Below are 113,920 nucleotides of genomic sequence, written 5' to 3'. Positions count from 1 at the left end.
GTGCGCGTCGGCGTAGGCGAAGGCGCGGGCCAGCAGCATCTTGTCGGGCGAGAAGCCGATGCCCTCGACCAGGTTCGACGGTGCGAACGCGGCCTGCTCGATCTGCGCGAAGAAGTTGCGCGGGTTCTCGTTCAGGGTGAAGTGTCCGACGTCGATGAGCGGGTAGTCCTTCTGTGACCAGGTCTTGGTCAGGTCGAACGGGTTCCAGCGGTACCCGGCGGCCTCGTCGAAGGGCATGATCTGCACCTTGACGTCCCACGTCGGGTAGTCGCCGCGCTCGATGGCGTCGAAGAGGTCCTTGCGGGAGTGGTCGGTGTCGCGGCCGACGAGTTCCTCGGCCTCGGCGTCGGTGAGGAAGTCCCAGCCCTGGCGGGTCTTGAAGTGGTACTTCACCCAGAAGCGCTCGCCGGCTTCGTTGATCCACTGGTAGGTGTGCGAGCCGAAGCCGTCCATGTTGCGCCAGGTCTTCGGGATGCCGCGGTCGCCCATCAGGTAGGTGACCTGGTGGGCGGACTCCGGCGAGGAAGTCCAGAAGTCCCACTGCATGTTGGCGTCGCGCAGGCCGGTGTCGGGCAGGCGCTTCTGGGAGTGGATGAAATCGGGGAACTTGATGCCGTCGCGGATGAAGAACACGGGGGTGTTGTTGCCGACCAGGTCGTAGATGCCCTCGTCGGTGTAGAACTTCAACGCGAATCCGCGGACGTCGCGCCACCCGTCGGGCGAACCCTGCTCGCCGGCGACCGTCGAAAAGCGGGCCAGCATCGGGGTCACGGCGCCGGGCTGGAACAGGCCGGCCTTGGTGTAGCGGGAGACGTCGCCGGTGATGGTCAGCTCGCCGAAGGCGCCGCCGCCCTTGGCGTGGACGACGCGCTCGGGGATGCGCTCGCGGTTGAAGTGGGACAGCTTCTCGATGAGGTGCACGTCGTGGATCTGCACGCCGCCCTGGGGGCCGGTGGTCACGGAGTGCTGTTCGGAGGAGACGGGGGCGCCGTTGAGGCGGGTGGTCGGGCCGTTGGAGGTGCCCGTGTCCAGGCCCTGGTCGGCGATGTCCTTGCTGGAGGTCATGAGTGGTGCTCCTTGGTGATCCTGGGGCGTCCTCTGCGCGGTCGGCGGCGGGTGGTCCGCGGCCTTGCTTTGCGACGCCCATGTGGGGCCGGTTCGCCGAGTCGGAGCCCTGGGGCGGGGCTTTCCGGCAGTGCTTCCCGGCGGTGGTTCCGATGATAGCGGACTTATCAGTCTCGCGCTATCTATAGCCCCGTATTGTTGGGGTTGGGCTTATCGAATGCACCCCCGCATGAGTCGCCTTGCTATGGTGTCTTCATGACTGATCGGCAGCGCGAAGACGACCGCGTCACCGCCCTGGCCCTGAAAGCGGGCCGCGGTGACCGCGCGGCGCTGACCGAGTTCATTCGCGCCACCCAGCAGGACGTTTGGCGCCTTCTGGCCCACCTGGCCAACACCGACGTCGCCGACGATCTGACGCAGGAGACGTACCTCCGCGTCATGTCCGCGCTGCCCCGTTTCGCCGGCCGGTCCTCCGCCCGCACGTGGCTGCTGTCGCTCGCCCGCCGCGCGTGGGTCGACTCCGTGCGCCACGACATGGCCCGGCCCCGCAAGTCCGCGGTGGCATGGGAGGACGCCACCCAGGCATCGTCCACGGGCACGTCCTGGGCCGAACTGGTCGACGCGCGGGTGCTCATGGAATCGCTGGACCAGGACCGTCGTGAAGCGCTGATCCTGACCCAGGTGCTCGGCTACACCTACAAGGAAGCCGCCGACATCGCCGGCGTGCGCGTGGGCACCATCCGCTCCCGCGTGGCCCGCGCCCGCCAGGACCTCGTCGCCGCGACCGAGGGCAAGGGCGATGGCGCCGCCGACGAGGACGACGAGCCTGGCAAACGACACCTCGCCGCGATTTAGGTTTCGCGTCCCGCGACGTTGCGCTGCGATCGGCTCGCGGCGTTTCGAGCGGCTTCTGCGGCCTTGAGGTCGGCCCGTGGCATTGCGATCGTCTTCCGCGGCGGTTGAGCTGTCCCCGCCACCGCGACCGCCCGTGCCGAATCGGCTAACCCACCCCGAATCGGGCCGGCCTGCGCAACCGCCGTGGCAGACCCACCCCGAATGTGCAGACCCACCTGTTACAGCGGGTGGGCCTGCGCATTCGGGGTGGGTTTAGGCCAGGGGGCGGCACACGGGTGGCGATGGAGCCCGCATGGGCGACGCTAGCGCGAAAACGCAGCCACTCGATTCCGTCACCTGGCCTTTTATCGACGTTCACTTGGTCAGTGGCTGCAGTTTGCGCCTAACTCCAAGCAACCTGCGACCCCTCTCCGTGCAACTCCGGCGCCGGGCGGTGAATGGAATGCCGCGTGGCGAAATCGATTGCCCATTAGTGACGTGCGCTTGTGCCCACTGGGTGCCGTGCGCGCGTGCCCCACTGGGTGCCGTGCGCCTGATGTGGCGGGTCAGCCGCCACATATTCAGCCGCCGCACATGTCGAAAGGCGGGGCCGCCGGGACAATCCCGGCAACCCCGCCTCTCCTTTTGTCAGGCCGCACTCGCTTTCGGCCCCGATCGAGTCACGCTCGTTCTCGGGCCCAGCTGAACACCGCTGGGCCCGCCGGCTCCGCGGAGCCCGGCCACGGAACTAGACCAGCAGCTCGGCGATCTGCACCGTGTTCAGCGCGGCACCCTTGCGCAGGTTGTCGCCGGAGACGACCAGCACCAGGCCGCGCCCCTCCGGCACCGACTGATCCACGCGGATGCGGCCGACCAAGGACTCATCGATCCCCGTCGCCGCCAGCGGGGTGGGCACGTCGACGAGCTTCACGCCCGGGGCGTCGCCCAGCAGCTCCTTCGCCCGCTCGACGTCAATCGGCCGCTCGAACTCGGCGTGGACGACCAGCGTGTGGCCCGAGAACACCGGCACGCGCACGCAGGTGCCCGCCACCGCCAGTTCCGGGATGTCCAGGATCTTGCGGGACTCGTTGCGGAGCTTCTGCTCCTCGTCGGTCTCCAGCGAACCGTCGTCGACCAGGCCACCGGCCAGCGGCAGCGCGTTGAACGCGATCGGCTCGACGTACGGGCCCAGATCACCGGCCTGCAGCGCGGAGCCGTCGGTGGCCAGCTTCTCCATCTCCGGCTCGTTCGCGCGAACCTGATCGGCCAGCGTCGACACGCCCGCCAGACCCGAACCCGACACCGCCTGGTACGAGGCGACCCGGAGGCGCGCCAGACCGGCGTCATCGTGAAGCGGCTTGAGCACCGGCATCGCGGCCATCGTGGTGCAGTTCGGGTTCGCGATGATGCCCTTCGGCGTGTTCTTCGCCTCCGCCGGGTTGACCTCGGAGACGATCAGCGGCACCTCCGGGTCCTTCCGCCACGCCGACGAGTTGTCGACGACCGTGGCGCCGGCCGCCGCGAAACGCGGCGCCTGCTCCTTCGACAGCGTGCCGCCCGCCGAGAACAGCGCGATGTCGATGCCCTTCAGGTCCTCGTCGGACGCCGCGGCGACGTCCTCCACCACGATGTCCTTGCCGCGGAACTCGATGGTCTTGCCCGCCGAACGCGCGGACGCGAAGAAACGGACCTCGTCCGCCGGGAAATCCCGCTCGGCGAGAATGCTGCGCATCACGCGGCCGACCTGGCCCGTGGCACCGACGATGGCGATGGTGGTCATGCGAAAACCCTCCTGGGGTGCCGGCCCCGCGGCGCGGGAACCGAAAAAGTGTGGAACCTGAAAAATCGTGGGAAAGCGGGCGGGCGCGGGGTGGCCGGCGCCTCCGGTGGTCCGATGGCCCGGCGGACTGGCCGCCCGCGCCCCGGCGGACCAGCGGACCAGCGGACCCGAGCCCTAGCGGCCCGTGCCCGCGTAGACGACGGCCTCTTCGTCGCCGCCGAGCTGGAACGCCTCGTGCAGCACGCGCACGGCGACGTCCAGGTCGGTGTCGCGGATCAGGACCGAAATGCGGATCTCCGACGTCGAAATCAGCTCGATGTTGACGTCGGCCTCGGCCAGCGCCTCGCAGAACGTCGCGGTGACGCCGGGGTGCGACTTCATGCCGGCTCCCACCAGCGAAACCTTGCCCACGTGGTCGTCGTAAAGCACATCGCGCCAGTCACCCTCGGCCTGCAGCTTCTTCAGCAGCTCCAGCGCGCGCGGCCCGTCCTCGCGGGGGCAGGTGAAGGTGATGTCCGTGCGGTTGTCGTCGATGGACGAGACGTTCTGCAGGACCATGTCGATGTTGATCTCCGCATCCGCCACCGCGCGGAACACCTGCGCCGCCTGGCCCGCGACATCCGGGATGCCCAGGATGGTGATCTTGGCTTCCGAGCGGTCGTGCGCGACGCCGGTGAGAACTGCTTCTTCCACGGGAATATCCTCCACTGTTCCGTTGACGAGGGTGCCGATTTCATTGCTGTAGGACGACCGCACGCGCAGCGGCACGTTGAACGCCCGCGCGTACTCCACGCAGCGCAGCTGCAGGATCTTCGCGCCGACGGCGGCGAGCTCGAGCATCTCCTCGAAGGAGATGGTGTCCAGGCGCTGGGCGTTGGGCACGATGCGCGGGTCGGCGGTGTACACGCCGTCGACGTCGGAGTAGATCTCGCAGACGTCGGCCTCCAGCGCGGCGGCCAGCGCCACGGCGGTGGTGTCCGAGCCGCCGCGGCCCAGCGTGGTGACGTCCTTCGTCTCGCGGTTGACGCCCTGGAAACCGGCGACCAGGCAGATGTGGCCCTCGTCCAGCGCCTCGCGGACGCGGCCCGGCGTGACCTCGACGATGCGGGCGTTGCCGTGGCGCTCGGTGGTGATCACGCCGGCCTGCGAGCCGGTGAACGACCGCGCCGACGCGCCCAGCGAGGCGATGGCCATGGCGACCAGCGAGTTCGAGATGCGCTCGCCGGCGGTCAGCAGCATGTCCATCTCGCGCGCCGGAGGAACCGGGTTGACCTGGCTGGCCAGGTCCATCAGCTCATCGGTGGTGTCGCCCATCGCCGAGCACACGACGACAACGTCGTGGCCCTGCTTCTTGGTCTCCACGATGCGCTCCGCCACCCGGCGGATGCGCTCCGCGTTCTCCAGCGATGAACCACCGTACTTCTGTACGACCAATGCCATGGTCGGCGTCCTCCAGACCTGTTCGTCCGTCAGCCCGTGCGCAATCCGCCCGGGCGGTCACCTCCGTGCGTGAACGCACTCGGGTTTCCCGTAAACGATACAACAGGGGCCGCCGCCGCTGCGTCCCGAGTTTTGCGCGGTCGGGCGGGGCTTCGGGGGCCGTCGGGCGCGGCGGGCGGCGCGTCGGTCGCCGCTCCCGCTTTGCGACGACCGCGTGCGGGTAATCTGGCGTCGTGCACAATCAAGTCCTCGCGATCATGTTGGGCCTCGGCTCGGCGTTGTCGATCGCGTGGGGGACCGTCATCCGCCACCGCCTCGCCGATGAGCTTCCCGACGACGCCGGGACCATGTCCGGCGTGTGGTCGGTGGTTTCGCGGCCGATGTGGTGGGCCGGGGTGCTGCTGGCGTTGGCGGGGTATGGCCTGCAGATCGGCGCGCTGGCCTTTGGCACGTTGCTGCTGGTGCAGCCGCTGTTGGTGATGTCGCTGATGTTCACGTTGCCGTTGGCGGCAAGGATCGCGGGGCGGCGGATTTCGAAGTCGGAGACGGCGTGGGCGGTGCTGCTGACCGTCGCCGTGGCGGTGCTGGTGATGTTGGGGCGGCCATTGCCGGGCGATCCGCAGCCGCCGCTGGCGCGCTGGATTCCGGCGCTGGCCATCGGCGCGGTGGTGTTCGCGGTGATGTACCACGCGGCGGGCACTCTGCTCAGGTCGGAGAAGGCGCTGGTTCTGGGATTGGCGACGGGCTGGTTGTACGGCTTCGTCGCCGTGTTGTCGAAGGCCGTCGTGGACATTTGGGTGCACGGCGACTTGGGGGAGTTCGTCCGCTCGTGGGAGCTGTGGTCGCTGCTCGCCTTGGCGTTGGTGGGCGTGGCGGTGCAGCAGGCGTCGTTCAATGCGGGGGCGCTGCGGAATTCGTTGCCGGCGATGACGTGCGCGGAGCCGGTGGTCGCGTTCGCGCTGGGGTATGCGGTGCTGGGCGAGAAGTTCCAGACGCAGGGCTCGCAGTGGGTATGGATGGGTGCGGCGCTGGTGGCGATGATCGCGTCGACCGTGGCCCTGTCGCGCAAGAGCGTGTAGCCCCGCCCGGCGCGCACGCCCGCCGCTTTCTCCCCTCGTCTTTCCGCCCAGTGTGGCGGCGAGTGTGCGGCCGCGGACGGCCATGTGGGCAGGCGGCAGGTGGCGGACGCCGTCAGATCGCCCACGGGAAGGGCACCAGCATGTACGCCCCGACCCACGCCGAACCCAGCACCCACGCCGCGAGCACCCAGGCCCGGGCGAACGCGCGCATCCTCGCCAACGGCGCCGCGAACACGAGCAGCACCAACACCCCCGACAGGAACAGGCGCGGCCTCGAATGCATCAATCCGTCGCTGACCAGCACCTGCCCGACCGCCAGACACGAGAACACCAGCACCGGCCAGCAGGCTCCCCACCGGTCGACGAACGCCGCGGCCGAGTAAGTCCGGTCACCCACGGCGGACGGCGCGGGATCGACCACCTCGTCGCGCTCCCCCGCATCGCCACGCTCCCCCGCGCCGCCGCGCTGCCCCGCGCGCCACGCCAGGATCCTCGCCACCGCCCACTCCGCGAACGCCCACGCCAGGGTCGCCGCCACCGCGACGATCACGGCGGCGGACACGAAATACCCGGTTTCGCGCGATTCGAAGAAGCTCCGCCACAACCACCGCAGCGTCGCGGCCCCGCCGTCGACCTCGGAGTTCCAGCCGCGGGCCTGCGCGCCGAAGTACCCGCCGGCGTCGCTCAACCGCGCCGACGACCACGCCAGATACGCCGCCCACCCCACCGGCGCCACGGCGACGGCCGCCCACGCCCGCGGGTTGCGGCGGTCACCGGCCAGCACGGCGACGGCCAGCACGAGGAACAGCCCCAACGCCGTCGACCGGGTCAGCCCCGCCAACAGGAACAGCACTGCGGCGCGGCCCCATCGCTTGTCGACGACCGCCACCAACCCCCACCCCGCCAGCGCCAGGAACAGGGCCTCCGTATAGGGCATGAGCATGACGACGGCCATGGGAGCGGTCGTCACCGCCACAGACGCCAGGACCATCGCCCGGCGCGGCGCACCCATCCGTCCGGCGAGGGCGGCCGCCGCGAACGCGAAGGCCACACCGGCCACCAGCGAAATCAGGGCGCCCGCCCAATCGGCGGGCAGGAACGTCACGAACGACACCGCCCGGATCAGGTACGGCATCAGGGGGAAGAAGGCCAGCGACCGCCAATGCCCGGGGTCGCCGTCGACCTCCCCGAGCCCGAAGTAACCGCGTTCGGCGATGTCCCGCATCCACTGGGCGTCCCATGCATTGAGGCGATCCCACGTCTCCCGCGCGACCTCGCCCATCCCGGCGGGCGTCCACACCCCGGCAAACGTCCCCGCTCCGGCAACCGCACCGGCCCCACTCACGGCACCCGCCCCGGCCGACGCCTCCTGCCCCCGCAGATCCACCGCGACGGCGATGGCCAGCACCGCGACGACGACCACGCGGGTGACCGCGTACCACCCCGCCACGGCGACCCACGGAAAGCCTTGCGCCGCTGCACCGCGACCCCGAATCCTGGACACGCACCCAGGATGGCACGGGCACGGGCGTCGCAAAGCAAAGCGACCGCCGATCCCCCCCGCCGGAACGTTCGTGTTGGGGACGCCCGCGGCCCGGTGTAGGCTGCATCACATGCAGCGTGCACTCCTCCTTCTGTGCCGCGGCGGGGCTCGACTTTAAAGGGCCGGCTCCCCGTCGCGGGATTTTTTCGTGCCGGCCAGCCCCCTTTGAAAACCCCCTCGAAAAGCGATCCGCCCATGCCCGGCGGCCATCTCGCGGACGGCCCACGCGCCACCGCACCCAGGCCCCGGCGGCACGGGAAAGCGATCGCGACGAAAGGTAGAGTCGACCCCCATGTCCCCCACTGACGCCTTCATCTCCGCCCCCTCCCGCATCACCACCCCCGACGGTGAGATCCCCGAGGGCCAGGCGCCCTGGAACAAGCAGCGCAACTCGGCCATGCCGATCAACCGCTACCAGCCCTACGACGTAGAGGTGCAGGACTTCCAGCTGCCCGACCGCACCTGGCCGGACAAGCGCATCACCAAGGCCCCCCAGTGGTGCGCCGTGGACCTGCGCGACGGCAACCAGGCGCTGATCGACCCCATGAGCCCCGAGCGCAAGCGCCGCATGTTCGAGCTGCTGGTGCAGATGGGCTACAAGGAGATCGAGGTCGGCTTCCCGTCGGCGTCGCAGACCGACTTCGACTTCGTCCGCGAGATCATCGAAAAGGACATGATCCCCGACGACGTCACCATCCAGGTGCTGGTCCAGGCGCGCGAGCACCTGATCCGCCGCACGTTCGAGGCCTGCGAGGGCGCGAAGAACGTCATCGTGCACTTCTACAACTCGACCTCCATCCTGCAGCGCGACGTCGTGTTCCGAAAGGACAAGGAGGCCATCAAGAAGATCGCCACCGACGCCGCCGAGCTGATCAAGTCCATCGCCGCCGACTACACCGGCACCAACTGGCGCTGGGAGTACTCGCCGGAGTCCTTCACGGGCACCGAGGTCGAGTACGCCAAGGAGGTCTGCGACGCCGTCACCGCCGTGATGGAGCCGACGCCGGAGAACCCGATCATCATCAACCTGCCGTCGACTGTGGAGATGATCACCCCGAACGTCTACGCCGACTCCATCGAGTGGATGGACCGCAACCTGGAGCGCCGCGACTCGATCATCCTGTCGCTGCACCCCCACAACGATCGCGGCACCGGCGTGGCCACCGCCGAGCTGGGCTACCTAGCCGGCGCGGACCGCATCGAGGGCTGCCTGTTCGGCAACGGCGAGCGCACGGGCAACGTCTGCCTGGTCACCCTGGGCCTGAACATGCTGACCCAGGGCGTCGACCCGCAGATCGACTTCGGCGACATCGACCAGATCCGCCGCACCGTCGAGTACTGCAACCAGCTGCGCGTGCCGGAGCGCCACCCCTACGGCGGCGACCTGGTGTTCACGGCGTTCTCGGGCTCGCACCAGGATGCCGTGAACAAGGGCCTGGACGCGATGGCCGACAAGATCCGCCCGGGCGCCGACGTGAAGACGCTTACCGACGACGAGCTGCGCAAGGCCGTGTGGGAGGTCCCGTACCTGCCCATCGACCCGAAGGACGTCGGCCGCTCCTACGAGGCCGTCATCCGCGTCAACTCGCAGTCCGGCAAGGGCGGCGTGGCGTACATCATGAAGTCGGACCACGGCCTGAACCTGCCGCGCTCCATGCAGGTCGAGTTCTCGTCGGTGGTCCAGGCGGTCACCGATTCCGAGGGCGGCGAGATCAACTCGAAGGCGATGTGGGACATCTTCGCCGGCGAGTACCTGGACCGCGAGGCCCCGGTGGAGCAGATCGCGCTGACGGTCGACGCCCCGCAGGTCGAGTCGGACGAGACGCGGGTGCAGGCCCGCGTTGTGTACCAGGGTTCGGAGCACGTCGTGTCGGGCCACGGCAACGGCCCGCTGGCGGCGTACGCCAACGCGCTGGAGCAGCTGGGCATCAACGTCGAGGTCCAGGAGTACAGCCAGCACGCCCGCACCGCCGGCGATGACGCCGAGGCCGCCGCGTACGTCCTGGCGGACGTCAACGGCCGGAAGGTCTGGGGCTGCGGCATCGCCGGGTCGATCACGTACGCGTCGCTGAAGGCCGTCACGTCGGCGGTCAACCGCGCTCTGGCCGAGGCGTAGATGGACCGCTCTCCGTCCGGGGAGGCCGGTGCCCCGCTTGACGACGACCGCGTCGCGGGTGCCCCGCCGGCCACCGCAGATTCGGCGTCCTCCGTGGAGGGGGGCGCCGATTCGGCGTGCCCGTACGTCGCCGCGGTGGTGAAGTCGACGGGCATCCACCCGAAGTCGGCGCGGATGGTGTCGCTGGGTTTGGCGGAGTTTTCGGCGGACGGGGAGATCGGGCGCACGTGGCACGGGGTCTTCACCATCGGGGAGGATCCGGGCCCGGTGCACCTGCATGGGCTGGAGCCGGATGACCTGGAGGGCGCGCCGCGGTTCGGCACGGTGCTGGGCACGGTCGGCGAGTTCCTCGACGGCCGGGAGCTGGTGACGCATGATCTGCCGCGGACCTGGGGTTTCATCGTGGAGGAGGCCAAGCGCGCCCGTCGCCACGCCAACCGCGCCAATCGCGGGCGGCGGGGCCGTGGCCGTGGCCGGGTCCGCGCGGGCCGCATCCCCGCGCCGGCGGCGGTGACGGACACCCTGGTGACCGCGCGGCGCCAGTCGGTTGAGCTGCCGGACACCCGCCTGCGCGGCGTGGCCCGGGCGTATGGCCTGGATGCGCCGTCGCCGGTGGCCAGCGTGGAGAACATCGGGGTGCCGGAGCGCGAGCGGACCATGGGCGACGTCGAGTTGCTCGTGGAGCTGTGGCGGGCGCAACGCGAGCGCGGCGGCTTCGCCACCTGGCCCACCGAGGAGCTCCGGGCCGACCACGTCGGCCTGCAGCGCTCGAGCGTGCGCGTCGATGCGATGGAGGCCCCGCGGCCGACCGCGAACCCGGGCAAGTACCGGCCGGGCGGGAAGCTGAAGGCGGGCATGGAATTCGCCATCGCGCCGGAGCTCGCCTCGCCCGCCGACGACATCATCGGCGCGGGCGTCGCCGCCGGTCTGGCGTATTCGGAGAAGGTCACCCGGGAGACCTCGGTGCTGGTGTGCAACCGGCCCGCGGACGTCACTCCGGAGGAGCTCGTGGGCAAGGCGATGCACGCGCACCGCAAGGAGATCCCGCTGGTCAGCGACACCGCTTTCCTGCGCCTGCTCGACGAGATGTGAACCGCACCGGTTCGCGCCCGGCGAGGGCCTAGAATGCCCCCATGACCAAGAGCAGCAGAACCAGCCGCATGAGCCCGCGGTCGCGCTTCGCGACCGCCGTGGCCAAGGCGGCGACGTGGGCCTCGCGGCGTACCGGCCGCGGCTCCGGCGGAATGATCGGCGGGCTGATCGCCCAGAAGCTCGACCCCCGCATCCTGGGGCAACTCGGCGGCGGGCGACCGGCGGCGATCATCACCGGCACGAACGGAAAGTCCACGACGACCCGCATGCTCGCCGCGGCGATGCGCGCCGCGGGCGACGGGGTGGCCACCAACGAGGGCGGCGACAACATGGACGCCGGCGTCATTTCGGCGCTGATGGCCTCGCCGCACGCGGACACCCTGGTCCTGGAGGTCGACGAGCTGCACGTCGCGCACATTTCCGCGGATCTGAAGCCGCGGGTGCTGGTGCTGCTGAACCTGTCGCGCGATCAGCTCGACCGGGTGGGGGAGATCAACAAGATCGAGCGTTCCCTGCGCGACGCGGTCAACGCGAACCCGCAGGCGACGGTCGTGGCGAACTGCGATGACCCGCTGATCGCCTCCGCCGCGTGGGATGCGCGGAACGTGGTGTGGGTGTCCGCCGGCGGCGGCTGGACCAACGACGCCACCAGCTGCCCGCGCACGGGCGGTCCGATCATCCGCGACGGCGACGACTGGTACGCGGTGAAGGACCTGCCGGGCGGCGGGAAGTTCCGCCGGCCCGAGCCGACATGGGCGATCACGCCCGAGGGAATCGTCACGCCGTACGGCTCCACCCTCCCGCTGAATCTGACCCTGCCGGGCGGCGCCAACCGGGGCAACGCCACGCTGGCCACCGCCGCGGCCGTCGAGCTGGGCGCGGACGCCGCCGTCGCGGCCACCGCCACCGAGGGCGTGGACAACGTCGCGGGCCGATATTCCACCATGCGCGTGGGCGACCACGAGGTGCGCATGCTGCTGGCGAAGAACCCCGCCGGCTGGCAGGAGGCGCTGTCGATGGTCGACCGCGATGCCGACGGCGTGGTCATCGCCGTCAACGGCCACGTGGCCGACGGCGAGGACCTGTCGTGGCTGTGGGACGTGGTGTTCGAGAACTTCGGCGGCCTGTCCGTCAAGGCCTCCGGCGAGCGCGGCACCGACTTGGCCGTGCGCCTGCTCTACGCGGGCATCGAGCACGAGCTGCTGCACGACCCGATGGAGGCCATCGCCGCCTGCCCGCCGGGCCGGGTGGAGGTGCTGGCGAATTACACCGCTTTCCGCGACCTGAAGAAGGCCATCGAACGAGGCACCGAGCGAGGCTCCAATGACTGACCTGAACATCGGCCTGATCCTCCCCGACGTGCTGGGCACGTACGGCGACGACGGCAACGCCCTGGTGCTGCGCGAGCGCGCCCGCCGCCGCGGTTTCGACGCCGAGGTGACGCCCGTCAAGCTGGGGCAGCCCGTGCCGGAGGGCCTGGACATCTACACCATCGGCGGCGGCGAGGACGTCGCGCAGACCATCGCCGCCGAGCATCTGGCGAAGGACGGCGGCCTGGTGCGCGCCGCCGCCGCGGGCCGCCCGATCCTGGCCATCTGCGCCGGATTCCAGGTCCTCGGCGAGTCGTTCCGCGCGGGCGGGCGGGAGGTCGCGGGCCTCGGCCTGCTCGACTGCACCACGACGTCCCTGGAGACCCGCGCGATCGGCGAGATCCGCACCGCACCGCTTTCCGACGAGCTGTCCTCCACGCTCACCGGATTCGAGAATCACATGGGCCGCACGACTCTGGGGGCCGACGCGCGCCCCCTGGGACGGGTCATCCGCGGCGTGGGCAACGCGGGCCCGGAGCGCCAGCCCGAACCGGGCCGCGCGCCGGGTCCGGTGCGCGCGGGCGGGAGCGGGGGCGCGGACGTCGTCAAGCCCGAGGTCGCCGAAACCCCGACCGGCGGCGAGGAAGGCGCGGTGCAGGGCAGCATCGTGGCCACGTACCTGCACGGGCCCGTGCTGGCGCGCAACCCGGAGCTGGCGGACCTGTTGCTGGCCCGGGCGATGGGCATCTCGGTGTCGGAGCTCGAGCCGCTGGAGCTGCCGGTCATCGGCCGCCTGCGCGCCGAGCGCATCGCGTCGAAGCCGCGGCCGAAGAGCGAGCGGTAGGCGCCCGAGCACGGGTGAAAGCCCGGGCCGGGTGAGCCGCCGCGCCTCCGGGTGAGGGTGCGGGAACGAGCGCGGCTGTCACCGTTCGGCGGGTACGGCAGCAATCGGCCGGAGGACGGGCGCGGCGGCAGTGGGTCGGCGACATCACGCGAACTGGTCATGATGGGCATCGCCATCGGGGGCGGGGCCGAACCTCATTCCCGTTCGCCGCGATCGCACCGAAATCCGCCCGTTCCCTGCGCATATGGGCGACTGCGGGGCCAACGGCGAACCGGATTTCCCGGCAAATGAGACGTAATCCTCATTAACTGGCGGGCCACTTGTCATTACCAGTCGTACAATGGAGGCATGAACTCTTCCGCCGACCCAACACCGGCGCACGGTTCGACGGAAACCCCCTCCGACGGCGCTTCCGCCGAACAGCGCACACTCGCCCTCCTGTCGCGCCACAGCATCGAACACGGGCCGACGCCCAAGCACGCCCAGCTCAAGGCGATCCTCACCGAGGTCTGCCACGATGACCTCCGCCCCGGCGACTCCCTGCCCAGCGAACGCGTGCTGGAAGAGGTGTTCGGCGTCAGCCGCATCACCGTCCGCCGCGCCATCAGCGACATGGTCGCCGACGGCACCGTCGAAAGCTTCCGCGGCAAGGGGACGTTCGTCGCCCACCGGCCGCTGCGTTCCGACCTGCACCTGGCCAGCTTCACCGCCGAGATGAAGCAGAAGGGCGCCGAACCGTCGGCGATGATCCTCATCTCCGAGAAAGCGGAGCCCCCGGACTCGGTCGCCCAATTCCTGGGCGACGGCCCGCATCTGCACCTGGCGCGCGTGCGCCTCGGCGACGGGCTGCCGTATTCGGTCGACGACGCCTGGTACAACGCCGAACTGGCGCCCGACCTGCTGGAGCGGGCGGTGCACAAGTCGGTGTACTCGATACTGACGTCGGAGTACGACGTCCCCGTCGACGAAGCCGAACAGGTCTGCACCGCGGCGCCGGCCACCGCCGACATCGGCCGCGCCCTGGGCATCGACGCCGGCCAGCCGGTCCTGCGCATCCGCCGCATGTCCTACAGCCGCGGCCGCCCCGTCGAGGTGTGCACCTCCACCTACCGGCCCGACCGGTACACCCTGCGCATGCATCTGCGCGACGGGTAGGCGGCGCAACGGATCGGGGAAGAACCCGCGCGGAACCGGCGCGAACCCTCGGCGCGCCGGAGATCCCCCCCCCCGAACGCGGCATCGCGGCGCACCCGCACACGCCGGCGGACCCGGCGGGGGCCGGGCCGTCGCAAAGCGAAAGAGGCGTCAGGCCCTGTAGAGCGCTTCCCCCGCGGCGACGCGCGTGCCGGGATCGAGGGCGTCGTGGATGTCGTCGGCGGCGGACTCCATGATCACCACGGGGCAGATCGGGTCGTGGCCCGCGGCGCGGATGGCCGTGACGTCGGCCGTGATGAGCACGTCCCCGACCTCCACGCGATCCTTCTTCTCCGCGTGGACGGTGAACCCCTCCCCCTTCATGTGCACCGTGTCGATGCCGACGTGGACGAGCACGCCGCGGTTCTCCGGGGTCATGATGACCAGCGCGTGCGGCATGATCCGCATGATCTTGCCCGCCACGGGCGCCACCACCTCGATGACGCCCTCCCCCGTCGGCGCCACCGCCACGCCCGCGCCGACCATGCCGGAGGCGAAGACCTCGTCGGGTACGTCCGCCAGCGCCGCCACGTCGCCTGCGATGGGCGAGAAGACGGCGGTCACAGAAGGTCCTCGATGTCCTCCGCGATCAACTCCGCTTCGGGGCCGACCACGACCTGCACCACGTCGCCGGCTTCGACGACGCCCATCGCGCCGGCCGCCGCCAGCGCGTCCTTGTCCACCAGAGACGGATCGTCGACGACCGTCCGGAGCCGGGTGATGCAACCCTCGATTTCGTCGATGTTCCCAGCGCCGCCCAGTCCGGCGACGATGCCGTCGACGTTGATCTTGGCCATGGTGTTCCTCCTGCGGTTTCGGCGGACCCTCCCGGCGAACGGGTGCGCGGCGGCACCGGACCGCCCATGGCCCACGCGGTTTTCGTGCGTCACGTTTCGTGCGTCACAACCCACGGTACCCATGTGACGCGCGGAATAGGGGAAATTGTGACTAAGTTGTCATGGTTGGTCATGACCAGTGCGATAGAATGGTCGGGAAAGCAAACCCACGGACCCTTCCGGAGCAGGTACACGGCCGGCGGGCCCCGATCGAAAGGGACGACGATGTCCTCCACCGACAACGCACCCGGGGGCGCCGCGGCGCCCGCCGCCGGAGCAGACCACGCCGGCTCGGCCGGCACCGCCGCCGTCGCAAAGCCCAAGAAGAAGTCCGCGGCGATGAAGAACCTGCAGAAGCTCGGCCGCAGCCTCATGCTGCCCATCGCCGTGCTGCCCGCCGCCGCGCTGCTGCTGCGCCTGGGCCAGGACGACATGCTGGGCCGCTGGGAGAGCATCACCGTGCTCAAGTGGCTCGCCGCGATCTTCGCCGCGGGCGGCGGCGCGCTGTTCGACAACCTGCCGCTGCTGTTCGCCGTCGGCGTGTCCATCGGCTGGGCGAAGAAGGCCGACGGCTCCACCGCCCTGGCCGCCGTCGTCGGCTACCTGGTGCTCACCGGCGTGTTCAAGGCGCTGTCGCCGATGGTGCTGGAAGGCGAGGTCGACCAGAACGGCGACCAGCTGATGATCAACTACGGCGTCCTCGCAGGCCTGATCATGGGCCTGGTGGCGGCGATGCTGTGGCAGCGCTACCACCGCAAGCGCCTGCCGGAGTACCTCGGCTTCTTCAACGGCCGCCGCTTCGTGCCCATCGTCGTCGGCTTCGCGGCGGTGGTCATCGCCATCCCGATGGTGCTGGTCTACCCGTGGTTCAACCAGGGCCTGACGTGGTTCGGCGACATGATCTCGGAGAACACCGTCGGCGGCGGCTTCGTCTACGGCACGGTCAACCGCCTGCTCATCCCGATCGGCCTGCACCACCTGCTCAACTTCGTGCCGTGGTTCATGCTCGGTTCCTTCGAGGGCGACGCCGGCGTCGTCCACGGCGACATCGCCCGCTTCCTGGCCGGCGACCCGACCGCGGGCGCGTTCATGACCGGCTTCTTCCCCATCATGATGTTCGCCCTGCCCGCCGCCGCCCTGGCGATGTACCACACCGCGCGGCCGGCCCAGAAGAAGGTGACCGGCGGCGCGATGGTATCGCTGGCCCTGACGGCGTTCCTCACCGGCATCACCGAGCCGCTGGAGTTCGCGTTCATGTTCCTGGCGTGGCCGCTGTACGTCACCCACGCGGTGCTCACGGGTTCCTCGCTGGCGGTGATGAACCTGGTCGGCGCCCGCGACGGCTTCGGCTTCTCCGCCGGCGCGATCGACTTCCTGCTGAACCTCGGCATCGCCGAGAAGCCCTGGGCGATCGTCGTGGCGGGCCTGGTCTACGCGGTGATCTACTACGCGATCTTCCGCATCATGATCGTGAAGCTCGACCTGAAGACCCCGGGCCGCGATCCGGAGCTGGATCCGATCGTGCCCGAGTCCGAGCTGACCACCAAGGAGAAGTTCGACCGCACCGCCCAGCAGGCCCAGGCGGCGTACGAACCCGATCCTTCCGAGGTTCATGCGCGCATGACCCAGGATGACGCCGACCGTGCCGTCATCGTCGAGCGAGACGCGGCGGCCGAGAAGGACTCGGGGAAGTAACGGCATGCCTCCGCTTTACGACGGCCACGTCATCGGCCGAGCCGCCACACCCGAGGGGGTGCTGCCGAACGCCTTCGTGGCGTGGGTCGACGGCGTGATCGCCGAGATCCGCCCGGCCGTGCCCGGCGACGGCGAGGCCGACGGCGATCCGCTGATCCTGCCGGGGCTCGTCGACGTCCACAATCACGGGGCGGTGGGCCACGGGTTCCCGACCTCCGATGCGGAGGGGTGCGCGGCCGCGGCGGCGCATCACCGCAGGTGGGGAACGACGACGCTGTTCGCGTCGACCGTGTCCGCTCTGCCGGCGGATTTGGCCCGGCAGGTGGAGGTCCTCGCCGACGTCGCCGACGACGGCCACATCGACGGCATCCACCTCGAGGGGCCGTTCATCAATTCGTGCCGCTGCGGCGCCCAGGATCCCCGCGCCATCGTGCCCGGCGATCCGGCTGCGCTGGAGATGATCCTCGACGCCGGCCGCGGCCAAGTCCGCGCCATCACCCTGGCACCGGAGACCGCGCGCATCGATGATCTGCTGCGCGTGTGCGCCGAACACGGCATCGTGGCGTCGTTCGGCCACACCGACGCCGACTACGACGTCACCGCCCGCGCCATCGACGCCGCCAACGACCTCGGCCTCACGGTAACCGCGACCCACCTGTTCAACGCCATGCCGCCGATCCACCACCGCAAGCCGGGCGCGGCGGCGGCGCTGATGGCCGCTTCGGCGCGCGGCGAGGCGTTCGTGGAGCTCATCGCCGACGGCGTCCACCTTTCCGACGCGATGGTCGACCTGGTCAGGGCCACCACCGGCCCCGACGGCATCACGCTGGTCTCCGACGCCATGGCCGCCGCGGGCATGGCCGACGGCGACTACGTCCTCGGCTCCCTGCCCGTCACCGTCCGCGGCGGCGTCGCCCGCCTCAAGGTCGACGGCGGGGACAACGCGGACGAAAGCTCCGGCACCGACATCCCCAACACGGACACCCCCCTCGGCGCCATCGCCGGCGGCACCTCCACCATCCACGACCAGGTCCTGCGCATGCTCCACCGCGGAATCGACGCCGCCACCGTCGCCCGCATGGCCGCCACGACCGGGGCGAAAGCAGCGGGATTCGCCGACCGGGGGGCCATAGCCGTCGGCAAGCGAGCCGATTTGCTACTTTGCGACGATGCCCCCGCAGGCAACCCCGACCCCCGCGACGGAGGGGCCCCGACACCGCCGACCGTGATCGTCGCCGGAGAGCGAAAGGAACGCTGACGTGGAGATCATCATCCTGGACGACCCCGACGAAGTGGGGCTGCTCGCCGCCGACGTCATGGCCCGCTACGTCGAACGCGGCGCCACACTCGGCCTGGCCACCGGATCCACGCCCGTCGGCGCGTACCGCGAACTCGTGCGCCGCCACCGGGAAGAGGGCCTGTCCTTCGCCCAATGCCGCGCGTTCCTGCTGGACGAATACATCGGCCTCGGGCCGGACCACCCGCAGAGCTACCACGCGACCATCCGCCGCGAACTGACCGGACACATCGACATCGAGGACGCCCTGGTCCAGTCGCCCAACGGCCTCGACCCGAAGCACGCGTCCGACTACGACCGCGCCATCGCCGCGGCGGGCGGCATCGACGTGCAGCTGCTCGGCGTCGGCACCGACGGGCACATCGGGTTCAACGAGCCCGGCAGTTCCCTCGCGTCCGGCACCCGCGTGAAAACCCTGCACCCGCGCACCATTTCGGACAACGCCCGGTTCTTCGACTCCATCGACGACGTCCCCCACCACGTGGTGACCCAGGGCCTCGCGACCATCGGGCGGGCGCGGCACCTGCTGCTGTTGGCGACGGGCATCAACAAGGCCGAGGCCGTCGAGGCGCTGTGCGAGGGCCCCGTGTCGGCGATGTGCCCGGCGTCGGTGCTGCAGTATCACCCGCACGCGACCGTCATCGTGGACGAGCAGGCGGCGTCGCAGCTGGAGAACGCCGAGTACTACCGGTACGCGTTCCAGTGCAAGCCGGAGTGGCAGGAGATTTAGCGGTGTGAGGGGTGGGGAGGCGGTGCCGGCGGCGGCGGTGCCCGCTGCGTCGGCGGCTGCGACCGCTCCACCCTCCGCCCACGCCACCCTCGGCGCCCCTCCCACCCCTCCGCCCACTCCGCTCACGCAGCTCACGCCGCCCCCTCCCTCGTCGCCCCAAACCCGCAGATGCGCCAGTTCCAGGCAGATGCGCCCGTTGCAACGGGCGTACCTGCACGAAACGGGCGCATCTGGCTTAGCGACGGCTGCGTCGCGCCGGATTCGGTGTCCACCTATCCGATGGGGCGGCGAAACAGGATTCCGCGGCAAGGTGAAGCGGCAGCAACGGCGGAGCACCACGGCGACACGGGCCGGGAGCAGGTCGCCGGCGGCAGATGCGCCAGTTCCTGGCGGACGGCATCCCACCATTCATCCCGGGCCACGCAGATGCGCCAGTTCCAGGCAAATGCGCCCGTTGCAACAGGTGTATCTGCACGGAACGGGCGCATCTGGCTTGACGACGGCTGCGTCGCGCCGGATTCGGTGTCCACAGCAGTGAGGTGGCCGGCGAAACAGATCACAGCGGCGGTGCGGAGGCGAAACATGGCACCGACACCGCCCCGAAACGACGCAGGCCCGCCGCGCCCGGATGAGCGCGGCGGGCCAATCGGCCACGCGGCCTAAATCGCCAGGCGACCGGTCAAAGCACGAGACAAAGTCAGCTCGTCGACGTACTCCAGGTCGCCTCCCAAAGGCATGCCCGACGCCAAACGCGTCACCGACAACCCGGGGAAATCCCGCAGCAGGCGCGCCAGGTACGTCGACGTCGCCTCGCCCTCGGTATTGGGGTCGGTCGCGATGATCACTTCGGTGATCTCCGGCGCGGGCACGTTTCCGTCGGCGTCGATCACGCCGCGCGGCGAATCGTCGCCCGGGCCGAACCCGGGGGGCGCCGGGACGTCGGGAAGCACGCCGCCGATGCGCTGCAGAAGAGTGCGGATGTTCAGTTCGTTGGGCCCGATGCCGCCGAGCGGATCCAGCGCACCTCCGAGGACGTGGTAGCGGCCCTCGTACTCGCCGGTGCGCTCGATGGCCTGGATGTCGCGGGCTTCCTCCACGACGCAGATCAGGCCGCGGTCGCGGCGGGTGTCGGCGCAGTAGCGGCAGACTTCGTCGGCGGAGATGTTCCCGCAGACGCGGCAGAAGTGCACGCCGTCGCGCACCCGCGCCAGCGCCGACTGGAGGCGGTCGACGTCCTCCGGCTCCACCTTCAGCAGGTGGAAGGCGATGCGCTGCGCGCTTTTCGGCCCGATGCCGGGCAGCCGCGCGAACTCATCGATGAGATCTTGAAGTGGTCCCTCGAACAATTTCGGTGCGCCGGTCCTAGAATCCCAGGCCGGACGGGCCGTCGCCCAGCGCGCCGAAGCCCTGCGACAGCGGCCCCATCTTCTCTTCCGCCAGCTGCTGCACCTTCTGGGTGGCGTCGCCGAACGCGCCGAGGATGAGGTCCTGCAGCCCGTCGACGTCCTCCGGGTCCACGACCTTCGGGTCCAGCTCGATGTCGGAGACCTCGCCGGACCCGCGCATGGTGACCTTCACCAGCCCATTGCCGGCCTCGCCGACCACGGAGGCGGCGACGATCTCGGCCTGCGCGGCCTCGAGCTGCGCCTGCATCTGCTGGGCCTGGGCGAGGATGGAGTTCATGTCGGGCTGGCTCATGTGTTTTTCGTCCTTTTCGGGATTCGGGGCCGGGGATCCGGGTGCGGGCGGTGTTCGCCCACGTAGCCGCCGATTGTAGCGGCGCCGCCGGATCCCGCCGGGCAGGCGCGGGCGGTTTTCGAATGCGTTCGCGCTGGGCGAAGGGGGACGGTTGCTTTACGGCGTTCCGGCCCCACACCAGACCGCCCGCACCTGCGATTGGAGCGGGAAGGGGACGCCGCGCGGCGCTGCCTTACAGAGGTTTGGCGCCGAGTTCCTTGGCCAGCAGTTCCATCACGACTTCCTTTTGGTCGCGGTGGTCCAGCTGGCCCGGGGTGCGGGCGGCGTCGAGGAGTTCGCGCTCCTCGTCGTCGAGGCCGTCGTCGGCGACGCCGGGGTCCCCGGTGGGTGCCGGAGCCGGAGCCGAAGCCGGAGGTTGCCCCGGTGTCTGCGCCGTCGGAGCGCTGCCAGATGGACCGGCGGGGGCTCCAACGCCTTGGCCTCCGTACTGACCCCCGGGCTGCGCGCCAGGCTGTCCGCCGTACTGCCCGGCCGGTTGCCCACCGGGCTGTCCGGCAGATTGAGCACCGCCTTGGCCACCGCCCTGACCAGCACCGAAGTCCGGCGGCGGAGCGTAACCGCCGTCGTCGGGGTAGCCGCCGTAGTCGGGGTCGGGAGGCGGGGGGACGTCGTCGTACGGCTCGGGAGGAAGCGGGATGTCGTCGTGACGACGCTTGGTCACGCCTTGCGTCCCGGCCGCGGGCGGCGGCGGAACGTACTTCTTCTTCCCGCCATCGCCGGCTTGATCCCGCGTCGGCGCAGCGCCTGCGGCGTTGCGGGCATCGGTCAATCCGGACGGCCCGCTGCCGGTTTCGGCGTTGCGGCGCGCGGCCTCTTGGGCACGGCGACGCTGCTCGAGGATTCGTCGGTACGCGGGCACCGGGCGGCCCTCATCGGCTTTGGGAGCAGACTCCGGCGCCGGCGCAGCAGCAGCCCCAGGGGCCGACTCCGCAGCCGGCGCAGAGCCCGAAACCGGCGCACTACCGTCCGGAACGGAGTGCCCGCCGCTCATTCCCGCAGGTGAATGCCCTTCGTTGACATCTCCAACGGTTGAGTCAGGTCGATCATTGGCCAGCCCCGCAGGTTTTGCACCCTCCGAACTCTCGCCGGCGGGCGCCTGGTGCTGACGCGGCCGGGCACCCGAACGGTCCCCGCCACCGCGCGGCGCCGTGCCGACGACACAGCGCACCTCCACCTCAATGCCCTGCACCCGCCGCACGGCGGCACCGAGCGCGGCGGCGTTCCCGGGATCGTTGAGGCGATTGGCGAGCGCCCCGGTGTGGTGGCCGATGGTCAGCACGCCCTCGTCGAGCGCGACCGGCACCGCCTGCGCCGCCATCACGCGCACGGGGATGTTGCCCTCGCCCGCGTACTCCACGACCTGCGGCCATGCTTCGCGCAGCGCCTGCAAGTGATCGCTTGACGACGTCCCCGCCGCCCCCTCGTCCGCCCGTACCGCCGGCTGCGCCGGAGCGGACTCCTCCTGCTGCGGCGCCACGGAACCGGCATCGCCTTCGGCGGCGCGGGCGGCGGCCTCGCGCTCCTTGGCCATGCGCTCGCGTTCCGCCCGCTCCTGTTCGCGGGCCTGCTCCTGCATGCGCCGCGAGATTTCACGCATCTCGCGGGCCTTGCGGGCCTGCTCCTCCTGGTCGGGAACCTCGGGCGCGGCGGTATTCTGCTGCTGCGCGGGCACCTGCGGCTGAGTGGGCTGCGTCGGCTGAGACTGCGCGGTCGGTTGCTCCGGTTCCGGCTGTGCAGCCGACTGCTGCGGCTCGGACTGAGCGGGCTCCGGCCGCTGCTGAGCCGGCGTGGGCTGAACCGGCTGCGCGGTTTGCTGCGGCGGCGTGGGCGGCGCCGCCTGCGGATTCTGCGCCTGCCTCGCCAAACGCGCCCGCTGCAACGGCGAAAGGTTGGGGTCATCGCCGGGACCGCCCGGCCCGCCCATCGCCCCCGGGCCACCGGCAGGCGCCGCCTGCTGCGGCTGGCTCTGCTGCTGGCTTTGATGCGGCTGGGCCTGCTGCCCCTGCTGACCACCACCGGCAACACCGCCACGCTCCAGCGCCTCAATGCGCTGGATCAACGACTCCACCGACTGCTCCGAAGCCGGCAGCAGCATCCGCGCGCACAGCACCTCGAGCAGCAACCGCGGCGACGTCGCCCCGGACATGTCCGGCAAACCCCGCTGTAGCACATCGGCGAACCTCGTCAACGTCCCCGTGGGCACCGACGTCGCCTGCTCGCGCATCGCCTCGACGCGATCCTCGGGGGCATCGACCAGTCCCTCTTCCATCGCATTCGGCACGGCGGCGATCACCAGCAGATCGCGGACGCGCCCCAGCAGATCCTCGGCGAACCGCTTCGGATCCTGCCCGGACCGCACCACGCGATCCACCACGCCGAACAACCCGGCGCGATCCCCCGCGGCCAGAGCGGACAAGGCGTCGTCAAGCAACGTCTGATCCGTGACGCCCAGCAAACCCGCCGCAAGCTCATACGACACGCCCTCCGGCCCCGCACCCGCCAACAGCTGGTCCATCACCGACAGCGAATCACGCGGCGACCCGCCGCCGGCCCGCACGACCAGCGGGTACACGTCATCGGCGACGGCGACGCCCTCCTCGCCGACGATGCGCTCGAGCAGCCCCCGCATCAGATTCGGCGGCAACAGCCGGAACGGATAATGGTGCGTGCGCGACCGGATGGTGGTCAGCACCTTCTCCGGCTCGGTGGTGGCGAAAATGAAGATCAGGTGCTCCGGCGGCTCCTCCACGATCTTCAGCAGGGCATTGAAGCCCTGGCTGGTGACCATGTGCGCCTCATCGATGATGAAGATGCGGTACCGCGACTCCGCCGGCGCGTACATCGCCTTGTCCCGCAGATCGCGCATGTCGTCGACGCTGTTGTGCGACGCCGCATCCAGCTCCACCACGTCCAGGTTGCCCGGGCCGCCCGGCCCCAGCGCCACGCACGACGCGCACTTCCCGCACGGCGTCGCCGTCGGCCCCTCCACGCAGTTGAGGCTGCGCGCCAGGATCCGCGCCGACGACGTCTTGCCGCAACCGCGCGGCCCGGAGAACAGGTAGGCGTGGTTGATACGGTCCGGGGCCCCGTCCGCGCCACGCGATTCCAGGGCCGCGGAAAGGGGGTCGGTCACATGCCGCTGCCCCACGACCTCGGCAAACGTCGCCGGACGATACTTCCTGTACAGAGCCACGCGCCCAGCCTACCGGCCCGCCCGGATCACCGACCCGCCGCGTTCGAACATCCCCGGCCGCCGAATCGCCGCCGACCGCCCACGCGGATCATCCACCGCCCGCACCCCCGCAGCACCCGCACGCGCGACGGCCCCGCCACCAGATCGCGCAGCACCAGCATCTCGTCGACGACCGCCGCGGGCACCCTCATCCGCCCGCACAGGTGCGCGGAAAGCTCCGCCGCTTCCGCGAGGTCCGCGTCGCCGCCGGCCGCTCCCCCGCCGTTTGCGCCCGCGCGGGCTCCTACTCCATCGGCCGCAGCGTCCCCGCCGGCCGCTCCCCCGCCATTTTCGCCCGCGCGGGCCTCCACCCACGCCACGTACTCCGCCGCCCACGAGCGCCCGGTCGCCGCCACCGCCTCGGCCAGCATCGGCGCCCGCCGCGCGATCGCCCCCGCGTGCTTGATCCGCAGCTGCGTCCTCGACCACGCCACCTGCCCCGCATCCAGCGCGGGCCCCGGGTCACCGTCGAGCGCCTCGCCCGCGGCTTCTTCGCTTGACGACGCCAACGCCCTCGCCACCGCCGCCTGCCTCGCTGCCAGCCGATCGTGCCCGCCGGACGTCACCCGTGGGCTCCTTCGGAGGGAACGTGGGCGTCGTCAAGCGCGGCCCCGACCGCCGCGAGCTCGGCGAGCATGACGTCCCGCGACGGGTACGCGCCATCGCGCTCGATCAGCGTCGGCGGCGCGGCGCGGCCCGCCGAGCGGCACCGGTCCGCCAGCTGGGACAGCAGCTCCAGCACCTGCGGCGGCACCGGATCGACGTGCGAATCGACGTAGCGCCCCTCGCGCATGTGCCCGCCCGCCACGTGAACGTAGACGATCGGTTCCACGGGAAACCGTGCCAGCTCGGCGGCCGGGTCCAGGCCACGGTTGAGCGCGTTGGCGTAGACGTTGGCCACGTCGAGGACCAGCCCCGCACCCGTGGCGGCGCACACCTCCGCGGCGAAATCGCCCTCCGCCATCTCCGACTCCGGCCAGTCGACCATCGCCGAGACGTGCTCCAGCGCCACGGGCACCGGAATGCGGTCGGCGACGGCGCGGTAATTGCGCGCGATGACCGCGACCTGCTCCCTCGTCTGCGGCGGCGCGACCAGATGGCCCACGTCCATCCCGCCGGCCCTGGTGAAGGCGATGTGCTCGCTGGCCAACGGCGACCCGAGGGCCTCCGCCGTCCGGGCGAGGACCGAAGGATCGCCCACGTCGCGCGGATCCGCCGAGGCCAACGACAGGCGCAGGCCATGCGGCACCACCGCCGTGCCGCGGTCGATCAGCTCGGCCAGCGCGGGCGGGACGACGACGCCGGGCGGTCGTCCTTTCCCCTCATGGTCGGTGCCGCCTCGCGCTCGGCCTGCCCCCTCCGCGGCGGAGCCTTGCGCGCCGTGGGTCCCGCACTGCTCCCCATGGATCAGCGAGTCCGCGACGACCTCCGTCCAGGCGGGGGCCGCGGCCGCCACCGCGGCGGCCGTGCCCGGGCGCCACGCGATGGTCGGGCCCGACAACTCCCGGGCGGCGCGGGCCATCGGACGCCCCATCAGGAGCCGCACCCGCCGCAGCCGCCACCGCCGCACCCGCTGCCGCAGGACGAGCCGCCGCAGCCCGACATCGACGATGACGAGTCACCGCCGGTGAACGGCGACGACCACATCATCGACGAATACGACTGCACCAGCACCTGCGGGACGATCGCCGCCGCGGCCAGTCCACCGACTGCGACGATCATGAGCCCCTGGCCCCGGCTCGGCAGCATGGCCACCGTGTCGCCCAGGCGGGACACCTCGTTCTCCAGCGCCGCCCGCACCTGGCGGCCGCGGTCGGTGAGCTCCACGTCGGTGACCTCCGGGGCGGTGCGCGAAGCGGCCACGAGGGCCACCGTGGCAATCATGACGATGAGCAGGAACACCATGAAACTCACCGGCCGGTAGTTGCTCGCCGCGATATACGCGCGCACGACGTTGACCAGCACGAACACCGCGAAGGCGATGAGCGCGATCACGGTGTGCGGCCGGAATCGCGCGGGCTTCACCAGTCCGCCCCGGACGAGTTCGGCGCGCACGGCGGCGACCTCGCGGGCCGCCGCGCGACCGGAACGCTTCTTCAGCTTCCCCGAACGGCGCGCCGACTCGAGCATCGCCACGGCCACCGGGCTCAAACCCTGGGACGGCCCGGCAACGCCCGGCGCCCATTGGCCCGCGCCCTGCTTGACCTCCGGCGCCAGCATGATCCGCCGCCGGGAGTACTGCATCTGCGGCACCGCCCCGGACAGGGCCAGCTCGGCGAAGGCGAGATCGGTGACGCGGCGACGGCCGCCGCACAGGTACGCGGCGTACGCGGGGGCCATCGTCGCGGCGGTCTGCTGCGCCCAACCGACGTGGGTCGACGACGCCTCGCGCACCGCCCGGCGCGCGCGGGACTTCTCCACGATGTCGGCCACCAGCCACACCGCGATGCCCACCACGAAGGCGGCACCCATGAGCACCAGCCAGGTCGGCCCGTCGATGCCCCACAGGGGACGCGAATAAAACAGGAAATACTCGAAACTCGTCATCGCGGCGGTCGTCCAATCATGGCGGTGATCTTAGGAAGCCCCGCGTCACCGCGCCACGGAAGCGCGCCGCAGGTCCCTCAGATCGGCGTCGACGTCGGCCAGCAACTGCATCAGCGACTCGACCCCGTGGGCGTCGGCGTGCGCGTACTCTTCCTCGGTGATCGGGACGAGCTGCGTGACCGTGGTCAACCGCGAACGACCGGTGACGCGGTCGGGGAAACCGTCCGCGTCCCCGTGGACGGAAATCTTGCCCGGCTCCTCGGTGATGGTGGGCACGCCGTCCGGCCACACGTACGGGGCGACGCACAACAGGTGCGGCGTCGTCGACCGCGACGCGTCGAAGTCGGCGCCCATGCCGATGCGCACGGCCTCCGGGATCACCGAACCCGGCGTCGGCCGGGCAGCTTCCTGATCATCCGCGACCAGCGCCGCCGCACCCGCGACGGCGCGGGCGATGCCGGAATCATCCCCGTCGCCGCCGTAGCGGGTCGCCAGGGAATCCGGGTACGCGACCAGGAACATTTCGACGCGGACGTCATCGCCGCCCGGCGTGCGCAGGTTCAGATCGACGCGGCCGAAGTTCACCGTCATCGCCGCGATCTCGCGGCGCGGCGCATCATCCGCGGTGCCGCCGTGTCCGCCGTCGCGCCCGCCATCGGGCCCGTCATCACGCCAATCCCCGCCCACATCGGCGGCGACGGCGAATCGCGCTTCCCCGGCATCGACCACGTCGGGAACTGCGTCGTCGTCGATCGGGACGTCGTAAAGCGAAAACTCGGCGACCTTGACCGGGATGCCCGGCCGCGCCTTCCTGCGGCGCCGCCCCGGCAACACGGCCCGGCGCACGGCGATGCGCGCCGCCCCCGGGAAGAGGCGGCGCGCCCAAAAAGAAGTCTCGGGAAGATCCACGAACGTCCCGCTAGCGCTGCGAGAACTGCTCGGCCGCGGCCAGCAGCACGCACGTGGCCACGCCGTCCATCGCCGCCTCGAGCTCCTCGATCGGCGGCAGCGACGGCGCCAGGCGGATGTTCCGGTCGTTCGGGTCCTCCTTCAGCGGGAACGACGAACCCGGGCCGGTCAGCGCGATGCCGGCGTCCTTGGCCAGCTCGATCACGCGGCGCGCGGTGCCGTCGACGACGTCGAGCGAGATGAAGTAGCCGCCCGCCGGACGGGTCCACTCCGCCACGCCGTACTCCTCCAGGCGCTTGTCCAGCACCTCCAGGACGCGGTCGAACTTCGGCGCCAGCGACTCCTTGTGGCGCCGCATCTGCGCGCGCACGCCCTCGGCGTCGCCGAAGAACTTCAGGTGCGCCAGCTGGTTCACCTTGTTCGGGCCGATGCCGCGGATCGACGCGTGGCTCACGTAATCCGCGATGTTCGCCTCCGACGACGCGAAGAACGCCACGCCGGCGCCCGCGAAGGTGATCTTCGACGTTGACGCGAACTCCCACACGCGGTTGGGGTTGCCGGCCTCCGCCGCCCAGGCGACCACGGGGTGGTTCTCGGGGAACTCGTCCGTCAGCGTGTGCACCATGTAGGCATTGTCCCAGATCAGGCGGAAGTCGGGGGCGGCCGTCGGCATCTCCACCAGGCGGCGGCACACCTCCTCCGAGTAGACGACGCCGGTCGGGTTGGAGAACACCGGCACGTTCCACATGCCCTTGATCTGCGGGTCGGCCGCGACGAGGCGCTCGACCATGTCCATGTCGGGGCCGTCGTCGTTGAGCGGCACGGGGATCATCTCGAAGCCGAAGTGCTCCGTGATGGAGAAGTGGCGGTCGTAGCCGGGCACCGGGCACAGCCACTTCAGCACCGGCTCCTCGTTCCACGGGCGCTCGGAGTCGACCGTGCCGAACTGCATGGCCCAGCTGACCAGGTCGAACTGGATGTTCAGCGAGGACGCGTCGCCCGCGATGACGTTGTCCACCGGCAGGCCCAGCAGGCCGGCCCACAGTTCGCGGATGCCGGCGATGCCCTTGAGGTTGCCGTAGTTGCGGGTGTCTTCGCCGGAGTCCGTGAGGTAATCCGGTGCCGGCAGGCCCAGCAGCGGGTTGGCGAAGTCGAGCTGCTCCGCCGACGGCTTGCCTCGGGTGAGGTCGAGCTTCAGGCCCTTGGCCTTCAGGTCGGCGTACTCCTTCGCGAAATCATCCTTGAGCTGCGCGAGCTCGTGGGAATCGTACGCATCCAGCTTCATGGCAGGCATCCTTCTTCGTCGACGGCGCCGATCGGGCCGCCCGGGATGACGGCCACCGTGGATCGATGCAGTTGTCACCGGAAAGGATAGAGCACTTCGGGGATCGAGTGCAGTGCGGTGGATCGGCGGCGGTGGCGCGCCGGTCGCGGGGCCGGTGCGGCTCTGGCGCGGGGCCAGTGCGTGCCCGGCATGGCCTCCGGCACGCCTGCTTTGCGACGGCCACCGTCCCCGTTTTTCGCCCCGCCGTTCGCCTGGGCCGCTCGCCCGGGGCGCTCGTCCGGGCCGACTACCCGCAGTTCGATGAATCCCCGCCCCACGGCCCCGATCCCCCTGAAGACATGAGGGGACCCCACGCACCCGCCAGAGCCCGCTGACCCTTGCTGCATTCCTGCCCTGGGGGAGTTCACGAGATGGACGCCGCATGGGGTCCGGCCCACACCATAACCCAGCGGGGCCGACGGACGCCAACCCCGGTCGGCGCCCAAGATGAGCCGCGGCCCGGTGAATACGTCCCGATGCCCAGCCGAACCCCCTGCCCCGCCCCTCCCGCACCCCGCCTCACCCCTCAACGGGGGCACCTGTCTACCTTCCCGGCAAAAACCTTTTACCCCCTTTTCCCGCAACTATTGACTTTGGCCGTTACCGAACCGAAACTTAGCCCTCATGAAGCCCTCGCTCCGTGCCCGCATATCAAATATGCACCGTTCCGCCCTAGCCATCGCCGCAACCGCCGCCCTCGCCACCGGCCTGCTCGCCGTCTCCGCCACCGGCGCCGCCCCGAACGCCGACGCCGACCCGGCGGGCAAGGATCTCGTCGTCTTCGGCGACTCCTTCTCGTCCAACCCGACGCTGCCCGCCGGCCACATCATCGCCGGCACCGGCCCGACCAGCGGCTCCCGCGCCCCCGTCGCCGGCGCGGGCGGCTGCCCCCAGGACCCCGAGAACTGGCCGCGCGTCGCCGCCGGCATTCTCGACGTTTCCCTGGCCGATTACTCCTGCAACGGCACCGGGCGCATCCCCTACCTGGACCTGACCAACACGGTGATCAAGGCCGTCAACAACGGCGACCTCGGCCCGTCGACGCGCAAGGTTGCGCTGATGTACGGCGGCCTCGACGCCATCCAGTGGGTCGACACGGGCACGCACGTCGCGGGCGTCGCCGGCAACCTGCCCAGCGGCTACCACGCCACCATCGCGGAGGTGCAGCGCCGCGTGCGCCAGGCCGCCCCCAACGCGGAGATCGTCATGGCCGGCTACCCGGAGTTCGGCGCGGGCGACAACTTCTGCGTCATCAACACCACGCCGGACACCCCGTCGCCGATCATGGTGCCGGGCGCCGGCGCCATCGAGACCGGCCTGCAGTCGTCGATCCGCTCGGCGGCCGACGCGCACGGCATGCGCTTCATCGACCTCAAGTCGATGACCGCCGGCCACGGCACCTGCGCCGCGCCGGATTCGCAGCGCTACGTCGCCGGCATCTACGACCAGACCAGTGACCACAACATGAAGCTGCACCCGACCCTCGAGGGGTCGCGCGCCATGGGCCGCATCATGGCGGACAATCTGCGCTGAGCGGCTTCGCTTCCCGCAACGGGGCCCGTCCTTCACTAGATTCGGTGGGGATGGGCCCCGCCGCGTTCGACGGTGGGGCGGGCCCGCCACGCGAAGGGAGGCGGCATGACGGACCCAGGCACATCCCCGGATCCGACCTCGCGCGGGCGCCCTTCCCCGCGGAACTCGCCGGGTTCGGACAGCTCCCCCGATTCCCATGCCACCCGCTACCGGCGATCGCTGCCCGAGTGGTGGGATGGCCATCAGGTGGAGCTTTATTTCGCGGCGATCGCGGTGGGGGCGCTCGTCGGGCTGGGTGCGGAGCGCGTCGGCATGCCGGACCTGCCGGCGATGCTGGCCTGGTGGATCACGCCGACGCTGGCGTTGCTGCTTTTCGCGACGTTCCTGTCGGTGCCGCTGACGCGCATCGGCCGGGCGTTCCGGGACATTCGTTTCGGCGCGGCGATCGTGGGCGTGAATTTCCTGGTCACGCCCTGGGTCGTGTTCGCGTTGTCCAGATTCGTGGCGGATGACCGCGGCCTGCTCATCGGGCTGCTGCTGGTGCTCCTCGCGCCGTGCATCGATTACGTCATCCCGTTCACGGGCTTGGCGGGCGGCGCGCGCACGCGGCTGTTGGCGGCGACGCCGATCCTGCTGATCCTGCAGATGGCGGCGCTGCCGATCTATCTGCTCATGTTCGTCGGCCCGGGCCAGCTGTTCGCGGGCGAGGCGTTGGAGGGGTTCCTCGATCCGGGGCCGTTCCTCACGTCGTTCACGTTCCTGATCGTGGTGCCGCTGGCCGCCGCGGCGGTCGTCCAGGCGGTCGGGGGCGCGGGCTCGCTTGACGACGACCCGGCGCGGCGCGACGCACCCCGCCGCCGAGGGGCGCGCGCCGTGGAGCGTTTCATGGCGGCGGCGATGGTGCCGCTGGTGATGACGACGCTCGCGCTGGTGATCGCCTCGCAGATCGCCGATGTGACGTCGCGGATCGGGGATCTGGCCCGGCTCGTGCCGTTGTACGCGGCCTATGTCCCCATCGCGTTGGGCCTGGGCGTGGCGACGGCGAAGTTCTCCCGCCTGGACGTCCCCGCCATCCGCGCCGTCGCGTTCTCCGCGGTGACGCGCAATTCCCTCGTGGTGCTGCCGTTGGCGCTCGCACTGCCGGCGGGGTTGGATATCGCCGCGTTGGCCGTCGTCACGCAGACGATGGTCGAACTGGTGGCGATGGTGATCATGGTGAAGATCGTCCCCAGGCTCGTCCGAGAGCCCACGGCGGACCCGGATGCCGCCGCGCCGACGCCGGACGTCGCCGACGAGGAGTGACGGGGCCGGGCCGGGACACACGGGAGGGGCGCATGCGAAAACCCCCTGGTCACGGGACCAGGGGGCTTTCCTTGGCGGAGGATAGGGGATTTGAACCCCTGAGGGATTGCTCCCAACTCGCGTTCCAGGCGAGCGCCATAGGCCGCTAGGCGAATCCTCCGCGTCGAAGATTACCCAAGGGGTCCAGTTTCCACAAAATCCCTGGTCATCGACTGCGCGGCGAAAAGAGGCGGCGCTACTTGGCCAAGCGGCGGATGGCGTCGGCGGCTTCCTGGAGCTTCACCTCGAGTTCCTCTCCGCCGCTCTGCGCGGCGGACACGACGCAGTGGCGCATGTGGTCCTCGAGCAGCGCCAGGGACACCGACTTCAGCGCCGAGTTGAGCGCGGAGATCTGCGTGAGGATGTCGATGCAGTAGTTCTCCTCGTCGATCATCCTGTGCACGCCGCGCACCTGGCCCTCGATCCGCTTGAGGCGGGCGAGGTAGCGCTTCTTGTCGCTGATGTAGCCGTGGTGGGCGTGGCAGCCGCAGTCGGCATCGTCCGAACAACAGGCGACGGCCAGCTCGGCCGGGCTCGCCTCCTCCGGCATCTCATCTTCCTTGACCCTCGCACTTTCCATGGCCGGCTCGGCCGGGGTTTCCCCGACGGGTTTAAGATCGAATCGCGCGTTCATCTACGCCACCTCCCCGGCGCCCGCCCCGTCGTTGGTCCCGTCGTTGACGGCCCTGCTGCGGAAGCCCCTGAGCCGTAGGCTGTTGGACACCACGAACACCGACGAAAACGCCATCGCGGCGCCCGCCAGCATCGGGTTGAGCAGTCCCAGCGCGGCCAGCGGAATGGCCGCCACGTTGTAGGCGAACGCCCAGAACAAGTTGCCCTTGATGGTGCCCAGCGTCCGCCGCGCCAACCGCACGGCGTCGACGGCGGCCATCAGGTCACCGCGCACGAGCGTCACGTCCGACGCCTGGATCGCGGCATCGGTGCCGGTGCCCATGGCCAGGCCCAGATCGGCCTGCGCCAGGGCGGCGGCGTCGTTGACCCCGTCGCCGACCATCGCGACGACGCGGCCCTCCGCCTGCAGCGACTTGACCACGTCGACCTTGTCGGCGGGCATCACCTCGGCACGGACGTCATCGATGCCGACTTCCTCCGCGACATGGCGGGCGACGACCGCATTGTCGCCCGTCAGCAGCACCGGCTCCAGGCCGAGGCCCCGCAGTTCGGCGATCGCGGCCGCCGACGTCGGCTTCACCCGGTCGGACACCACAAGCACACCGCGTGCCCGACCATCCCAGGCGACGGTCACGGCGGTGCGGCCGGCGGCGACGGCGGCATCGAAACGCCGCGCCAGATCCTCCGACAGCTCACCCACGCCGCGCCCGACGGTCACTTCCACCCCGTCGACGCGGGCGCGAACGCCCTGGCCCGGAAGGTTCTCGAAACCCTCGACGGGAGGCAGCGGCGCCCCCGCCCCCTCCAGTTCGGCCCGCGCACCGTCGGCGATGGCACGCGCGATGGGATGCTCCGACGCCGATTCGACGGCCCCGGCCAGGCGCAGCAGCTCGGCGCGGTCGACGCCCTCGCCGGGCCACGCCTCCGCCAGCGCCATGTCGCCGCTGGTGACGGTGCCGGTCTTGTCCAGCACCACGGTGTCCACGCGGCGGGTCGACTCCAGCACCACGGGCCCCTTGAGCAGCACGCCCATCTGCGCGCCACGTCCGGTGCCCACGAGCAGCGCCGTCGGCGTCGCCAGGCCCAGGGCGCACGGGCACGCGATGATCAGCACCGCCACCGCCGCGGTGAACGCCGCCGACGCCGGGAATCCCGCGCCCAGCCATGCACCCAACGTGGCCACGGCGATCGCGATGACCACCGGCACGAACACGCCGGAGATCCGGTCCGCCAGGCGCTGCACCTCGGCCTTGCCGGACTGCGCTTCCTCGACCATCTTCGCCATCTGCGCCAGCTGGGTGTCGGCGCCGACGCGCGTGGCTTCCACGACCAGGCGGCCCGAAGCGTTGACCGTCGCACCCGTGACGTCGTCGCCCGCCGCGACCTCGACCGGCGCGGATTCGCCGGTGAGCATCGACTCGTCCACGGCGGACGTGCCGTCCACCACGCGGCCGTCGGTGGCGATCTTCTCGCCCGGCCGCACCACGAACCGGTCGCCCACCTTCAGGGACGACGCCGGAACCAGCTGTTCGCGGCCGTCGTCAAGCACCCGGACGTCCTTGGCGCCCAAGTCGAGCATCGCCCGCAGTGCGTCGCCGGCGCGGCGCTTGGAACGCTTCTCGAAGTACCGCCCGGCCAGCACGAACATGATCACGCCCGCAGCGACCTCGAGGTACACGTTCGCCGCCCCGTCGGTCGGCGCGACCGACAGCGTGAACTCGTGCTTGAGCCCCGGCGTCCCCGCCGTGCCCAAAAACAGCGCGTACAGCGACCACAGGAACGCGGACCCCGTGCCGACGGTGATCAGCGTGTCCATCGTCGCCTCGCCGTGGCGCAGGTTCTTCCACGTCGCCCGGTGGAACGGCCAGCCGGCCCACACCACCACGGGCGCGGTGAGCGTCAGCGCCAGCCACTGCCAATTGGTGAATTGCAGCACCGGGAACATCGAGATCAGGATCACCGGCACGGCCAGCGCGACCGAGCCGATCACCCGGTTGCGCAGGGCCTCCAGCTCACGGTCGGCGGCGGTTTCGGTTCCGTCGCTTGACGACGCCTCATCCGCCCCGGCTCCCTCATCCGCCGCGGCGCGCGGAGGCGGCGGGAGCGTGGCCGAATACCCGGCGGCGTCGACGGTGTCGAGGAGCTGCTGGGGGTCGTAATCGGCGGGCACGGTGACGTGTGCCCGTTCGGTGGCGTAGTTGACCGCGGCCGTCACGCCGTCGAGCTTGTTGAGCTTGCGCTCGATCCGGTTGGCGCACGAGGCGCAGGTCATGCCGGTGATGTCCAGATCCAGTTCGCGTCCCTGGACATCCGTGGGCGTGGACATCGGAATCACTTCTTTCGTGGTGGTGCGGCGCCGGCCGGGCGTCGGGCGCTGGAATTCAGTGCGCGGGGAATCAGTGCGCGTGGACGTTCGTCGTCGCGGAGTCCATCCACGATTCGACGACGCCGTCCGGGACCAGCGCCCCGGCCAGCACGTATGCTGCGGCGAAAACGGCCGCGAGGATCAGGGCGTAGACGCCGAGGCGGACTGCGGCGCTCATGCCCCGGCCGGGCGCGCGGAGTAGCCCGCCTCGTCGATGGCGGCGATGATCGCGTCGACGTCGGCGGCGCCCTCCGTGGTGACGGTGACGCGATCGGCGGCGCGGTCGACGTCGACGGCGGTGACTCCGGCGACCTCGGAAACCTCTTCCTTGACGGAAGCCTCGCAGTGGCCGCAGGTCATTCCCTCGACGGTGAAGACGGTGGTCGAGCTCATGGCGTGTCCTTCCCGGCCACGGGTGCCGCGGCCGTGTCTCATTCGGGTCCCGATCCGCGGCCGGGCGGCGGAATCGGCATGCCGCCGACCCGCCCGAAGGATCGGCGGATACCGCCACAATATACCCCCGGCGGGTATGTGTCCATATACCCCATCCGGGTAAGTGTTTCGAGAATTTCCTGATAATCGGTTTAACTTTTCCGACACCTGGAACTTTCCACTAACAACTGCGTTGTAACACTTGAAACTTGGCCATCACGACCAACAGGAACGACCATTGAAACGCGCAACAACCGCCGCACCCGCACCAACCGCGACACGCCGGCTACCCGCCCTCGACGTGCTCCGCGGCATCGCGATCCTCGGCACCCTGCTGACGAACATCTGGATCTTCGCCGCGTCCGCGGGACGCGGATTCTCCGCACCGGGTGAAAACCCCCTCGCCGGCGAAGCCACCGACATCGCGGTGAACTGGGCGACCGAGCTGAGCACGTACATCGACAAGGCGCTCAACCTCGTCACCGACGGCAAGTTCATCGGCCTGCTGACCATCATGTTCGGCATCGGCCTGGAGATCCAGCGCCAGTCGGCGATCCGCCGCGGCGAAACGTGGCCGGGCCGCTACCCGTGGCGCGCGGGCCTGCTGGTGCTCGACGGCCTGCTGAACTACATCTTCATCTTCGAGTTCGACGTGCTCATGGGCTACGGCCTCACCGGCCTCGTCGTCGCCGCCGTGATGGCCAGGAGCCCGAAGGCGCAGAAGATCTGGATGGTCATCGGCATCTCCGCGCACGTGATCCTCCTGTGCGGCATGGACATCATCCCGCGCCTGCTCGGCGTCAACTCCCGCGGCGACGCCGGCGGCGACACGGGCATGACCAGCCGCATCACCGAGGAGGAGTTCCGCCGCCTGGGCGGCACCGACGACGGCGTCATCACCGACGGCTTCCCCAACATCGGCGCCGGCGGCTACTGGGAACAGGTGGTCTCCCGCCTGGACAACTTCATCGGCGGCCGCGGCGAAATCCCGGTCATGTTCATCATGGGCCTCGGCCTGTTCCTGGTCGGCGCGCACCTGTACCGCGCCGGCATCTTCGAGGAGCGCGGCGCGAAGCTGCGCAAGTGGACCATGCTGCTGTCCTTCGGCATCGGCCTGCCCATCGACTGGGGCCTGCGCCTGTTCGCCCATGACGGCACCGGCGGCATCACCCGCTACGGCACGTCGTCGATGGTCGCGTTCGGCGTCCTGGCGCTGGTCGCGGAGTTCTACGTCCGCCGCACCCGCCGCATCGACGCCGGCGAGATCCCCGGGGACCGCCCGACCGGTTGGCTGGGCCACGCGCTGTCGCTCGTCGGCCGCATGGCGCTGACCTGCTACATCGGCCAGAACCTGATCGCGTCCATCGTCTTCTACGAGTGGGGCTTCGGGGCTTCCCGCATGATCCAGGGCCAGTACTTCACGTACTGGACGCTGCTGATCTACCTGGGCATCGCCGCGTTCCTGGTCGCGTTCTCCGCCCTGTGGCTGCGCCGCTTCCCGCGCGGCCCGGTGGAGCTGGTGTGGCACAAGTCCTACGAGGCGATCTGCGGCGCCCTGGACCGCCGCGCCGAGCGCAAGAAGGCGAAGAAGGCCGACGCCGGCGCCGAGTCCGGCAACGGCGACGGCGGCGAGAAGGCCGCGGTCACGGTCTCCTAAAACCGCTCGCCCCGCTCAGCCCGCTCGCCCCGCTCGACCCCCACCGCCCCGTCGGCGGTCGCGGACCCGGAATCACCGGAACGCGACTTCGCCGACGGGGCGGCGCAGTTTGCGGGAGTGCAGTTCGCCGGGGTTGCCGGACATCGCCTCGCAGGCGCGCACGGCCGTCATCAGGTGCTCGACCTTCGATGCCTGGTAGAAGGCGCGGGCGGCCTTGGGCAGTTTCGGCTGGTCGTGCAGCGGCATGTCGGACACGCTGAGCAGCGCGCCGTAGGGCACGCGGAAGCGGTAGCCGTTGGCGGCGATGGTGGCGGATTCCATTTCCACGCCGATGGCCGTCGATTTCTGCAGTTCGCGGTAGATGTCCGACTGCGCGCGCCATTCCCAGTTGCGGTCGGACGTCGACAGCACGGTGCCGGTGCGCAGTCGTTTGCGCAGTTCGTCGCCGTCGAGTCCGGAGACGCGGCGCAGCGCGGCGGTCACCGCCATCTGCACCTCCGCGATCGGAGGGATGGGCTTTTCCAGCGGCACCAGGTCGTCGAGGACGCCGTCGGCGCGGTCGTAGCCGTTGGCCAGGATCATGTCGCCGATGCGCATGCGTCCGTCGAGGCCGGCGCAGTGCCCGACCATCATCCAGCAGTGCGGGCGCAGCACCGCCAGGCAGTCGGTGATGGTCTTGGCGTTGGAGGGCCCGACGCCGATGTCGATGATGCTCACGCCCAGCCCGTCCTCGCGGACCAGGTGGTACGCGGGCATTTGCGCCGAGGAGGCGTTCGCGCGGCACTCCGCCGGGGGCGGCACCTCGCCGATCGGGTACGCCACGTCGCCGGGGCAGATCAGGTGGGTGTAGGGGCTTTGCGACGTCCCGGCCCCCTCGATCGAGTCATCCCCCTTTTCGGAGCCATCACCCGTGCCCGCCGTCAGCGACGCCGCGTACTCGAGGAAGACGTCGGTGTGCAGCTGGTAGTTGGTGAACAGCACGAAGCGCTGGATGCGCTCGGCGCTCGACCCGGTGTAGTGCTCCAACCGCTGCAGCGCGAGGTCCACGCGGGGCGCGGCGAACAGGCTCAGCGGTTTGACCGGCAGCGACAGGAAGTCCGCCTCGCCGTCGGCGATGACGTCGTCGACGAACGCCGAGTCCACCGGCGTGAAGCCGCGGTCGATCACCGCCAGGTCCACCGCGTCCAGGCCCTCGACGGGGGCGGTGTCGTCGAACGTCGGCGTCAGCCGCAGCGGGATCGGGGTGTCCGACACCCGGACCTCGATTTCGCCGCCGTGGTTGGCCAGCAGGTCCGCGATCTGATCGCGCAGGTAGCGGGCGAAAAGGCGCGGCCGCGCGACGGTGGTGGCGTACGTGCCGGGGCGGTCGACGAAACCGTGCGACAGCGCCGCATCGACGTCCTCGACGACGTCGACCGTGAACCGCAGTTCGGGGTAGCACGCGGTCACCGGTGCGGGCGCCTCTCCTCCCGCGGCCACGTCCCTGCACGCCGTCGCAAAGCAATCGACCAGGTAGGACGTGTTCGCGTCGTAGATCTCGATCAGCCGGTCAACCGCCGCGGCCGGGTCGCCGTAGAAGTCGCCGTCGCCGGTGGTCGTGGCGAAGGGGGCGCTCATCACGGGGCCTCCATCAGCAGGGCCGCCATGGTGCCGCCGAGTTCCAGCAGCCGTTCCTTGACGGCCTCGTCGGGTTCGCCGACGAATTCCACCGGCTCCGCCGCGATCTCCCAGCCGAAGCCGGTGGTCAGCGAGCGGATGGCCTTCGCCGCGCCGGTGACGTCGTAGCCGCCCCGGATCCACCAGGACACCGGGCGGCCCTTCGGGATGTCCCCCGCCTCCGCCGCCGCGTTCACCTCCGCGAACGTGGAGTCGAAGAAATGCTTGAGCGCGCCCGAGATGTAACCGAAGTTGGCGGACGTGCCCAGCAGGTAGGCGTCGGCGGCGAGCACGTCGGCTGCCGTGGCCTCGAGGGCCTCGACCACGCGGACGTTCACGCCCTCGATGTCGGGGTGGCGGGCGCCGTCGAGGGCGGCATCGCGCACGCCCTGCAGCAGCGGCGTCGGCGAATGATGCACAACCAGCAGCGTCGGCCGGGAATCCGGCCCACCGGCCCCGGTGACGTCGGTCGGTTCGGAGTCGTTCGTGGCGTTCATGGCCCCAGGCTAGCGGCGGGGCGGAATGCCCGCCGTTTTCGCGCCCGCCGTAGCTCCGCCGTACCTCCGCCGGTTGCCTCGCCGACCGTCACACCTCCGCAAACCCACCCCGAGTTGGTCAACCCACCCACTACAGCGGGTGGGTTGCCCAACTCGGGGTGGGTTAGCCGCAGGGCGGGGTGGGTTAGCCGCTGCGCCACACGACCGGGTCGCGCGGCACGGCCATCAGGTCGAACACCTCGGGCAAATCGGCGATGTCGTCCACCTCGGCGAACGGGCCGGCCTTCGCGCCAGCGCCAGCGCTCGCGGCTGCTCCAACGGGCCCCGCTCCGACATCACCGCCCGCGCCAACACCGACACCATCGCCGGCCCCTCCCCGCAGCGAATCCAGGATCCACCGCCGCGCCTGCGCCGCCGTGATCTCCCGCAGCGTCACGTCGCCGTCGCGCTTGGCAAGCCTCCGCCCCTCCGAGTTCAGCACCAGCGGCACGTGGGCGTACGTCGGCGCGGGCACGCCGAGCATCCCCGCCAGGTGCGCCTGCCGCGGCGCGGAGGTCAAAAGGTCGTCGCCGCGCACGATCTCGGTGACGCCCTGATCGGCGTCATCGACCACGACGGCCAGGTTGTACGCCCACATCCCGTCCGCGCGGCGCAGCACCATGTCGTCGACCGCGCCGACCACGTTCCCGTGCAGCGCATCGTCGGCCCGCCATTCGCGCACGTCGGCGCGCAATCGAAGCGACGGCCCGCGCCCCTCCGCCACCAGCGCGGCGGCCCTCTCGGCGCGCTCGGCCTCAGTCAGATCGCGGCAGGTCCCGGGGTACGCGCCGGGCACGCCGTGCGGCGCCCCGCCCATTTCGGCGAGTTCGCGCTGGATGTCCTTGCGGGAGCAGAAGCAGGGGAACGTCGGCAGCCGGCGCAGGGCGTCGTCGTAAAGCTCATCGCGCTCGGACTGCCGCACGACCTCCCCGTCCCAGTCGAGGCCGATGGCGGCAAGGTCGGCGAGCTGCCGCTCCTCGAATTCGGGCCGGGACCGCTGGCGGTCGATGTCCTCGATGCGCACGATGAACCGCCCGCCCGCCGCACGCGCCCGCGCCCACGCGATCACGGCCGTGCGCAGGTTACCCAGGTGCAGGTGGCCGGTCGGCGACGGCGCGTATCGGCCGACGTACCCCGGCGCGGCGGTTCCCGCTGGTTCGTCCATGGTCACCACCATATTCGGCGGCTTGCTTTGCGACGCCCCCGTTACCGCCATGCACCGAAATCCGGAGTTCACGCGGGGCGCGTGCGGCGGTATCGTTGACACATGAGCAACTACGTCATTTTCCTCGGGTCCCTGCGCAAGGAGTCGACCAACCGCCAGTTGGCCGAGGCCTTCATCCACCACCTCCCGGAGGGCGACACGGCCGCCGTGTTCGAGCGCCTTCGAGAGGTGCCGTTCTACGACGAGGATCTCGACGTTCCCGGCCAGGAACCGGAGGTCGTCCGCGAGCTCCGGGCCGCGGTGCACGACGCCGACGGGCTGGTCATCATCACCCCGGAGCACAACCACACCGCCCCCGCCGTGATCACCAACGCGATCGACTGGTGCTCCCGCCCGATGGGCCGCGGCGCGCTGATGCGAAAGCCCGCGCTCGTGCTCGGCTTCACTCCCAGCCCGCGGGCGCTGTCGGGCGCGGTGACGGTGCTGCGCGAAACGCTGCAGACGGTCCAGGCCCGCTGCGTCGCCACCGATTACACGTGGGGCGACGCGTACAGGCTGCTCGACGGGCGCCACCCGAAGGACATCGACGAGGTCGTCGGCATCCTCAACAAGGCGCAGTCCGAACTGGCGAAGCTCGCCGCGGCGACGCCCCAGCGGTTCAACCACCGCTCCGGCGGCGGCGTCGGGTCGGAGTAGGCCCCGGGGCACATCGGCCGGGGCCGCTGTTGGCGCGGCTGGTTCGGGTCAGCCCGGAACGGGTCCCGCGCCGACTCCCCGCAGGATGTGGTGGCCGGGCGGCGGGACATTAGACTCTGCCGCCATGACCAACTCCGATTCCCCGGCCCACGGTTCTGGGCCGGGCGCTGCCGCGGCCCCCGCGTCCACGCCCACGAACTCCGATCCCGCGCCGCGCCACGTCCCGGTGCCGCGCTCGCTGTACCCCACCCTGGTGGGCATCTTCTCCGGCGTCCTGCTGATCTCGAACATCACCGCCACGAAGGGCGTCGAGCTGTTCGGCCTGGTCACGGACGGCGCCTTTTTTCTTTTCCCGCTCAGCTACGTCATCGGCGACGTGTTGTCCGAGGTATACGGCTTCCGCGCCACCCGCCGCGCCGTCTACGCGGGCTTCGCGGTCCTCGCGGTCGGCATGGCCAGCTTCTTCATCGCCATCGAATTGCCGCCGGCCGACTTCTACGAAAACCAGGCCGCGTTCGAAACCGTCCTGGGCACCGTGCCGCAGCTGGTTCTGGCGGGATTGGCCGGCTACCTCGTCGGCCAGTTGCTCAACGCGTGGTCGCTGACGGCCATCAAGCGCCGCACCGGCGAAAAGTCGTTGTGGAAGCGCCTTCTGGGGTCGACGGTCGTCGGCGAGTTCGCCGACACCCTGATCTTCTGCTCCATCGCCGCGTCAGCGATCGGCATTTCCACGTGGGGTGACTTCATCAACTTCGTCATCGTCGGTTTCCTGTGGAAGACCGGCATGGAAGTGCTGATCCTCCCCTTGACGTACCGCGTCATCGCCTGGGTGAAAAAGCGCGAGGGCTACTACGACCTGCCCGAGGCGGCCGATCACCGCTAAGTCGACTGGTGGCGGCCGATCACCGCTGACGCGCCCCGGTGGCGTCGGCCGCTACTTCCTCACTTCTTCCCCGCGTAGTACCGGCCCAGGAATTCGTCGCGGTACTCCTCGAACGTCCCCTCCAGGATCGACGCGCGGATGTTCTCCACCAGCTTCACCATGAAATGGACGTTGTGGATGGTGCACAGCGTGCCGGCCAGATACTCCTTCGCCTTGAGCAGGTGGTGGATGTACGCCCGCGAGTAATTCAGCGTCGTGTACGACTCCACCTCCGGGTCGATTGGCCCGAAGTCGGTCTTGAACCGCGCGTTCGTCAGCGTGATCTTCCCGTCGAGCGTGTACACGCCGCCGCGGCGCGCCAGCCGCGTCGGCGCGACGCAGTCAAACGTGTCCGCTCCCGCCGCGACGGCCGCGAAAATGTCGTCCGGCTCCGAAATCCCCAGCAGGTGACGGGGGCGATCATCGGGCAGCTCGTCGGTCACCCACCGGCAGATCTCGCCCAGGCGCTGCTTCTCCAGCGCACCGCCGATGCCGTAGCCGGCGAAGCCCATCTTCCCGGCCGCTTCGGCGTCGTCGGAAAGCCGCACCAACCCCCGCGCGGCGCGGCGCCGCAGGTCCTCGTACTGCGCGCCCTGCACGACGCCGAACAACTGCTGGCGCGGCAGCTCGCCCTCGGCGAGATCGCCGACGAGCCCGGGCACCTGGTTGCGCTCGCGCGTCAGCCGATCATGCTCGTCGAGGCAGCGCTTCGCCCACCGGTGCGTCCGCTCGACGGACGACTCCTGGTACTCGCGGGTGTTCATCAGCGTGGTCAGCTCGTCGAACGCGAAGATGATGTCGGCGCCGAGCTTGTGCTGGATGCCCATGGACACCTCGGGGGTGAAGCGGTGCGAGCTGCCGTCGATGTGGCTGCGGAAGGTGACGCCCTCCTCGTCGACGAAGGCGTTGCGCTCCTTGCCGGGCGCGACGATGTCGTCGTTCTGCAGCCCCGTGACATCCATGGCCAGGGTCTTGCGGAACCCCACGCCCAGGCTCATCACCTGGAACCCGCCCGAGTCGGTGAACGTCGGCCCGTTCCAATTCTCGAAGCGCGTCAGCCCGCCCGCGGCCTCCACGATGTCGGGGCCCGGCTGCAGGTACAGGTGGTACGCGTTCGACAGCACCGCCTGCGCGCCGGTCGCCCGGATCTGCTCGGGCGTCAGCGTTTTCACCGTCGCCTTGGTGCCCACCGGGATGAACGCGGGCGTCGCCACGTCCCCATGCGGGGTGCGGATGATCCCGGCTCGCCCCGGCTCGCCGTCCATCTGCTTGACGACGCTGAAGTTGCCCTGGTCCGCCGTTGAATCCGTCACTGGGTGGGTCTCCTCGAGAAATGGTGGGCCCGGCCGGGGAGTCCGGTCGGGCGTTGCGGGTCGAGGTTAGTCGTCCCGGTCGATCTCGTCGTAGTCGCGCGGATCCCACAGGGCGCGGCGGCGGCGGGGCCGGGAGTGGCCGCCCTCGCGCTTGATCAGGTCCTGCACCGAAATCGACTCATCGGCCTGCCCATCGGCGCCCGGAGCGCCCTGCGTGGCCCGGTGCGGCTGCGGGTGCGTCGCAGTCCGCGGCTGCGGCATGGGCTGGGCCGGGGACTTCGAAGCGGGCTGGGGCGCGGGGCGCGGCGCCGGCTTCGGGGCGGTCTTCGGCTGCCCGGCCGTCTTGTCGGCGCGGGCGGCGGTTTCCTCCTCGCGGCGCAGGCGGCGCTCCACGTACGGGGTGCTGAACGGCGTCCGGTGCGGCTCGGGCCGCTGCGCCGTTCCGCCCTTGACCGGCCGTTCCTTCGGCTCCTCGACGAGTTCGGCTTCGACGATCGGGAACTGCCGCGTCTTCTCGTCGTCCGCGGCCCGCGCGGGATCGCGGTACGTCGGCGACAGCGCCGCCGCCGTGGCACCGGCGACGGCCGCTCCGGCGGCGGTCGAAGCTGCGGTGGAACCGGCGGCCGCGGTACCGGCCGCGGTGGAAGCTGCGGTGGACCCGGCAGCGGCGGCACCGGTTGCGGTGCCGGCTGCCGCCTTCGCGGCCCCAGCGGCGTTGGCGGGCGTCGGCGGCTGCACGGCGTCCTCCGCCTTCGCGGTCCTCTTCGCCTTCTTCGGCTTCTTCGGCAGCTTCGGGATCTCCCGCGACTTGTAGGGAGGATCGAACTTCCCCGCCTTGCTCTTCTTCGCCCCGCGCAGCTTCGGGATGCCGCGCTTCTTCGGGGCGGAATCGTCGTCAAGCGAAGAATCGCCGGCCCGCGCCTGGCGCTCGGCCTCGCCCGCCGCGGCGAGCTCCTCGGCCTTCTCCTCCAGCGCCGTGCCCTCGACGTCCACCGACGGCAGGATCCGGTCCATCCACTTCGGCATCCACCACGTCGTCCGGCCCAACAGGAACATCGACGCCGGGATCAGCGTCATGCGCACAAGGAACGCGTCGAACAGGACGGCCGCGCCCAGCGCGAAACCGAAGACCTTGACGAACGCCAGCGGCTGGCCGATGAATGCGACGAAGACGGCGATCATGATGATCGCCGCCGCAGTGACCACGCGAGCGCCCAGCGAGAAGCCCTCCACGACCGACTCCTCGACCGCGGTGTACTGCGAGCCCTCGCGCGGCTTGCCCTTCGAATGCGTGAAATGCTCCCGCATGCGGGACACCAGGAACACCTGATAGTCCATGGCCAGGCCGAACGTCACGCCGATCATGAAGATCGGGATGAAACTGACCAGCGGGCCCGGCGTATGCACCAGCCCCCACAGGCCCTGCTGCCAGAACAGCACCGTCACGCCGAACGCCGCGCCGACCGACAACAGGAAGCCCAGGCCGGCCGTCAGGGGCACCACCAGCGAACGGAACACCAGCAGCAGCAGGACGATGGCCAGGCCGATGACCACCGACAGATACAGCGGCATCGCGTCGGATAGTCGTTCGGTGATGTCCTGCTCGATGGGGATCAGGCCCGTCACGCCCGTGACCAGGCCCGTCGCGTCCTTGATCTGGTTCTGCTGCTGGCGCAGCGCCGAAATCAGCGAGCCGGTCTCCGAATCGAGCGGGCCCGCCTTCGGGGTGAGCATCATCAGCACGCCCGTGCCCTCTTCGTTCAGGCGGATGATCTGCACGTGCTCGACGTCGACGTTGTTCTTGAAGTTGTCCAGCGCGTAGCTGAACGACGCCTTCCGCGCCGCCTGCTCCGGCGTCATGGTCCGGTCGCCGGCCATGAGGCCGCGCATCACCGGCGCCAGTACCGTGGAATTCGGGTTGACGTTGTCGGCGTCGGCGATGATGAGCATCTGGGCGTTGCGGCCCGGGCCGAAGCCCTGCGACGCCAACTGGATGGCGTTGCGCTGGGTCGACCCGTAGGGCGACGTGGAATCCGACGGCAGCGCGAGCTGCAGGTTCGCCGCCGGCACCGACAGCGCGACGAGGATGCCCACCGCGCCCACCAGGAACAGACCCGGAGCCTTGTGCACGGCCTCCACCCAGCGGCGGCCCATGGTCTTGCCGCCGAACAGCGGGCGGCGGCCGGCCTTCAGCGGATTGCCCGCGATGCCGGGGATCTTGCCCGCGAAGATCTTCCCGCCGAACAGCGCCATCAGCGCCGGCAGCAGGGTGAGCGAAATGATCACGGCGATGCCGACGGTGATGGCGGCGGAGATGCCCATCAGCGACAGGAAGGGGACCTTCGCGATGACCAGCGCCGCCAGCGCCACGATGACCGTCAGGCCGGCGAACACCACGGACGAGCCCGCCGTGCCCGTCGCCATGCCGACGGCATCGGGTCTGGTCAGCCCCCTCGACCGTTCGGCGCGGTAGCGCGACAGGATGAACAGGGCGTAGTCGATGCCGACGGCCAGGCCGATCATCACGGCCAGGACCGGGGTGATGGAGTTGACGTCCTTGAAGGCCGTCATGAACACGACCAGCAGCGAGCCGATGACGATGCCGACGACCGCGGTGATCAGCGGCAGGCCCGCCGCCACCAGCGAGCCGAAGGTGATGATCAGCACCGCCGCCGCGATGGAGATGCCGATGATCTCCGACGTCGGGTTCACCGCCACCGGGTCCATCATGCCGGGGCCCATGGCCTCGACCTGCAGGCCGGCGTCCTTGCCGATCTTCATGGCGTCGAACAGCGCCTGGCGGTTCTTCGGGGTGATGTCCTTGGGCACGCGGACGTCGAAGGCGAACTGGGAAATGCCGTAGCGGCCGTCCTCCGACAGCGTGCGCAGCGCGTGGGCGTCGGCCCTGGCCACGTTCTCCGGCAGTCCGGAACCCGTGCCGGCTTCGACGATCCTCTTCTGCAGTTCGGGATTCAGCCGGACGGGGTTGACCAGCATCTGGTCGGCGGTGAGCTGGTCGATGTTCTGTTTGATCGATGCGACGACCTCATCGGCCGCCTTCATGTTCTCCGGGTCGGAGAGTCTTTGGCCTTCCGGCGCCGCGAACACCACGTACACGGTTTGCTCGCGGATGGGGTTGGGCTGGTTCGGGAACTTGGCCTCGATCATGTGCGAGGCGATGGACGACGGCATGCCGGGGATCGAGAACTGGTCGTCGAAACCCTTCTGGAATGCACCGGCCGCACCACCGACGACGCCGAGGATCAGCGCCCATGCGATGATGACCGTCCACTTGTGCAGGTATGACCACCTGCCGAGGTTGAACAGGACCTTCGCCATCGCTCAACTTCCCCTTCACTCGCGTTCATTCGCGAGCGCGCAACCCGAGGATTCGCCACGGGACGCGCGCAGCACCTTCCCAGGATACGTGCCCCGGTGCACCTCGCGTGGCAACAGGCGAAACAATTGCCCCAGGGAACACAATTGCCCCTGCGTGAATAGTAGAAAAACCGCCGCCCGTGCGCATGGCACGGGCGGCGGTTGATTGGCGGTGGCGGAGGGATTTGAACCCTCGGTTGGGGGTTACCCAACAATCGCTTTCGAGGCGATCACCTTCGGCCGCTCGGACACGCCACCGCGAAAGAATTTACGGGAGGGCGGGCCCGGCGAACAAATCGCCTGGTCAAGCGTTTAGTTGTCGCCCTTGAGCTTGCCCAGCCCCTCGGTCACCTTGTCCTTGGCGTCCTCGAAGCCCTGCTTGATGTCGGCCTTGACCTGGTCGCCCTTGCCCTCGTTCTCGAGGTCCTTGTTGTCGGTGGCCTTGCCGGCGGCCTCCTTGGCCTTGCCGCCGAGCTCGTCCGCCTTGTACTGGAAGTCACCCATGTTGCTCTCCTGACGTCGCGATTTGCAGATGGTTCACTTCTCATGATAAATGCGGTTCAGCCAATCCCGCCACGCCATTGGCCCGCTCGTGACCCAACCGTTACCGCGCCGGCGCCCAAGGCCCGGCCAACCGGTGCCGCGCCACCTCGCACCGTCACCTCGCACGGTCACCTCTTGCCGCGGAAGAACTCCGGCAGCAGGCTTTCGCATTCGCCGGCCAGCACTCCCCCGCGGACCTGCGGCGCGAATGGGTGGGCGGGGTCGCGGACGACGTCGGCGATCGACCCGCACGCCCCGGTCTTGGGCGACCACGCCCCGAACACGATGCGCCCGACCCGCGCCATCACCGCCGCGCCGGCGCACATGACGCACGGTTCGAGCGTCACCACGAGGGTGCATTCCTCCAGGCGCCACCCGTCCCCGTGGGCCCGGGCGGCGTCGCGGATGGCCAGGACCTCCGCGTGGGCCATGGGGTCGGCGTCTGCTTCGCGACGGTTCGCCGCCTCCGCCACCACCGTGCCATCCGGGCCCACGACGATCGCGCCCACCGGGACGTCGCCCGGCGGGGTGCGGCGGGCGACGTCGATGGCCGCGCGCATCCACTCCTCGTCGCGGAGGTCGGCTTCGGGTTTCGGCAACGCCGGGCCGTCAGCCGTCATCTTCCCCGTCGGCGTCCTCCACGTGGACGCCGGTTTCGTCGGCCAGCGCCTCGTCGAAGCCGAGTTCGGCGGCGATCGCGTGGAGCTGCTCGGAGGCCCACAGCGACTGGTCGTCGCAGATGACGGACATGACGTCCTCGGGCACCCCGAGGTCGGCGAGGATCTCCAGGTCGCCCTCCGGCCACGAATCGACGTCGTCGAGGTCCTCTTCGTCGATGTCGGGGATGTCCTCGTCGAGTTCGTCCATCACGTCGGCGGCGATGTCGTCGGTGACGGCGGCCGTGGCGTCGGAAAGCAAGACGCGCACGCCGCCGGGCATGGGCCGCAGGAGGATGAAGTAGTCGTCGTCGATGTTGAGCATCGCGAACGCCGCGCGCTCCGCCCGCAGCCGCCGCATCTGCGCGGTCGCGTCCGCCAGGGAGTCCAGTGCTTCGTCGCCGAGTTCGCGCACGGACCAGCCGTCGTCGCCCTGCAGGACGGCCACCGCGTAGGAACGGTCGTCGTCATCGCCCCGGGGGCCGTCGTCGGAACCCGCGGGCCCCGGAAAAGTCGTGCTCATGCCACCCCACGCTAGTCGCGGTGTGTCATCCTTGTCAGGTGACCAACGACACTCTCGCCACGCCGACCTGCATCCTCGGACTCGGACTGATCGGTGGTTCGCTCATGCGCGATCTCGCGGAGGCGGGCGCCCCGGTCTACGGGTGGAACCGCTCCGCCGCGACGGCCGACGCCGCGGCCGCCGAGGGCTTCGACGCGTCGACCGATCTCGCCGCAGTCCTGGACCGCGCCCAGGAGGACCGCGCGCTGCTGGTCATCGGCGTGCCCATGTTCGCCGTCGGCGGCCTGCTCGACCAGATTGCGGAGCATGCGCCGGATTGCGGCATCACCGACGTCGTCAGCGTCAAGCGCGCCATCCTCGACGAGGTCGAGGCGCGCGGGATGGGCGACCGCTACGTCGGCGCGCACCCGATGGCGGGTTCCGAGGAGTCCGGGTGGGACGCCACGCGCACGGGGCTTTACGACGGCGCGGCGTGGGTCGTCTGCTTCGACCGCGCCGCGGCGGCCAGCCGTTCCGGGGATGAGGTGCCGGAGCAGTGGACGCGCACGTTCCGGGACGTGGTGGCGCTGGGCAAGCTGGTGGGTTCCGAGGTGATCCCGGCGACGGCCGACAACCACGACCGCGCCGTGGCCCGGATTTCGCACATGCCCCATCTGCTGTCCTATGCGCTGGCGGTCGTCGGCGACGACGGCGGGCCGCTGACGCTGTCGCTGGCGGCCGGGTCCTTCCGCGACGGCACCCGCGTCGCCGGGGCCGAACCGGACATGGTGATGTCCTGGTGCGAGAACAACGTCGGCCCGGTGACGGAAGCGTTGGACGAGGCCATCGAACTGCTCACCGCCGCCCGCGCGGAGCTGGCCGACTCCGGCACCGCCGCGACGCTGGCGGAGGCGGGGTTCCACGCGCACGGCCGGTACCGCGCCCGCTCGGGATCGAGGAAGCTGGATGGGGGCGTGAAGCTGTCGCTGCGCCCCGTCATCCGCGTCAGCCCGGGGTCCGGGGCGTGGGTCCGGGAACTCGAGCAGGCCGAGGGGCTCGGCGGGCGGCTGGAGATCTTCTAGCGCCGTCCCCGCGGGGTGCGGGGTCCGCGTCCAACCACCCCGTCTCCCCTTCGTCGGTGAGTCCGTCCCGCGGGGGTGCGGGGCCCGCGGCGCGGAATCCGGGCCACCATTTACCCTTGATGTCGTAACTGCCCGGGCACCGGCGCCGCGCGACGAGAAACGCGACGAAGAATCGGCGCCGGTTCGCCTGGGCGACTCCGACGAAAGGACCCCCATGATCCGCGCCGCCATCATCGGCTACGGAAACCTCGGCCGCAGCGTCGAACGCGTCATCGCCGATCAGCCCGACATGGAGCTCGTCGGCGTGTTCTCGCGACGCGATTCCCTGGACACCGACGCCAGGGTGCTTCCGGCGGCGGACGTCGACAAGCATGCCGACGAAGTCGACGTGCTGTTCATCTGCCTCGGCTCGGCCACGGACGTGCCGGAGCAGGCGCCGGAGCTGGCGAAGCTGTACACGACCGTCGACACCTACGACAACCACCGCGACATCCCCCGCCACCGCGGGGCGATGGACGCCGCCGCCCGCGAGGGCGGACAGGTGGCGGTCATCTCCACCGGCTGGGATCCGGGCTTCTTCTCGCTCAACCGCGTCTACGGCGCGGCCGTCCTGCCGGGCGCCGACCAGATGACCTTCTGGGGCCCGGGCCTGTCGCAGGGCCATTCCGATGCGGTGCGCCGCGTGCCCGGCGTGAAGAAGGGTGTGCAGTACACCAAGCCCAACCCCGACGCGATCGAGGCCGTCAAGCGGGGCGAAGGCGGCGACCTGGACGCCAAGAAGTGCCACATCCGCCACTGCTACATCGTCGCCGACGAGGCCGACCAGGACTCGATCCGCGAAACGATCGTGACCATGCCCGACTACTTCGCGGGGTACGAGACCATCGTCGACTTCATCACCGACGAGGAGTTCGAGCGCGACCACCAGGGCATGCCGCACGGCGGCAACGTGGTGACCCAGGGCCGCGCGGGCACGTCGCGCCACGTCATCGAGTTCGGGCTGGAGCTGGAGCGCAACCCCGACTTCACCGCGGCCGTGCAGGTCGCCTACGGGCGCGCGGCGCACCGCCTGCGCGAGGCCGGAGAGCGCGGCGCCCGCACTGTGCTCGAGATCGCCCCGTACCTGCTGTCGCAGACGCCGCTGGACGAGCTGATCAAGAACGACGTGTAAAACGACGCTCCGAAAAGTCGGGCGCCGTCCCCCGCCGGGGACGGCGCCTTCGTCATTTCGGGCGGTCGGGTTCGTCATTTTCGGGCGGGATGGCGCCGGGCTCGGTGAGCACCGCGCGCACGGACACGACCTTGTACTTGGCCTCCGGGTCGGAGCAATCCAGCGTCTCCGGCATGACGTCGCGGCTGCTGGTGCTGGTGTACCGCTCTTGTTCGGCGATGCACTCGCCGACCTCGGGGGCACCGTTGGGCCGCGTGTACAGGAAGAAGCCGACGAAGGCGAGCAGGAAAAGCACCGTCGCGGCGCCGGAGATTCGTTCCCGGAGCTTTCCGGACTTCTTCGGCGCGTTCGCGTCGCCCTGCGCGGGTTGCCCCTGCGGACCCGAGCCCGGGTCAGCCGGCCTCGACCATGCACACGGCCCGCTGGAATCCTCCTTCGGAACCGGGTTTGTCGGGGACGCCCCACTGGTAAGCCATGGTCGCGTTGGGCGCGCCGGCGTCGACGCACGGGGTGATCGGCCCGTTGTAGGTGGCCGGCAACGTCTGCGTGTAGGGGAACACGGCCAGGACCCTGTACGAGCCCGGCGCGCCGCATTCCGCGCGGTAGACGAACTCGCCCTCGACCGCCGCGCATTCGTCCACCTTGATGTTGTTGATGTTGCGGGACTTGTCTTCGCCCTTCTTCATCAGGCAGAACGCGTCGACGTCCGGCCTGCCCGTGTACCAAATGGAATCGGTCGCGCCATCGATGTCGATGCAGCGGGTGCCGTCGGGATCCTTTCGCACGTGCAGGACCTCGAAGACCGCCCGAGAACTGCCGCAATCGACGATCTCGGGCAGATCGCCATTGTTGATGAGGACGCCCGCTTCCCCCTGATCGGGAATGCAATCGCCGACTGCGGGCATGCTCTCGGCCTTCGGGCGGGAACTGCGCTCCGTTCCACTCGCTTCAGCGCTCGTCGACGACTCGGAGGACCGGTCGGCGGCGGTCATGTCCTTCGCGGTGTTCAGGAAATTCACCACGAAAATGCCGAGAACGACGAGCACGATGAAGGCGACGATGAGGATGGCCGGCTTCGTCCCCTTGCTCTTGGGCGGGGCACCGCCCGGCCCCTGGGAATGGATGCCGTAGGGATCGTTCGGTCCGCCGGGGCCACCCGGACCGCCGTAGTACGGGTTGGGCTGGCCCGGGCCATAGGGGCCGGCAGGCCCTGCGGGACCGGCGGAATTGCCCGCACCGTAGGGGCCCGGCTGAGCGGCACCCGGACCGTAGGGGCCGGGCTGGTCGTACCCCTGGGCATACGGGTCGGGCTGATTCCCGGCGGGACCGTAGGGGCCCGGTTGGCCCGGCTGCGCTCCACCCGGGCCATCCCCGGATTGCCCGCCGGAACCGTATGCCCCGCCGCCATAAGGATCGGACCCGCCGGAACCGTAGGCGCCGCCCCCGTAAGGGCCGGAATCTCCGGGCCCGGATGATCCGCCGTAACGTCCGGATTCACCGTTCGGTTCGCCGTCGCGGGCGTTGCCCCACCGTTGCTCATTCATGTCGCAAAAGTACAACGGGTGACGGAGCCTGTCAGCACCGCGGGGTAAAAGGGCGGCAAATGTCCCCTGCCGGCGACCCCGATGCCGGCGGCGTCGCAAAGCACGTCAGCCACCGCCCGCCGGGCCCACCGGACCGGGCCGCGTCAGCCGACTTCGGCCATGCAGATGCCCTTTTGGTAGTCGGGGACCGAAATGAAGCCGCTCGAGGGGAGGCCCCACTTGTAGTACTGCGTGGCCTCGGGGGCGCCGAGCTTCTCGCACACGTTGGGCTGGCCGGAGACGTCCGGCAAGTCGACGACCGCCGGGTCGTTGTCGATCGCCAGCACCTTGAGCGCGCCGGCCTGGTCGCAACCGTGGCGCAGGGCGGTGTCGCCCTCCATGATCACGCACTCGCCGACCTGGATGTTGTTGATGTTGCGCTCGACGTCCTCGTCGATGCCCGCCAGGCAGTACTTGGAGACGTCGGCGCCCATGAGGCTCAGGACCGTGGTCGCACCGGGCACATTGATGCACTCGACGTCGTCCGACTTCTCGCCGATCGCCAGGACGCGGTAGCCGGCGGTCTCGTCGTTGCAGTCCACGGCCTTGGGCATCGAGTTGTCCGAGTCCTCGATGTTGTCCACGGACTCCTTCTCCAGGCAGCTGCCGACTTCGATCGGATCCGGCTTGGTCAGGTTTCCGATCCCCGCCAGCACCAAGGGAACGAGCAGCAACGGCACGAGGATGCGGACCACCGTCGGGATCTTGCGGGGCTTCTTGGCCTCCGTCGCACCCTCGGGCTCGCCGTGCAGACCATACGGGCCGGGCTGGCCGTAGGGGCCCGGCTGTCCGGGCTGACCGGGCTGACCGTAAGGACCCGGCTGACCCGGCTGGCCATACGGACCCGGCTGACCGGGCTGACCGAGCTGGCCCGGTTCGCCGGGCTGACCGTAAGGACCCGGCTGGCCGTAAGGACCGGACTGTCCGGGCTGTCCGGGCTGCCCCGGCGGACCGTAGGGGCCGGGCTGACCCGGAGCTCCGGGCGGTCCCGCCTCCGGGCCGGGGCCGGGGCCGTTCTGTCCGGGCTGCTGGGGTCCGTTCTGCCCCGGGTCACCTTGCGCCATAATCTTCTCCCAAATGTTCGATCGTCGTTTTTTCGAAGCGAAACGATACGTGGCCGAAAACTCCCGGGCGAGCGCTAACGCCGAAAAACCCCCGTTGCCCAACCCCGCGCCATCGGCCGGCACCCCCGCCGGCCCCGGGGCATCCGGGCACGACGAAAAACCCCGGCAGGCGATGCCTGCCGGGGAAACCGTGCGCCCGAAGGGATTCGAACCCCTAACCTTCTGATCCGTAGTCAGATGCTCTATCCGTTGAGCTACGGGCGCATGTGCTGTTCGGGCTTGGCCCGTGCAACGGGATGTAACGATACCCCGCACCCCGACACCGAACAAATCCCCAGTTCACATGCCATTTCCGGGCCGCTGCCAAAGCCCCCGGGACACCCCGGAACCGCCCCGGCCCACCTCGCCGGCCCACTGCCCCGATCAACCGCGCCGCATCGGCCCGAACCGCCCCGCCTTACCCTGGACGCATGCCTTCCCCTTCGACGCCGTCCCACCAGGTGATCATCGTCGGCGGAGGGCAGGCGGGCGCGGCCACGGCGCATTACCTGCTCCGCGCCGGCATCGACGTCCTCGTCCTGGACGACCAGGAGGGCCCCGGCGGCGCGTGGCGCCACGTGTGGCCGTCGATGACGTTGTTCTCCACGGCGGATTTCTCCAACCTCCCGGGAATCCCGATGCCGCCGTTCGACGGGTTCCCGCCGGCGTCGCACGTCATCGATTACCTGCGGAAATACGAGACTCGATACTCCATCCCCGTCGAGCGCCCCGTGCACGTGACGCGGGTCGGCTTCCGCGGCGGGGCGACCGACCCGGGGCTTTCCGACGCCCCGTCCACCCCGGATCCGCACGACCGGAGGTTCGTGATCCACGCGGAGGACCGGGTCTGGACCGCAGATCACGTCGTGGCGGCGACCGGCACGTGGTCGGCGCCGTTCGTTCCGATGCGGCCGGGCAATTTCATCGGAAAGCAATGGCATTCGGCGTACTACCCGGGCCCGGAGCCATTCCGCGGATCGCGGGTGGCCGTGGTCGGCGGGGCGAATTCGGCGGCGCAGATCGCGGCGGAATTGACGCGCGTCGCCGACGTCACCTGGTTCACGCGGAGGGAACCGCGGTGGATGCCGGACGACGTCGACGGGCGGGTGCTGTTCCGGCGCAACCGGGAGCGGATGCTGGCGATCCTCCGCGGCGAGGACGATCCCGGGGCGGATTCGCGGCTGGGCGACATCGTCATGCTGCCCGAGGTCCTCACCGCCCGCGACGAGGGCCGGCTGCGGGCGACTCCGATGTTCCGGTCGCTCGACGAGCTCGGAGGGCCGGGCGGCTTCGACCATCTGATCTGGTGCACGGGCTTCCGGCCGGCACTGGGGCCGGTGCGGTCGCTTCTCGACGGCCGCCGCCCCACCGTGCCCGGCCTGCACCTGGTCGGCTACGGGGATTGGGCCGGGCCGGGGTCGGCGACGATCACCGGCGTGGGGCCGCACGCGAAGGCGACGGCCCGCGCGATCGCGGAAACCTACGGCACAACGGTGCGCTGAATCGGTTTCCCCGGGCGCGGCATCATTTGCCGGGCAGAGGGGTCATTTCCCCAGCCCCACCGCCTCGGCGGTCAGCTCGACGGAACGCAGGCGGTCTTCCAGCCTGGTCGCCTGGTGGACGACGATGAGCTCGTCGGCGGTGGAGAACCGCCCGAACTCCTCGATCTGTTCGCGCACCCGATCCGGCTTGCCGACGGCGACGTGCCCGAACATGTTCTTGATCTTCATGCCCTGCGGGGTCTCCAGGAGCATGTCGGCTTCCTCGTCGGTGTACCGGCGCCCGCCGCGGCCCAACATCGAGCGCACCAGCCCACGCTGGACGGCGACGAGCTGGCGGGCGGCGTCGTCCTCGTCGTCCGCGGCGATGACGTTCATCGTCGCGAAGGCGTGGGGCTCGGACAGCTGCTCGGACGGCGTGAAATTCTCGCGGTACACCTCCATGGCCTGCAGCATCGCGTCCGGCGCGAAGTGCGAGGCAAAGGCGTACGGCAGCCCCAGGGCGGCGGCGAGCTGCGCGCCGAACAGCGACGACCCGAGGATGTAGATGGGCACGTTCGTCCCCTTGCCCGGGATCGCGTCGATGCCCGGGATCAGGGTTTCGTCGCCCAGGTAACCCTGCAGCTCGCGGACATCCTGGGGGAAGGAATCGGCGGCACGCGGATCCCTGCGCAGCGCGCGCATGGTGCGCTGGTCGGTGCCCGGCGCGCGGCCCAGGCCGAGCTCGATGCGCCCGGGATGGAGGTTGGCCAGCGTGCCGAACTGCTCTGCGACGGTCAGCGGCGCATGGTTCGGCAGCATGACGCCGCCGGAGCCCAACTTGATCTTCTCGGTTCGCGCCGCGATCGCCGCGATGAGCACCGCCGGGGCCGACGACGCGATGCTGGGCATGTTGTGGTGCTCGGCGTACCAGATCCGGCCGTAACCGGCCTTTTCGGCGGTCTGCGCCAGCGCGATGGAACCCTGCAGCGCTTCGGCGTGGGTCTCGTTTCCCCGGATGGTGGCCAGGTCGAGGATGGTCTCGGTGCGGATCATGGACGCTCCTTGAAGTTCGGGGAAGGGCCTACGCCTCCGCACAACGCGTCGGCACCGCCGAATATTGCCGATGCGGCAACATCCGGCGGTGCCGGGTGAATCAGGGGCCGTCGTCAGGCAAGGGCGCCCGAGGCGACCGGCTTTCCGGCGAGGACCCGTGCCGCGACGTCGCCCGGCTGCGCGTCCCGCGTCAGCGAGGTCGCCCACCACGCCGCACCGGCGAGCAGGACGAGCCCGTGGGCGATGCGGACCTCCGGCCCGAAGAAGAACTGCGGCAGGTACGTGGCCAGCGCGAACGCCAGGACGGACGCGGCGCGGTCGCGGCGGGCCAGCAGCACGCCGCCGACGGCGATCGACAGCAGCCCGATGCCGAACTGCGTCGTCTGCACCGCGCCGCCGCGGACCGCCTCCGCAGCGGCCGCCACGACATCCGGCCCGGCGTTGGCGGCGATGCCGTGGAGCCCGAAGGTCTCGGCGCCGAAGAACGGGAGGATCAGCGCCGTTCCTCCGGCCAGCCACCACCGTGCACCACCCCGTCCCTGCGCCAGGGCCGCCGCGGCGAGCGCGAGGAAGCCGAGCATCCCGGCGCCGTGCGCCGCCACCCACATCGGCGACGCGAAGGCGTCGGCCATCTCCGCGGCCACGCCGGTCTTGTCGCCCCAGGGGCGCAGCAGCGGGAACGCCGCCAGCAGCGCACCACCCGCGATCGCCGTCGCCGCGGGCGCGAACCGCAGCAGGCCGCCCCCGTTTCGGGTCCCCGTCGTCTTCTTCGCCTTGCCGAACATGTCCTTCAGTCCCTTCATCGCGTTCATGGTTCTTTCCGCCTTCCCTGTCGGTCTTGCTTGTTTTCGGGAGCGCCGCCCGCGTGGTTTCCCGGAAGTTCGTTTCGGAATCTTCTTCTTGAAACTTTCGTGAGCACCGCTCTTGCTTTCAATGCACAACTTAGAGCACTGCTCTCGATTGCGCAAGAGCAGTGCTCGCTTTTTTCGGGAAATTCGTGCGAGACTGGTCGCATGACCGGAAAACGCGAGCTCCACCGCAGGAAACTGGAGAAGGACATCCGCACCATCGGGCGCAAGCAGCTGGCCGAAGTCGGCCCCGTCGCCCTGTCCATGCGGGCGATCACCCGCGAGCTGGGCATGGTGTCCTCGGCGGTCTACCGCTATTACCCGAGCAAGGAAGCGCTGATCACCGCGCTGATCGAGGAGAGCTACGGCGATCTGGCCGAACGCCTCGAGGCCATCGGCGGCGAGGTGCCGGCGGAAACCTGGCGGCGCCGCGCCGACGAGTTGCGTGCGTGGGCACTGGCGTCGCCGCATGATTTCCAGCTGATCTACGGCACCCCGATCCCCGACTACACCGCTCCCCCGGAAACGATTCCCCTGGCCGCGCGGGTGGCCGCCTGCTTCCTGGACCTCGCCCCCGACGCCCCCGCGATGCCCGTCGACGCGGCGCTCGCCGAACAGCTCGAGCCGATCGGCGGCGACCGCGCGGCGGCGCCCCTCGCCGCAATGTCGCAGCTCATCGGTGCCCTGACCCTCGAGCTCGGCGGGCACTTCACCGGCACGGCCGATCCGGCGGACCTGCTGTGGACGCACATCGTCCGCACCCAGATCCGAATGCTCGGATTGGATGCGGACGGTTCCTGACGGAGCATCCCGAGCCGGGAGCGGTTCGGGGCGCCCCCTTCCACGCGGGCGGGACACCGCCCCCCCCTCACGTAAACCCACCCCGAATGCGCAGGCCCACCCGTTACAGCGGGTGGGTCTGCACATTCGGGGTGGGTTAGCCAGGCGGGATACGTAGGCCGGCGCGATTCGGGGTGGGTCAGCCGGTGCGTCGCGGTAGGTTGCGCGGGCCGGGCCCGATTCGGGGTGGGTCAGCCGCTTCGCCCCGGGAGGTTGCGGTGGCGGCCCGGCTCAACCGCCGCAGAAGCCAATCGCGACGTCACGGACCCCGACGTCCTAGACGATGCCCGCCGCGCCGAACAGGCCGGCGGCGGTGGCGCCGGAGACGACGCCCCACAGGACCACCGCGACGAGGGTCCAGGTGACCACGGTGCCGCGGTTGGCCCCGGCGCCGACCAGGGCCGACGAGGTGAACTGCGAGGGCAGCAGCGCCGGGCCGATCAGGCTGGCGCCCGGGACGCCGAATCGCTCCATGTTCCGCTTCACGCGGGAGACTCGGCGGCCCCCGGGCTGCCCGTCCCCGGCGCGGCCGCGGCGGAAGAAGGAGCGGATCTTCGCCCCGGCGTAGACGAAGGCGAGCACCGACAGGGTGTTGCCGACGGTCGCGGCGAGGACGGCCAGCGGCATGGGCACGCCGGCGGCGACGCCGATGACGGAGCCGAGGTGCGACTCGACGAACGGGATCAGGCCGATGACGACGACGCCGAGAAACTGCGCGGCGTCGGGCATGGAGGTGACGAAGTTCTGGAGGGCGGCGATGAAGTCCTGCATGACGGTTCCTTCCGGGTTTCGGCCACCCTGTTCATCCGGTGGCCGTTGTTGTCGTTTACGGTTTCCACCTTCGCGGCCCGCGCCGCCCCGCGGTAGGGCCGCACCGTCATGACCTGCCCGGATGTGTGTCATGCCGGGCCCATGACAATTGTCATTGCTCTACGGTGGTGCCCATGACCGACGCCACGGACGCCTCCACCGCCCGTCCCGTCCCGCGCGGCGCGGGCCAGCTTTCGGCCACCGCCGCCGCGCGCCCGAGGGAGGGCGTCGCCGGTGGCGTCCGCGCGAGCTGGTGGTATTCGGCGTCGGGCCTGGTGGCGCTGATCGGCGCGGGCAACGCGCTGGTCCTGGTGCCCGCCTTCGCTCGCGGGGAGACCGAACCGGCCCGGGCGGTGCTCATCGCGGTGCTGTGCGCGGTGTCGGCGGGCGTGCAGCTGTCGTTCATGGGCGCGCTCCGGCGCGGCATGGGCGACGGCGTGCGCAATTGGCCGGTGGCCGCGGCGATGGTGGTAGCCGGCGCGGCGATCCTGGCTCTCGCAGCACCGCTGCAATGGTCGGCGTTGCCCCTGATCACGGCGGTGTCGCTGCTGGCGTGTCTGGTCGGCGGCCGGTCCTGGTGGGCGGCGGCGGCCGTGGTCGCGGGCGCAATCGCCGTGGAGCGGATCGCCTCGCCGGATGGCGCGGACCTCCAGTACCCGGCGTTCGCGCTCCACGTCGTTTTCCCGCCGATCATCTGGACCACGGTGTGGGCGTGGGACGTCGTCCGCCGCGTCGACGACGCCCGCGAGACCGAAAGCCGTCTGGCGGTGGCGCGCGAGCGGCTGCGGTTCGCGGCGGATCTCCACGACATCCAGGGCCACACGCTGCAGGTCATCGCGCTGAAGGCGGAGCTGGCCGAGCGCCTGCTGCCCGACGGCGGCGACGATCGCGTGGCCGCCGCCCGCGCCCAGATCGCCGAAGTCCGGACCCTCGCCGCCGACGCGATGGCGGAGACGCGCCAGCTGGCCCAGGGCTACCGGGCACCGGAACTCGACGAGGAGCTGGACAACGCCCGCGACGTTCTCGCCGCCGCCGGCTTCGATTGCACCGTCGACGCCCCCGACCTGCCCGCCGACCCCGCCATCCGCGCCGTCTTCGGCCGGGTGCTGCGCGAGGCCACGACCAACGTCCTGCGCCACGGCTCCCCCGGCCCCGTCGACGTCGCCATCGCGCGGGCACCGGATGATTCCTGGCAGCTGCGCATGGGCAACGCCGTCGAGGGCGGGGGCGGGCCGTCGTCAAGCGGAAGCGACGGGTCGGGGCTCGCCGGCCTGCGCAAACGGGTCGGCGATGCGGGCGGCGCGCTGAGCGTGCTTAACGACGGCCCGGCGCCGGCATCGCCCGGCGCGCCCGGCCGGTTCACCCTGACCGCGACCATTCCCGCCAACCGCCCCAACGACGGCACAAACGGCGCCGACAGCACCAACGGCACCAGCGGTGCCTACAACACAAACGGCACCGACGACCAGGAGGTCCCCCGATGATCCGCGTGCTATTCGCCGACGACGAGGACATGATCCGCACCGCGCTGGCCACCCTGCTCGATCTGGAGGAGGACATCGAGGTCGTCGCGTCGGTGGGCGACGGGAAACAGGCGGTCGCCGCCGCGGCGGAGCTGAAACCCGACGTGTGCCTGCTCGACCTGGAGATGCCGGGCCACGACGGCGTCGAGGCCGCCGAGAGAATCGCGCAGAAGGTGACGGCGAAGACGGTGATCGTCACCAGGCACGCCCGGCCCGGGGTGCTGCGCCGGGCGATGGCGGCGGGCGTGGCCGGATTCGTGTCCAAGTCGACGCCGGCGTCGGAACTCGCCGAGGTCATCCGCACCGTCGCCGCCGGCAAACGCCACGTCGACCCCGACATCGCCGCCTCCGCGCTCAGCGCCGAGCGCACGCCGCTGACGGACCGCGAACTCGACGTCCTGCGCGTCGGCCGCGACGCCGCGACCGTGCAGGACATCGCCGACGCGCTGCACCTCGCCCCCGGCACCGTGCGCAATTACCTGTCGCAGGCCATGCGCAAGCTGGGCGTCGCCACCCGCCGCGAAGCCTCCGACCTCGCGTGGGAGGAAGGCTGGATCTGAAGGGGCACGCGAAAACCCCGGCACGCGAAAACCCCGGCACGCGATCGCGTACCGGGGTCGTTGGTGCGCCCGAAGGGATTCGAACCCCTAACCTTCTGATCCGTAGTCAGATGCTCTATCCGTTGAGCTACGGGCGCGTGTGGCGGAGGCGAGAGGATTCGAACCTCCGGCCCGTCGCAAGACAGGCAACTCCTTAGCAGGGAGCCCCATTCGGCCGCTCTGGCACGCCTCCGTGCACCACGGGGATTCTAGCCGAGCGCCTCACCGCGTGGCAAAAACCCGCCGGTCGCATCGCCGGCGCCCCCTCCGCGCGGCCCCGAAACACGCCCCAACCAGCGCCCCGGCGCCGTCGCCGGGCCGGCGGGCGCGTATGGTTTTCGCCATGACCGGCAGCACTTCCCATGTCCAGGCCCGCCCGATGACCCGCGAGGACCTGAACCTGATCCCCTCGTACGTCCCCGGCAAGATGACGCCCGGCGCGCTGAAGCTCGCCAGCAACGAGATGACGCAGGGGCCGCTGCCGTCCGTGCGCGACGCGATCGTCGACGCCGCGGCGGGCGTCAACCGGTACCCGGACATGGCCGCCGTCGACGTGCGCGCCACCATCGCCGATCACCTGGGACTGCAGTCGGAGCAGGTCGCCGTGGGCTGCGGTTCGTCGGCGCTGTGCCAGCAGCTGATCCAGGCGACCTGCGCCGACGGCGACGAGGTGCTGTTCGCGTGGCGCAGCTTCGAGGCCTACCCGATCCTCGCCCGCGTGGCGGGGGCGGTGCCGGTGGCGGTGCCGCTGGACGCCGATCACCGGCACGATCTCGACGCCATGGCGGAGCGCATCGGCGACCGCACGCGGCTGATCTTCGTCTGCAACCCGAACAACCCGTCGGGCACGACCATCACCGCCGCGGAGTTCGAGGCGTTCATGGCCAAGGTCCCCGGCGACGTGGTGGTCGCCCTGGATGAGGCGTACATCGAGTTCGTGCGCCCCGCCGACGGCGATCTCGGGGCGACCGGGCAGGCGACGGGAGTGGACACCCCCAACGCGGTCGACGCCGTGGCGAAGTACCCGAACGTCGTCGGCCTGCGCACGTTTTCCAAGGTCTACGGCCTGGCGGGCCTGCGCATCGGCTACTGCTTCGGCGCGGCGGAGCTGATCGAGGCGCTGAACAAGGTCTGCATCCCCTTCTCCGTCAACGCCCTGGCGCAGGTCGCGGCCATCGAGTCGCTGCGCTCGGTCGACGAGCTGGAGGCCCGCATCGCCGGCGTCCGCGACCAGCGCGTGCGCGTCACCGCGGCCGTCAATGGCGCGGCCGGCGCGGAGGTGGTCGTCCCCGACTCGCAGACCAATTTCGTGTGGCTGCCCGAGGAACGTCTGGCGTCCCTCGCCGGCACCGGTTCGCTTTCCGACGCCCACGTCGCCGATTCCCGGTCGTTCGCCGAATTCCTGGCCGAGAAGGGAATCGTGGTGCGCTTCTTCGCGGGCGAGGGCGTCCGCATCACCGTCACCGACGCGCCCGAAACCGACCGGCTGCTGGCGGCGCTCGGCCTATAGGGGCCGCCCCCTCCCACCCGCCTTTATCCGCGGGTGGCCCCATCACCCGCATTATCCGCGGGTGACCCCATCCCCCTTGGTCCGATTCGACGACTCCACCGGGGTGTCCTCGCACATCCCGCCGCGAGGCGCATGCTTAGCGACGGCCCCGGCGATCGCGTCGAGCATCTCCCGGCCGGTGTCGTCGGTGGTGTCGCCGGGGCGGGCGGCGATGGCGACGCCGACCACGCCGCCCTCGGTCGGGAACACCCCCAGCTGGCGGATCAGGTAACCGCCCTGTTCGTCGGGGCCCCAGCCGCCCTTGTATCGGGCGCCCTCGATTTCGGCGAGGCCGTAGGCCTGGTAATCGACGATGTCGCCCATCGCGTCCAGAACCGGCTCGGCGCCCTCGATGCAGCGGAGGTTCGCGGCGAAGGCCGCCTGGTCCTCCAGCTCCCAGGGCGTGTCCCCCGGGGCGAGCCATGCGTCGAACTCCGTGTTCGTGTCGCCGCCGTCGGCGAGGACCTGGTTCACCGCATCCGCCGCATGATTGGGGTCGCCCATCGACACCCACATCGTCTCGGCGGCGTCGTTGTCGGACTCGGAGATCATCGGCGGCACCAGGTCGCGGACCCACTCGTTTTCACGGGACGCGGCGATGGCGACGGGAACCTTGGACGTGGACCACGCGGCGACGTCGGAAAGCTCACCCGTGCTGACCGGTCCCCGCCCCGAGGTCGCGCCCGGCAGCGCCAGGGCCAGCTTCGCCTCGCCGTCGAACCGCGCGGCGATGGCGTCGATTTCCGCGGCGAGCTCCGGGTCCATCCGCCCGTCGATGGTCCAGGCTTCTTCGGGGGGTTCGTCGGGCTGCGGATCCAGCAAAGAGGGGCCGGAGCACGCGGCGACCAGCATCGTCGATGCCGCGACGCTTGCGGTGGCGGCGCGCCGCGCGGGCCGGCTCATCCGCCGTCCGCGCCGTCCCGGACGGGTCCGGGCCCTCGTTGCGTCACCTTCGCTGCCGCGTACCGCCATGTTCGCCTTTCGCCTCCACCACGGCGCGGCAGCCGGTTGCGGCCGCGCCGATGCACTTCCGCCCGGACCCGGGAACGGGGCCGGCGGCTTCCGGCGGTGAACTTAGCAGGTGCCCCCGGCCGGCATGTGGCGTTGGACGGCTTCGGCGATATCCGTGAGCATCGCCTGCCCCGTTTCGTAGGTGCCGTCGGCGGGGCGCGCCGCGATGGCCACGCCCACTTCGCCGCCGTCGACGGCCACGGTGCCGAACTGCCTGACCAGGTACATCCCCGATTCGTCGGGCCCCCAGCCGCCCTTGAACCGCGCGCCGGGGACGACGCCCAGCCCGTATCGCTGGTCATCCGCGATCTCGCCCATCGCCGAGACGACCGGGCCGGCGCCGTCCAGGCACGTGAGGTTCGCGCCGAAGCGGGCCTGATCCGGCAGCGCCCACCGCGTCTGGCCGAAGGCCGTGAACTCGGGGCGGGTGCGCTCGGCGTTGACCCGCGTGGTCGCGTCGCCGCCGTCGCGCAGCACCGCGTCGGCGGCCGCGGCGGCCGTGCGCGGATCCCCCAGGCCCGCCCACAGCGACTCCGCGGCCGCGTTGTCGGACACCGCGATGGCCGAGGTGACGTCGGCGGCCCCGGCGCCACCGGCCCGCACCGCCGCGATGGCGACGGGTACCTTCGAGGTCGACCAGGCGACGTCGTCGACGAGCTCGCCGGCGACCCGCGGCGCCTCGCCGCCCGTGCCGGGGACCGCCAGCGCCGCACCCGCGCGGCCGCCCCACCGTTCGACGATCGCATCGATCTCCGCCGCCAAATCGCCATCCGCCTGCCCGGGCGATTTCCCCGGGCCGGTGGGGTCGGGCCGGTCGGCATCGGCCCTGGCCGAGGCGGGCGGAGTCGGGTTCGGCCGGTCGTCGCCCGCTCCCCCGGCATCGCGGGTGCCGCCCGGCAACGTGCATCCGCCGAGGAGCAGAGCGGCCGCGACGGTCACCGCTGCCGCGGCACCCGCGCGCCCCGCCCGGGGGCGCCTAGACAATGTGCACCACCGCGTTGTTGCCTCCGCGGCAGGTGACGTAGTCGCCGTCGTCGGTGCACGTCATGGTGTAGTTCCGGCGGGTGACGGGGCTGAACGCGGTGATCGTGCCCTCGAGCCGATCCGTGGCGTTGTAGTGGTCGACGAACGCGTCGCGCACGGCCTTGGTGAAGGGGCAGCTGGTCGTGCCCGTGCCCGCGTAGTAGAGGTTCAGGTCGCCGGGCGCGCCGGAGCCGCCGCAATGGGACCAGTTCGCGGGGGCTTCGAAGCCCTCCGCCCGGCGCTGCGCCGGAGTGGACCCGGGCTGCGGCTGCTCGGACGCCGGGCGCGCGACGGCACCTTCGCCGGACGGGTCCTCGCGCGACATGATCCAATAGCCCAACCCCGCGCCGGCGGCGACGAGCAGCAGCATCACCACGATGATCAGCGCGATGCGGCCCGCGCCCCCGCCCTGCGGCTGCTGCGGCGGAGGGAACCCGCGGGGGTCCGTGGGGTACGGCCCGGGGCCGCCGGGGTAGGAACCCGGATGGTAACCCGGCCCGCCCGGGTATCCGCCCGGCCCGCCCGGATACCCGCCCGGCACGGCCGGGTATCCGCCGGTGCGCGGATCCCCCGGGGCACCGGAATCACGCGGCGCCCCGGCGCCCATTCCCGGCACGTTGGACCATGCCTGCCCCTCGACGGGACGCCACTGCGCCGTGGAATCCTCGCCGCCGCTGCGGCCGGGCCGATCTTCGCCAAAAGGACTGCTCATGGTTGCCGTGGCTCCTCATCAAACGTTTGTCTCCGATTCAAGCACAGCCCCGGGATGCCGCCACCCCGCCGTCCCCGCGATCGGGGAAGACGGGGTGGGGGCCGTTCGGCGGGGCGGGATCAGCTGGAGCCCAGCGACCCGAACGCGGCCTTCGGGGAGTTTTCGACGGTGATCGGCGTGCCGCCGGTCTCGGTGCGGAACTCGGGGGCGATGGCGGAGCCCATGCGGAAGAACGCGCCGTGCTGGTACTGGCCCAGATCGCGCGGGGCGCGGTAGGTGAAGTCGACGACCACGGACTTCGAGGTCGACACGGTCGGGTTGTCGGCGAACAGCCCGAGGAATCCGCCCTCGGTCCAGGACAGGCGGACCTCCCGCATGCCGTTGGCCACGGGCACGTTGGTGTAGTCGTTGGCCGGCACGACGTGCAGTGCCTCGCCGAGCGCGTTTTCCTTCATGCGGGTTACGCTGACCAGCTCGAATCCTTCGGGCATGATGTCGGCGATTTCGCGGAGCTTCTCGCCCCTGTTGGTCATGCCGCGGACCTCGAGCCGTGTGGTCACCAGGCCGCCGGGGATGACGGTGGCGCCGCGGGTGACCTGCTTGTAGATCTCCCCCTTCCAGATCAGGCCACCGGTTTCGCCGAGGCGGACCTTCTCGGCCGAGGACGCCGGCATGCCGGGCATGAGGGAGCCGAGGTCGGGCAGGACGGGCTTGATCTGGGCGGACGCCGGGGCCGCGGCGCCGATGGCCATCGCGGCGGCGATGCCCGCGGCTGCGGCGGCGCGGGCGATGCGGGTCGTGTTCTTCATTGGTTCTCCTGGTTCTGGAGTCGTGGTTTCCGGCCACCCGGGCCGTTCCCGGGTGGCGGGGCGTCGGGCGGGATGCTGCTTTGCGACGCTCACCGCGCCGCAGGGGGTGCGCTACTTGGCGGACCCGGAGTTGCCGATGTTCAGCGAGCCCCAGTCGATGGAGCCGGTGGAGCCGCTCGGGTCGGTGGGCTGGCCGGGGACGATCGGGCGGGCGACGACGTTGACGGAGGGGCCGCCGGTGTCGACCTTGGTTTGGCGGTAAGCGAAGCCGCCGGCGCCGGAGATCTCCATGCCGCCGCCGGTCTGGTTCCAGCCGGTCTTCTCGGGGGCGACGTAGGTGAAATCGACGGACAGGGATTCGTTGCCGATGCGGACGCGACCGATGCCGTTGGACGCGAAGTCGACGCGGGTGTCCTGCACCTCGCCGCGCTCTTCGGTGTGGTACTGCGAGGGTTCGAGGGTGACGGCGTTGCCGTCGGGGGCGTTGTAGACGACGGATTCCAACTTGAACCCGGCGGGCATGACGTCGGTCACGCCGTGGACGTGGGTCTGGCCGGAGTTGCCGTCGACCTCGAGGCGGACGGTGATCTTTTCGCCCTGGACGACGAACTGGGAGCCCATGAGCTGCTTGTACAGCTTCGCGTCGTACACGAGGGCCTGGGTCAGGTGATCGCCGATCTGGGTGCGCTGGCCGAGGATCAGGTTCTCGATGCCGGGCGCGGCCTCGGCGGCACGGGAGATGGCGTCGCCGACGCCGTCGGGCAGGGCCGGCATGGCCGGCTGCGCGAGGCCGGGAGCGGCGGCGCCGATCAGCAGAACGGTGGCGGCGGCGCCGGAGATGGCGGCGCGGGTGACTCGATTGCTCATGGACTTCCTCTCGGGTCGTGCATTTCGCGAATGCAAGTTGGGGGATCGCGGCCGCCCCTCGGACTCCACGAGCATTGGGGGACATCACCGCAACTTAATTAAATCCCAATAGTCACTTAAGCACCACCCGTAACTTCTATTTTGCTTAGGAATTCACCCGAAAAGGGATCCGCGCACACGAAAAACGCGGACGACGCATGGTCGCCCGCGCACGAAACAAGGGAAACGTCGGGACGTCGCAAAGCGGGGGCCGCATGATGCGACCCCCGCCCCGCGACTCCGCCCGGGCCCGCCGAGGGCCCCCTGAGGGACCCGCTACAGGTGCCTACTTCAGCTGCTCGGCGGCGGCCTTCGCATCCGCGAGGCTGTCGAAGGTGTACGACTCCAGGGACATGCCCTTGTTCTCGTCGGCCCAGTACACCTTGGCCTTGCCATCCTGGTAGGCGGCGACGAGGATCTTGACGCCGCCCGCATCCTCGATGACCTCGTAGTTCATCCGCCGTGCCTGGTCGGTGGCGCTCTTGGAGAACTCGTCGTCGTCGATGATCTCGATGAGCTTTCGCTCGAACAGGCTGCCCTTCGCACCCGAGCAGCGCATGCCCGGCACCTCGCGATCTTCGACGTTGGTGTCGTAGGACGTGATCTTCACCCTGCCCCTGCTGCAGCGCTGCACGTGATCGCGGACGTACGCCGGCACCGCGCTCGCATACGGCTCCGCCAGGGAACCATCGCCCGGATCGGCCGGCCCGGCGGCGGTCGACGTGGTCGTCGGCGTCGTTCGACGGCTGGACGGCGTTGCGCCATCCGTGCCGCGGGTGGTCGTCCCCTCCGTTTCGGTGGCGACCGTCGTGGTCTCACCCGTCTTCTCCGGGTCCTCGTCGCCGCGCATGAACAGGAACGCCGCGCCGACCAGCACGATGACGCCCACCACGGCCGCGATGCCGATCAGGATTCCCTTGTTGCCGCCCGAGCCCGAGCCCGACGACCCCGAACGCGAGGGGCCCTCGTACCCGCCGGAGCCGTACGGCCCGTTCGGGCCACCCGGCCCCTGGGGGCCACCCGGGCCACCCGGCCCGCCGGGATTGTTCGGGCCACCCGGCCCGCCGGGGCCGCCCGGATTGTTGGGGCCACCGGAGCCGCCCGGCCCCCCATATGCCCCGTATGCCCCATACGCCTGCGTTTCGGCGTCACCGCCGCCGTAAGCCCCGGAGCCCTGCTGGCCGGGCCCGTTCTGTCCCGGGCCGCCGGGGCCGGGCTGGTTGCCGTACCGATTCATCGGGGTGGCATACGGGTTCACCGGACCATTGCCCCGCGCGTACGGGTCTCCCTCCCCTCCGTAACCGCCCGGACCATTGCCGCCGCCGGGGGCTCCGTCGCCTCCGGGGATGTCGCCGTATCCGTGATTCCGGTCATTCATGACTTCTCGCCTTTCCGGTTGAGGGTCGCGTTATGACGGGCGGACCGTGCGTCCACCGCCTTCGACGATGTGATGCGCGAACCGGCCGAAAGGTTCCCGGCCCTGGCGAGAATGCCGACGGGAGGTGCGAATGGCCCGATAAAGGGGCGATTCACCGCGCCCCGGAGCCCATTCGGGATGCTGGGGCCGCACCCGGCGACATTCCCGCGCATGTGGGAAATGCCGTTAATCCTTGACCCCAGAATACGCGGCAGTGTGATCCATGTCACTACCTGTGCGAATTCTGGCGGCTCGGCAACTCCGAGAATCGGGCTGCCGGATGCGCGACGAAGCCCTCGGCGCGAAGCCGCCCAATTGAATTCCCGGGCGCGCAGCCCCCATGACTTCCCGGCGGGCAGTCCCCCGGAACTACCCCGCGCGCACCCCAACGCCCGGAACGCCCCCGGCGCCCCAATGAAGAGCCCGGGGCACGACGAAAACGCCCCCGGTGCCCCCAATGAAGAATCTGCGGAAGTGGAGGGATTTGAACCCCCGGTGGATTGCTCCACGCTCGCTTTCAAGGCGAGTGCATTCGGCCGCTCTGCCACACTTCCCCGCCCCGCGGCGTGCGCGGGACCTCCCAATAGTAACCGTGGCCCCGGCCGATGCCCCAAACGACGGCGGCGTTCGCCCGTCTCCCCGACCACGGGGACGGTTGCCGCCCGCGACCCGCCGCGTTTGAGCGTGACCTTGACCACAAAAGCGCCTGCGCGGATTATGGTGGATTTCATGAAGGCGATCATCCAGACCAACCCCGAAGACCCCCGCGCACTCGAGTGGGGCGATGCCCCGACACCCGAAATCGGAGACGGGGAGGTGCTGGTCAAGGTGCGTGCCGCGGCCGTCAACCGCGCGGACATCCTGCAGGCCCGCGGGCACTACCCGCCGCCGGCGGGCGTGACGGACATCCTGGGCCTGGAGTGCGCCGGCGTCATCGAGGAGGTCGGCGAGAATTCGGCCGGCTGGCAGGTCGGCGACGAGGTCTGCTGCCTGCTGTCGGGCGGCGGCTTCGCCGAGTATGCGGCGGTGCCCGTCGGCCAGCTGCTGCCGGTGCCGAAGGGCTGGGAACTCGAGCGTGCCGTGGCCATGCCGGAGGTCGCGTGCACGGTGTACTCGAACCTGGTGCTGGTCGCGGGACTGAAGGAGGGCGACACCCTCCTGGTCCACGGCGGCGCGGGCGGCATCGGGACGTTCGCCATCCAGCTGGCCAAGTCGCTCGGCGCGACGGTCGCGGTGACGGCGGGCAGCGCGGAGAAGCTGGAGCGCTGCCGCGAGCTGGGCGCCGACATCCTGATCAACTACCGCGAGGAGTCCTTCGAGGACGTGCTGAAGGAGCACGGCGGCGCGGACGTCATCCTGGACATCATGGGCGCGAAGTACCTGGACCGGAACGTCAAGGCGCTGGCCATGGACGGGCGCATCGTCATCATCGGCATGCAGGGCGGCGTGAAGGGCGAGCTGAACATCGGCCGCCTGCTGTCGAAGCGGGGTTCGATCACGGCGACGGGCCTGCGCTACCGCGACAAGTCGGACAAGGCGCGCATCGTCGCCGGCACCGAGGACGTGGTGTGGCCGCTGCTGGAGGAAGGCACGATCGACGCCCAGATCCACGCGACCATGGACATCCGCGACACGGCGAAGGCGCACGAGCTGCTGGATTCCGGCGAGGTCACCGGCAAGATCGTCCTCACCGTCGGCGAGTAGCCGCCACGCCCCGGCAGGTAGCGAACGCCGTCCACCGGGGGATCACCTCAGCGGGCGCAGCGCTCCGCCCGCCGCAGCACCCCCGCTTTGCGACGGCCCGTGTGGGGCGCCAAACGGCCGGCGCCGCGGAAGCGCACTCGGCGTCTTCTCAGTCGACGCCGCCCTCCCCCTGACGTAAACCCACCCCGAAGGCGCAGACCCACCCGTCATAACGGGTGGGTCTGCGCCTTCGGGGTGGGTTAGCAGTGACTTTGGCGCGGCCGGTTCAGCCCAGCGAGGCGACGGTGCGGACCAGCTGGTCCACGTCGTGCGGGGTGTTGAACGGCTGCAGCCCCACGGTGACGGCGCCGCCGGCCTCCATGACGCCCATCGCCTCGAGCAGGGCGGACCCGCCGTCGGTCACGGCGCTGGTGACCAGGCGATTGTCCAGCAGGCGGCGCACCACGGTGGACGCCGGGACGTCGGTGACGATGAAGCTCACGCGGGGGATCCGGTCGGTGTCGGTCACGCCATAATCGGCCGAACCCTCGCCGTCGACGCCGACGATGTGGACCTGGTCCAAATTGCCCAGGGCATCGAGCAGGCGCGTGGTCAGCGTCGTCAAGTAGCGCCCCACCTGCGGAATCGAGGTTTCGATGCGGTGGCGCCGGGTGCCGCGCGCGCTGGGGTCGAGGTCCGCCAGGTGGCGGACGGACTCCGGCACGCCACCGAGCAGCGCCGGGGCGACCGGGAAGACCTCCAGGCGGCGCCGGCCGCCGGCGTCGGGCGTCAGCGACATCGACTGCAGCAGGTCGAGCTGCGACGGATCGCGGAACACCAGCGCGGAAACCTCCGGGCCGCCCCACGCCGCGGCGTCGAGAAGCACGATGTCGGCGCCCATGTCGTACATGTCCACGACGCGGTACGGCGCGAACGCCGTCGCATCGACGAACACCATGGCCCGGGAGCGGGCATGGGCGATGCGGGCGATCTCCGCGACCGGCGCGACGGCACCGACGTACGGGTCGGCGGCCGGGACGACCACCAGGCGGGTGTCGGCGTCGACGACCTCCTCGAACTGCCAGGCCGGGACGGCGCCGGTGGAAAGATCGGCCTCCGCGACGCTCACGCGGGCGCCGTACATGTCGGCCGCGCGGCGGAAGGGCACGTGCGCCACGGGGTCGCCCGTGCGGGTCAGGACGATGCGGGCGCCCAGGGACAGGCGGCGGCGCATGGCCTGCGTCAGCACCTGGACCAGAGCCTCACGCGACGGGCCGAGGACGACTCCCTCGACGCGGGCGCCGGCCACGTCCGCGAAAGCCCGCCGGGCCATCGCGGCGAACTGATGCCCGGCCGTGATGCCGGCCTCGCGGCCGCGGGAATGGGTGCCCGACGCGGCCTCGCCGGCCAGGGACTTCGGTGCGGCGCGGAAGGCGGTGGCCATCGAAGACAGGACGCGCTCCGGGATCTGGGCGCGTTCCCCGCCGTTGAGGTACGTCCAACCGTCGGACAGGGACGAGTAATAACCCCTGGTCGTGGGCACGTCGAAGGCCATGACCACCCTTTCCCTTTTTGCAAGCGTTCCCTGTGCAAGCGCCGATTCCGCGCATCCGCGGCAGTGGCGACAGGATACCGCCCGCGACCGCCGGAGTTTCAGCCGGGTCCCGCCGATGCCGCGGGAAACCACGTCTGTCTGCACAACAGTATGCCCCGAAATGTCTCACGGCACGACGGTGGGTAGGGCGACGGGTGCACCGCCGGGTAGGTTGGACTCCGTGACGAATGCAGAACAACCGAGTCACCCGACCACCGGATTGCGGGCCGACATCGCCCGCATGACCGGCGCCGGCGATGTCGCGGCGCCGCCGCGCTCCCGATCGCGCACGGTCGCGGCTGCGTGGAAGGACCTTGTCCGGGGCTACGGCCAGCGGCAGCTGTGGCTGCAGCTGGGCTGGCAGGACATCAAGCAGCGCTACCGCCGCTCGACGCTCGGCCCGCTGTGGATCACCATCGCCACCGGCGCGATGGCCGTCGCCCTGGGCCTGCTGTATTCGCTGCTGTTCCAGCAGGAGCTGGCGTACTTCCTGCCGCACGTCACGGTGGGCCTGATCATCTGGGGCTTCATCTCCGGCTGCGTCCGCGAGGGCTCGACGGTCTTCATCGAGAACGAGGGCCTGATCAAGCAGCTGCCCTCGGCGCTGAGCGTCCACGTGTACCGGCTGGTGTGGCGGCAGCTGCTGTTCCTGGCGCACAACATGATCATCTGGCTGATCCTGGTCGTCGTGTTCCGCCCCGACCTCGGCTGGGAGATCCTGCTGGCCGTCCCCGCCCTGGCGCTGCTGGTGGTCAACGGGGTGTGGGTGACCATGTTCTTCGGCATCGTCGCCACGCGCTACCGCGACGTCGCACCGCTGCTGGAGTCCCTGATCCAGCTGGTCTTCTACATGACCCCGATCGTGTGGACCACCAAGACGCTGGAAGAGCAGGGCGGGGCGGTCGCCGAGCGCGCCCGCATCGCGGAGCTCAATCCGCTGTACCACTACCTCGAGATCGTCCGCGCCCCGCTGACGGGCGAGCCGCTGGCCACCTACCACTGGTGGATCGTGCTGGGCTGCACCGCGGCGGGTCTGCTGCTCGCCCTGCTGGCCATGCGCCAGTGGCGCTCGCGCGTGAGCTACTGGGTCTAGACGGCGACCGGACGAAGGAAGGCACAACATGGTCAGCATCGACACCTACGACGCCTGCGTCGACTTCCCCATCTTCGACGCGAAGTCGCGGTCGATGAAGAAGGCGTTCCTCGGCGCCGCCGGCGGCGCGATCGGCCGCAACGAATCCAACGTGGTCGTCGTCGAGGCCCTGAAGAACATCAACCTGCATCTGCGCGAGGGCGACCGCGTGGGCCTGGTCGGCCACAACGGCGCCGGCAAGTCCACGCTGCTGCGGCTGCTGTCGGGCATCTACGAGCCGACGCGCGGCAGCGCCGACGTGCGCGGCCGCGTCGCCCCGGTCTTCGACCTGGGCGTGGGCATGGACCCGGAGATCTCCGGCATGGAGAACATCATCATCCGCGGCCTGTTCCTGGGGCAGACCCGCCAGCAGATGAAGGACAAGCTCGACGACATCGCCGACTTCACCGAGCTCGGCGACTACCTGCACATGCCGCTGCGCACGTACTCCACCGGCATGCGCGTGCGCCTGGCGCTCGGCGTGGTCACGTCCATCGAGCCGGAGATCCTGCTTCTCGACGAAGGCATCGGCGCCGTCGACTCCGCCTTCATGGCGAAGGCCCGCGACCGCCTCACCGCACTGGTCGAGCGTTCGGGTCTGCTGGTGTTCGCCTCGCACTCCAACGAGTTCCTGGCGCAGCTGTGCGACACGGCCCTGTGGATCGACCACGGCGAAATCCGCCAGGCGGGCCTGGTCGACGAGGTCGTGGAGGCCTACGAGGGCAAGGAGGCCGCCGACGCGGTGCGCCGCATCCGCGACGAGCGGGGCCACCGGCCGCTGTAGGGCGCGGGCCGCGGCCCCATCGCGCGGCCCCTTCGCGCGGCCACGGTGCGCCGGTGTGGGAAGATGTCGCCATGACCGAGGGACCGAATTCCACCACCGCCGTCGTCGTCGTAACGCACAACCGCCTGCGGGAGCTGACCGGTTCCCTGGAGATCCTCGTCGGGCAGACGCGCGCCCCCGAGTGGGTCATCGTCGTGGACAACGGCGATGATGCGCGCGTGCGCACCGTGGTGGAGTCGGTCGACGCGTCGGCCGAGGGCGGCCCGCGGACGATCTACCTGGGGTCGAAGACGAATCTCGGCGGCGCGGGCGGCTTCGCCTACGGCATGTTGCACGCGCTGGCGCTCGGCGCCGACTGGATCTGGTGCGCCGACGACGACGGCCGCCCCGAGGACGTCACCGTGCTGGAGAAGCTGCACGCCTGCGCCGCGCGCCACGACCTCGACGAGGTCTCGCCCGTCGTCTGCGACATCGAGGACCCCGAAAAGCTCGCCTTCCCCCTGCGCCGCGGGCTGACCTGGCGCCGCAACCGCTCCGAGCTGCTTTCCGACGGAGCCAACCCCAACCTGCCCCGCGTGGAGGACGAGGACGGCCGGGTCTGGTTCACCGGCTTCGCCGACCAGGTCGCCGCCACCGGCGTGCCCCTGCCGGAGGACCTGCAGATCGCCGATTCGAACCATGATCTGCTGCCGGGCATCGCCAGCCTGTTCAACGGCGCGCTGTTCTCGGCGAAGTCGCTGGAGCGCTTGGGCGTGCCGGACTACCGCCTGTTCATCCGCGGCGACGAGGTCGAGTTCCACCGCCGGCTCGCGCGGTCCGGCCTGCGCTTCGGCACGTGCCTGACCACCGCGTACCTGCATCCGTCGGGCACCGACGAGTTCCACCCGATCCTCGGCGGCCGCATGCACACGCAGTACCCCGCCGACGATTTCAAGCGCTACTTCACCTACCGCAACCGCGGCTACCTGATGAGTCAGCCGGGCATGCGCAAGCTGCTGCCCCAGGAGTACGCGCGCTTCGCGTGGTTCTTCCTGGTGCAGCGCCGCGACGTCCCCGGCTTCGTGCGCTGGTGGGCGCTGCACCGCCGGGGACGCCGCGAGAACTTCGAGCGTTTCCGCCCGAAGAAGGCCGATTAGGCGCGGAAGAACTTCTCCCAGTTCTCCGCGCCGGTCAGGCGCGGCACGGCGTCGCGCCACTGGTCCCGGATGGAGTCCCACTCGGAGCTCAGGCGGCGCATCATGCCGATGAGCTCGGAGCGCAGCTTCAGTTCGCGGTCGCGGTCGCGGACCAGGCGGCGAACGCCGGTCTGCGATGCGTCGGTGACCCACACCTCGTCGAACGTGGAGATGTGCCACCAGAACGCGTCCTCGAAGGCGACGGCCACGGGGCCGGGCCGCTTCTTGCCCAGCTGGGTGTACGCGACGCGCTTGGCGAACGTCCGGTCCTCGCCGGCGATCTCGCGCGTCGGCGGGCGCACCGGCGACAGCCCGGCGGGCATGTCGGACACCGGGCGCAGCTTCGTTTCCGGGTAGTCGGCGCGGCCGGCGGAGATGCGGGCGAAGTCGCCCTGCGACGCCTCGTCCAGGACGGACGGGCCGCGCAGCATGTCCTTGACCGCCTCCATCTGGGTCCACGCCAGGCCGTAGCGCATGGACACGATGTTCGACAGGATGCGGCGGGAGACGGTGTCGACCATGTCCTTGGCGGTCACCGGGCCGTGCATCGCGGTGGCGATCAGCGCGTTGCGCAGGCCGAAGTACTGGGCGGCGTTTTCCACGTCCTTCCAGTAGAAGTCGGCGTGCCAGACGGCCGAGCCGGGAACGGTGTCGGTGGGGTAGCCGGCGGCCGCGGCGCGGTAGCCGAAGTCGATGTCGTCGTACTGGAAGAACAGGGGCAGCGCGAGGCCGATCTTCTCCACGACCTCCGACGGCACCAGACAGGTCCACCAGGCGTTGTAGTCGACGCCGAGGCGGCGCAGCTGGTGGTTCTCGCGCACGTCGACGTCGGCCTTCGAGTAGAGGTCGTCGTTTTCCCGGACGGTCAGGGCCTTCCAGTCGTAGACCTCGCCGGTGCGGAACAGGTGCGTCGGGTTGTAGAGGAACAGCATCTGCGCGCCCAGCAGCATCGGCTTGGCGGCGCAGCACGCCAGGGCCGACAGGCGCAGGGTGGTCTCCGGCTCGGGGCGGATGTCGTCGTCGGTGAGCAGGATCTGGCAGTCGCCGGCGGCGGTGGCGTCGCGCATGCCGCGCGAGAATCCGCCGGCGCCGCCCAGGTTCGGCTGCTTGACGACGGTGAGGCGCTCACCCAGGATTTCCCGTGCCCGCTGGAATTCGGCCTGGTCCTCCGGGTGCTGGTCGCCCTGGTCCACCACGCGGATGGTGCGGACGCGCTCGAGCGCGGGCAGGTCCTCCGCCAGCGTGGCCACGGTGTTCGCGCAGTCGACGGGGCGGTTGTAGGAGCAGATGACGATGTCCGTCGGCAGATCGCGGCGCACCTGATCGGCGGCGACGGTGTAGCGCAGGTCGGAAACGGATCCGCCCTTCTCACCGGAGTCGACGACGACGTGGATGGCGCCGCCGTCGGCGAAACGGTCCAGCGGAACGGTCAGCTCGACCGTCGCCTCCGGACTGGTGGCGATGTCCGCCGCAGTCGCCCGGCGGTGGGAGGCCTCCAGGCGCAGGTGGCCGCCGATGTCCTCGGTGTAGGCGCGGATGCGGACGTCGCCGGTGGCGCGGCCGCGGATGGTCACCTCGGGCACCGTCGTCCACCGCTGCCACTGCGAGGCGCGGAACCGGCCGAAGTAGGTGTCGGTGGCGACCGTCTGGAACGGGCCGAGCTCGATGCCGGTGCGCGACGGCTTCACGCCGCCGGCCGCGCCGGTGCCGCCCTTGACGGTGAAGTACAGGTCCGAGTCGATCCAGTCGGCCGGGGGCGCGAACAGGACGCGCTGGACGATCATCCCCTCGACGGGGTCGATCACGCCGGGGGCGGCGGCTCCGGTGGTTGCGGCGCCGGCATCGGGCGTCGCGGAAAGGCCGTCCGCGGGCGCCGTGCCCGCGGTGTTTTCGGCGTTGTCGGAGGGGACGTTGGGCTCGTCGGAGGTGTTCACGGGCACCAGGGTAGCGAGCCGACGCGAAAGCGCTTAACGGACGCGCCCGCCGCGTTCACCCGTTCCGGGCGTGCCCGGCGTTCACCTCGGGCGCGGATGACGTGGGCGTCGTCAAGCGGGCTTTTACTTCACCCTGAAGATCACCGTTCGCTGCACGATGAAGTTCACCACCGTGGCCACGCCCTGGGCGACGACGAAGGCGCCGAACTGGGCCAGCTTGACCGTCCACCCCTGCTCGACCAGCCACGGATTGAGCACCGTGAAGATGCCCACCTGGGTCGCATACGTGATCAGGTACAGGACCGCCACGGCAAGGACCTGCTTCGCCGACGACTTTGCCTTGAACGTCCAGCGCACGTTGATCAGGTACGCCGTGATCGTGCCGAACACCCAGCCGATCGACTTGCCCCAGAAGTCGGACGCGCCGACGACGTTGAGCATGATGAAGGTCAAACCGAAATCGACGACCGCCGCGATGACGCCCGAGATGATGAACCGCGTCATCTGGACCATCAGCCCGTGCTCGTCGCGCGGCTTGTCGGACAGCGGCGCCGTCGCGGACTTCTCGGCGCGCACGCCGGGTTCGCTGCGGTGGGTGAAACCGTGGGAGTCGTCGTTGGCCTTGTGCACGGAACGGAAGCCTACGCCACCGGCCCGGCGCGGACGAAGCGCGAACGGACCCGCGCGGGGTCAGCGGCGCGGGGTCAGCGGCGCAGGGCCTCGCGCAGCAGATCGAGCTTCTCCACGACGCCCACCTGCTCCTCGCCGACCACGCCCACCTCTTCGAGCACGGCCCACGTCGCGCCGCACAGGTCCTCGACGTCCTCGCCGGTCAGCGGCGTGCCATCGTCGGCGACCCAACCGAGGACATCCATGACGTGCGACGTGACGTCGTGGCGGATGTCCTCGTCGGTCAGCGCGGCCAGGCAGAGCAGCGTCGCCAGCGCGGCGTCGCGGCCCGCGGCGTCGTCGGGATCTTCGGCGGGCAGGTCGCGCATGCGGTCGCACTCGTCGGCGACGCAGTTGCAGCCGGGGTTGCGCCGCAGGTCGAGGGCCTGCAGCAGCGGCACGAACTCGAAGACGCCGGAACGCTCGATCAGATCCACGACATCGTCGCGGGCATTGGCCAGCGTGTTGCGTATGGACTGCTCCCCCGTCAGCAGCTCGTTGATCGCCGCGATGTCGGGGCCGTCGGCGGCGTCCTCGTCATCGGCGTCCGCTCGCGGCGCCTCGTCGGAGCGCGCGGCCGCCCGCCTCTCCGAATCGGAACGCGCACGTCCGGAGCCCCCGCGGGCGTCTTCACGGGCCGAACCGCCTGAACCGTCCGAACCCACGGCGTCGCCACCGGAACCGCGCCCCTCCGCGGCATGCGCTTGGCGCCCGCCGCGCCACAGGCCGTCGATCGTCCCCGACCCGCCGATGCACAGCGCATTCGGGGTGGCCTCGTCGCGCGCGAACGCCTCTCGCACGTCCAGCCTGTGGTCCCACAACCCCCAATGCCAGGTCAGCGTGTCGCCGACGTCCTGCAGCACGTCGCCGATGACGGTGTCCAACGGCACGTTGACGGTCATGCCGGCGTCGAATCCGGCGCCGCTGACGCCCCGGCCGTTCATCCCCCGCACTCCGGCGCCCTCCCCGAGCCCCGAGGTCCCGTCCAACGTGAACTTCGTCGGCGCGGACTCGCCGGGCCAGCCGAACATGATGCGCAGCGCCTCGGACAGTTCCCGCAGCGTCAGCCGGTCGTTGATTCCGAACTGCCGGTGCACGACCTGCGGTTCCTCCTCCAAAACGGCACCGATGATCAGCGTGGCCGGTTCGGCGGCCACGCGCACGCCGGGGAAGGCGATGACGTTGTCGGTATCCGTCGACATGTCCCCAAGCGTACCGGCGCCCCGGCAACCCCGTCGGGCCGCGAACGCCCGGTCGGCCCCGGTACGCGGCTATTCCGCCACATACTCCAAAGGCAGGGGGCGAGCATCGGCTCCCCACGGTTCGCGCAGGTAGTCGCGCCGACGCCGTTGGGATTCGATCTCGGACCACGTCGCCGTGAGCTCCTCCAGGCCGCGCGCCCACGCCAGCGCCGGCCTCGCCGCGGGCTCACCCACGTGGGCGAATTCGATGGGCTCGACGTCGTCGACCGCCGGGAAACGCGGCGCCACCAGCTTGTCCTTGCCCGGCTTCGCCTTCTCCTCGGCGACGCGGTCCTTCAGTTCCTTCACGTGCGTGCGCAGCGCCTTCGTCGTCGCCGCGAGGTCCACGCGGGGCCCGGGGGTCCGCTTGACGACGTCCGCCTCCTCCCCCACGGCCAGCACCGCCGCCCCGGCGAACAGATTGGCCAGCGTCTCCGCGGCACCGTCGGATTCCGGGTCGACGAGCCACGCCCCCGACAGCCGGTCCCCGGTCAGCTGCGGCGCGAGCTGCACGTGCCACACGGCGATTGCGCCGGAGCCCGAACCGGGCTCCGCACCCGAACCGGACTCTGCACCCGAGCTTGAACCGGAACCCGAACCGGCTCCGGACTCGCCCGGCGCGGCGACGATGGCGATGGTGGTCGGGGCGGCATCCGAAACGGCGGCGTTCTCGGTCGTGGGCTCGCTCATGGGCAACAGGATAACCGCCCGCGCGGATCGCCCACCGGCCCGCGCCCGCCGCGTTCGAACGCCGGCCGATCCGGGGCGCCCGGTACTGTTCGACCCATGTTCGGATTCCTCAGGAAGAAGAAGAAAGACCCCGTCTACATCGCGGCGGAGCACACGAACACCCCGCTGTCGTCGGAGATGACGCGCATGGTCGCCCAGGAGCTGCCGCTGCTCGACAGCGTCAGCCGCACGCGCGTGTACCGGCTCCTCGAGGAGTACGAGGGCCCCACCATCACCTCGCAGGACGAGTTGCCCCAGGAGATCCGCGACCTCATGGACCTCTGAGGCTCCTCCCTTTCGTCCCTTTTTCCCTTTCGTCCCTTTTTGCTTTGCGACGCCCACGTTCCCCGCGGGCGTCGCAAAGCAGACGTGCGATCCACGCGCCACATGGGCGTCGCAAAGCAGACGCGCGGTCCACGCGCCACATGGGCGTCGCAAAGCGAATGTGCCGCCGGCCACCGCCCTGCCGGGGATTCTCAGGTGTTTCTGCGAATGCTCCGGGGGCGCGCCCTCATGTGGACTCATCCCGCCGGGAGTAGCCTGATTCCTGATGTCTGCACACAGCAACGGCACGCCCAGCACCGACGCTTCGACCGGTGCCCCCGGAGCCGTATCCACAGAAGCCAGGACCCTCACCGGCTGGGGCCGCACGGCCCCCTCGACCTCGGAGGTACTGACCACCTCCGACGTGACGGAGATCGCCAACGCGGTGCGCGCCGTCGCAGAGCAGAACGACGGAAAGCCCTCGCACCTCAAGCGCGGCGTCATCCCCCGCGGCATGGGCCGCTCCTACGGCGACCCCGCCCAGAACGCCGGCGGCCTCGTCGTGGACATGCAGGCCCTCAACCACATCCACTCCATCGACCCCGACTCGGCGATCGTCGACGTCGACGGCGGCGTCACCCTCGACCAGCTGATGAAGGCCGCCCTGCCCTACGGCCTGTGGGTCCCCGTGCTGCCCGGCACCCGCCAGGTCACCATCGGCGGCGCCATCGGCCCCGACATCCACGGCAAGAACCACCACTCCGCCGGATCCTTCGGCAACCACGTGGTGTCCATGGAACTGCTCGTCGCCGACGGCCGCATCCTGCACCTCGAGCCCGAAGGCTCCGACGACGACCCGTCCGGCGAACTGTTCTGGGCGACCGTCGGCGGCATGGGCCTGACCGGCATCATCCTCCGCGCGAAGATCCGCATGACCAAGACGGAGACCGCGTACTTCATCGCCGACGGCGACCTCACCGCCGACCTCGACGAGACGGTGGCGTTCCACTCCGACGGCTCGGAGCACAACTACACCTATTCGTCCGCGTGGTTCGACGCGATCTCGCCGGAGCCGAAGCTCGGCCGCGCCGCCATTTCCCGCGGCAGCCTGGCCACCCTCGACCAGCTGCAGGAGCTTTCGCCGAAGCTGGCGAAGGACCCGCTGAAGTTCAACGCCCCCCAGCTGGTGACGGTCCCGGACATCTTCCCGTCCTTCACCATGAACAAGCTGTCCATGATCGCCATCGGCGAGCTGTGGTGGCTGAAGTCCGGCACCTACCGCAACCAGGTCCAGAACCTGACGCAGTTCTACCAGCCGCTCGACCTCATCGGCGAGTGGAACCGCGGCTACGGCAAGCGCGGCTTCCTGCAGTACCAGTTCGTCGTCCCCATGGACGCCGTGGAGCCGTTCAAGGACATCATCCGCGACATCCAGAAGTCCGGGCACTACTCGGCGCTGAACGTGTTCAAGCTGTTCGGCGAGGGCAACCGCGGCCACCTGTCGTACCCCATGCCGGGCTGGAACGTCTGCGTGGACTTCCCCATCAAGCGCGGCCTCGGCCCGTTCCTCGACGAGCTGGACAAGCGCGTCATGGAGTTCGGCGGCCGCCTGTACCTGGCCAAGGAATCCCGCACCTCCGCGGAGAACTTCCACGCCATGTACCCGAAGATGGGCGACTGGCTGCGCATCCGCAACGACATCGACCCCACCGGGGTGTTCGAGTCCGACATGAGCCGCCGCCTCGAGCTGCGCTAGAACCGATTAGGAGCCAACGAACATGATCAACGCCGTGGGTGTCCCCCAGTCCATCCTGGTGCTCGGCGGCACCAGCGAGATCGGCCTCGCCATCACCGCCGCATTCCTGGAGAAGGGCCCCGCCAAGGTCATTCTCGCCGCCCTGGCCGATGACCCGGGCCGCGAGGCCGCCGAGGCGCAGATGCGCGCCGCCGGCGCCACCGACGTCCGCATCATCGACTTCGACGCCACCGATTTCGATTGCCACCCGGACGTCATCGACGAGGCGTTCTCCGACGGCGACGTCGACATCTGCATCGTCGCCTTCGGCCTGCTCGGCGAGGCCGAGGAGCTGTGGCAGAACCAGCGCAAGGCCGTGCAGATCGCGCAGGTCAACTACACCGGCGCCGTGTCGGTGGGCGTGCTGGTCGGCCAGAAGTTCAAGGCGCAGGGCCATGGCCAGTTCATCGCCATGTCGTCCGCCGCGGGCGAGCGCGTCCGCCGCTCCAACTTCGTCTACGGCTCGACGAAGGCCGGCCTGGACGGGTTCTACCTGTGCCTCGGCGAGGCGCTGGAGGAGTACGGCGTGAAGACGCTCGTCATCCGCCCCGGCCAGGTGCGCACCCGCATGTCGGCCGGCGTGAAGGAGGCGCCGCTGACGGTGAACAAGGAGGACGTCGCCGAGCTCGCCGTCCGTTCCGTCGACGCCGGCAAGTCCCTGGTGTGGGCGCCGCCGCCGTTCCAGTGGGTGATGATGATCCTGAAGCACATCCCGCGCCCCATCTTCCGCAAGCTGCCGATCTAGGGGCCGCTCACTTCCCGCCGAACCCACCCCGAGTTGGTCAACCCACCCCTCATTGCAGGCGGGTTGACCAACTCGCGGTGGGTTTGCGCTTCGGTGGGGTCCGGCGGGCCAGAGGGGACATGGGGTGGGCCGTGCCGTCGCAAAGCAACGCGGTCGCGGTCCGGCGCGTATGCGAGACTGTTCGCATGTCAGAAAGCACCTCGGCGCCCACCACGGCGCCCGACGCGGCAACCGAGGCGGCACCCGGCGCGGAAGCCGGGACCCCGACAGCCGGGGCGACCAGGGTCCACCAGGCCGACCCCTTCGCCACCGACCCCGTGGGGGAGGTTTTCGCGGACGACCAGCTGTCGCTGAAGCACGCGGCGCTCGGCATGGCGGCCGCCGTGATCGGCGGCGCGCTCGTCGCGTTCGTCGCATGGTTCCTGCTGAAGCGGGTGTCGCTGCCCGCGTTCGGCGGCTCGATGGTCACCCGCGCGATCTCCTCGGCGGCGACGGTGATCCTGCTGCTCGCCGTGACCGTGCTGCTGTACTTCTGGGCCACCCGCGGCGCCGGCGCCCGGCCGCGGTGGATGGAGCTGCTCACCTACGTGGCCGCCTACCTGTCGCCCGCCGCGCTGGTCGTGTCCACGCTGGCCATCCCGCTGGGCTCGACGCGCCTGTACCTCGACGGCATCAGCGTCGACCAGGAATTCCGCACCGAATACCTCTCGCGCATGACCGCGGAATTCGGGCTGCACGACATGGCCTACATCGACGTGCCGTCCTACTACCCCGCCGGCTGGTTCTTCCTCGGCGGCCGCCTGGCCAACGTGCTGGGCATGCCCGGCTGGGAGGTCTTCCAGCCGTGGGCGCTGATCACCCTCGCCGCCGGCGGTTCGCTGCTGGTGCCGGTGTGGCAGCGGCTGTCCGGCTCGCTGCCCGTCGCCGCGGGCATCGCGCTGCTGACGACGGCCATCGCCATCTCCACCACCGCCGACGAGCCCTACGCCGCCGTCGTCGCCATGGGCCTGCCGCCGCTGGCCGTCATGGCCCGCCGCGCCCTGGCCGGGGCGTGGTCGGCGACCATCGGCGTCATCGTGTTCCTCGGCGTTTCCGCCACCTTCTACACCCTGCACACCGCCGTCGGGGCGCTCATCGTGGTCACCCTGACCATCGCGGTCTGCGCGGCCGAACGATCCTGGCGGCCCGTCGTCAAGCTGATCCTGATGGGCGCGGGCTCCATGCTCATCGCCGCCACCGTCTGGGGCCCCTACGTGTGGGCCACGCTGACCGGCGCGCCGTCCTCCGGCGCGACCGCCATGAACTACCTGCCCGACAACGGCGCGCGCGTGCCGCTGCCGATGTTCGCCGCTTCCGTCATCGGCGTGATGTGCCTGCTGGGCCTGCTGTGGATGATCGTCCGCGTCCTCGAACCCGACACCCGCGCGCTGATCATCGGGCTGTCGGTCATGTACGGGTGGGTCGTCGCGTCGATGATCGCCACGCTGGCCGGGCGGACGCTGCTCGGTTTCCGCCTCGAGGCGCCCATCACGCTCATGCTGGCCACCGCCGGCGTGTTCGCCATCGCGGACATGAAGCTCAACGGCGTCGAGCGGCTGTGGCCGGCCGCCGTCGGCCCGGCCGTCGCGCGGACCGTCAGCGCCACGCTCGCGGCCGTGATCCTGCTCGCCGGCGTCGGCTACGCGCAGTCCATTCCCAACCGGCTGCACGGCCCCATCGACCTGGCGCACACCGACACCGACGGATACGGCGAACGCGCCGACCGTTTCGCCCCCGACGCCGGCGCCCGCTACCCCGAAATCGACGCCGCGCTGCGCGACGCCGGGCTCGAGCCGACGAAATCGGTGGTGCTGACCGACGAACGCAACTTCCAGGCGTTCTTCCCCTGGTACTCCTTCCAGGCGCTCACCAGCCACTACGCCAACCCGCTCGGCGAGTTCGACCGCCGCAATGCCGCCATCGAGGAATGGGCGAAGATCAGCGACCCCGACGAGCTCGTCGCCGCAATGGACTCCGACCCGTGGCGCGGCCCCGACGCGATCATCCTCCGGGGCGATTCGACGGACCCGAAGTCGCCCTACACGCTCGACCTGGCCGACGACATCTACCCCAACAACCCCAACGTCCTCTTCCGCGGCGTGACGTTCGACCCCGCCGCGTTCCGCGGGCATTGGACCACCTCCCAGATCGGGCCGTTCGTGGTGCTGATCCGCAACGACGCGCCGGCGAAGTAGGCGGTCTTGTAAGGGCGCGGTGGGGCCCGCGGATCTGGGGCCGCAGGTCGCGCGGTAAGGACCGCGGTAGGGGCACGGTAACGGCCGGTGCGGCCCACCCACTCGTACACCCACCCCGAATGCGCAGACCCACCCGTTACAGCGGGTGGGTCTGCGCATTCGGGGTGGGTTAGCCAGGCTGGTTGAGGTGGCCGGGCACCATTCAGGGTGGGTTAACCGGGCTGGTTGACGCGGCGGGGCACCATTCGGGGTGGGTTAACCGGGGTGGTTGATGTGGCCGGGCTCGATTCGGAGTGGGTTAGCCGGCGAAGGCGCCGCGGTGCCCGGCCGTGAACGCTCCCGACCGGGCGTCCCCGTGCCACATGACCGCCGATCGACCGAGCGACCCGGCCGCCAATCCATTGCGCCGCACCGCCGATGCCCGGCACCATTTCTCCACCGGTTCGGGTGGGCTAGGCAATCTGCTACCCGATGCGCCGGCACCGTCCGCCCCGCATTCGGCCCAGGTGAATGAACCGATCGGTTCGGGTGGGGCGCGGTGGGGTGCTTCCTTCTCTGATTAGGCAAAAAGCCGCTTTTCCGTAAACTGGGTTCCCGTGTCTGCCGAAACCAGTGAAATCACGAGGGCCCCGGACCCCGACGAACCCGTCGTCACCGTCGACCGGATCGAACGCCCGCCGATGGACGGCCCGAAACCCCAAAAGGGAGTTCGGATCGCCGCCATTGCCGCGGGCATCATCGGTTTTCTGTGCTTCGTCGCCCTGCCGTTCCTGCCGGTCACCCAGACCCAGTCGTCGCTGACCTGGCCCCAGAACGACAGCCTCAGGTCGGTCGACGCGCCCCTGATGGCGCAGGCCCCGATCTCGCTGTCCATGGAAGTCCCGCTGTCGCTTGCCGACGAACTGCCGGAAGGCCGCAACCTGCTGGTCGGGACGCTGCCGCCGGATTCGAAGGACCCGACGGCCGAGGGCCTTCAGGTGCGGCGCGTCAACGGCTCCGTCGACGTCGTCGTCCGCGACCGCCCGGTGCTGACGCTCGACGAGGAGCAGGTCGAGGCCAACCGCGACCGCGTCATCTCCATCCGCTCCAACCACGAACGCACCGAGGCGTTCGTCGAGGGCGCGGTCAACGCTGAGGGCCAGCCACTGCGCGGCATCGTGGAGGAGGACATCCGGCCGCAGACAGTCGGCATCTACACCTCCCTGCGCGCCGACGGCGACGCGGCCGCGGCGGTCTCCGCCGGGCTGAACGTCAACATGGAGATCGACAGCCGCTACACGTCGAAGCCGACGATCATCAAGTACATCGCCATGTGGCTGGGCCTGCTCATGGCCCTGGTGTCGTTGTGGACGCTGTGGCGCATCGACAAGGTCGACGGTTCCTCCCCGACCCCGTGGCTGCGCAAGGACGCCTGGCGCATCAGGCCGCTGGACGCCCTGGTCGGCTTCATCCTGATCGTGTGGCACTTCATCGGCGCGAACACCTCCGATGACGGCTACATCTTCACCATGGCCCGCGTCTCCGACGAGTCGGGGTACATGGCCAACTACTACCGCTGGTTCGGCGTCCCCGAATCGCCGTTCGGCGCCCCGTATTACGACCTGCTGGCCCTGATGGTGAAGTTCTCCACGGCCTCGGTGTGGATGCGCCTGCCGGCCCTGCTGTCGGCGTTCGCCATCTGGTTCGTGCTGTCGCGCCTGATCATCCCGCGCCTGGGCAAGGACATCGCCGGCCGCCGCGTGGCCTACTGGTCCGCCGCCGGCGTTCTGCTGGCGTTCTGGCTGCCGTACAACAACGGCCTGCGCCCCGAGCCGGTCATCGCGCTGGGCACCCTGTTGACGTGGGTGTTCATCGAGCGGGCCATCCTCACCCGCCGCCTGTTCCCGGCGGCCATCGGCGTCGTCATCGCCACGCTGTCGCTGAGCTGCGGCCCGACCGGCCTGATGGCCGTCGCCGCGCTGCTCGGCGGCCTGCCGATGCTGGTGCGCATCGTCGTCGAGCGCAACAAGGCCCTCGGCGGCGGCGCCGCCGCCCCGCTGATGCAGGTCATGCCGTTCCTCGCCGCAGGCACCGCGATCCTCGTGGCCGTCTTCGGCGACCAGACCCTGGCCTCCGTGAAGGAGTCGACCCGCGTCCGCAGCGCCATCGGCCCGTCCATGCCGTGGTACGAGGAGCCGATCCGCTACTACTGGATGATCCTCCAGTCGGTCGACGGTTCCTTCACCCGCCGCTTCGCCGTGGTCGCGGCGATGGTGGCGCTGGCCATCACCGTCGCCGCGCTGCTGCGCCACCGCACCGTGCCGGGAGCCCTGGCCGGTCCGTCGATGCGCCTGGTGTTCATGTTCGTGGGCACCATGTTCTTCCTGACCTTCACGCCCACCAAGTGGACCCACCACTTCGGCGTCTACGCCGGCATCGGCGCGGCGCTGGCCGCGCTGGCGGCGATGGCGATCTCGCACTGGGCCGTCGGCTCCCGCCGCAACCAGGTGCTCTTCGCCGGTGCGGCGATCTTCATGCTCGCGTTCTCGCTGATGGGCATCAACGGCTGGTGGTACGTGTCGGCCTACGGCGTGCCGTGGTTCGACAAGACGGTGCAGCTCAAGGGCATCGAAGCCGGCAACATCGTCATGGTCATCGCCGTGCTCACGCTGGCGGCCGGCGCGGTCCTGCACTTCGTGCAGGAGTTCCGCGGCAAGGACCGCAAGCCGTCGACGATGGCGGCACGCCTGCGCCTGGGCACCGTCGCCGCCTCGCCGTTCGCCGTGGTGTCCTTCCTGGTGGTCATTTTCTCGGTGCTCAGCCTGGGCAAGGGCTTCGTGTCCCAGTACCCGGCGTACTCCGTGGGCCTGGGCAACCTCCGCGCGCTCACCGGCCAGACCTGCAACCTGGCCGAGGACGTCCTGATGGAGACCGACCCGAACAAGGGCTTCCTCAAGCCCGTCGGCGGCGTGTCCCTCGGCGACTCCCTCGACCCGGAGGGCAAGGCCCGCGGTTTCGACCCGAACGGCCTGCCGGCCGAGATGACCGCCGACGCGGTGTGGGTCAACGACGGCCAGTCCAACACCGACCGCTCCGAGAACCCGGATTCCAACTGGATTTCGGGCGGCGAGGGCGCGTCGACGGAGGGCGGTTTCCAGGCCGAGGCCGGCGTCAACCAGTCCCGCGTGACGCTGCCGTTCGACCTGGACCCGAAGCGCGTCCCGGTGCTGGGCTCCTACTCCGAGGAAGTGCAGATCCCGGGCTCGCTGGAGACTTCCTGGTACGAGCTGCCGGAGCGTTCCGAGTCGCACCCGCTGCTGGTGGTTTCCGCCGCGGGCCGCATCTTCCACCACGACATCAACGGCGTGAAGCAGAAGGGCCAGAAGCTGGTGGCCCAGTACGGCCGCTGGGACGGCCAGAACTGGGTGACGCTGCACGAGGCCGAGCCGCTGGACATCGGCCCGTCGCCGACGTGGCGCAACCTGCGCTTCCCGACCGCCGACATCCCGGAGGACGCCACGGCCGTGCGCCTGGTGGTGTCCGACGAGAACCTGGCCAAGGACGAGTGGGTCGCCGTCACCCCGCCGCGTCTGGCGGAGCTGACGCCGATGCCGCAGGTCATCGACAAGTCCGTGCCGACGATCCCGGACTGGGCCGTGGCCTTCCAGTTCCCGTGCCAGCGCCCGTTCGACCACTTCGCGGGCGTGGCGGAGAACCCGAAGTACCGCATCACCCCGGACCGCGACCTGAAGGTCTCGTCGACCGACACGTGGCAGTCGCTGTCCGCGGGCGGCGTCCTGGGCATGTCGGACGCCGTCAACGAGTCGGTGTCGGTGCCCGCGTACCAGAAGGACGACTGGAACCGCGACTGGGGCATCGTCGAGGCGCTCCAGTCCCGCGCGAACCCAGACGGCGTCCGCGCGGTGCCGGCCGTCATCGACCACCGGGAGGTCACGCGCTCCGGCCTGTGGTCCCCGGGGCCGATGATCGCCGAGGAGGACTAGTCCTCCCGGGCGGGGGCTTCGCTTGACGACGCCCACGTCCCCGTGGCCCGGCCGATGAACCCGGGCGCCCCTCTTCGCGGAGGGGCGCCCGGGTTCCGGCGTTTCCGGGCCCGGCCGTTCCGCCTGCTCCAGCCCTCCACGCACCCTCCCTTACACGCCCCCTGCCATTTCGCGCGCCCCGCCCGTTTCGCGGACAATGGTGCGGTGAGCAACTTCGACGACACCGGACATGACGGCCACCCGCCCATCCTCGTGGCGGCGGTGGTGGTCACCGACGATCGTGGCCGGGTGCTGACGGTCCGCAAGAACGGAACCGACCGCTTCATGCTCCCCGGCGGCAAGCCGGAGGAGGTGGCCGGGCCGGATGGGCGCGGGCGTCGTGAAGCACCCGCGGAAACCGTGATCCGGGAGTTCCGCGAGGAGCTCGGCGCGGAGCTCGACCCGGGCAAGCTCGCGGACTGGGGAGTCGTGGCCGATGCCGCGGCGAACGAGCCGGGGCACGTGGTGGTGGGGCATCATCAGCGGTACCTGGGCCCTGCGCCGGAGGTGTCGCCGCGCGCGGAGATCGCCGAAATCCGTTGGGTGGACCCGCATGTGCCCACCGGGCGGCTCGCGCCGATGCTGGCCAACCACACGCTGCCCCGGCTGCGCGACGATGCGCCCGCCCGCGTGATCTCGGCCGTGACGGTCTTCGCGGGGTCGTCGACGGGCAACGATCCGGCGTGGTTGGCCGCCGCCGAGGAGCTGGGGCGGGCGCTTGGCCGCGAGCGCGTGGAGATGGTCTACGGCGGCGCGTCGATCGGGCTGATGGGCGCCGCCGCCGATGCCGTGCTCGCCGAGGGCGGGCAGGTCACGGGCGTGATCCCGACGCTGCTCCGCGACCGCGAAATCGCCGACCGCGGGCTGACGCACCTGGAGACCGTCGAGACGATGGCGCAGCGCAAGGACCGCATGTACGCCCTCGGCGACGCATTCGTGGCGCTGCCCGGCGGCGCCGGCACGCTGGAGGAATTCTTCGAGGTGTGGACGCGCCAGCACATCGGCATCCACCAGCAGCCCGTCGCGCTGGTCGGGCCCGGCGGGTTCTGGCGGCCGCTGGTGTCGCTCATCGAATCGCTTGCCGACGGCGGCCTGATCCACCGCAAGCACCTGGATTCCCTGATCGTCGTGGAGGACCCGGCGGACCTCCTGCCGGCGCTGTGCTCGTGGCGCGCGCCGGGGACGAAGTGGGCGTGAGACGAAAAACCGGGGCGCCGTCGGGGCCCCTTCCCCAGGACCCCGGCGACGCGCCGGAAGCATGTGGCCGCGCGTGACCGGGGCCCCTTCCCCAGGGTCCCGATGTCGTGCGGTGTCTCGGTTTTCGTGCGGCGGTGGCGGGGACGCGGGCCGTCGTGAAGCAGCCCGCGCCGGCCGCACCGCCGGCGCGCCGTTCGCCTAGCGGGACGCGCCCGCCAGCAGCGCCACCACGTCGGAGTACGTGGCGAACAGCCGGACGTCGCTCGGCTTGGCGGGCGACTTCTTGCCGCCATCGGCGCCGCGCTCGGACTTGCCGGTGCCGCCGGTGGCCGCCTTGTCGCCGGCCTTGTCACCGTTGGCATCGCCGGTCTTGTTGCCCGTGCCGCCGGTGGTCGCATCGCCGGTCTCGTCGGCGGGCGGCGCGGTCTTGCCGATCTCCTCGAGCTGGCCCTCCGGGACGTTGCCCGAGTTGATGGCCTGCTCCAGGAAAGCGATGAGCGTGTCGATCTGGTCCTTGTCCAGGCCCGCGGCTTCGGCGGCCTCGCGGACCGCTGCGATGCTGTCGCTGAAGTCGGCGCCGTCGGAACCGCTCTTGATCGCGTCGATGATGGCGTCGATCAGCTCGGACGTGGCCAGCGGCGAATCGGGCGCGGTGGTCCCGTCGCCGCCGATGGTGCCGTCGCCGTTCTGGCCGCCGATCGTGCCGCCGGTCGCATCGTCACCGGTGGTCGCGCCGTCGTTGCCCGACTTACCGGTCTCTCCCGTCGCGCCCGTGCCGGACTCATCCTTCTTCGAGTCGCCGGTCGTGGCATCACCGGTCTTGTCGTCACCCGTCTTGGCGCCGTCGCCCTTGGCGGAGCCGGTGTCCAGGCTGCCGGCGCCCGGCGCGGCGCGGCCCGACGGCGGGGACACCGCGTCGGGGCCGACGCCGGTGTCGTCCTCGGCCTTGGCCCGGTCCGCGCCGGCGACCTCGGCGCCGGTCTTGCCGTCGTCCTTCTTCTTGCCGGCGGCGTCGCCGCGCGACAGGCCCTCCAGCTGGGACATCGAGCCGTTGTAGGTGTTCAGGTCCACGGGGGTCGGGATGCCCGGGATGGAGCCGGTGCTGGAGCGCTGCCAGAACGTCGCCTTGTCCCAGCCGCCGGGGATGTCCGTCGGCGGCTGGTCCTGGTAGGCCGCCAGCCACAGCGGGTAGCCGTTCAGGCCCTTGGTGTCGGCCATCTTGGAGACCCAGAACCAGCGGTAGGTGTAGATCATCGGCGTCTGGCCGGTCTGCAGCTCGACGCGCTTGAGGAAGGCGGACGCCCACTTCTCCAGCGCGGCCGGGGTCATGCCGGCGTCGAGTTCCAGGTCGAGGACGGGCGGCAGGGTGCGCGCGCCGGAGGGCTGCTGCTTGAGGGCGGCGGCGTAGGCGTCGGCCTGCACGATGGCGTCGCGGTCGGGGTGGGCCTTGTGGTAGCTGCCGATGATCAGGCCGGCCTCGTGGGCGGCCTTGGAGTCCTCGGCGAAGAAGGGGCTCAGGCCGTCCTTGCCGTCGGTGGCCTTGATGAAGGCGAACTTCTCGCCCGCGGCCGCGACCTTCTTCCAGTCGAGCTTCACGCCGCCGGGGCGCTGCCACTTGGAGACGTCGATGCCGGTCGGCGAGTTGGCGGTGAAGGCTTCGGCGGGCGCGGGCGACGCGAGGCCGAACGCCAGGGGCAGAGCGGCGGCGAGGGCGACGAGCGCGCCCGCGCGGCCGCGGCGAATCCCCGGCCGCCGCCGGGATTCCCGCCGGGACTTGGGGAAGGTCACGGTGCGGAGTTTCATGATTCGCAACTATAGGTCACTTTCAACCCTTGCGCCACACGATTCACTTTAGTCACACCAGTAACATGCCCCGCCGGGTATGCCACCTGCGGTTGATGCGCTCCCCTTCCGCTTTACGACGCCGGCGCCTCCCCCATCCGGTCATCCTCGACGGAGCGGCGCGCCATCCGCTTCGCCGCCCGCCAGCACACGACCACCACGGCCAACCACAGCGGCCACATCACGACGAAGGGCCACGCGCCCCACCCGGACGGCCAGGCGTAGTTCCACAGGAAATGCATGACGAACGCCGCAGCCGGACCGCCCAGGCCGACGAGGACGCGCATGGGCGTCGTCAAGCGGGGATGCAGCAACGCGAGCCCCACGCCGAAGCCCGCGACGCCCGAGAAGAACGCGTGCAGCCCGGGGCCCGCGACGGAGCGGACGAACCACATGAACAGCAGGCCGCCGACGTCCGAGTTGGCGTTTTCCAGCGCGCCGGCGGCACCGTACTGGACCGTTTCGATGAGCTCGAACCCGAGGCCCACGAAAATGCCCACCAGCAGCCCATCCCACGGGCGGTGCCACAGGCGCGGCAGGGCCAGCAGGATCAGGGCGACGCCCAGCGCTTTGCCGACCTCCTCCGGCCACGCGCCGGCCAGCGACATCGACGCGGCCTCCCACCCGATGGCCGTGGAGATGGTGGTCATGGCGCCGCCGGCGGCGATGACGAACACGAACGACGCCAGCGCTCCCCACGCCAGCGCCAGCAGCGGCCACCCGCCGGCCGGGCGCCAAAGGATGCTTCGAGACATCAGCCACCAGACCAGGCCGATCGCCGCCACCGACACCAGCGCGCCGAAGACCAGCGACATCGGCGTGACGCGGCCGAACACGAAGAGCGTGACCGCGTTGAGCGCCAGCCCCGCGGCGATGACGGGCACGAGCACCAGGAAAGCCCACGCGACCCCGCGGTCGCGGTTCGCGGCGGGGGCGGGTGCGGCGGGCGCGGGTGCGTAGGGTCCGGGCGCGGCGGAACCGTGCGAGCCGCCGCCCTCCCAGGAGTTGTGCGGCGAGGTCATCGTCCCCCTCCTCGGGTTGTTTCGGCGGGGCGGACGTCCGCGAGAATCGCCGTCATGGCCTGCTCGACCGCCGCCGCGTCGCCCGAGACGATGGCGACGAGGGCCTTGGCGCCCTTCGCGTCGTCCTTTTCGTCCTCGGCGGCATCTTTTTCGCCGGCCTTTTCGTTGGCCTTTTCGTTGGTGCGGCCATCGTCGCCAAGCACGATGATCCCGCGCATGACGCCGCCCTTGTCCTCCACGGGCGAGCCCGTCCACGCGATCATGCCGGGGGCGCGCGAAGCGACGGCGGGGCGCATGTCCGGGGCGGGCGCGTCGGCGAGGAGCTTGGCGCGGATGGCGCGGACGCCGTAGCGCGGCAGATCCTCGACATCGTCCGCGGACCGCGTCTCGATGGTCACGCCTCCGCACGTGAACTGCTGCGCCCCGATGGTCAGGGAGACTTCGCGGGTGCAGTCGGGGGCGCCGTCGGGGAGGTCGAAGGCGGCGGTGAAGGACGCGGGGGCGCCGCCGAGGGTGACGGTGCGGACGGTCTCGAGAACCTTCGCCCCCTCCCCCTTCGCCGACGACAGCCCCGCCGCGACGGCGATCGGCGCCACCGTCGCGGCGAGCCCGATCGCGCAGACCAAAGCGACCTTGCGGCCCGTGGATGACGGGTGGAATGCGCCCATCGATGGCGGCGGCGTCCCCGGAGTGCCGGGTGCGCCACGTTCGCCCGGCGCGGGGCTGTGCCGATTCTGGTTCATGGGCACATGATGCCACGCAACGGTGGAGGCGCCGCGTGTGATCGTGGGCCGCTCGAGCACCGGTTTTCCCGATCCGCGGGCGTTCGAACACCGAATCCGGGGCCGTCCCTACACTGGGCCGCATGACAGACGAGAACGCGACCGACGCCACCACCGCGACCACCGCGACGACCACCGTGCCCTCCCCCGCCGACGACCTGTACCGCCACGTCAACGGCGAATGGATCGACTCGCACGTCATCCCCGCCGACCGCGCCGTCGATGGCGCGTTCCACAAGTTGCGCGAGGAATCCGAGGAAGCCGTCCGCGCGATCGTCGAGGACGCGCCGGCGGATTCGCGCATCGGCGCACTCTACGGCGGCTTCATGGACGAGGCCGCGATCGAGGCCGCCGGCATCGACGCCCTGTCGCCCGACATCGCCGAACTCGACGTCGACGACCGCGACGATCTCGCCGAGGCGCTCGGCCGCCTCGACCGGCTCGGCGTGACCGGCCCGGCGGCGTTCTGGGTGGAGAAGGACTCGACGTCGGACGAGGCGATGCTCTACCTCATCCAGTCGGGGCTCGGCCTGCCGGACGAGGCCTATTACCGGGAAGAGTCCCACGCAGAAACCCTCGCCGCGTACCACGCGCACGTCGAGGCGATGCTGCAGCTGCTGGAGGACTCCACCGTCTCCGCCGGCGATTTCGAGGGCTTCGACGGCCTTGATTCCTTCCCCCTGCACGACCTGCCCGACGCCGCCCGCCGCATCGTCGACTTCGAGACGAAGCTCGCCGAAGGCCACTGGGACGTCGTCGCCAGCCGCGACGCCGTGCGCACCTACAACCTCACCGACATGACCGACCTGCCCGCCGGTTTCCCCTGGGCGCGATGGTTCGCGCAGATGGGCGTCGGCGCCGAAACCGGCGGCGAGGGCGCGAAGGGCGTGGACAGGATCGTCGTCATGCAGCCGTCCTACCTGGAGCACCTGGCGGGCCTGTGGCGCGACGCCGACCTGGAGGACCTGCGGCTGTGGGCCCTGTGGCGCGTGCTCAAGGCGCGTGCGCCGTACCTGGGGGCGGCGTTCGTGGAGCAGAACTTCGAGTTCCACGGCAAGACCCTGTCCGGCGCCGAGGAGCTGCGCGCCCGCTGGAAGCGCGGCGTCGGCCTGGTCGAGGGGGCGCTGGGCCAGGAGGTGGGCAAGGAGTACGTCGCCCGCCATTTCCCGCCGGAGCACAAGGAGCGGATGCTCGAGCTGGTCGACTACCTCATCGAGGCCTACCGCGAGCGCATCACCGACCTGCCGTGGATGACGCCCGCCACCCGCGAACGCGCGCTGGAGAAGCTCGGCCAGTTCAAGGCGAAGATCGGCTACCCCGACAAGTGGCGCAGCTACGAGGGCCTCGAGCTGACCGGCGCCCTGCTTGACGACGTCCGCCGCGCATCCGCCTTCGGCCACGACTACGAAGTGGCGAAACTGGGCAAGCCCGCCGACCGCGACGAGTGGTTCGCCACCCCGCAGACGGTCAACGCGTTCTACAACCCCGTGGTCAACGACATCACGTTCCCCGCGGCGATCCTGCAGCCGCCGTTCTTCGACCCCGACGCCGACGCCGCCGCGAACTTCGGCGCAATCGGCGCGGTCATCGGCCACGAGATCGGCCACGGCTTCGACGACCAGGGCTCGCAATACGACGGCCACGGCAACCTCAACCAGTGGTGGACCGACGCCGACCGCGCCGCATTCGAGGGGCTGACCGGCAAGCTCGTGGAGCAGTTCGACGGCCTCGTGCCCTCCGGCCTGCGCGAACGCGGCGAGACCGAGGTCGGAGTCAACGGAAAGTTCACCCTCGGCGAGAACATCGGCGACCTCGGCGGCCTGGGCATCGCCGTCGTGGCCTACCGCCGCTGGCTCGCCGACCAGGGGCGCGAAACGTCCGTGGAGAAGGACCCGGCCGCCTACCGCGGGCTGTTCCTGTCGTGGGCGCTGGTGTGGCGCACCGCCATCCGTCCCGAGATGAGCCGCCAGTACCTCGCCATCGACCCGCACTCCCCCGCGGAGTTCCGCTGCAACGTCATCGCCGCCGACATCGACGAGTTCCACGCCGCATTCGACGTCCGGCCCGGCGACGGGATGTGGCGCGACCCGGCCGATCGCGTGACCATCTGGTAGTCGCCGCGGGGCCCGGGGCGGCGTCGGCGGTGGTGCCCGAGGGGGCCCCATCGCACGGTGCCGACACCGTCCCCGCGAGGCCCGGCGTGACCGCTTTGCCGGGTGCCGACACCGTTCCCGCGAGGTCCGGCGTCGCCCCCGCAGCGGGGGTTGGGCGATGCCGGATCCCCTTCACCTCTGCTATCGGAACGCAGTGGCGAACGTTCGTTCTCCACCGTCCACCATCGCCCACGTAACGGGCGTTTTCCGAACCTCCCACCCGAGGGTTTACAATTGTTCTGAAGAACATGCCGACTCGGGCACCGGGCCGTCGCAAAGCAAGACGACCCCCCAACCGCACACCCGCGACACCGCCCGGGCCGGCCGATGGGAGGACCCGTGGACGCCCGCGACGTGCAGGCACTGGCGGCGGTCAAGCTGTACTACGGCGAAGGCCTCACGCAATCCAACGTGGCCAAGGAACTCGGGGTGTCGCGGCCGACCGTGTCGAAGCTGCTGACGCTCGGCCGCGAACGCGGCTACGTCACCATCACCATCCACGACCCCCGCGAAGAAGCATCCGAAGCCGGCGGGCGCCTGCGCGAAAAATACGGCCTCGCCGACGTCCGCCTGGCCCAGCCCGCGCGGCCCGGATCCGACGTGCTGCTGCGCGAACTCGGCCGGATCGGCGCCGAACTCCTGGACGAACTCGTCGGCGACGGCACCATGCTCGGCGTGTCCTGGGGGCGCACCATGTTCGCCGTGTCGCGCCAGCTGAAGCGCAAGGACGTCCAGGGCGTCGAGATCATCCAGCTCAAGGGCGGGATGAGCCACTCCGACAAGTCCACCAACGACATCCGCACCATCGGCGGTTTCTGCACCGCGTTCGGGGCGTTCGCGCGGACCCTGCCGCTGCCCGTGATCTTCGACTCCGTGGAAACCAAGCGCATCGTCGAGCAGGACCGGCACATCGCCCACATCCTGCAGCTGGGGCGGGAAGTGGACATCGCGGTGTTCACCGTCGGCGACATCGCGAGGGATTCGCTGGCCCTGAACCTGGGGCAGCTTTCCGACGACGAACGCGAGCGCCTGATCGAGCGCGCCGTCGGAGACGTGTGCTCCAGGTTCTACCGCGCCGACGGCGGGGTCGCGTTGCCCGAGGTGGATGCCCGCACCGTCGGCATCACCCTGGCGGATCTGCGGCGCGTGCCGACGCGGGTGCTGGTCGCCGGAGGATCCGACAAGGCCGCGGCGATCGAGACGGCGCTGCGGACGGGCATGGCCACGCACGTGGTGATCGACGAGGCCACCGCCGCGCGAGTGCTGGAGGTGTAGCGGCAGCGCGGGCCGGGCAGCTCCGGCGGTGCCGCGCCGCCCTGCCCTGCGCCTCCCCGGTTCCGTTCCGCCTCGCCCCCACCTCCGCCACACCGCTCCGCCCACCCCCCTTCCGCAGATGCGCCAGGTCCAGGCAAATGCGCCCGTTGCAACGGGCGTACCTGCATGTAACGGGCGCATCTGGGATGGGGCGCGTCGCTCCGGCCACACCGCACCACCCACACGGCCAATCTCCCGCAGCTCCACCCACCCCTTCCCCAAATGCGCCAGGTCCAGGCAAATGCGCCCGTTGCAACGGGCGTATCTGCATGTAACGGGCGCATCTGGGGTCGGGGCGTTGCTCAGGCTGGCTCCTCCCCGGCCCCCTCCGCCGGGGGTGCCCCGAAATCGGATGGAACCGTCTCGCCCCGGACCGCGTCCAACACAACGGGGCCGCTCACGGCCACGACGCGTTACACGCCGTTCGGGTTCAAGGCGCAACCTCAACCCTCGAACCCGACGATCCGGATTCGAGCGGCGGGGCGGGGAAACGTCGGCAAGCAAGCGAAAGCGGGGGAAAAACATGGGAATGATCGCCGAAATGGCGGTGGTGCATCATCCGTCGGGGCTGATCGTCGCGAAGCAACAGGGGCCGGGCGCCGACCGTACGATGCAGAAACTCGTCCGCGCCGGCGAGGTCGAGCGCATCGCCCGCGGGGTGTACGCGCCGAAGGGCGCGCGCAGCCGGGCGGAGATGTTCCGCCTCAAAGCCGCGGCGGTGGGCCTCACGCAAGCGAACGCGCTGGTCACCGGGCCGGGTGCCGCCGCGCTGCTCGGACTGTCGTACGTGTTCCCGCCGACGATGCGCATCGAGGTGCTCGTCCCCTACATGCGCGGCTCATCCACGCGCGGGGGCGTGCAGCGCCGCGGGCTCAGGGCCAGGGTTGCGTACGAGGAGAGATTCGGGATCCGCGTGACGACGCCCGCCCGCACCGCCATCGAATCGGCGCTCGTGCACGGGGTGCGCAGCGGTTTGGTGGTCGCCGAATCCGCGCTGTGGCATGGGCGGTGCACCGGTGAGGAACTGCGGGCGGAAGCGGCGGCGGCGAGGAACCGCAAGGGACGGGCGGCGGCAGTGGAGGTGGTCGAGCACGCCGGCGATGGGAGCCAAAGTCCCGGCGAGACGTTGACGGCGTGGTGCCTGCGGCGGGCGGGACTGCCGGCACCGCTGCAGCAGGTGGACATCTTCGACGCCGACGGCGTGCGGATCAGGACCGTCGACTTCTTCTTCCCGGAGTTGGGCCTGGTCATCGAATTCGACGGCGACGAGAAGACGTCCGGCAAGCACGGGGATCCCGTCGAGGTGGCGCGGGGGCAGCTCCGGGCGCACGACGCGTTGACCAACCTGGGGCTGCAGGTGATCCACCTCAAGTGGGCCGACGTGTTCTCCGGCCGGTGCGTGCATGATCTCGCCACGGTGGCGGCGCGGCGCAAGGGCAAGGGTCGGGAGTTCCGGGGCAGCTGGGCGATGGCCGACATGAGTTGGGCGAAGAATCGGGGCCCGGGCCAGAAGTAGACGCCCCAACGCAGATGCGGCGGGACGGGCGGCGGAGACGCGGGGCCGGCGGCGGCCGGCGGCGACGCGACAAGGTCTGACGCGAATTCGGCGCGGCCCCAACGCAGCTTCGGCCGGGCCGGCGGCGACGCGACAAGGTCTGACGCGAATTCGGCGCGGCCTCAACGAAGATACGCCAGCTCCGTGCAGATACACCCGTTGCAACGGGCGCATCTGCATGGAACTGGCGCATCTGGCCGATAGTGGCGCCGCCGCGGCGGCTGGAGCGCGGCTAGAGGGCGATCACACCCACGATCGCCGCGTTCAGCAGGTTGACGCACAGGCCGGCGAACAGGGCCAGCGGACCGTTCTTCGCCACTTCACCTCGCCGCTCCGGCACCAGCGCACCGATGGAGCCGATCTGGATGGCGATGGACGACAGGTTCGCGAAACCGGCCAGGGCGAACGTCGCGATCATCACCGACTTCGGCGTCAGCTCCTTGACGTGCTCGCCGAACGAGGTGTAGCCGACGAACTCGTTGAGGATCGTCTTCTGTCCGATGAAGTTACCCACGAGCCCGGCGTCGTCCCACGGCACGCCGATCAGCCACGCCACCGGCGCGAAGATGGCGCCGAACAGCCCCTCGAGGGACCAGTTCTCCTGGCCGAACCAGCCGCCGATGCCGCCGAGGATCGCGGACAGCATGGCGATGGTCGCGATGAACGCGATGAGCAGGCAGCCGACGATGACGGCGATGCGGCCGCCGTTCATGGCGCCGGCGCCGAGTGCGTCGATGACGTTCTTCGACTCGGTGTCGCGGACGTCGCGGACGGAGGCGTCGAGGTTGGATTCCTCGGTCTCGGGCCAGAAGGCCTTGGCCACCATCAGGGAGCCGGGGGCGTTCATGATCGACGCGGCAAGCAGGTACTCCAGCGGCGCGCCGAGCAGGGAGTAGCCGATCAGGGTGGAGCCGGCGACGGACGCGAATCCGCCGGTCATGCAGGTGAACAGCTCCGATTTGGTCAGCTTGGGCAGGTAGGGCTTGATCACCAGCGGTGCCTCGGACTGGCCGAGGAAGATGACGGTCGCCGCCCACACGGATTCGACTTTCGACGTGCCGAGGATGAACTTCAGCCCCGTGCCGACGAAGTCGACGAAGTACTGCACGACCCGCAGGTAGTACAGGGCGCCGAGGATCGCGCCGAGGAAGATGATCACGGGCAGCACGTTGAGGGCGAATACGAACCCGGTCTTGTCGCCGAACAGGTCGCCGAAGACGAAGGCCGTGCCCTTGCCGGTGAAGTCGATGAGTTTCTCGATGAAGTGGGCGGTGCTCTTGAGCGCCTGGAAGCCCGGCTGCCACTTGAGCACCACGAGCGCGAAGATGATCTGCAGCGCGAGGCCGACGCCGAGGGTGCGCCAGTTGATGGCTCTGCGGTTCTTCGAGATCGCGATGGCGACGCCGAAAATCAGGAGGATGCCGAGAAGGCCCTGTAGCCGTTCCATTTTCTCGTCCGTTCTTTCAATTTTCTCTGGTCTTGAGTTGTCGTCCCGGGTCGCGCCGGCGCGGGGGCCCGGCGGGCGTCACTTCAGGTCGTCGGGCCCGAACGCGTACGGGAGGATGTCGGCGAAGTCGATGGAGATGGGTTCGCCGAGCTTGACGACGCCCGCGTCGCCGCCGTCCGCCCCGCCCTTGGGTGCCACGCCCCCGGGTCGGGGGCCTTCGACGATGACGCGTTCGCAGCCGAACTCGTTGAGCACCTGCCGGCAGGCGCCGCAGGGGTGGCACGGTGCGGCGTCGCGGCCGACGATGGCGCAGGCGACGATGTGGTTGGACGGGCCGTGCTCGGCGACCATGCGGAACACGGCGGTGCGTTCTCCGCAGTTGGTCAGCCCGTAGGAGGCGTTTTCCACGTTGCATCCGGTCACCACGGTGCCGTCGTCAAGCAAAAGCGCCGCCCCCACCGGGAACCCGGAGTAGGCGACGTAGGAGTTGGCGGTGGCGGCGTGGGCGCGTTCCAGCAGTTCGGCGTCGGTGATGGACATGACTGCCTCGATCCTTTCGGGGGAAGCCTTGCGGCGTTCGGACGCTCGCCATTCGGTGCGTGCCGGCCGTCCGGGCCCGGCACCGACCACTTTACGTGACCCGCACCACTTTAGAACCATTGGAAAACGCCCTATTGACATTTGTTCTAACGCTCACGATAATCGAACCCGAACAAGTCCACAAGACCAAAATTCCGGGCACCCGCGAACGGTGCGCGACCGCCACGATCCGGCCGCCGACCACGCCGCGAACGCCCGGGCGAGCTTCGGAGGAGCGAAGACGATGGCGGAAAAGTTCGACGTGGTAGACGTGATCAAGGTCAAGCGCGACGGGGGTGTGCTGCCGGATGACCAGATCGACTGGGTCGTCGACGCCTACACCCGCGGCGTCGTCGCCGACGAGCAGATGGCGGCGCTGGCCATGGCGATCTTCATCAACGGCATGGAGCGCGCGGAGATCGCCCGCTGGACGAACGCCATGATCCGCTCCGGCGAGACCATGGACTTCTCGTCGCTGGGCAAGCCCACCGCGGACAAGCACTCGACCGGCGGCGTCGGAGACAAGATCACGCTGCCGCTGGCGCCGCTGGTGGCCAGCTACGGCGTCGCCGTGCCGCAGCTGTCCGGCCGCGGCCTGGGCCACACCGGCGGCACCCTGGACAAGCTGGAGGCCATCCCCGGCTGGCGCGCGGACCTGACCAACGACGAACTGATGAACATCCTGCGCGACCCCGGCTGCGTCATCTGCGCCGCGGGGTCGGGCCTGGCGCCGGCGGACAAGAAGCTCTACGCGCTGCGCGACATCACGTCGACGGTGGACTGCATCCCGCTGATCGCCAGCTCGATCATGAGCAAGAAGATCGCCGAGGGCACCGACTCGCTGGTGCTCGACGTCAAGGTGGGGTCGGGCGCGTTCATGAAGGACGAGGGCATGGCCCGCGACCTGGCCCGCACGATGGTGGACCTGGGCAAGGACGCCGGCGTCGACACCGTGGCGCTGCTCACCGACATGTCGGTGCCGCTGGGCCGGTGCATCGGCAATGCGCTGGAGGTCCGCGAGTCCGTCGAGGTCCTCGCCGGCGGCGGCCCGGATGACCTGGTCGAGCTGACGCTGGCGCTGGCCCGGGAGATGCTGACGGCCGCGGGCCAGCCGGATGCGGACGTGGAAAAGGCGCTTGCCGACGGTCGCGCGATGGACACCTGGAACGCCATGATCCGCGCCCAGGGCGGCGACCCGGAGGCGCCGCTGCCGACGGCCCGCCACACGCACGACGTGGTGGCCGACAACGATGGCGTGGTCACCCGCCTGGATGCGCTGGCGCTCGGCGTCGGCTCGTGGCGCCTGGGCGCCGGCCGCGCCCGCAAGGAGGATCCGGTGCAGGCCGGCGCCGGCATCGAGCTGCACGTCGACCTCGGCGAGACCGTGACCAAGGGCCAGAAGCTGTTCACCCTGCACACCGACGACGAGGAGCGCTTCGACCGCGCCCTCGAGTCCGCCCTGCCGGGCGTGGCCGTCGAGGCCGGCGGGACCGCGCCCGAGCGGAAGGTCATCATCGACCGGATTTCCTGAGAAACCAACGCACCACCAGACTCGCGCGGCCCGGCCGCGCGCACCCGAAAGGACTTTTCCATGACTTCCCGCTCCGACGTCGCCCGCATGATCGACCACACCCTGCTCAAGCCCGAGGCCACCCCCGACCAGGTCAAGGCCCTCGTCGACGAGGCCGCCGAGCTCGGCTGCTTCTCCGTCTGCGTCTCCCCGAACCAGCTGCCCGTGTCCACCCCGGAGGGCGTCGCGGTGGCGACGGTCGTCGGTTTCCCGTCGGGCGCCCACAAGCCCGAGATCAAGGCCGCCGAAGCCGCCCGCGCGGTGGAGGACGGCGCGGACGAGGTGGACATGGTCATCAACCTGTCCAAGGCCGCGACCGGCGACTGGGACGCCGTCGAGGCGGACATCCGCGCGGTGCGCGAGGCGATCCCGAACGCGCTGCTGAAGGTGATCATCGAGTCGGCCGTCCTCGACGACGACGCGATCGTCGCCGCGTGCCGCGCTTCCGAGGCCGCGGGCGCGGACTTCGTGAAGACCTCCACCGGTTTCCACCCGGCCGGCGGCGCCTCGGCGCACGCCGTGAAGATCATGCGCGACACCGTCGGCGATCGCCTGGGCGTGAAGGCCTCGGGCGGCATCCGCGACGCCGCGGCCGCCGAGGAGATGATCGCCGCCGGCGCCTCCCGGTTGGGCCTGTCCAGCTCCAGCGCCGTGCTCGAGGGTCTGGAGTAGGCGCGATGACGGACTCCACCGCGAACAACGCCCCCGAGACCGACGCCACTGCCGCTGCCGCTGCCGCCGAGACGGCCACGGACCCCGCCGTCCTCGCCGCCGCCCGCGAGTGGCTGGAGCATGACCCGGACGACGCCACCCGGGACGAACTGTCGACGCTGATCGAGCGCGCCGAATCCGGCGCCGACGATTCCGGCGCCGCGGCGGCCGACCTGGCCGAACGCTTCTCCGGCCCGCTGACCTTCGGCACCGCCGGCCTGCGCGGCGAAGTCGGCGCCGGCGAATCCCGCATGAACCGCGCCACCGTCATCCGCGCGACGGCGGGCCTGTGCGCCCACCTGCGCGACATCGTCGGCGAGGACTTCACCGTCGTCGTCGGCTGCGACGCCCGCCACGGCTCGTCGGACTTCCACCGCGACGCCGCGGCCGTCATCGCCGCCGCCGGGGGCCGGGCCCTCGCTCTGCCGCCGCAGCTGCCCACTCCCCTGACCGCCTTCGCGGTGCGCCATCTCGACGCCGACGCCGGCGTCATGGTCACCGCCAGCCACAATCCCCCGCGGGACAACGGCTACAAGGTCTACCTGGGCGGACGCGCGGTCGAGGGCGACGAGCGCCGCGGCGTGCAGATCATCGCGCCGCACGATTCCGCCATCGCCGGGCACATCGCCGCCGCCCCGCCGGCCGACGAGGTCCCGCGCGACGAGGACCGCGTCGAGCACCTCGGCTCCTCGCTCGTCGACGACTACGTCGCCCGCGCCACGTCGCTGGCGAACTCGCCGGCGGATGCTCGTGCGGCGGTCAGCATCGTCGTCACGCCCATGCACGGAGTCGGCGGCGAGACCATCACCCGCGTGCTGCGCGAGGCCGGGTTCGCGAATGTCGCGGTCGTCGAGGAGCAGTTCGCGCCGGACCCGGATTTCCCGACCGTCGCCTTCCCCAACCCCGAGGAGGACGGCGCGCTGGATCTGGCGTTCGCCCTCGCCCGCGAGCGCGGGGCCGACGCGATCATCGCGGCCGACCCCGACGCCGACCGCTGCTCGGTGGCCATCCCCGACGCCGCCGCCGACGGTGGCTGGCGGCAGCTGTCCGGCGACGAGATCGGCGCCCTGCTGGGCGAGATGATCGCCGCGCAGGTGGAGGCGGAGCACGGCTCCGGCGCTGGTGCAGCAGGTGCCGACGCCGCCGACGGATCGAAGCCCGCCCTGGCGAACTCGATCGTGTCGTCCCGGCTCAACGCGCGCATCGCCGCCGCCCACGGCCTGGCCCACGCGACGACGCTGACCGGGTTCAAGTGGATCGCCGGCACGCCCGGCATGGTGTTCGGCTACGAGGAGGCCATCGGCTACTGCACCGACCCGACCCGCGTGCGCGACAAGGACGGCGTCACCGCAGCGGTGCGCGTGGCCGATCTGGTCGCGTCGCTCAAGGCCGCCGGCCGCGGCCCCGCCGATCTGCTCGACGATCTCGCCCGCGCGCACGGCCTGCACAAGACCGCGCCGCTGACGTTCCGGGTGGAAGACACCTCGCTCATCGCGGAGGGCATGGCCCGGCTGCGCGCGAACCCGCCGGCGACGCTGGCCGGTTCGAAGGTCACCGCCGTCCACGATCTTTCCGACGGCTGGGAGGGCCTGCCGCCCACCGACGGGCTGATGCTGCTCACCGAGGACGACGACCGCGTCATCGCGCGCCCGTCCGGCACCGAGCCGAAGCTGAAGTGCTACCTCGAGGTGATCGTGCCGGTCGGCGCCGCAGATGGCTCCGACCCGGCCACCGCGCCCGTGCCCCACGACGAGGCCGCGGCCCGGCTGCGCACCATCGCCGACGAATTGTCGGAGGTCCTGGGGATGTAGTTCCCGGCGGCAACACCGCGGAAACCCCGCGCCGGTTCATTCCGGCGCGGGGTTCGCGCATTGGATGCCACGCACTGGCGCGCACCCCGCGTCTATTTCAGCCGACGTCGATCTCAGCCCACGTCAATCTCACCCCACGATGGTCGGCCGGTGGCGCGCTCCGAGTTCGCGGAAGACCGCGGTGTTCATGCGGAAGGCCAGGACGGCTTCCGCGAGGACCCGGTCCCTCACGTCGCCGTGCAGGTCGAGGCCATCGAGCCGACGGCGGTAATCGTCGCGGTAGGGCTTGATCTTGCCCAGGTCGGCGAAGTCGTAGAACCGCGCGCCGGCGCCGTCGATGCCGTAGTGGTCGCGGAGCCTGCGGGCGATGATCTGCCCGCCGGACAGGTCGCCGAGGTAGCGCACGTAGTGGTGCGCGACCAGCGCCGGCGCGTTGCGGGCGCGGCCGAGCTCGGTCAACCGGTTGACGTAGGCGACGGTGGCCGGCAGCGCCTCGATCGTCGCCCGCCAGCGCGGCCCGACGAGGAATTCGAGGTCCTCTTCGAGCGCTTCGTGGCGCTCCAGCCGGGCGTCGCGGATCGCGGCGCCTTCGGGGGTGCCGTCGATGTCGCGGACGGCCGCTTCCAGCGCCCCGTATATGAACCACAGCTGTTCGGCGAGGTCCGCGGCGGCGCTGACGTGCAGCTCCCCGGTGAGCAGGGAGCTCATGAAGCCGGAGTTTTCGGCGTCGTCGTGGGCGGCGGCGGTGGCCTCCCGCAGTCGGGTGGTCAGTCGGTCGGTGGTCGTCCGGAGCATGTCGCCCCTCCTTGGTGGTTGTCGCTGGTGGTTGTCGCTGGTGATGTTCGTTTTCTCGCTTTCGCCTTTTCGCTTCACGACGCCGCCGTGGCGCACCTCCCCCGCACGGGGACGATGACGGGGTTGCCGCCGGAGTCGGCGAGCACTTCGACGTCGAGGCCCCACACCCGGCCGATGAGTTCGGCGGTCAGCGTGTCCGCAGGAGCCCCGGCGGCGACGACGCGCCCGTGGTCGAGGACGATGACGTCGTCGGCGTGGGCGGCGGCCGCCGCGAGGTCGTGCATGACCACGACGACGGTGGCTCCCTCGCGGGCGCGCCCGGCGATGAGCCGCAGCATCGCCTCCGCGTGGCGGAGGTCGAGGGCGGCGGTGGGTTCGTCGAGAAGCAGCGCGGGAGTGTCCTGCATGAGCACCCGGGCGCAGTGCACGCGGGCGAGTTCGCCGCCGGACAGCACGGTGACGGGGCGGTCGAGCAGATGCGCGACGTCGCATTCGGCGATGACGCGGCGGCGCAGTCCGGGGTCGGGTTCACCCCATGGCGCGCGGCCGAATTCGATGACCTCGCCGGCGGTGAACGGCACCGTGGCGGGATGGGATTGCGGCAGCACCGCGCGGAGCCGGGCGCGGTCGCGGATCGGGGTGCGGCTCAGGTCCACGCCGTCGAGCACGACGCTCCCGGAGTCGATCGCACCGTCGCCGGACAGCGCCCCGAGCAGCGTCGATTTGCCCGCGCCATTCGGCCCGACCAGTGCCGTTACGCGGCCGGGGGCGGCGTGGACGGTGACGTCGTCAAGCAGCACGCGCCCGGACCGCCGGACCGTGACGGACCGCGCCGCCAGCCCGGCGCCCCGCGTCGGGCGGGGCACGGCCGGGGCGGGCAGGATGTCGCGGAGGTCGGGGGCCCTCATCGCCGCACCGCCCGTCCGCCGCGCACCAGCAGCCAGAAGAACAGGGGCCCGCCGACGAGGGAGGTCAGCATGCCCAGCGGCAGGTCCGCGCCGGTGACGAGGGTGCGCGCGGCGAGGTCGGCGAGCGTGGCCACCAGCGCGCCGCCCAGCAGCGACGCCGGCAGCAGCGCCGAATGCCCGGGTCCGAGGATCAGCCGCAGCGCGTGCGGCACGACCAGCCCGATGAAGACGATGATGCCGGAAAACGCCACGCCCACCGCGACGACCAGCGCCGTCAGCGCGATGACGGTGCGGCGGAGCTTGACGACGTCCACGCCCAGGTGACCGGCCTGCGCCTGCCCCAAACCGAGCAGGTCCAGGCGCCGGGCGAGCGCCCACATCACGCCGGCGGCGGGGGCGGTGACGGCGGCGGCGATGGCGGCGGAGGTCCAGTCGCCGCCGGCGAAGCTGCCCATCTGCCAGAAGACGATGCGGTCGCGGGCGGCGGGTTCGGCGATGAACGTCAGCCCGGAAACGAGGCCGCCGCACACGGCGTTGACCGCCACGCCGACGAGGATGATGCGGGCGACGTCGCGCCCGCCGCGTGCGGTGGCCGCGACGACGGCGGTGGCGAGCGCGCCGCCCGCGAAGGCCCCGGCGGCGATGGCCCAGTCGGCCGCGGCGGCGCCAAGGGCGGCGGGCAGGGCGGCGCCCCCGGCGACGGTCACCGCGGCGGCGCCGACGGCCGCCCCGGAGGACACGCCCACCAGGCCCGGTTCGGCCAGCGGATTGCCGAACACCGCCTGGAGGGCAACGCCCGCGACCGCCAGCCCCGCACCGACGATGAGGGCGAGCGCGATGCGCGGCAGGCGGACCTGCCACATGACCACGTCGGCATCCCCGCCGGCGCCGACGATCGACCGCAGCGAGTCGAGCGCGCCGGTGCCGTATTGGCCGATCGTCGCCGACCACAGCACCGCAGCGACCAGCGCCGCCGCCAGGACGGCATGGACGATCACCGCCTTTCGGCGCCGCGCGCGGGCGGCCGCGTCGACGTGGTCCGGGGCGTGGTTCTCGGGAGCGGCGGGCCCGTCGGCGGCGGGGCGTCGTGAAGCGGGGGCGGGGGCCGGCGCGGAGCCGGACGCGGGAGCGGTCGCGGATTCGGGAGCCGAACCCGTCGCGGAGGCGGGCAGCACCACGGTCATCGCTTCTCCTTCCCGTAGAGGGCGTCGGCCATCGCCGCGATCACGCGCGGGGTGTCGGGGCCGAAGGACAGCAGCTGCGAATCGGGGACGTCGAGGACGCTGCCGTTGGCGCCGGCGGGCGTCTGCGCCATGCCGGGCAGCGAGTTCAGGCCGGCGGGGCCGCCGATCGACTCGAGGCCGCCGCTCATGACGATCACCGTGTCCGGCGCCGCCTTGACCAGCGCTTCCGGCGTCAGCGGCGTGAAGGAGGAGTCCAGGCCCAGGCCCGCCGCGGCATCCGTGCCGCCGAGCCGCCCGATCAGCGACGAGGCTCCGGAGTCGGGGCCCGCGATCATCGCGACGGAGGTGCCGCGCAGGTAGAGGACCATCATGCGGCGGCCGTCGGCGCGGGCGCGGGCGTCGCGGGTGGCGTCGTCGAGCTTTGCGACGATCGCCGCGCCGACGTCGTCGCCGTGCTTTTTCAGGCCCAGCGTCGTGGCCACCTGCGCCGCCATCGTCGCGATGGTGTCCGGCGTCCGCTCGTCGGGGATGCGGACGACGGCGATGCCGGCGGCGGCGACGGTGTCCAGCACCCGCGACGGGCCGATCGAGCCGTCGGTGAGGATGACGTCGGGGCGCAACTTCAGGATCGACTCCGCGTTGATGGTGTGGCCGCCCGGCGTGACCTGCGGGAGGTCGGCGACGCCGGGGAAGTCGGTGGCCGAGTCGCGGCCGACCAGGCGCTCGCCGAGGCCCAGCGCCCACACCATCCGCGACAGCGCGCCGGCGCGATCGAGCGTGAGGATGCGGTCGGCCGCCGTCACCTCGACGGGCGTGCCGTCCCACGTGACGGTGACCGGCAGCTGCGGCTCGGGGGCGTCGACGAGGACTTCCGGCGCGGCCGGCGGCAGCGTGGCCGAGACGTGGCCGGCGGGCGCTCCGGCGGATGCGCCGGCGGCCGGGCCCGGGGCGGCGCAGCCGAAGAGGCCGGCGATGAGCACCAGGCACACCAGTGCGGCGGCGACGACGCCGTGGCGCCTGGTCAGGGACGTCGGCATGTGGCTCCTGTTCCATGTCGGCGAAAGCGGGTCAGGCGAAGGGCGGCGGTGGGGCGGGCGGTGGCTATCGCGGGGACGACGGCCGACGCGTGGGCGACGGCCGAAGTGTCGCGGCCGAAGTGTCGCGCTTGGTGCGTGTCGGCCGATGTGTGGCGGCCGGTGTGTCCCGGTCGGCACCGCCGCACACGCACTGCACCACACCGCGTCAGCCATGCGCCCAGCCTCACCTTAGTTAGGCTTGCCTTGCCGGTTGATGTTAGCATGAGCCGCACCTGAGCCGGCAATGAGATGCCGGCCGAAACCATCGCCGACACCGGGGTCGCCGCGACGCGCCCCGGGCACGCCATCGAGGAGCATCCGATGAAGCACATCGCCGCCACCGCCACGCCCGCACGCCACACCGCCCGGGTCCGCCGCGCCATCTTCGCGGCCCCGGCCCTCGCCGCCGTGGCGTTGCTGGCCGCCTGCTCCGGCGGAAACGGGGACGCCGGCGCCGACGCCACGGGCACCGCCGCAGACGACGCGACCTCCGCCGCCTCCGGGGCGCCCGCCGCCGAGACCACGGAGGCCCGGCCCTCCACCGCCGAGGCCGAGGGCAACGGCGTCACCGCGAAGGTCTCGCCGGCCGAGGACATCGCCGACGGCGCGACGGTCACCATCACGCTGACCGGCCTCGACCCGAACTACGGCGGCTACTACGTGGGCTTCTGCGGCGGGCGCGCCGAGGGTTCGCCCGCCCCTGCCTGCACCGGCGATCGCACCGCGCCGGGCACGCAGGCGTGGCTGTCCAACCGCGGCGGCACGCAGCCGGTGCCGGAGAACGGCGAAGCCTCCATCAGCTTGACCGCCAAGGCCGTCGGCGACGGCGTCGATTGCCGCACCGACACGTGCACCCTCAAGGTGTTCGGCGACCACTCCGAGGGATTCGAGGACGTCGTCGACGTCCCGGTGACCTTCGCGAAGTAGCGGTCGGTCGTCCCAGGCGCCGCACACCGGCACCGCACACCGGCGCCGCCCGCCAATCGCCGGCACCGTCGGCAGCCGGAGTCATCGGCCGCCCGGACCGTCGCAGCGGTCGCTCCTATGCTCGGGGCCATGAGCCCCGACGACGACCGCCGCACCGCCGACTCCCCCGCGCCCGAGCACGCACCCGGGCCGAATCACCGCATCGTGCTGCTGCCGGGCGACGGCATCGGCCCCGAGATCGTCGACGCCAGTCGGCCCGCGCTTTCGGCGGCGTTCCCCACCTGGGAATTCGCCGACGCCGAAATCGGGTGGCGGTGCTGGTGCGAGGGCGGTGACCCGGTGCCGGCGGAAACGTGGCGCGCGCTCGAGTCGGCCGACGCGGCGCTGATGGCGGCCATCACCTCCAAGCCCGCCCGCGAAGCCGACGCCGAACTCGCCGCCCACCTCCGCGGCACCGGGCTGACCTACCGCTCCCCCGTGCTGCAGCTGCGCAGCCGTCTGGACCTCTTCGCCAACGTCCGGCCGGTAGAGGACCTGCTCGCGGACTCGCCCCGCTTCCGCTTCACCGTCGTCCGCGAAAACACCGAGGGCCTCTACTCCCACGACTTCTCCATGCGCGACGCCGACGCTCCCGCCGCCGACGGTCCCGGTGCGCACCCGACGGGCCGGCCTGCGGCGGGGATCTGGGACGTCGTCAAGCGGGACCCGACGGTCTCCCGCTCCACGCCCGCCGACACCGCCGTCGCCCTCCGCGTGACCACCGGTTTCGCTTGGCGACGGCTGCTGCGCACCGCCGCGGCGCTCACCGGGCGAGCGGCCGCCCCGGCGCTGCGGCGCGTGACCGTGGCCGACAAGCCGAACATCCTGCGCGAATCCGGGGCCATTATCCGCGACGCCGTCGACGAGGTCGCAGGCGAATTCCCGGGCGTCGAGTTCGAGATCGCCAACGCCGACGCCGTGGCCATGCGGATGGTCACCGCGCCGGAGAGCTTCGACGTCATCGCCGCCGAGAACTTGCTCGGAGACATGCTTTCCGACCTCGGCGCCGGCCTGATGGGCGGCCTCGGGCTGCCGTCGTCGGGCAACATCGGCGCGGATCACGCCGTTTTCGAGCCCGTGCACGGGTCGGCTCCCGACATCGCCGGGCGCGGCGTGGCCAACCCCGCGGCGTTCCTGCTGTCCGCCGCGATGTGCGCCGAGCACCTGGCGGGCGCGGGAGACGGGGGTGATGCTGCGAGCGCCGGTGGTGCGACGGGGGCCGGTAGTGCTGCGAGTGACCTGGCGGGAGCCGGTGGCGAGGGTGATGCGGCGGGCACGGGCGGCGAGGCGGGTGACCTGGGCGAACGAGGGCGCCGACTGCGCCGCGCGGTCATCGCCGTTCTGCGCGAGCATCCGACGCCCGACCTCGGCGGGGACAACACCACTGCGGGGTTCGCGGACGAGGTGGCGGCGCGGTTGGCGTCGTCAAGCATCTGAAGCAGCCGCCCCAACGGCAGACCCACCCCGAATGCGCAGACCCACCCGTTGCAGGGGGTGGGTCTGCGCATTCGGGGTGGGTCTACGGGGCTCCCACGGGTAACCGGGCGGAACCGGCGCCCATTGGGGGTGGGTTAAGCGGCGAAAGAAGCGCGCCGCCGCCAACACTGCCCGTACCGACCTACTGGAACTGGCTGAGGTCGATGTTCTGCAGCGGATCCGACTCGCGCACGTCCTCCTCCGGAGGCAGCGGCACCTCGCACAGCACGGTCGTCGCGCCGGCGGGATCGGCGATGGTCGCCAGCGGGCCGAACTCGGTGTCCTGCACGGGCACGACCACCTCGCCGCCCAGCTCCTGGGTGCGCATGACCGCCTGGCCGATGTTCTCCACGCCCAGGTACGCGAGCCACCCGGTGAAGGCGCCCTCCTGGTCGGGGCCGGCGACCTGGGGCCCTGCGACGAGGCCGGCGAAGGGCGCGCCGCCCTCCATCGCCACGGCGTACACGCCCTGCTCGGTGCGGGCGCGCACGGCGATCTCCCAGCCGAAAAGCTCGTGGTAGAAGGCGACGACGTCGTCGAAACGGTCGCCGTCGCCGGCGATCAGCTCGAACCACACGGGCGCGCCGGGCTCGCCGGCGGCGACGAACGCCTGCTCGCCGGGCTGCTGCAGCAGGCCGACCATCGCGCCGGTCGGGTCGACGATCACGGCCATCGCGCCGCCATCGACGAGCTCCACCGGCTCGAGGGCGACGTCCGCGCCAAGGCCGCGGGCCTTCTCCACCACCGTCGCGGCATCGTCGACGTGGAAGTTCACCCGCCACTGGTCGGCGGTGGCGGAAGGAGCGTCGGAGGCTGCGGCACCGCCCCCGTCCCCCGCATCGGCGTCGGCCCCGAAGAGCACCGACACCGGCATGCCCATGAGCTTGGCGACGCGCCGGCCGCCGCCCTCACCCGCCGCCCGGAACTCCCAGCCCATCAGCTCACGGTAGAAACGCTCCGACTTGCGCGGCGCGCTGGACACGAGGTCGACGCGAACGGGCATTCCGAATTCGGCGGGGAAAGCGGGCATTGGTTCCTCCACGGGTACTGCTCGTAATTGCGCGGGGTTCGCGCACGCCGGGCAATGCTACCGGAGGGGTCGCGGGGCCCCGGCCTAGAACTGGACGTTGCGCCACTTCTCGGGGTCGAAGTCGTCGTCGGCGGTGGCCTCGTCGAAGTAGTCGTCGTCGATGTCCTCGGGGCGGGCGACGCGGGCCGAGCCACCGGCGACGGTGACCACGTCACCGGGGCGCAGCTGGCGTCCGCGGCGGGTGTCGACCTCACCGTTGACCTGCACCTGCCCCTCGGCGATGACCTCCTTGGCCAGGCCGCCGGTTTCCACGAGGTTCGCCAGCTTCAGGAACTGGCCCAGACGGATGGACTCGTCGCGGATGGCGACGTCATAAGGCTCCATGTCCCCAGCATGGCACACGCTCCGGACCACGGCCCCGCCGGAAACATCGGGTCAGGAGAACACGCCGGGCGCGGGCACCGTGCCGTCGAGAAGCCAATCGCCGATGAGCGTGGCTTTCCTGCGAACGGGGTCGTGGAGCGTGTGCGTCCGGGCATCGCGCCAACGCCGGTCGGACCCGCCGGTCGCGGTCGCGGACCGGGAGCCGAGCAATTCCAGCAGGCCAGATGACGTTTCCAGCGCCGCCCGCGCCGCGATGTCGCGCGCCGCGGCGACGGAGGTGGCGGCGGAGACCGTGAGATCCGTGTCGGCCGCACCGGTGACGTGTCGCCCGTCCACATCCGCCGCCGCTTGCCGCACCGCCGCTTGCGCCGCAAACGAGGCGATGGCGAACTCACCCAGTCGGTGCGGCAAGGTCGGATCGTGCGGGGCCCCGCCGTCGCGGGCGGCGGTGAGGCATGCGGTGGCTTCGTCGACCGCTCCGCGGGCGATGCCGGCGTCGATCGCCGCGTGCAATAGCTGCGCGTGGGCGCCGTACCCCGTTGCGCGGTCCGCGATCGGCGCCCTGGAGATGATGTCGTCAGGTTCGACTACGGCACCGTCGAATCGGATGGTCCCCGACGCCGTCAACCGCTGCCCCAGCCCATCCCAATCGTCGACGATGGTGACGCCCGGCGCGGCGGCCGCGAGCAACGCGACGTGGACGCCGGGCGAAAACCCCTGCCCCCGTGCGCTTTCCGGGATGGACGCGGTCACCGCCAAATGCGAGGCGTAGATCGATCCGGTGCAGAAGTGCTTCTCGCCTTCGAGGCGCCATCGGCCATCAGAACCCGGCGCCAACGTCACCGTGGGCGGCGCATCGGGCGGCGAACCCCTTTCCGCCTGCGCATTGGCCAGGAAGGCCCCGGCGGCGACGCGGCTCCCCCACTTTCGCCACTGCTCCGCGGAACCCGCGAGTCGGATGAGCCGGAGAAACGCGAAGTGGCTTTGGGGAATCTGCCCCAGCGACCCGTCGATCGCCGAAAGATCCATGATCAGCTCCGCGACCTCGGAGGCTCCCGCGCCACCGCCCCCGTCTCGTGCGTCGATGGAGAGGGCCAGCCACCCTGAGGCGCGCAGCCGTGCGATGGCCCCCCTTGGGTCGGTGGCGAAGTCGCCGGCGACATCGGCGACGGTGCCGGAAGGGACGGTGGCGGTCGGGGAAGTCCTCGCTGCGGCGGTGAGGGTGTTCCCGGCGAGGGAGACGGCGGCGCTCATCCCGCCACCGGCGCAGGCGTCTCGTCACGCTGGCCGCTCGCCTGCTCGATCGGCTCGGGGGACTGGACGGCTCCGGACGCCTCCAACTCCCTGACCAGTGGAATGACGTCACGGCCGAAACGGTCGAGTTCCTCTTCGACGTGGAGGAACCCGAGCAAGATCAGGTCCACCCCGAGGCGGCGCAGCTCCACGATCCGGCGCGCGACCCGTTCCGGCGTCCCGATGAGCCCGGTCTTGAATCCGTCGTTGTACTGCACGAGGTCGTCGAAGGACGAGTTCGCCCACATCCCCCGGCCATCCGGTGCGGCGGCTCCCGCCTGGCGCACGGCGGCGGCGAAAGCCTCCACCGCCCGCCGATCGGCTCCGGCGACGATGTCGGACAGTTGGCGCCGCGCCTCTTCCTCCGTGTCGCGGACGATGGCGAAGCCGTTGACGCCGACGCGCACCCGTCGCCCGGCGCGGGCGGCATGGCCGCGGACCTCGCGGATCTGGCGCGACAACTCCGCGTCGGTGGCACCGTTGGTGAGGTACCAATCGGCATGGCGGCCGGCATTGGCCTGGGCCGCTCCGGAAGCGCCGCCGGCGAACAGCGTCGGCGGGGTCGACGGGCGCGGAGTCAGCGAATAGTCCCGGATCCGATAGAAGTCCCCAGCGAATTCCGTGCCTCCGCCACCCGGCTCCCCGTGGGTCAGCCGACGCAGCACCTGCAGGAACTCCGCCGAGCGCCGATAACGTTCGTCGTGTTCCAGCCACGGCTCGCCGAGCGCGCGGAATTCGTCGCGAAGCCACCCGGACACGATGTTCAGGGCGAAACGCCCGCCGTGAATCTCCTGCGCGGTGGCCGCGAGATTGGCGAGCACACCGGGCTGCCACAGCCCCGGATGCACCGCGGCGATGACGTTGAGCCTCTCCGTCGCCTCGAGCAGGGCGAGGGAAAAGGACACGGATTCGTGTTGGTTCGCGGCGGAATAGCTGCCCAAGTAGCGCACCTGGGTCAGGGCGTGGCCGAAGCCGCGCTCTTCCGCGAGTTTGGCCACGCGACGGTTGTAGTCGATGCCCCAGTCGGTGCGCTGCGACACGGATGAGGTCACCAGGCCGCCGGAGACGTTCGGCACCCAGTAGCCGAACTCGGTCGGTTGATGGGACTCGTTCGGTTCGGTGGTTGCGGTTGGTGCGGTGGTTGCGTTTCGTGCGGTGGATTCGGTGGTTCCGGTGATTCCCGGGTTTTCGGCGGTCATGGCGTGTCCTCGATTTCTTGGGAGAAGGTTCGGTGATCGGCGGGTTGGACGGTCAGTGGGGTTCGGCGGTCGGCGGGTTCGGGTGCTCGCCGGCGGCGTCGGCGGTCACGCCGCAAGCGACTTGAGCTCGGAGCCGTGGAAGACCAGCGGCG

96 protein-coding genes, 6 tRNA genes, 1 other RNA gene and 1 pseudogene (2 of these 104 cut by a window edge) are annotated in these 113,920 nt (G+C 70.7%); 40 read left to right on the top strand and 64 right to left on the bottom strand.

Annotated elements, in window-relative coordinates:
* Nucleotides 1-1,065, bottom strand: partial view of a catalase gene (locus tag CHAN_RS00975; RefSeq protein ID WP_290290921.1) — the 5' portion only. 435 nt of this gene lie to the left of the window's left edge; only the first 1,065 of its 1,500 coding nucleotides appear in the window; the start codon lies at nucleotides 1,063-1,065; its stop codon lies beyond the left edge, outside the window.
* 255 nt (nucleotides 1,066-1,320) lie between these two features.
* Between CHAN_RS00975 and CHAN_RS00970 the strand changes: the two genes are divergently transcribed.
* Entirely contained in the window at nucleotides 1,321-1,920 is a 600-nt protein-coding gene (locus CHAN_RS00970) for an RNA polymerase sigma factor (protein ID WP_048743360.1), read from the top strand.
* A gap of 727 nt (nucleotides 1,921-2,647) precedes the next feature.
* On the opposite strand, the gene CHAN_RS00965 is transcribed toward CHAN_RS00970, so the two are convergent.
* Entirely contained in the window at nucleotides 2,648-3,679 is a 1,032-nt protein-coding gene (locus CHAN_RS00965) for an aspartate-semialdehyde dehydrogenase (protein ID WP_290290917.1), read from the bottom strand.
* Nucleotides 3,680-3,853: 174 nt separating this feature from the next.
* Complete coding sequence (locus CHAN_RS00960; RefSeq protein ID WP_290290915.1) at nucleotides 3,854-5,119, bottom strand: aspartate kinase; 1,266 nt, start codon at nucleotides 5,117-5,119, stop codon at nucleotides 3,854-3,856.
* A 233-nt stretch (nucleotides 5,120-5,352) separates the two neighbouring features.
* Here CHAN_RS00960 and CHAN_RS00955 point away from each other — a divergent pair, with 233 nt between their 5' ends.
* Entirely contained in the window at nucleotides 5,353-6,198 is an 846-nt protein-coding gene (locus CHAN_RS00955) for a DMT family transporter (RefSeq protein WP_048743355.1), read from the top strand.
* A 112-nt stretch (nucleotides 6,199-6,310) separates the two neighbouring features.
* On the opposite strand, the gene CHAN_RS00950 is transcribed toward CHAN_RS00955, so the two are convergent.
* Nucleotides 6,311-7,648 (bottom strand): putative hexosyltransferase, encoded by a 1,338-nt coding sequence (locus tag CHAN_RS00950; protein WP_290290912.1) that lies wholly within the window; start codon nucleotides 7,646-7,648, stop codon nucleotides 6,311-6,313.
* A 385-nt stretch (nucleotides 7,649-8,033) separates the two neighbouring features.
* Between CHAN_RS00950 and leuA the strand changes: the two genes are divergently transcribed.
* The 5 genes from leuA (at nucleotide 8,034) to CHAN_RS00925 (ending at nucleotide 14,258) form a co-directional block, all read left to right on the top strand.
* Nucleotides 8,034-9,857 (top strand): 2-isopropylmalate synthase, encoded by a 1,824-nt coding sequence (gene leuA, locus CHAN_RS00945; protein ID WP_048743351.1) that lies wholly within the window; start codon nucleotides 8,034-8,036, stop codon nucleotides 9,855-9,857.
* Nucleotides 9,858-10,949 carry a DNA polymerase III subunit epsilon gene (locus tag CHAN_RS00940; RefSeq protein WP_290290909.1) on the top strand — a complete coding sequence of 364 codons (1,092 nt, stop codon included), beginning with the start codon at nucleotides 9,858-9,860 and terminating at the stop codon, nucleotides 10,947-10,949.
* Between the two features lie 41 nt (nucleotides 10,950-10,990).
* Entirely contained in the window at nucleotides 10,991-12,280 is a 1,290-nt protein-coding gene (locus tag CHAN_RS00935; RefSeq protein ID WP_290290907.1) for a MurT ligase domain-containing protein, read from the top strand.
* Nucleotides 12,273-13,103: a type 1 glutamine amidotransferase gene (locus CHAN_RS00930; RefSeq protein WP_290290906.1), complete on the top strand. Its 831-nt coding sequence runs from the start codon at nucleotides 12,273-12,275 to the stop codon at nucleotides 13,101-13,103. The genes CHAN_RS00935 and CHAN_RS00930 overlap by 8 nt, the downstream gene beginning before the upstream one ends.
* Nucleotides 13,104-13,451: 348 nt before the next feature.
* Nucleotides 13,452-14,258: a GntR family transcriptional regulator gene (locus CHAN_RS00925; protein ID WP_082144524.1), complete on the top strand. Its 807-nt coding sequence runs from the start codon at nucleotides 13,452-13,454 to the stop codon at nucleotides 14,256-14,258.
* 150 nt (nucleotides 14,259-14,408) lie between these two features.
* Here the strand turns inward: CHAN_RS00925 and CHAN_RS00920 are convergent, their stop codons facing one another.
* Both CHAN_RS00920 and CHAN_RS00915 read right to left on the bottom strand, forming a co-directional pair.
* Entirely contained in the window at nucleotides 14,409-14,861 is a 453-nt protein-coding gene (locus CHAN_RS00920; RefSeq protein ID WP_290290905.1) for a PTS sugar transporter subunit IIA, read from the bottom strand.
* Nucleotides 14,858-15,094, bottom strand: a complete 237-nt coding sequence (locus tag CHAN_RS00915) for a PTS sugar transporter subunit IIB (protein WP_048743342.1) — start codon at nucleotides 15,092-15,094, stop codon at nucleotides 14,858-14,860. Before CHAN_RS00915 ends, CHAN_RS00920 begins: the two co-directional genes overlap by 4 nt.
* Before the next feature lie 378 nt (nucleotides 15,095-15,472).
* Here CHAN_RS00915 and CHAN_RS00910 point away from each other — a divergent pair, with 378 nt between their 5' ends.
* From CHAN_RS00910 to nagB, 3 genes are read left to right on the top strand one after another with little or no spacing between them, the layout of a single operon-like run.
* Nucleotides 15,473-16,828: a PTS transporter subunit EIIC gene (locus CHAN_RS00910; protein WP_290293237.1), complete on the top strand. Its 1,356-nt coding sequence runs from the start codon at nucleotides 15,473-15,475 to the stop codon at nucleotides 16,826-16,828.
* A 4-nt stretch (nucleotides 16,829-16,832) separates the two neighbouring features.
* A complete protein-coding gene (locus CHAN_RS00905) occupies nucleotides 16,833-18,086 on the top strand; it encodes an N-acetylglucosamine-6-phosphate deacetylase (RefSeq protein WP_290290904.1) in 1,254 nt (417 codons plus the stop codon).
* 1 nt (nucleotide 18,087) lies between these two features.
* Nucleotides 18,088-18,855 (top strand): glucosamine-6-phosphate deaminase, encoded by a 768-nt coding sequence (gene nagB, locus CHAN_RS00900; protein WP_048743340.1) that lies wholly within the window; start codon nucleotides 18,088-18,090, stop codon nucleotides 18,853-18,855.
* Nucleotides 18,856-19,514: 659 nt separating this feature from the next.
* Here the strand turns inward: nagB and recR are convergent.
* The 9 genes from recR to ffs form a co-directional block, all read right to left on the bottom strand.
* The gene (gene recR, locus CHAN_RS00895; RefSeq protein WP_048743338.1) at nucleotides 19,515-20,201 is read right to left on the bottom strand and encodes a recombination mediator RecR; all 687 of its coding nucleotides are present in this window, start codon (nucleotides 20,199-20,201) and stop codon (nucleotides 19,515-19,517) included.
* Nucleotides 20,202-20,217: 16 nt separating this feature from the next.
* Complete coding sequence (locus tag CHAN_RS00890) at nucleotides 20,218-20,553, bottom strand: YbaB/EbfC family nucleoid-associated protein (protein ID WP_290290903.1); 336 nt, start codon at nucleotides 20,551-20,553, stop codon at nucleotides 20,218-20,220.
* Nucleotides 20,554-20,785: 232 nt separating this feature from the next.
* Nucleotides 20,786-23,806 (bottom strand): DNA polymerase III subunit gamma and tau, encoded by a 3,021-nt coding sequence (locus CHAN_RS00885; protein WP_290290902.1) that lies wholly within the window; start codon nucleotides 23,804-23,806, stop codon nucleotides 20,786-20,788.
* A 26-nt stretch (nucleotides 23,807-23,832) separates the two neighbouring features.
* Nucleotides 23,833-24,411 (bottom strand): hypothetical protein, encoded by a 579-nt coding sequence (locus CHAN_RS00880; RefSeq protein WP_290290901.1) that lies wholly within the window; start codon nucleotides 24,409-24,411, stop codon nucleotides 23,833-23,835.
* The gene (locus tag CHAN_RS00875) at nucleotides 24,408-25,367 is read right to left on the bottom strand and encodes an MbnB/TglH/ChrH family RiPP precursor modification enzyme (protein WP_290290900.1); all 960 of its coding nucleotides are present in this window, start codon (nucleotides 25,365-25,367) and stop codon (nucleotides 24,408-24,410) included. The genes CHAN_RS00880 and CHAN_RS00875 overlap by 4 nt, the downstream gene beginning before the upstream one ends.
* Nucleotides 25,368-25,378: 11 nt before the next feature.
* A complete protein-coding gene (locus tag CHAN_RS00870) occupies nucleotides 25,379-26,392 on the bottom strand; it encodes a TIGR04222 domain-containing membrane protein (RefSeq protein WP_290290899.1) in 1,014 nt (337 codons plus the stop codon).
* 45 nt (nucleotides 26,393-26,437) lie between these two features.
* Nucleotides 26,438-27,301, bottom strand: a complete 864-nt coding sequence (locus CHAN_RS00865; protein WP_290290898.1) for a suppressor of fused domain protein — start codon at nucleotides 27,299-27,301, stop codon at nucleotides 26,438-26,440.
* A gap of 10 nt (nucleotides 27,302-27,311) precedes the next feature.
* On the bottom strand, nucleotides 27,312-28,586 hold the full coding sequence (locus tag CHAN_RS00860; RefSeq protein WP_290290897.1) for an aspartate aminotransferase type Ic: 1,275 nt from the start codon (nucleotides 28,584-28,586) through the stop codon (nucleotides 27,312-27,314).
* A 338-nt stretch (nucleotides 28,587-28,924) separates the two neighbouring features.
* Nucleotides 28,925-29,019, bottom strand: an RNA gene (gene ffs, locus CHAN_RS00855) — signal recognition particle sRNA small type.
* 230 nt (nucleotides 29,020-29,249) lie between these two features.
* On the opposite strand from ffs, the gene CHAN_RS00850 reads away from it, so the two are divergent.
* Together CHAN_RS00850 and CHAN_RS00845 are read left to right on the top strand one after the other, a co-directional pair.
* A complete protein-coding gene (locus CHAN_RS00850; protein ID WP_082144523.1) occupies nucleotides 29,250-30,158 on the top strand; it encodes a GDSL-type esterase/lipase family protein in 909 nt (302 codons plus the stop codon).
* A gap of 105 nt (nucleotides 30,159-30,263) precedes the next feature.
* Complete coding sequence (locus tag CHAN_RS00845; RefSeq protein ID WP_290290893.1) at nucleotides 30,264-31,460, top strand: arsenic resistance protein; 1,197 nt, start codon at nucleotides 30,264-30,266, stop codon at nucleotides 31,458-31,460.
* A 72-nt stretch (nucleotides 31,461-31,532) separates the two neighbouring features.
* On the opposite strand, the gene CHAN_RS00840 is transcribed toward CHAN_RS00845, so the two are convergent.
* The 5 genes from CHAN_RS00840 to CHAN_RS00820 form a co-directional block, all read right to left on the bottom strand.
* Nucleotides 31,533-31,620 (bottom strand) — tRNA-Ser (locus tag CHAN_RS00840).
* Between the two features lie 75 nt (nucleotides 31,621-31,695).
* Complete coding sequence (locus CHAN_RS00835) at nucleotides 31,696-32,049, bottom strand: metal-sensitive transcriptional regulator (protein WP_290293235.1); 354 nt, start codon at nucleotides 32,047-32,049, stop codon at nucleotides 31,696-31,698.
* 84 nt (nucleotides 32,050-32,133) lie between these two features.
* A complete protein-coding gene (locus tag CHAN_RS00830) occupies nucleotides 32,134-34,458 on the bottom strand; it encodes a heavy metal translocating P-type ATPase (RefSeq protein WP_290290891.1) in 2,325 nt (774 codons plus the stop codon).
* A 70-nt stretch (nucleotides 34,459-34,528) separates the two neighbouring features.
* Complete coding sequence (locus CHAN_RS00825; RefSeq protein WP_153251567.1) at nucleotides 34,529-34,675, bottom strand: hypothetical protein; 147 nt, start codon at nucleotides 34,673-34,675, stop codon at nucleotides 34,529-34,531.
* Nucleotides 34,672-34,890, bottom strand: coding sequence for a heavy-metal-associated domain-containing protein (locus CHAN_RS00820; protein ID WP_290290888.1), 219 nt, complete (start codon nucleotides 34,888-34,890; stop codon nucleotides 34,672-34,674). Before CHAN_RS00820 ends, CHAN_RS00825 begins: the two co-directional genes overlap by 4 nt.
* Nucleotides 34,891-35,230: 340 nt before the next feature.
* Between CHAN_RS00820 and CHAN_RS00815 the strand changes: the two genes are divergently transcribed.
* On the top strand, nucleotides 35,231-36,586 hold the full coding sequence (locus tag CHAN_RS00815; RefSeq protein ID WP_290290886.1) for a DUF418 domain-containing protein: 1,356 nt from the start codon (nucleotides 35,231-35,233) through the stop codon (nucleotides 36,584-36,586).
* Between the two features lie 72 nt (nucleotides 36,587-36,658).
* Here the strand turns inward: CHAN_RS00815 and CHAN_RS00810 are convergent, their stop codons facing one another.
* The 3 genes from CHAN_RS00810 to gluQRS all read right to left on the bottom strand — a co-directional run bounded on the left by CHAN_RS00810 (nucleotide 36,659) and on the right by gluQRS (nucleotide 39,943).
* Entirely contained in the window at nucleotides 36,659-38,203 is a 1,545-nt protein-coding gene (locus CHAN_RS00810) for an AMP nucleosidase (protein ID WP_290290884.1), read from the bottom strand.
* Nucleotides 38,203-38,739 carry a flavodoxin family protein gene (locus CHAN_RS00805; RefSeq protein WP_290290882.1) on the bottom strand — a complete coding sequence of 179 codons (537 nt, stop codon included), beginning with the start codon at nucleotides 38,737-38,739 and terminating at the stop codon, nucleotides 38,203-38,205. Before CHAN_RS00805 ends, CHAN_RS00810 begins: the two co-directional genes overlap by 1 nt.
* A 184-nt stretch (nucleotides 38,740-38,923) precedes the next feature.
* Complete coding sequence (gene gluQRS / locus CHAN_RS00800) at nucleotides 38,924-39,943, bottom strand: tRNA glutamyl-Q(34) synthetase GluQRS (protein ID WP_290290880.1); 1,020 nt, start codon at nucleotides 39,941-39,943, stop codon at nucleotides 38,924-38,926.
* A gap of 102 nt (nucleotides 39,944-40,045) precedes the next feature.
* On the opposite strand from gluQRS, the gene CHAN_RS00795 reads away from it, so the two are divergent.
* Complete coding sequence (locus CHAN_RS00795) at nucleotides 40,046-40,639, top strand: NAD(P)H-dependent oxidoreductase (protein ID WP_053088137.1); 594 nt, start codon at nucleotides 40,046-40,048, stop codon at nucleotides 40,637-40,639.
* Nucleotides 40,640-40,763: 124 nt separating this feature from the next.
* Nucleotides 40,764-41,522 carry a queuosine precursor transporter gene (locus tag CHAN_RS00790; protein ID WP_290290876.1) on the top strand — a complete coding sequence of 253 codons (759 nt, stop codon included), beginning with the start codon at nucleotides 40,764-40,766 and terminating at the stop codon, nucleotides 41,520-41,522.
* A 59-nt stretch (nucleotides 41,523-41,581) separates the two neighbouring features.
* Here CHAN_RS00790 and tgt read toward each other — a convergent pair whose 3' ends face one another.
* The 6 genes and pseudogenes from tgt to CHAN_RS00760 form a co-directional block, all read right to left on the bottom strand.
* On the bottom strand, nucleotides 41,582-42,826 hold the full coding sequence (gene tgt / locus CHAN_RS00785) for a tRNA guanosine(34) transglycosylase Tgt (RefSeq protein ID WP_290293233.1): 1,245 nt from the start codon (nucleotides 42,824-42,826) through the stop codon (nucleotides 41,582-41,584).
* A 984-nt stretch (nucleotides 42,827-43,810) separates the two neighbouring features.
* Nucleotides 43,811-46,213, bottom strand: a pseudogene (locus CHAN_RS00780) (MMPL family transporter); the annotation flags it as partial.
* A 206-nt stretch (nucleotides 46,214-46,419) separates the two neighbouring features.
* Nucleotides 46,420-46,510: transfer RNA gene (locus tag CHAN_RS00775), tRNA-Ser, on the bottom strand.
* Nucleotides 46,511-46,564: 54 nt separating this feature from the next.
* Entirely contained in the window at nucleotides 46,565-46,756 is a 192-nt protein-coding gene (locus CHAN_RS00770; RefSeq protein WP_290290872.1) for a CsbD family protein, read from the bottom strand.
* A gap of 167 nt (nucleotides 46,757-46,923) precedes the next feature.
* The gene (locus CHAN_RS00765) at nucleotides 46,924-47,415 is read right to left on the bottom strand and encodes a nucleoside deaminase (RefSeq protein WP_048743285.1); all 492 of its coding nucleotides are present in this window, start codon (nucleotides 47,413-47,415) and stop codon (nucleotides 46,924-46,926) included.
* Nucleotides 47,405-47,974, bottom strand: coding sequence for a tRNA adenosine deaminase-associated protein (locus tag CHAN_RS00760; RefSeq protein WP_048743283.1), 570 nt, complete (start codon nucleotides 47,972-47,974; stop codon nucleotides 47,405-47,407). Before CHAN_RS00760 ends, CHAN_RS00765 begins: the two co-directional genes overlap by 11 nt.
* 38 nt (nucleotides 47,975-48,012) lie before the next feature.
* On the opposite strand from CHAN_RS00760, the gene CHAN_RS00755 reads away from it, so the two are divergent.
* Together CHAN_RS00755 and CHAN_RS00750 are read left to right on the top strand one after the other, a co-directional pair.
* Entirely contained in the window at nucleotides 48,013-49,035 is a 1,023-nt protein-coding gene (locus tag CHAN_RS00755; protein WP_048743280.1) for a prephenate dehydrogenase, read from the top strand.
* 214 nt (nucleotides 49,036-49,249) lie between these two features.
* Nucleotides 49,250-50,206 carry a diaminopimelate dehydrogenase gene (locus CHAN_RS00750; RefSeq protein WP_290290865.1) on the top strand — a complete coding sequence of 319 codons (957 nt, stop codon included), beginning with the start codon at nucleotides 49,250-49,252 and terminating at the stop codon, nucleotides 50,204-50,206.
* Nucleotides 50,207-50,258: 52 nt separating this feature from the next.
* Here CHAN_RS00750 and CHAN_RS00745 read toward each other — a convergent pair whose 3' ends face one another.
* From CHAN_RS00745 to CHAN_RS00730, 4 genes are all read right to left on the bottom strand, one after another.
* Entirely contained in the window at nucleotides 50,259-50,501 is a 243-nt protein-coding gene (locus CHAN_RS00745; protein WP_290290863.1) for a hypothetical protein, read from the bottom strand.
* 97 nt (nucleotides 50,502-50,598) lie between these two features.
* Nucleotides 50,599-51,750, bottom strand: a complete 1,152-nt coding sequence (locus CHAN_RS00740; protein WP_290290861.1) for a hypothetical protein — start codon at nucleotides 51,748-51,750, stop codon at nucleotides 50,599-50,601.
* 143 nt (nucleotides 51,751-51,893) lie between these two features.
* Complete coding sequence (locus CHAN_RS00735) at nucleotides 51,894-52,853, bottom strand: hypothetical protein (RefSeq protein WP_290290859.1); 960 nt, start codon at nucleotides 52,851-52,853, stop codon at nucleotides 51,894-51,896.
* A gap of 191 nt (nucleotides 52,854-53,044) precedes the next feature.
* Nucleotides 53,045-53,117, bottom strand: a tRNA-Arg gene (locus tag CHAN_RS00730).
* A 206-nt stretch (nucleotides 53,118-53,323) separates the two neighbouring features.
* Here CHAN_RS00730 and CHAN_RS00725 point away from each other — a divergent pair.
* Nucleotides 53,324-54,394, top strand: a complete 1,071-nt coding sequence (locus CHAN_RS00725) for an FAD-dependent oxidoreductase (RefSeq protein ID WP_290290857.1) — start codon at nucleotides 53,324-53,326, stop codon at nucleotides 54,392-54,394.
* Between the two features lie 42 nt (nucleotides 54,395-54,436).
* On the opposite strand, the gene CHAN_RS00720 is transcribed toward CHAN_RS00725, so the two are convergent.
* Nucleotides 54,437-55,426, bottom strand: a complete 990-nt coding sequence (locus tag CHAN_RS00720) for an LLM class flavin-dependent oxidoreductase (protein WP_290290855.1) — start codon at nucleotides 55,424-55,426, stop codon at nucleotides 54,437-54,439.
* A gap of 113 nt (nucleotides 55,427-55,539) precedes the next feature.
* Nucleotides 55,540-56,238, bottom strand: a complete 699-nt coding sequence (locus CHAN_RS00715) for a hypothetical protein (RefSeq protein ID WP_290290853.1) — start codon at nucleotides 56,236-56,238, stop codon at nucleotides 55,540-55,542.
* 201 nt (nucleotides 56,239-56,439) lie between these two features.
* Here CHAN_RS00715 and CHAN_RS00710 point away from each other — a divergent pair, with 201 nt between their 5' ends.
* Complete coding sequence (locus tag CHAN_RS00710) at nucleotides 56,440-57,075, top strand: TetR/AcrR family transcriptional regulator (RefSeq protein WP_065421536.1); 636 nt, start codon at nucleotides 56,440-56,442, stop codon at nucleotides 57,073-57,075.
* Between the two features lie 315 nt (nucleotides 57,076-57,390).
* On the opposite strand, the gene CHAN_RS00705 is transcribed toward CHAN_RS00710, so the two are convergent.
* Nucleotides 57,391-57,885, bottom strand: coding sequence for a hypothetical protein (locus CHAN_RS00705; protein ID WP_048743263.1), 495 nt, complete (start codon nucleotides 57,883-57,885; stop codon nucleotides 57,391-57,393).
* Between the two features lie 173 nt (nucleotides 57,886-58,058).
* Between CHAN_RS00705 and CHAN_RS00700 the strand changes: the two genes are divergently transcribed.
* Both CHAN_RS00700 and CHAN_RS00695 read left to right on the top strand, forming a co-directional pair.
* Nucleotides 58,059-59,408: a sensor histidine kinase gene (locus CHAN_RS00700; protein ID WP_290290848.1), complete on the top strand. Its 1,350-nt coding sequence runs from the start codon at nucleotides 58,059-58,061 to the stop codon at nucleotides 59,406-59,408.
* Nucleotides 59,405-60,007, top strand: a complete 603-nt coding sequence (locus CHAN_RS00695) for a response regulator transcription factor (RefSeq protein ID WP_290290845.1) — start codon at nucleotides 59,405-59,407, stop codon at nucleotides 60,005-60,007. Before CHAN_RS00700 ends, CHAN_RS00695 begins: the two co-directional genes overlap by 4 nt.
* 61 nt (nucleotides 60,008-60,068) lie before the next feature.
* Here the strand turns inward: CHAN_RS00695 and CHAN_RS00690 are convergent.
* Nucleotides 60,069-60,144 (bottom strand) — tRNA-Arg (locus CHAN_RS00690).
* A gap of 3 nt (nucleotides 60,145-60,147) precedes the next feature.
* Nucleotides 60,148-60,239, bottom strand: a tRNA-Ser gene (locus CHAN_RS00685).
* Nucleotides 60,240-60,425: 186 nt separating this feature from the next.
* Here CHAN_RS00685 and hisC point away from each other — a divergent pair.
* A complete protein-coding gene (gene hisC, locus CHAN_RS00680) occupies nucleotides 60,426-61,556 on the top strand; it encodes a histidinol-phosphate transaminase (RefSeq protein ID WP_290293230.1) in 1,131 nt (376 codons plus the stop codon).
* Between the two features lie 51 nt (nucleotides 61,557-61,607).
* On the opposite strand, the gene CHAN_RS00675 is transcribed toward hisC, so the two are convergent.
* The 7 genes from CHAN_RS00675 to CHAN_RS00645 all read right to left on the bottom strand — a co-directional run bounded on the left by CHAN_RS00675 (nucleotide 61,608) and on the right by CHAN_RS00645 (nucleotide 68,027).
* Complete coding sequence (locus tag CHAN_RS00675; protein ID WP_290290843.1) at nucleotides 61,608-62,498, bottom strand: serine hydrolase; 891 nt, start codon at nucleotides 62,496-62,498, stop codon at nucleotides 61,608-61,610.
* A 171-nt stretch (nucleotides 62,499-62,669) separates the two neighbouring features.
* Nucleotides 62,670-63,545 carry a hypothetical protein gene (locus CHAN_RS00670; protein ID WP_290290841.1) on the bottom strand — a complete coding sequence of 292 codons (876 nt, stop codon included), beginning with the start codon at nucleotides 63,543-63,545 and terminating at the stop codon, nucleotides 62,670-62,672.
* A gap of 37 nt (nucleotides 63,546-63,582) precedes the next feature.
* On the bottom strand, nucleotides 63,583-64,341 hold the full coding sequence (locus CHAN_RS00665; RefSeq protein WP_290290840.1) for a flagellar basal body-associated FliL family protein: 759 nt from the start codon (nucleotides 64,339-64,341) through the stop codon (nucleotides 63,583-63,585).
* A 119-nt stretch (nucleotides 64,342-64,460) separates the two neighbouring features.
* Complete coding sequence (locus tag CHAN_RS00660) at nucleotides 64,461-65,150, bottom strand: hypothetical protein (protein ID WP_048743252.1); 690 nt, start codon at nucleotides 65,148-65,150, stop codon at nucleotides 64,461-64,463.
* Nucleotides 65,151-65,261: 111 nt separating this feature from the next.
* A complete protein-coding gene (locus CHAN_RS00655) occupies nucleotides 65,262-66,017 on the bottom strand; it encodes a hypothetical protein (protein ID WP_290290837.1) in 756 nt (251 codons plus the stop codon).
* A 325-nt stretch (nucleotides 66,018-66,342) separates the two neighbouring features.
* On the bottom strand, nucleotides 66,343-67,434 hold the full coding sequence (locus CHAN_RS00650) for a hypothetical protein (RefSeq protein ID WP_290290835.1): 1,092 nt from the start codon (nucleotides 67,432-67,434) through the stop codon (nucleotides 66,343-66,345).
* Nucleotides 67,435-67,942: 508 nt separating this feature from the next.
* Nucleotides 67,943-68,027 (bottom strand) — tRNA-Ser (locus tag CHAN_RS00645).
* A 175-nt stretch (nucleotides 68,028-68,202) separates the two neighbouring features.
* On the opposite strand from CHAN_RS00645, the gene CHAN_RS00640 reads away from it, so the two are divergent.
* A complete protein-coding gene (locus CHAN_RS00640; protein ID WP_290290832.1) occupies nucleotides 68,203-69,177 on the top strand; it encodes an NAD(P)H-quinone oxidoreductase in 975 nt (324 codons plus the stop codon).
* Between the two features lie 265 nt (nucleotides 69,178-69,442).
* On the opposite strand, the gene CHAN_RS00635 is transcribed toward CHAN_RS00640, so the two are convergent.
* Nucleotides 69,443-70,711, bottom strand: coding sequence for an aminotransferase class V-fold PLP-dependent enzyme (locus CHAN_RS00635; RefSeq protein ID WP_290290831.1), 1,269 nt, complete (start codon nucleotides 70,709-70,711; stop codon nucleotides 69,443-69,445).
* Between the two features lie 280 nt (nucleotides 70,712-70,991).
* On the opposite strand from CHAN_RS00635, the gene wzm reads away from it, so the two are divergent.
* The 3 genes from wzm to CHAN_RS00620 all read left to right on the top strand — a co-directional run bounded on the left by wzm (nucleotide 70,992) and on the right by CHAN_RS00620 (nucleotide 73,802).
* Nucleotides 70,992-71,843, top strand: coding sequence for a galactan export ABC transporter permease subunit Wzm/RfbD (gene wzm / locus CHAN_RS00630; RefSeq protein WP_048743480.1), 852 nt, complete (start codon nucleotides 70,992-70,994; stop codon nucleotides 71,841-71,843).
* 28 nt (nucleotides 71,844-71,871) lie between these two features.
* Nucleotides 71,872-72,666, top strand: coding sequence for a galactan export ABC transporter ATP-binding subunit Wzt/RfbE (wzt, locus tag CHAN_RS00625; protein WP_048743246.1), 795 nt, complete (start codon nucleotides 71,872-71,874; stop codon nucleotides 72,664-72,666).
* Between the two features lie 71 nt (nucleotides 72,667-72,737).
* A complete protein-coding gene (locus CHAN_RS00620; RefSeq protein WP_290290828.1) occupies nucleotides 72,738-73,802 on the top strand; it encodes a glycosyltransferase in 1,065 nt (354 codons plus the stop codon).
* On the opposite strand, the gene CHAN_RS00615 is transcribed toward CHAN_RS00620, so the two are convergent.
* The 4 genes from CHAN_RS00615 to CHAN_RS00600 all read right to left on the bottom strand — a co-directional run bounded on the left by CHAN_RS00615 (nucleotide 73,799) and on the right by CHAN_RS00600 (nucleotide 78,375).
* On the bottom strand, nucleotides 73,799-75,775 hold the full coding sequence (locus CHAN_RS00615; RefSeq protein ID WP_290290827.1) for a glycosyltransferase: 1,977 nt from the start codon (nucleotides 75,773-75,775) through the stop codon (nucleotides 73,799-73,801). The two genes, CHAN_RS00620 and CHAN_RS00615, sit on opposite strands and share 4 nt — an antisense overlap.
* 123 nt (nucleotides 75,776-75,898) lie before the next feature.
* Nucleotides 75,899-76,405: a GtrA family protein gene (locus CHAN_RS00610; protein WP_353959820.1), complete on the bottom strand. Its 507-nt coding sequence runs from the start codon at nucleotides 76,403-76,405 to the stop codon at nucleotides 75,899-75,901.
* Between the two features lie 74 nt (nucleotides 76,406-76,479).
* The gene (locus tag CHAN_RS00605; RefSeq protein ID WP_290290824.1) at nucleotides 76,480-77,646 is read right to left on the bottom strand and encodes a hypothetical protein; all 1,167 of its coding nucleotides are present in this window, start codon (nucleotides 77,644-77,646) and stop codon (nucleotides 76,480-76,482) included.
* 69 nt (nucleotides 77,647-77,715) lie between these two features.
* Nucleotides 77,716-78,375: a hypothetical protein gene (locus CHAN_RS00600; RefSeq protein WP_290290821.1), complete on the bottom strand. Its 660-nt coding sequence runs from the start codon at nucleotides 78,373-78,375 to the stop codon at nucleotides 77,716-77,718.
* A 96-nt stretch (nucleotides 78,376-78,471) separates the two neighbouring features.
* On the opposite strand from CHAN_RS00600, the gene CHAN_RS00595 reads away from it, so the two are divergent.
* From CHAN_RS00595 to CHAN_RS00570, 6 genes are all read left to right on the top strand, one after another.
* Nucleotides 78,472-78,699: a hypothetical protein gene (locus tag CHAN_RS00595; RefSeq protein WP_048743239.1), complete on the top strand. Its 228-nt coding sequence runs from the start codon at nucleotides 78,472-78,474 to the stop codon at nucleotides 78,697-78,699.
* 265 nt (nucleotides 78,700-78,964) lie between these two features.
* Nucleotides 78,965-80,434, top strand: coding sequence for a decaprenylphosphoryl-beta-D-ribose oxidase (dprE1, locus tag CHAN_RS00590; protein ID WP_290290819.1), 1,470 nt, complete (start codon nucleotides 78,965-78,967; stop codon nucleotides 80,432-80,434).
* 22 nt (nucleotides 80,435-80,456) lie between these two features.
* A complete protein-coding gene (gene dprE2 / locus CHAN_RS00585; RefSeq protein ID WP_290290817.1) occupies nucleotides 80,457-81,218 on the top strand; it encodes a decaprenylphospho-beta-D-erythro-pentofuranosid-2-ulose 2-reductase in 762 nt (253 codons plus the stop codon).
* A gap of 185 nt (nucleotides 81,219-81,403) precedes the next feature.
* Nucleotides 81,404-83,452, top strand: a complete 2,049-nt coding sequence (locus tag CHAN_RS00580; protein WP_290290814.1) for a galactan 5-O-arabinofuranosyltransferase — start codon at nucleotides 81,404-81,406, stop codon at nucleotides 83,450-83,452.
* A 596-nt stretch (nucleotides 83,453-84,048) separates the two neighbouring features.
* Nucleotides 84,049-87,435: an arabinosyltransferase domain-containing protein gene (locus tag CHAN_RS00575; RefSeq protein WP_290290812.1), complete on the top strand. Its 3,387-nt coding sequence runs from the start codon at nucleotides 84,049-84,051 to the stop codon at nucleotides 87,433-87,435.
* Nucleotides 87,436-87,639: 204 nt separating this feature from the next.
* Complete coding sequence (locus CHAN_RS00570; RefSeq protein WP_290290809.1) at nucleotides 87,640-88,671, top strand: TIGR00730 family Rossman fold protein; 1,032 nt, start codon at nucleotides 87,640-87,642, stop codon at nucleotides 88,669-88,671.
* 198 nt (nucleotides 88,672-88,869) lie between these two features.
* Here CHAN_RS00570 and CHAN_RS00565 read toward each other — a convergent pair whose 3' ends face one another.
* The 3 genes from CHAN_RS00565 to CHAN_RS00555 form a co-directional block, all read right to left on the bottom strand.
* A complete protein-coding gene (locus CHAN_RS00565; RefSeq protein ID WP_290290807.1) occupies nucleotides 88,870-90,474 on the bottom strand; it encodes a glycoside hydrolase family 25 protein in 1,605 nt (534 codons plus the stop codon).
* 113 nt (nucleotides 90,475-90,587) lie between these two features.
* Nucleotides 90,588-91,535, bottom strand: a complete 948-nt coding sequence (locus CHAN_RS00560) for a PrsW family intramembrane metalloprotease (protein ID WP_290290805.1) — start codon at nucleotides 91,533-91,535, stop codon at nucleotides 90,588-90,590.
* The gene (locus CHAN_RS00555) at nucleotides 91,532-92,278 is read right to left on the bottom strand and encodes a hypothetical protein (RefSeq protein ID WP_290290803.1); all 747 of its coding nucleotides are present in this window, start codon (nucleotides 92,276-92,278) and stop codon (nucleotides 91,532-91,534) included. Before CHAN_RS00555 ends, CHAN_RS00560 begins: the two co-directional genes overlap by 4 nt.
* Before the next feature lie 122 nt (nucleotides 92,279-92,400).
* Here CHAN_RS00555 and CHAN_RS00550 point away from each other — a divergent pair, with 122 nt between their 5' ends.
* The 3 genes from CHAN_RS00550 (at nucleotide 92,401) to CHAN_RS00540 (ending at nucleotide 97,300) form a co-directional block, all read left to right on the top strand.
* On the top strand, nucleotides 92,401-94,431 hold the full coding sequence (locus CHAN_RS00550) for a M13 family metallopeptidase (protein ID WP_290290802.1): 2,031 nt from the start codon (nucleotides 92,401-92,403) through the stop codon (nucleotides 94,429-94,431).
* Nucleotides 94,432-94,797: 366 nt separating this feature from the next.
* A complete protein-coding gene (locus CHAN_RS00545; RefSeq protein WP_353959819.1) occupies nucleotides 94,798-95,745 on the top strand; it encodes a sugar-binding transcriptional regulator in 948 nt (315 codons plus the stop codon).
* Between the two features lie 562 nt (nucleotides 95,746-96,307).
* Nucleotides 96,308-97,300, top strand: a complete 993-nt coding sequence (locus tag CHAN_RS00540) for a type IV toxin-antitoxin system AbiEi family antitoxin (protein WP_290290798.1) — start codon at nucleotides 96,308-96,310, stop codon at nucleotides 97,298-97,300.
* A 271-nt stretch (nucleotides 97,301-97,571) separates the two neighbouring features.
* Here the strand turns inward: CHAN_RS00540 and CHAN_RS00535 are convergent, their stop codons facing one another.
* Both CHAN_RS00535 and CHAN_RS00530 read right to left on the bottom strand, forming a co-directional pair.
* A complete protein-coding gene (locus CHAN_RS00535) occupies nucleotides 97,572-98,786 on the bottom strand; it encodes a NupC/NupG family nucleoside CNT transporter (protein ID WP_048743220.1) in 1,215 nt (404 codons plus the stop codon).
* A 78-nt stretch (nucleotides 98,787-98,864) separates the two neighbouring features.
* Nucleotides 98,865-99,326: a cytidine deaminase gene (locus tag CHAN_RS00530; protein WP_048743218.1), complete on the bottom strand. Its 462-nt coding sequence runs from the start codon at nucleotides 99,324-99,326 to the stop codon at nucleotides 98,865-98,867.
* Nucleotides 99,327-99,609: 283 nt separating this feature from the next.
* Between CHAN_RS00530 and CHAN_RS00525 the strand changes: the two genes are divergently transcribed.
* From CHAN_RS00525 to CHAN_RS00515, 3 genes are read left to right on the top strand one after another with little or no spacing between them, the layout of a single operon-like run.
* Nucleotides 99,610-100,896: a thymidine phosphorylase gene (locus CHAN_RS00525; RefSeq protein ID WP_048743474.1), complete on the top strand. Its 1,287-nt coding sequence runs from the start codon at nucleotides 99,610-99,612 to the stop codon at nucleotides 100,894-100,896.
* Nucleotides 100,897-100,956: 60 nt separating this feature from the next.
* On the top strand, nucleotides 100,957-101,607 hold the full coding sequence (deoC, locus tag CHAN_RS00520) for a deoxyribose-phosphate aldolase (protein ID WP_290290793.1): 651 nt from the start codon (nucleotides 100,957-100,959) through the stop codon (nucleotides 101,605-101,607).
* A 5-nt stretch (nucleotides 101,608-101,612) separates the two neighbouring features.
* Complete coding sequence (locus tag CHAN_RS00515; RefSeq protein ID WP_290290791.1) at nucleotides 101,613-103,457, top strand: phospho-sugar mutase; 1,845 nt, start codon at nucleotides 101,613-101,615, stop codon at nucleotides 103,455-103,457.
* A 129-nt stretch (nucleotides 103,458-103,586) separates the two neighbouring features.
* Here the strand turns inward: CHAN_RS00515 and CHAN_RS00510 are convergent, their stop codons facing one another.
* The 4 genes from CHAN_RS00510 to CHAN_RS00495 all read right to left on the bottom strand — a co-directional run bounded on the left by CHAN_RS00510 (nucleotide 103,587) and on the right by CHAN_RS00495 (nucleotide 107,381).
* On the bottom strand, nucleotides 103,587-104,252 hold the full coding sequence (locus CHAN_RS00510; protein WP_290290788.1) for a biliverdin-producing heme oxygenase: 666 nt from the start codon (nucleotides 104,250-104,252) through the stop codon (nucleotides 103,587-103,589).
* Between the two features lie 74 nt (nucleotides 104,253-104,326).
* The gene (locus CHAN_RS00505) at nucleotides 104,327-105,160 is read right to left on the bottom strand and encodes an ABC transporter ATP-binding protein (protein ID WP_290290786.1); all 834 of its coding nucleotides are present in this window, start codon (nucleotides 105,158-105,160) and stop codon (nucleotides 104,327-104,329) included.
* Complete coding sequence (locus tag CHAN_RS00500) at nucleotides 105,157-106,344, bottom strand: FecCD family ABC transporter permease (protein WP_290290784.1); 1,188 nt, start codon at nucleotides 106,342-106,344, stop codon at nucleotides 105,157-105,159. The genes CHAN_RS00505 and CHAN_RS00500 overlap by 4 nt, the downstream gene beginning before the upstream one ends.
* A complete protein-coding gene (locus tag CHAN_RS00495; RefSeq protein ID WP_290290782.1) occupies nucleotides 106,341-107,381 on the bottom strand; it encodes a heme/hemin ABC transporter substrate-binding protein in 1,041 nt (346 codons plus the stop codon). The genes CHAN_RS00500 and CHAN_RS00495 overlap by 4 nt, the downstream gene beginning before the upstream one ends.
* A gap of 288 nt (nucleotides 107,382-107,669) precedes the next feature.
* On the opposite strand from CHAN_RS00495, the gene CHAN_RS00490 reads away from it, so the two are divergent.
* Nucleotides 107,670-108,347 (top strand): neocarzinostatin apoprotein domain-containing protein, encoded by a 678-nt coding sequence (locus CHAN_RS00490; RefSeq protein ID WP_290290780.1) that lies wholly within the window; start codon nucleotides 107,670-107,672, stop codon nucleotides 108,345-108,347.
* Between the two features lie 129 nt (nucleotides 108,348-108,476).
* Nucleotides 108,477-109,823, top strand: a complete 1,347-nt coding sequence (locus tag CHAN_RS00485; protein ID WP_290290778.1) for an isocitrate/isopropylmalate family dehydrogenase — start codon at nucleotides 108,477-108,479, stop codon at nucleotides 109,821-109,823.
* A 181-nt stretch (nucleotides 109,824-110,004) separates the two neighbouring features.
* Here the strand turns inward: CHAN_RS00485 and CHAN_RS00480 are convergent, their stop codons facing one another.
* The 5 genes from CHAN_RS00480 to CHAN_RS00460 all read right to left on the bottom strand — a co-directional run.
* Complete coding sequence (locus tag CHAN_RS00480; RefSeq protein WP_290290776.1) at nucleotides 110,005-110,892, bottom strand: VOC family protein; 888 nt, start codon at nucleotides 110,890-110,892, stop codon at nucleotides 110,005-110,007.
* Between the two features lie 84 nt (nucleotides 110,893-110,976).
* A complete protein-coding gene (locus tag CHAN_RS00475; protein WP_048743208.1) occupies nucleotides 110,977-111,276 on the bottom strand; it encodes an RNA-binding S4 domain-containing protein in 300 nt (99 codons plus the stop codon).
* A 51-nt stretch (nucleotides 111,277-111,327) separates the two neighbouring features.
* Entirely contained in the window at nucleotides 111,328-112,530 is a 1,203-nt protein-coding gene (locus CHAN_RS00470) for an acyl-CoA dehydrogenase family protein (RefSeq protein ID WP_290290771.1), read from the bottom strand.
* Nucleotides 112,527-113,768 carry a dimethylsulfone monooxygenase SfnG gene (gene sfnG / locus CHAN_RS00465; RefSeq protein ID WP_290290769.1) on the bottom strand — a complete coding sequence of 414 codons (1,242 nt, stop codon included), beginning with the start codon at nucleotides 113,766-113,768 and terminating at the stop codon, nucleotides 112,527-112,529. The genes CHAN_RS00470 and sfnG overlap by 4 nt, the downstream gene beginning before the upstream one ends.
* A 105-nt stretch (nucleotides 113,769-113,873) precedes the next feature.
* Nucleotides 113,874-113,920, bottom strand: the 3' end of a protein-coding gene (locus CHAN_RS00460) for a flavin reductase family protein (protein ID WP_290293197.1). 343 nt of this gene lie beyond the right edge of the window; only the last 47 of its 390 coding nucleotides appear in the window; the start codon falls outside the window, past its right edge; its stop codon occupies nucleotides 113,874-113,876.

Source organism: Corynebacterium hansenii (assembly GCF_030408795.1).
Classification (GTDB): Bacteria; Actinomycetota; Actinomycetes; order Mycobacteriales; family Mycobacteriaceae; genus Corynebacterium; species Corynebacterium hansenii.
The sequence above is the reverse complement of the archived record's forward strand: the minus strand, read 5'-3'. Positions and strand labels throughout refer to the sequence as shown.

Bases quoted from the DNA above. Each gene is read 5' to 3' on its own strand.
- CHAN_RS00970 (WP_048743360.1), top strand. From the start codon at position 1,321: ATGACTGATCGGCAGCGCGAAGACGACCGCGTCACCGCCCTGGCCCTG.
- CHAN_RS00965 (WP_290290917.1), bottom strand. From the start codon at position 3,679: ATGACCACCATCGCCATCGTCGGTGCCACGGGCCAGGTCGGCCGCGTG.
- CHAN_RS00960 (WP_290290915.1), bottom strand. From the start codon at position 5,119: ATGGCATTGGTCGTACAGAAGTACGGTGGTTCATCGCTGGAGAACGCG.
- leuA (WP_048743351.1), top strand. From the start codon at position 8,034: ATGTCCCCCACTGACGCCTTCATCTCCGCCCCCTCCCGCATCACCACC.
- CHAN_RS00940 (WP_290290909.1), top strand. From the start codon at position 9,858: ATGGACCGCTCTCCGTCCGGGGAGGCCGGTGCCCCGCTTGACGACGAC.
- CHAN_RS00935 (WP_290290907.1), top strand. From the start codon at position 10,991: ATGACCAAGAGCAGCAGAACCAGCCGCATGAGCCCGCGGTCGCGCTTC.
- CHAN_RS00930 (WP_290290906.1), top strand. From the start codon at position 12,273: ATGACTGACCTGAACATCGGCCTGATCCTCCCCGACGTGCTGGGCACG.
- CHAN_RS00925 (WP_082144524.1), top strand. From the start codon at position 13,452: ATGAACTCTTCCGCCGACCCAACACCGGCGCACGGTTCGACGGAAACC.
- CHAN_RS00915 (WP_048743342.1), bottom strand. From the start codon at position 15,094: ATGGCCAAGATCAACGTCGACGGCATCGTCGCCGGACTGGGCGGCGCT.
- CHAN_RS00910 (WP_290293237.1), top strand. From the start codon at position 15,473: ATGAAGAACCTGCAGAAGCTCGGCCGCAGCCTCATGCTGCCCATCGCC.
- CHAN_RS00905 (WP_290290904.1), top strand. From the start codon at position 16,833: ATGCCTCCGCTTTACGACGGCCACGTCATCGGCCGAGCCGCCACACCC.
- CHAN_RS00890 (WP_290290903.1), bottom strand. From the start codon at position 20,553: ATGAGCCAGCCCGACATGAACTCCATCCTCGCCCAGGCCCAGCAGATG.
- CHAN_RS00875 (WP_290290900.1), bottom strand. From the start codon at position 25,367: ATGGCCCGCGCCGCCCGGGAGTTGTCGGGCCCGACCATCGCGTGGCGC.
- CHAN_RS00870 (WP_290290899.1), bottom strand. From the start codon at position 26,392: ATGACGAGTTTCGAGTATTTCCTGTTTTATTCGCGTCCCCTGTGGGGC.
- CHAN_RS00860 (WP_290290897.1), bottom strand. From the start codon at position 28,586: ATGAAGCTGGATGCGTACGATTCCCACGAGCTCGCGCAGCTCAAGGAT.
- CHAN_RS00850 (WP_082144523.1), top strand. From the start codon at position 29,250: ATGAAGCCCTCGCTCCGTGCCCGCATATCAAATATGCACCGTTCCGCC.
- CHAN_RS00845 (WP_290290893.1), top strand. From the start codon at position 30,264: ATGACGGACCCAGGCACATCCCCGGATCCGACCTCGCGCGGGCGCCCT.
- CHAN_RS00835 (WP_290293235.1), bottom strand. From the start codon at position 32,049: ATGCCGGAGGAGGCGAGCCCGGCCGAGCTGGCCGTCGCCTGTTGTTCG.
- CHAN_RS00830 (WP_290290891.1), bottom strand. From the start codon at position 34,458: ATGTCCACGCCCACGGATGTCCAGGGACGCGAACTGGATCTGGACATC.
- CHAN_RS00825 (WP_153251567.1), bottom strand. From the start codon at position 34,675: ATGAGCGCCGCAGTCCGCCTCGGCGTCTACGCCCTGATCCTCGCGGCC.
- CHAN_RS00820 (WP_290290888.1), bottom strand. From the start codon at position 34,890: ATGAGCTCGACCACCGTCTTCACCGTCGAGGGAATGACCTGCGGCCAC.
- CHAN_RS00810 (WP_290290884.1), bottom strand. From the start codon at position 38,203: ATGAGCGCCCCCTTCGCCACGACCACCGGCGACGGCGACTTCTACGGC.
- CHAN_RS00805 (WP_290290882.1), bottom strand. From the start codon at position 38,739: ATGAACGCCACGAACGACTCCGAACCGACCGACGTCACCGGGGCCGGT.
- gluQRS (WP_290290880.1), bottom strand. From the start codon at position 39,943: ATGGACGAACCAGCGGGAACCGCCGCGCCGGGGTACGTCGGCCGATAC.
- CHAN_RS00795 (WP_053088137.1), top strand. From the start codon at position 40,046: ATGAGCAACTACGTCATTTTCCTCGGGTCCCTGCGCAAGGAGTCGACC.
- CHAN_RS00790 (WP_290290876.1), top strand. From the start codon at position 40,764: ATGACCAACTCCGATTCCCCGGCCCACGGTTCTGGGCCGGGCGCTGCC.
- tgt (WP_290293233.1), bottom strand. From the start codon at position 42,826: ATGGACGGCGAGCCGGGGCGAGCCGGGATCATCCGCACCCCGCATGGG.
- CHAN_RS00770 (WP_290290872.1), bottom strand. From the start codon at position 46,756: ATGGGTGACTTCCAGTACAAGGCGGACGAGCTCGGCGGCAAGGCCAAG.
- CHAN_RS00765 (WP_048743285.1), bottom strand. From the start codon at position 47,415: ATGACGGCTGACGGCCCGGCGTTGCCGAAACCCGAAGCCGACCTCCGC.
- CHAN_RS00760 (WP_048743283.1), bottom strand. From the start codon at position 47,974: ATGAGCACGACTTTTCCGGGGCCCGCGGGTTCCGACGACGGCCCCCGG.
- CHAN_RS00750 (WP_290290865.1), top strand. From the start codon at position 49,250: ATGATCCGCGCCGCCATCATCGGCTACGGAAACCTCGGCCGCAGCGTC.
- CHAN_RS00740 (WP_290290861.1), bottom strand. From the start codon at position 51,750: ATGAATGAGCAACGGTGGGGCAACGCCCGCGACGGCGAACCGAACGGT.
- CHAN_RS00735 (WP_290290859.1), bottom strand. From the start codon at position 52,853: ATGGCGCAAGGTGACCCGGGGCAGAACGGACCCCAGCAGCCCGGACAG.
- CHAN_RS00725 (WP_290290857.1), top strand. From the start codon at position 53,324: ATGCCTTCCCCTTCGACGCCGTCCCACCAGGTGATCATCGTCGGCGGA.
- CHAN_RS00720 (WP_290290855.1), bottom strand. From the start codon at position 55,426: ATGATCCGCACCGAGACCATCCTCGACCTGGCCACCATCCGGGGAAAC.
- CHAN_RS00715 (WP_290290853.1), bottom strand. From the start codon at position 56,238: ATGAACGCGATGAAGGGACTGAAGGACATGTTCGGCAAGGCGAAGAAG.
- CHAN_RS00710 (WP_065421536.1), top strand. From the start codon at position 56,440: ATGACCGGAAAACGCGAGCTCCACCGCAGGAAACTGGAGAAGGACATC.
- CHAN_RS00705 (WP_048743263.1), bottom strand. From the start codon at position 57,885: ATGCAGGACTTCATCGCCGCCCTCCAGAACTTCGTCACCTCCATGCCC.
- CHAN_RS00700 (WP_290290848.1), top strand. From the start codon at position 58,059: ATGACCGACGCCACGGACGCCTCCACCGCCCGTCCCGTCCCGCGCGGC.
- CHAN_RS00695 (WP_290290845.1), top strand. From the start codon at position 59,405: ATGATCCGCGTGCTATTCGCCGACGACGAGGACATGATCCGCACCGCG.
- hisC (WP_290293230.1), top strand. From the start codon at position 60,426: ATGACCCGCGAGGACCTGAACCTGATCCCCTCGTACGTCCCCGGCAAG.
- CHAN_RS00675 (WP_290290843.1), bottom strand. From the start codon at position 62,498: ATGAGCCGGCCCGCGCGGCGCGCCGCCACCGCAAGCGTCGCGGCATCG.
- CHAN_RS00665 (WP_290290840.1), bottom strand. From the start codon at position 64,341: ATGAGCAGTCCTTTTGGCGAAGATCGGCCCGGCCGCAGCGGCGGCGAG.
- CHAN_RS00660 (WP_048743252.1), bottom strand. From the start codon at position 65,150: ATGAAGAACACGACCCGCATCGCCCGCGCCGCCGCAGCCGCGGGCATC.
- CHAN_RS00655 (WP_290290837.1), bottom strand. From the start codon at position 66,017: ATGAGCAATCGAGTCACCCGCGCCGCCATCTCCGGCGCCGCCGCCACC.
- CHAN_RS00650 (WP_290290835.1), bottom strand. From the start codon at position 67,434: ATGAATGACCGGAATCACGGATACGGCGACATCCCCGGAGGCGACGGA.
- CHAN_RS00640 (WP_290290832.1), top strand. From the start codon at position 68,203: ATGAAGGCGATCATCCAGACCAACCCCGAAGACCCCCGCGCACTCGAG.
- CHAN_RS00635 (WP_290290831.1), bottom strand. From the start codon at position 70,711: ATGGCCTTCGACGTGCCCACGACCAGGGGTTATTACTCGTCCCTGTCC.
- wzm (WP_048743480.1), top strand. From the start codon at position 70,992: ATGACCGGCGCCGGCGATGTCGCGGCGCCGCCGCGCTCCCGATCGCGC.
- wzt (WP_048743246.1), top strand. From the start codon at position 71,872: ATGGTCAGCATCGACACCTACGACGCCTGCGTCGACTTCCCCATCTTC.
- CHAN_RS00620 (WP_290290828.1), top strand. From the start codon at position 72,738: ATGACCGAGGGACCGAATTCCACCACCGCCGTCGTCGTCGTAACGCAC.
- CHAN_RS00605 (WP_290290824.1), bottom strand. From the start codon at position 77,646: ATGTCGACGGATACCGACAACGTCATCGCCTTCCCCGGCGTGCGCGTG.
- CHAN_RS00600 (WP_290290821.1), bottom strand. From the start codon at position 78,375: ATGAGCGAGCCCACGACCGAGAACGCCGCCGTTTCGGATGCCGCCCCG.
- CHAN_RS00595 (WP_048743239.1), top strand. From the start codon at position 78,472: ATGTTCGGATTCCTCAGGAAGAAGAAGAAAGACCCCGTCTACATCGCG.
- dprE1 (WP_290290819.1), top strand. From the start codon at position 78,965: ATGTCTGCACACAGCAACGGCACGCCCAGCACCGACGCTTCGACCGGT.
- dprE2 (WP_290290817.1), top strand. From the start codon at position 80,457: ATGATCAACGCCGTGGGTGTCCCCCAGTCCATCCTGGTGCTCGGCGGC.
- CHAN_RS00580 (WP_290290814.1), top strand. From the start codon at position 81,404: ATGTCAGAAAGCACCTCGGCGCCCACCACGGCGCCCGACGCGGCAACC.
- CHAN_RS00565 (WP_290290807.1), bottom strand. From the start codon at position 90,474: ATGAAACTCCGCACCGTGACCTTCCCCAAGTCCCGGCGGGAATCCCGG.
- CHAN_RS00560 (WP_290290805.1), bottom strand. From the start codon at position 91,535: ATGACCTCGCCGCACAACTCCTGGGAGGGCGGCGGCTCGCACGGTTCC.
- CHAN_RS00555 (WP_290290803.1), bottom strand. From the start codon at position 92,278: ATGAACCAGAATCGGCACAGCCCCGCGCCGGGCGAACGTGGCGCACCC.
- CHAN_RS00550 (WP_290290802.1), top strand. From the start codon at position 92,401: ATGACAGACGAGAACGCGACCGACGCCACCACCGCGACCACCGCGACG.
- CHAN_RS00545 (WP_353959819.1), top strand. From the start codon at position 94,798: ATGGGAGGACCCGTGGACGCCCGCGACGTGCAGGCACTGGCGGCGGTC.
- CHAN_RS00540 (WP_290290798.1), top strand. From the start codon at position 96,308: ATGGGAATGATCGCCGAAATGGCGGTGGTGCATCATCCGTCGGGGCTG.
- CHAN_RS00535 (WP_048743220.1), bottom strand. From the start codon at position 98,786: ATGGAACGGCTACAGGGCCTTCTCGGCATCCTCCTGATTTTCGGCGTC.
- CHAN_RS00530 (WP_048743218.1), bottom strand. From the start codon at position 99,326: ATGTCCATCACCGACGCCGAACTGCTGGAACGCGCCCACGCCGCCACC.
- CHAN_RS00525 (WP_048743474.1), top strand. From the start codon at position 99,610: ATGGCGGAAAAGTTCGACGTGGTAGACGTGATCAAGGTCAAGCGCGAC.
- deoC (WP_290290793.1), top strand. From the start codon at position 100,957: ATGACTTCCCGCTCCGACGTCGCCCGCATGATCGACCACACCCTGCTC.
- CHAN_RS00515 (WP_290290791.1), top strand. From the start codon at position 101,613: ATGACGGACTCCACCGCGAACAACGCCCCCGAGACCGACGCCACTGCC.
- CHAN_RS00510 (WP_290290788.1), bottom strand. From the start codon at position 104,252: ATGCTCCGGACGACCACCGACCGACTGACCACCCGACTGCGGGAGGCC.
- CHAN_RS00505 (WP_290290786.1), bottom strand. From the start codon at position 105,160: ATGAGGGCCCCCGACCTCCGCGACATCCTGCCCGCCCCGGCCGTGCCC.
- CHAN_RS00500 (WP_290290784.1), bottom strand. From the start codon at position 106,344: ATGACCGTGGTGCTGCCCGCCTCCGCGACGGGTTCGGCTCCCGAATCC.
- CHAN_RS00495 (WP_290290782.1), bottom strand. From the start codon at position 107,381: ATGCCGACGTCCCTGACCAGGCGCCACGGCGTCGTCGCCGCCGCACTG.
- CHAN_RS00490 (WP_290290780.1), top strand. From the start codon at position 107,670: ATGCCGGCCGAAACCATCGCCGACACCGGGGTCGCCGCGACGCGCCCC.
- CHAN_RS00485 (WP_290290778.1), top strand. From the start codon at position 108,477: ATGAGCCCCGACGACGACCGCCGCACCGCCGACTCCCCCGCGCCCGAG.
- CHAN_RS00480 (WP_290290776.1), bottom strand. From the start codon at position 110,892: ATGCCCGCTTTCCCCGCCGAATTCGGAATGCCCGTTCGCGTCGACCTC.
- CHAN_RS00475 (WP_048743208.1), bottom strand. From the start codon at position 111,276: ATGGAGCCTTATGACGTCGCCATCCGCGACGAGTCCATCCGTCTGGGC.
- CHAN_RS00470 (WP_290290771.1), bottom strand. From the start codon at position 112,530: ATGAGCGCCGCCGTCTCCCTCGCCGGGAACACCCTCACCGCCGCAGCG.
- sfnG (WP_290290769.1), bottom strand. From the start codon at position 113,768: ATGACCGCCGAAAACCCGGGAATCACCGGAACCACCGAATCCACCGCA.